This window comes from Phaeodactylibacter sp. (assembly GCF_022763345.1).
Taxonomy (GTDB): Bacteria; Bacteroidota; Bacteroidia; order Chitinophagales; family Saprospiraceae; genus Phaeodactylibacter.
The window spans coordinates 1-111,601 of sequence record NZ_JALEGS010000093.1 but is presented as its reverse complement, the minus strand read 5'-3'; the positions used below and the strand labels follow the sequence as shown (position 1 = coordinate 111,601).

At 51.2% G+C, this 111,601-nt stretch carries 89 protein-coding genes, 1 other RNA gene, 1 pseudogene and 1 riboswitch; of the genes and pseudogenes, 58 read left to right on the top strand and 33 right to left on the bottom strand.

Features of this window, described 5'->3' with window-relative positions:
* The 4 genes from MRY86_RS23775 to MRY86_RS23760 all read left to right on the top strand — a co-directional run.
* The coding region (locus MRY86_RS23775; RefSeq protein ID WP_293571975.1) for a tail fiber domain-containing protein at positions 1-1,056 on the top strand (1,056 nt) is incomplete at its 5' end.
* Positions 1,057-1,172: 116 nt separating this feature from the next.
* A complete protein-coding gene (locus MRY86_RS23770) occupies positions 1,173-1,565 on the top strand; it encodes a VOC family protein (RefSeq protein ID WP_293568912.1) in 393 nt (130 codons plus the stop codon).
* A gap of 74 nt (positions 1,566-1,639) precedes the next feature.
* Positions 1,640-2,389, top strand: coding sequence for a CPBP family intramembrane glutamic endopeptidase (locus MRY86_RS23765; RefSeq protein ID WP_293568910.1), 750 nt, complete (start codon positions 1,640-1,642; stop codon positions 2,387-2,389).
* On the top strand, positions 2,386-3,207 hold the full coding sequence (locus MRY86_RS23760; protein ID WP_293568908.1) for an SDR family oxidoreductase: 822 nt from the start codon (positions 2,386-2,388) through the stop codon (positions 3,205-3,207). Before MRY86_RS23765 ends, MRY86_RS23760 begins: the two co-directional genes overlap by 4 nt.
* A gap of 9 nt (positions 3,208-3,216) precedes the next feature.
* Here the strand turns inward: MRY86_RS23760 and MRY86_RS23755 are convergent, their stop codons facing one another.
* On the bottom strand, positions 3,217-4,119 hold the full coding sequence (locus MRY86_RS23755; RefSeq protein ID WP_293568906.1) for an EamA family transporter: 903 nt from the start codon (positions 4,117-4,119) through the stop codon (positions 3,217-3,219).
* A 107-nt stretch (positions 4,120-4,226) separates the two neighbouring features.
* Here MRY86_RS23755 and MRY86_RS23750 point away from each other — a divergent pair, with 107 nt between their 5' ends.
* The 7 genes from MRY86_RS23750 to MRY86_RS23720 all read left to right on the top strand — a co-directional run bounded on the left by MRY86_RS23750 (position 4,227) and on the right by MRY86_RS23720 (position 9,977).
* Positions 4,227-4,718, top strand: coding sequence for an META domain-containing protein (locus MRY86_RS23750; RefSeq protein WP_293568904.1), 492 nt, complete (start codon positions 4,227-4,229; stop codon positions 4,716-4,718).
* Positions 4,719-5,006: 288 nt separating this feature from the next.
* Positions 5,007-5,840: a helix-turn-helix domain-containing protein gene (locus MRY86_RS23745; RefSeq protein WP_293568902.1), complete on the top strand. Its 834-nt coding sequence runs from the start codon at positions 5,007-5,009 to the stop codon at positions 5,838-5,840.
* A 57-nt stretch (positions 5,841-5,897) separates the two neighbouring features.
* Complete coding sequence (locus tag MRY86_RS23740; RefSeq protein WP_293568900.1) at positions 5,898-6,839, top strand: aldo/keto reductase; 942 nt, start codon at positions 5,898-5,900, stop codon at positions 6,837-6,839.
* Positions 6,840-6,842: 3 nt separating this feature from the next.
* Positions 6,843-8,363 carry a PLP-dependent aminotransferase family protein gene (locus MRY86_RS23735; RefSeq protein WP_293568898.1) on the top strand — a complete coding sequence of 507 codons (1,521 nt, stop codon included), beginning with the start codon at positions 6,843-6,845 and terminating at the stop codon, positions 8,361-8,363.
* A 21-nt stretch (positions 8,364-8,384) separates the two neighbouring features.
* Entirely contained in the window at positions 8,385-8,969 is a 585-nt protein-coding gene (gene nudK, locus MRY86_RS23730) for a GDP-mannose pyrophosphatase NudK (RefSeq protein ID WP_293568896.1), read from the top strand.
* 132 nt (positions 8,970-9,101) lie between these two features.
* Complete coding sequence (locus tag MRY86_RS23725; RefSeq protein WP_293571974.1) at positions 9,102-9,482, top strand: nuclear transport factor 2 family protein; 381 nt, start codon at positions 9,102-9,104, stop codon at positions 9,480-9,482.
* Positions 9,483-9,485: 3 nt separating this feature from the next.
* Complete coding sequence (locus tag MRY86_RS23720; protein ID WP_293568892.1) at positions 9,486-9,977, top strand: GNAT family N-acetyltransferase; 492 nt, start codon at positions 9,486-9,488, stop codon at positions 9,975-9,977.
* Positions 9,978-9,989: 12 nt separating this feature from the next.
* Here MRY86_RS23720 and MRY86_RS23715 read toward each other — a convergent pair whose 3' ends face one another.
* Together MRY86_RS23715 and MRY86_RS23710 are read right to left on the bottom strand one after the other, a co-directional pair.
* Entirely contained in the window at positions 9,990-10,430 is a 441-nt protein-coding gene (locus MRY86_RS23715; RefSeq protein WP_293568890.1) for a hypothetical protein, read from the bottom strand.
* A 77-nt stretch (positions 10,431-10,507) separates the two neighbouring features.
* Entirely contained in the window at positions 10,508-12,937 is a 2,430-nt protein-coding gene (locus tag MRY86_RS23710) for an aminotransferase class III-fold pyridoxal phosphate-dependent enzyme (protein WP_293568888.1), read from the bottom strand.
* 83 nt (positions 12,938-13,020) lie between these two features.
* On the opposite strand from MRY86_RS23710, the gene MRY86_RS23705 reads away from it, so the two are divergent.
* Together MRY86_RS23705 and MRY86_RS23700 are read left to right on the top strand one after the other, a co-directional pair.
* Positions 13,021-14,082, top strand: coding sequence for a hypothetical protein (locus tag MRY86_RS23705; RefSeq protein WP_293568886.1), 1,062 nt, complete (start codon positions 13,021-13,023; stop codon positions 14,080-14,082).
* Positions 14,079-15,197, top strand: coding sequence for a hypothetical protein (locus MRY86_RS23700; protein ID WP_293568884.1), 1,119 nt, complete (start codon positions 14,079-14,081; stop codon positions 15,195-15,197). Before MRY86_RS23705 ends, MRY86_RS23700 begins: the two co-directional genes overlap by 4 nt.
* 40 nt (positions 15,198-15,237) lie before the next feature.
* On the opposite strand, the gene MRY86_RS23695 is transcribed toward MRY86_RS23700, so the two are convergent.
* From MRY86_RS23695 to MRY86_RS23670, 6 genes are all read right to left on the bottom strand, one after another.
* Positions 15,238-16,764: a radical SAM protein gene (locus tag MRY86_RS23695; RefSeq protein ID WP_293568882.1), complete on the bottom strand. Its 1,527-nt coding sequence runs from the start codon at positions 16,762-16,764 to the stop codon at positions 15,238-15,240.
* A gap of 39 nt (positions 16,765-16,803) precedes the next feature.
* Positions 16,804-18,138, bottom strand: a complete 1,335-nt coding sequence (locus MRY86_RS23690; protein WP_293568879.1) for a radical SAM protein — start codon at positions 18,136-18,138, stop codon at positions 16,804-16,806.
* A 394-nt stretch (positions 18,139-18,532) separates the two neighbouring features.
* Positions 18,533-19,864: a T9SS type A sorting domain-containing protein gene (locus tag MRY86_RS23685; RefSeq protein WP_293568877.1), complete on the bottom strand. Its 1,332-nt coding sequence runs from the start codon at positions 19,862-19,864 to the stop codon at positions 18,533-18,535.
* 25 nt (positions 19,865-19,889) lie between these two features.
* Positions 19,890-21,854, bottom strand: a complete 1,965-nt coding sequence (locus MRY86_RS23680) for a von Willebrand factor type A domain-containing protein (protein ID WP_293568875.1) — start codon at positions 21,852-21,854, stop codon at positions 19,890-19,892.
* A gap of 164 nt (positions 21,855-22,018) precedes the next feature.
* On the bottom strand, positions 22,019-22,510 hold the full coding sequence (locus tag MRY86_RS23675) for an NAD(P)H-dependent oxidoreductase (protein WP_293568873.1): 492 nt from the start codon (positions 22,508-22,510) through the stop codon (positions 22,019-22,021).
* Positions 22,507-22,974 (bottom strand): OsmC family protein, encoded by a 468-nt coding sequence (locus MRY86_RS23670; RefSeq protein WP_293568871.1) that lies wholly within the window; start codon positions 22,972-22,974, stop codon positions 22,507-22,509. The genes MRY86_RS23675 and MRY86_RS23670 overlap by 4 nt, the downstream gene beginning before the upstream one ends.
* A 125-nt stretch (positions 22,975-23,099) precedes the next feature.
* On the opposite strand from MRY86_RS23670, the gene MRY86_RS23665 reads away from it, so the two are divergent.
* Positions 23,100-24,383 (top strand): GNAT family N-acetyltransferase, encoded by a 1,284-nt coding sequence (locus MRY86_RS23665; protein WP_293571973.1) that lies wholly within the window; start codon positions 23,100-23,102, stop codon positions 24,381-24,383.
* On the opposite strand, the gene MRY86_RS23660 is transcribed toward MRY86_RS23665, so the two are convergent.
* Complete coding sequence (locus tag MRY86_RS23660) at positions 24,373-25,779, bottom strand: PLP-dependent aminotransferase family protein (RefSeq protein WP_293565220.1); 1,407 nt, start codon at positions 25,777-25,779, stop codon at positions 24,373-24,375. The genes MRY86_RS23665 and MRY86_RS23660 overlap by 11 nt on opposite strands.
* A gap of 209 nt (positions 25,780-25,988) precedes the next feature.
* On the opposite strand from MRY86_RS23660, the gene MRY86_RS23655 reads away from it, so the two are divergent.
* Positions 25,989-26,465 carry a retropepsin-like aspartic protease gene (locus MRY86_RS23655; protein WP_293565222.1) on the top strand — a complete coding sequence of 159 codons (477 nt, stop codon included), beginning with the start codon at positions 25,989-25,991 and terminating at the stop codon, positions 26,463-26,465.
* 151 nt (positions 26,466-26,616) lie between these two features.
* On the opposite strand, the gene MRY86_RS23650 is transcribed toward MRY86_RS23655, so the two are convergent.
* The 6 genes from MRY86_RS23650 to MRY86_RS23630 all read right to left on the bottom strand — a co-directional run bounded on the left by MRY86_RS23650 (position 26,617) and on the right by MRY86_RS23630 (position 32,962).
* Positions 26,617-28,812: a molybdopterin cofactor-binding domain-containing protein gene (locus MRY86_RS23650; RefSeq protein ID WP_293565224.1), complete on the bottom strand. Its 2,196-nt coding sequence runs from the start codon at positions 28,810-28,812 to the stop codon at positions 26,617-26,619.
* 43 nt (positions 28,813-28,855) lie between these two features.
* Positions 28,856-29,317, bottom strand: a complete 462-nt coding sequence (locus tag MRY86_RS23645; protein WP_293565226.1) for a (2Fe-2S)-binding protein — start codon at positions 29,315-29,317, stop codon at positions 28,856-28,858.
* 129 nt (positions 29,318-29,446) lie between these two features.
* Positions 29,447-29,674, bottom strand: coding sequence for a PIN domain-containing protein (locus tag MRY86_RS27255; protein ID WP_363325389.1), 228 nt, complete (start codon positions 29,672-29,674; stop codon positions 29,447-29,449).
* A 209-nt stretch (positions 29,675-29,883) separates the two neighbouring features.
* The gene (locus tag MRY86_RS23640) at positions 29,884-30,099 is read right to left on the bottom strand and encodes a hypothetical protein (RefSeq protein WP_293565228.1); all 216 of its coding nucleotides are present in this window, start codon (positions 30,097-30,099) and stop codon (positions 29,884-29,886) included.
* Between the two features lie 246 nt (positions 30,100-30,345).
* Positions 30,346-31,422 carry a serine hydrolase domain-containing protein gene (locus tag MRY86_RS23635; RefSeq protein WP_293565230.1) on the bottom strand — a complete coding sequence of 359 codons (1,077 nt, stop codon included), beginning with the start codon at positions 31,420-31,422 and terminating at the stop codon, positions 30,346-30,348.
* Positions 31,423-31,990: 568 nt separating this feature from the next.
* Positions 31,991-32,962: a ketoacyl-ACP synthase III gene (locus tag MRY86_RS23630; RefSeq protein WP_293565232.1), complete on the bottom strand. Its 972-nt coding sequence runs from the start codon at positions 32,960-32,962 to the stop codon at positions 31,991-31,993.
* Positions 32,963-33,314: 352 nt separating this feature from the next.
* On the opposite strand from MRY86_RS23630, the gene ssrA reads away from it, so the two are divergent.
* Positions 33,315-33,693, top strand: a transfer-messenger RNA (tmRNA) gene (gene ssrA / locus MRY86_RS23625).
* A gap of 305 nt (positions 33,694-33,998) precedes the next feature.
* Positions 33,999-34,598, top strand: coding sequence for a transferase hexapeptide repeat family protein (locus tag MRY86_RS23620; protein ID WP_293565234.1), 600 nt, complete (start codon positions 33,999-34,001; stop codon positions 34,596-34,598).
* 160 nt (positions 34,599-34,758) lie between these two features.
* On the opposite strand, the gene MRY86_RS23615 is transcribed toward MRY86_RS23620, so the two are convergent.
* The gene (locus tag MRY86_RS23615) at positions 34,759-35,238 is read right to left on the bottom strand and encodes a cytochrome c (protein WP_293565236.1); all 480 of its coding nucleotides are present in this window, start codon (positions 35,236-35,238) and stop codon (positions 34,759-34,761) included.
* Between the two features lie 106 nt (positions 35,239-35,344).
* Here MRY86_RS23615 and MRY86_RS23610 point away from each other — a divergent pair, with 106 nt between their 5' ends.
* The 6 genes from MRY86_RS23610 to MRY86_RS23585 all read left to right on the top strand — a co-directional run bounded on the left by MRY86_RS23610 (position 35,345) and on the right by MRY86_RS23585 (position 40,338).
* Positions 35,345-35,797: a hypothetical protein gene (locus MRY86_RS23610; protein ID WP_293565237.1), complete on the top strand. Its 453-nt coding sequence runs from the start codon at positions 35,345-35,347 to the stop codon at positions 35,795-35,797.
* Positions 35,798-35,876: 79 nt separating this feature from the next.
* Entirely contained in the window at positions 35,877-36,842 is a 966-nt protein-coding gene (locus MRY86_RS23605) for an MBL fold metallo-hydrolase (protein WP_293565239.1), read from the top strand.
* 154 nt (positions 36,843-36,996) lie between these two features.
* A complete protein-coding gene (locus MRY86_RS23600; RefSeq protein WP_052515682.1) occupies positions 36,997-37,203 on the top strand; it encodes a hypothetical protein in 207 nt (68 codons plus the stop codon).
* Positions 37,203-37,625, top strand: coding sequence for a putative toxin-antitoxin system toxin component, PIN family (locus MRY86_RS23595; protein WP_293565243.1), 423 nt, complete (start codon positions 37,203-37,205; stop codon positions 37,623-37,625). Before MRY86_RS23600 ends, MRY86_RS23595 begins: the two co-directional genes overlap by 1 nt.
* A gap of 126 nt (positions 37,626-37,751) precedes the next feature.
* Positions 37,752-39,806, top strand: coding sequence for a phenylacetic acid degradation bifunctional protein PaaZ (gene paaZ, locus MRY86_RS23590; protein WP_293571972.1), 2,055 nt, complete (start codon positions 37,752-37,754; stop codon positions 39,804-39,806).
* Positions 39,807-39,825: 19 nt separating this feature from the next.
* Positions 39,826-40,338: an ATP-binding protein gene (locus MRY86_RS23585; RefSeq protein WP_293569302.1), complete on the top strand. Its 513-nt coding sequence runs from the start codon at positions 39,826-39,828 to the stop codon at positions 40,336-40,338.
* On the opposite strand, the gene MRY86_RS23580 is transcribed toward MRY86_RS23585, so the two are convergent.
* Positions 40,319-43,039, bottom strand: a complete 2,721-nt coding sequence (locus MRY86_RS23580) for an alpha-L-rhamnosidase (protein ID WP_293569300.1) — start codon at positions 43,037-43,039, stop codon at positions 40,319-40,321. The two genes, MRY86_RS23585 and MRY86_RS23580, sit on opposite strands and share 20 nt — an antisense overlap.
* 363 nt (positions 43,040-43,402) lie before the next feature.
* Here MRY86_RS23580 and MRY86_RS23575 point away from each other — a divergent pair.
* A pseudogene (locus MRY86_RS23575) lies at positions 43,403-43,700 on the top strand (HigA family addiction module antitoxin).
* Between the two features lie 107 nt (positions 43,701-43,807).
* Positions 43,808-43,909: riboswitch (TPP riboswitch) on the top strand.
* A gap of 119 nt (positions 43,910-44,028) precedes the next feature.
* Positions 44,029-46,467 carry a TonB-dependent receptor gene (locus MRY86_RS23570; protein WP_293569296.1) on the top strand — a complete coding sequence of 813 codons (2,439 nt, stop codon included), beginning with the start codon at positions 44,029-44,031 and terminating at the stop codon, positions 46,465-46,467.
* Positions 46,468-46,552: 85 nt separating this feature from the next.
* Here MRY86_RS23570 and MRY86_RS23565 read toward each other — a convergent pair whose 3' ends face one another.
* Positions 46,553-46,948 carry a cupredoxin domain-containing protein gene (locus tag MRY86_RS23565; protein ID WP_293569294.1) on the bottom strand — a complete coding sequence of 132 codons (396 nt, stop codon included), beginning with the start codon at positions 46,946-46,948 and terminating at the stop codon, positions 46,553-46,555.
* 521 nt (positions 46,949-47,469) lie between these two features.
* Between MRY86_RS23565 and MRY86_RS23560 the strand changes: the two genes are divergently transcribed.
* The 25 genes from MRY86_RS23560 to MRY86_RS23440 all read left to right on the top strand — a co-directional run bounded on the left by MRY86_RS23560 (position 47,470) and on the right by MRY86_RS23440 (position 73,350).
* Entirely contained in the window at positions 47,470-49,020 is a 1,551-nt protein-coding gene (locus MRY86_RS23560) for a hypothetical protein (RefSeq protein WP_293567638.1), read from the top strand.
* Positions 49,021-49,198: 178 nt separating this feature from the next.
* On the top strand, positions 49,199-49,753 hold the full coding sequence (locus MRY86_RS23555) for a sigma-70 family RNA polymerase sigma factor (protein ID WP_293567636.1): 555 nt from the start codon (positions 49,199-49,201) through the stop codon (positions 49,751-49,753).
* Positions 49,743-51,161, top strand: coding sequence for a hypothetical protein (locus MRY86_RS23550; protein WP_293567634.1), 1,419 nt, complete (start codon positions 49,743-49,745; stop codon positions 51,159-51,161). The genes MRY86_RS23555 and MRY86_RS23550 overlap by 11 nt, the downstream gene beginning before the upstream one ends.
* A gap of 255 nt (positions 51,162-51,416) precedes the next feature.
* On the top strand, positions 51,417-52,955 hold the full coding sequence (locus MRY86_RS23545; protein WP_293567632.1) for a glycosyltransferase family 39 protein: 1,539 nt from the start codon (positions 51,417-51,419) through the stop codon (positions 52,953-52,955).
* Between the two features lie 68 nt (positions 52,956-53,023).
* Entirely contained in the window at positions 53,024-53,350 is a 327-nt protein-coding gene (locus MRY86_RS23540) for a hypothetical protein (protein WP_293567630.1), read from the top strand.
* A 206-nt stretch (positions 53,351-53,556) separates the two neighbouring features.
* The gene (locus MRY86_RS23535; protein WP_293571971.1) at positions 53,557-54,435 is read left to right on the top strand and encodes a pirin family protein; all 879 of its coding nucleotides are present in this window, start codon (positions 53,557-53,559) and stop codon (positions 54,433-54,435) included.
* Positions 54,436-54,666: 231 nt separating this feature from the next.
* A complete protein-coding gene (locus MRY86_RS23530) occupies positions 54,667-55,164 on the top strand; it encodes a hypothetical protein (protein WP_293570292.1) in 498 nt (165 codons plus the stop codon).
* 228 nt (positions 55,165-55,392) lie between these two features.
* The gene (gene rfbD, locus MRY86_RS23525) at positions 55,393-56,265 is read left to right on the top strand and encodes a dTDP-4-dehydrorhamnose reductase (protein WP_293570291.1); all 873 of its coding nucleotides are present in this window, start codon (positions 55,393-55,395) and stop codon (positions 56,263-56,265) included.
* 109 nt (positions 56,266-56,374) lie between these two features.
* Positions 56,375-57,436, top strand: coding sequence for a VOC family protein (locus MRY86_RS23520; protein WP_293570290.1), 1,062 nt, complete (start codon positions 56,375-56,377; stop codon positions 57,434-57,436).
* Positions 57,437-57,443: 7 nt separating this feature from the next.
* Positions 57,444-58,616 (top strand): hypothetical protein, encoded by a 1,173-nt coding sequence (locus tag MRY86_RS23515; RefSeq protein ID WP_293571970.1) that lies wholly within the window; start codon positions 57,444-57,446, stop codon positions 58,614-58,616.
* A 5-nt stretch (positions 58,617-58,621) separates the two neighbouring features.
* A complete protein-coding gene (locus MRY86_RS23510; RefSeq protein ID WP_293563333.1) occupies positions 58,622-59,020 on the top strand; it encodes an SET domain-containing protein in 399 nt (132 codons plus the stop codon).
* A gap of 88 nt (positions 59,021-59,108) precedes the next feature.
* Positions 59,109-59,783 carry a hypothetical protein gene (locus MRY86_RS23505; RefSeq protein ID WP_293563334.1) on the top strand — a complete coding sequence of 225 codons (675 nt, stop codon included), beginning with the start codon at positions 59,109-59,111 and terminating at the stop codon, positions 59,781-59,783.
* Positions 59,780-60,265 (top strand): hypothetical protein, encoded by a 486-nt coding sequence (locus MRY86_RS23500; protein ID WP_293563335.1) that lies wholly within the window; start codon positions 59,780-59,782, stop codon positions 60,263-60,265. Before MRY86_RS23505 ends, MRY86_RS23500 begins: the two co-directional genes overlap by 4 nt.
* Positions 60,262-63,444, top strand: coding sequence for a hypothetical protein (locus MRY86_RS23495; protein WP_293563336.1), 3,183 nt, complete (start codon positions 60,262-60,264; stop codon positions 63,442-63,444). Before MRY86_RS23500 ends, MRY86_RS23495 begins: the two co-directional genes overlap by 4 nt.
* 111 nt (positions 63,445-63,555) lie before the next feature.
* On the top strand, positions 63,556-64,140 hold the full coding sequence (locus MRY86_RS23490) for a Crp/Fnr family transcriptional regulator (RefSeq protein WP_293563337.1): 585 nt from the start codon (positions 63,556-63,558) through the stop codon (positions 64,138-64,140).
* A 74-nt stretch (positions 64,141-64,214) separates the two neighbouring features.
* Positions 64,215-64,790, top strand: coding sequence for a hypothetical protein (locus MRY86_RS23485; protein ID WP_293563338.1), 576 nt, complete (start codon positions 64,215-64,217; stop codon positions 64,788-64,790).
* Between the two features lie 570 nt (positions 64,791-65,360).
* On the top strand, positions 65,361-65,945 hold the full coding sequence (locus tag MRY86_RS23480; protein ID WP_293563427.1) for a Crp/Fnr family transcriptional regulator: 585 nt from the start codon (positions 65,361-65,363) through the stop codon (positions 65,943-65,945).
* A 244-nt stretch (positions 65,946-66,189) separates the two neighbouring features.
* A complete protein-coding gene (locus MRY86_RS23475; protein ID WP_293563426.1) occupies positions 66,190-66,840 on the top strand; it encodes a hypothetical protein in 651 nt (216 codons plus the stop codon).
* A 184-nt stretch (positions 66,841-67,024) separates the two neighbouring features.
* On the top strand, positions 67,025-67,567 hold the full coding sequence (locus MRY86_RS23470) for a hypothetical protein (RefSeq protein WP_293563425.1): 543 nt from the start codon (positions 67,025-67,027) through the stop codon (positions 67,565-67,567).
* A 10-nt stretch (positions 67,568-67,577) separates the two neighbouring features.
* Entirely contained in the window at positions 67,578-68,747 is a 1,170-nt protein-coding gene (locus MRY86_RS23465; RefSeq protein WP_293563424.1) for a hypothetical protein, read from the top strand.
* A 630-nt stretch (positions 68,748-69,377) separates the two neighbouring features.
* On the top strand, positions 69,378-70,274 hold the full coding sequence (locus MRY86_RS23460; protein ID WP_293563423.1) for a hypothetical protein: 897 nt from the start codon (positions 69,378-69,380) through the stop codon (positions 70,272-70,274).
* Positions 70,275-70,313: 39 nt separating this feature from the next.
* Complete coding sequence (gene scpB, locus MRY86_RS23455; RefSeq protein ID WP_293563422.1) at positions 70,314-70,919, top strand: SMC-Scp complex subunit ScpB; 606 nt, start codon at positions 70,314-70,316, stop codon at positions 70,917-70,919.
* Positions 70,920-70,921: 2 nt separating this feature from the next.
* Positions 70,922-71,449, top strand: a complete 528-nt coding sequence (locus MRY86_RS23450) for a DUF2480 family protein (protein WP_293563421.1) — start codon at positions 70,922-70,924, stop codon at positions 71,447-71,449.
* Positions 71,450-71,532: 83 nt separating this feature from the next.
* On the top strand, positions 71,533-72,444 hold the full coding sequence (locus tag MRY86_RS23445) for a lytic transglycosylase domain-containing protein (protein WP_293563420.1): 912 nt from the start codon (positions 71,533-71,535) through the stop codon (positions 72,442-72,444).
* An 81-nt stretch (positions 72,445-72,525) separates the two neighbouring features.
* Positions 72,526-73,350, top strand: coding sequence for a hypothetical protein (locus MRY86_RS23440; protein WP_293563419.1), 825 nt, complete (start codon positions 72,526-72,528; stop codon positions 73,348-73,350).
* Here the strand turns inward: MRY86_RS23440 and MRY86_RS23435 are convergent.
* The 4 genes from MRY86_RS23435 to MRY86_RS23420 form a co-directional block, all read right to left on the bottom strand.
* Positions 73,347-74,264 carry a DUF4249 domain-containing protein gene (locus MRY86_RS23435; protein ID WP_293563418.1) on the bottom strand — a complete coding sequence of 306 codons (918 nt, stop codon included), beginning with the start codon at positions 74,262-74,264 and terminating at the stop codon, positions 73,347-73,349. The two genes, MRY86_RS23440 and MRY86_RS23435, sit on opposite strands and share 4 nt — an antisense overlap.
* A 4-nt stretch (positions 74,265-74,268) precedes the next feature.
* Positions 74,269-76,629 (bottom strand): TonB-dependent receptor, encoded by a 2,361-nt coding sequence (locus tag MRY86_RS23430; RefSeq protein ID WP_293563417.1) that lies wholly within the window; start codon positions 76,627-76,629, stop codon positions 74,269-74,271.
* Between the two features lie 302 nt (positions 76,630-76,931).
* Entirely contained in the window at positions 76,932-79,160 is a 2,229-nt protein-coding gene (locus MRY86_RS23425) for a T9SS type A sorting domain-containing protein (RefSeq protein ID WP_293563416.1), read from the bottom strand.
* A gap of 396 nt (positions 79,161-79,556) precedes the next feature.
* Positions 79,557-86,630 carry a PKD domain-containing protein gene (locus tag MRY86_RS23420; protein WP_293563415.1) on the bottom strand — a complete coding sequence of 2,358 codons (7,074 nt, stop codon included), beginning with the start codon at positions 86,628-86,630 and terminating at the stop codon, positions 79,557-79,559.
* A gap of 379 nt (positions 86,631-87,009) precedes the next feature.
* Between MRY86_RS23420 and MRY86_RS23415 the strand changes: the two genes are divergently transcribed.
* The gene (locus MRY86_RS23415) at positions 87,010-87,612 is read left to right on the top strand and encodes a hypothetical protein (protein WP_293563414.1); all 603 of its coding nucleotides are present in this window, start codon (positions 87,010-87,012) and stop codon (positions 87,610-87,612) included.
* A gap of 150 nt (positions 87,613-87,762) precedes the next feature.
* Here MRY86_RS23415 and MRY86_RS23410 read toward each other — a convergent pair whose 3' ends face one another.
* Both MRY86_RS23410 and MRY86_RS23405 read right to left on the bottom strand, forming a co-directional pair.
* Positions 87,763-94,185: a T9SS type A sorting domain-containing protein gene (locus tag MRY86_RS23410; protein WP_293563413.1), complete on the bottom strand. Its 6,423-nt coding sequence runs from the start codon at positions 94,183-94,185 to the stop codon at positions 87,763-87,765.
* Between the two features lie 368 nt (positions 94,186-94,553).
* A complete protein-coding gene (locus tag MRY86_RS23405) occupies positions 94,554-97,268 on the bottom strand; it encodes a PD-(D/E)XK nuclease family protein (RefSeq protein WP_293563412.1) in 2,715 nt (904 codons plus the stop codon).
* A gap of 212 nt (positions 97,269-97,480) precedes the next feature.
* Between MRY86_RS23405 and MRY86_RS23400 the strand changes: the two genes are divergently transcribed.
* Positions 97,481-97,879: a hypothetical protein gene (locus tag MRY86_RS23400; RefSeq protein ID WP_293563411.1), complete on the top strand. Its 399-nt coding sequence runs from the start codon at positions 97,481-97,483 to the stop codon at positions 97,877-97,879.
* Positions 97,880-97,886: 7 nt separating this feature from the next.
* Here the strand turns inward: MRY86_RS23400 and MRY86_RS23395 are convergent, their stop codons facing one another.
* Entirely contained in the window at positions 97,887-98,264 is a 378-nt protein-coding gene (locus tag MRY86_RS23395; RefSeq protein ID WP_293563410.1) for an START-like domain-containing protein, read from the bottom strand.
* Between the two features lie 566 nt (positions 98,265-98,830).
* On the opposite strand from MRY86_RS23395, the gene MRY86_RS23390 reads away from it, so the two are divergent.
* The gene (locus MRY86_RS23390) at positions 98,831-99,700 is read left to right on the top strand and encodes an RNA polymerase sigma factor RpoD/SigA (protein WP_044149981.1); all 870 of its coding nucleotides are present in this window, start codon (positions 98,831-98,833) and stop codon (positions 99,698-99,700) included.
* Positions 99,701-99,783: 83 nt separating this feature from the next.
* Here the strand turns inward: MRY86_RS23390 and gpmI are convergent, their stop codons facing one another.
* Positions 99,784-101,313, bottom strand: a complete 1,530-nt coding sequence (gpmI, locus tag MRY86_RS23385) for a 2,3-bisphosphoglycerate-independent phosphoglycerate mutase (RefSeq protein WP_293563409.1) — start codon at positions 101,311-101,313, stop codon at positions 99,784-99,786.
* A gap of 109 nt (positions 101,314-101,422) precedes the next feature.
* Here gpmI and MRY86_RS23380 point away from each other — a divergent pair, with 109 nt between their 5' ends.
* A complete protein-coding gene (locus MRY86_RS23380) occupies positions 101,423-101,956 on the top strand; it encodes a hypothetical protein (protein ID WP_293563408.1) in 534 nt (177 codons plus the stop codon).
* Positions 101,946-102,152 (top strand): helix-turn-helix transcriptional regulator, encoded by a 207-nt coding sequence (locus MRY86_RS23375; protein ID WP_282776203.1) that lies wholly within the window; start codon positions 101,946-101,948, stop codon positions 102,150-102,152. Before MRY86_RS23380 ends, MRY86_RS23375 begins: the two co-directional genes overlap by 11 nt.
* 113 nt (positions 102,153-102,265) lie before the next feature.
* Here MRY86_RS23375 and MRY86_RS23370 read toward each other — a convergent pair whose 3' ends face one another.
* The 5 genes from MRY86_RS23370 to MRY86_RS23350 all read right to left on the bottom strand — a co-directional run bounded on the left by MRY86_RS23370 (position 102,266) and on the right by MRY86_RS23350 (position 107,253).
* A complete protein-coding gene (locus MRY86_RS23370; protein ID WP_293563407.1) occupies positions 102,266-102,592 on the bottom strand; it encodes a HepT-like ribonuclease domain-containing protein in 327 nt (108 codons plus the stop codon).
* Positions 102,585-102,914, bottom strand: coding sequence for a nucleotidyltransferase domain-containing protein (locus tag MRY86_RS23365; protein WP_293563406.1), 330 nt, complete (start codon positions 102,912-102,914; stop codon positions 102,585-102,587). Before MRY86_RS23365 ends, MRY86_RS23370 begins: the two co-directional genes overlap by 8 nt.
* 351 nt (positions 102,915-103,265) lie before the next feature.
* Positions 103,266-106,577: an isoleucine--tRNA ligase gene (ileS, locus tag MRY86_RS23360; protein WP_293563405.1), complete on the bottom strand. Its 3,312-nt coding sequence runs from the start codon at positions 106,575-106,577 to the stop codon at positions 103,266-103,268.
* A gap of 98 nt (positions 106,578-106,675) precedes the next feature.
* Positions 106,676-107,062 carry a PIN domain nuclease gene (locus MRY86_RS23355; RefSeq protein WP_293563404.1) on the bottom strand — a complete coding sequence of 129 codons (387 nt, stop codon included), beginning with the start codon at positions 107,060-107,062 and terminating at the stop codon, positions 106,676-106,678.
* Positions 107,059-107,253: a type II toxin-antitoxin system VapB family antitoxin gene (locus MRY86_RS23350; protein ID WP_293563403.1), complete on the bottom strand. Its 195-nt coding sequence runs from the start codon at positions 107,251-107,253 to the stop codon at positions 107,059-107,061. The genes MRY86_RS23355 and MRY86_RS23350 overlap by 4 nt, the downstream gene beginning before the upstream one ends.
* A gap of 236 nt (positions 107,254-107,489) precedes the next feature.
* Between MRY86_RS23350 and MRY86_RS23345 the strand changes: the two genes are divergently transcribed.
* Entirely contained in the window at positions 107,490-108,155 is a 666-nt protein-coding gene (locus MRY86_RS23345) for a DUF6036 family nucleotidyltransferase (protein ID WP_293563402.1), read from the top strand.
* 42 nt (positions 108,156-108,197) lie between these two features.
* Here MRY86_RS23345 and MRY86_RS23340 read toward each other — a convergent pair whose 3' ends face one another.
* Positions 108,198-109,256, bottom strand: coding sequence for an Rpn family recombination-promoting nuclease/putative transposase (locus MRY86_RS23340; RefSeq protein WP_293563401.1), 1,059 nt, complete (start codon positions 109,254-109,256; stop codon positions 108,198-108,200).
* 206 nt (positions 109,257-109,462) lie between these two features.
* On the opposite strand from MRY86_RS23340, the gene MRY86_RS23335 reads away from it, so the two are divergent.
* Together MRY86_RS23335 and MRY86_RS23330 are read left to right on the top strand one after the other, a co-directional pair.
* The gene (locus tag MRY86_RS23335) at positions 109,463-110,092 is read left to right on the top strand and encodes an ATP-binding cassette domain-containing protein (RefSeq protein WP_293563400.1); all 630 of its coding nucleotides are present in this window, start codon (positions 109,463-109,465) and stop codon (positions 110,090-110,092) included.
* Positions 110,093-110,095: 3 nt separating this feature from the next.
* Positions 110,096-111,442 (top strand): FtsX-like permease family protein, encoded by a 1,347-nt coding sequence (locus MRY86_RS23330; RefSeq protein ID WP_293563399.1) that lies wholly within the window; start codon positions 110,096-110,098, stop codon positions 111,440-111,442.
* Positions 111,443-111,601: the final 159 nt, after the last annotated feature.

The following is a 111,601-nucleotide window of genomic DNA, read 5'->3' as shown; positions in this document are numbered from 1 at the left end:
GAGGTCAACGATGCCGATTCGGACCCCACAAACGAAATCGAAACATGGGCCACACTCAGCGGCATCCCGCCAGATATCGCCGATGGGGATGACGTAATTGACGGAGATGCCAGTCCAACGAATGAACTTCAAGCCCTCAGCCTATCCGGCAACACTTTAAGTCTGAGTGGAGGAGGCGGAAACGTTGATCTGTCCGGGCTGGGCAGCGTGTGGTCGCAGAATGGGAATCAGATTTATTACAACACCGGAAGAGTTGGGCTCGGCAACACCAATCCGGACGAGGAGCTGGTAGTTGGCACAAATTTAAATTCCGGCTGGGCAGTGCCCGCCATCACGGTGGGGTCCAATAGTGGTGGAGGAATTCAGGTGGGTAATCCGACGATCAAGCTTTCCATAGGTTCGGGTAATGCCTTTAACCGGGGCCGCATCATTCAAAGCGATGCCAATGGGTATGGGCAGGGCATTATTGAAATGCGCACCCGCCAGCTCAATATTGGCACCGAACCGGGTATCAATACCACCCGAACCTACCCTGTACGGATTGTTCAAAACACATCCTCAACAGGTGGAGCCTATGGTATGCTGCTGATGAACGGTACCAATAACGATAGCAACTGGGAGTTTTATGTAGGTGGGAGCGGCAACCTGCTCTTATATGCAGATAATGCTCCCCGCGGACAATTTGATGCAGTTTCCGGCAACTATACAGCGACTTCTGATGCCCGCCTGAAAACCGAAATTCAGGACCTCCCTGCGATCTTGCCTAAGGTACAACAGCTTACCCCTAAAACCTACCAATACCGTGGGCAGGAAGGTAGAGGCTACATCGGCTTGCTCGCTCAGGAGTTGCAAATGGTATTCCCGGACCTTGTCTCCGAAACCCCTGCCCGCAACGCAGGGGAAGCCCCAGCCCTGTTGGTAGATTACAATCAGCTGTCCGTTATTGCCCTCAAAGCGCTACAGGAGCAACAAACTATTATTGACCGCCAACAGGAACAGATCCAAAGTCTGGAGGCTCGTCTGGAACGTCTGGAAAAGCAAGTACTGAAAGATTAACCTTTGTCTCTTTTTTTCATCCCCCTGATTACCAGGGCTCCGGTTATTCCGGGGCCCTTTTCTGTTGCTATCCCGCTCGAAGGTTTGGGCTAAAACTCCTAACTTTCCGCGAAAACATGAAGCAACACCTCGCCCGCATTGCCATACTGGTACACGACTACGATGAAGCCATAGCATTTTTTGTGCAGAAAATGGGGTTCACCCTACTGGAAGATACGCCACGCTCCCCCACCAAACGATGGGTTGCCGTTGCCCCGCCGGGACAGCCGCAATGCTCCCTGCTATTGGCAAAAGCCAAAGACGAGGAACAGGCACAGTACGTTGGCAAGCAAGGCGGTGGGCGGGTCTTCTTATTTCTTCATACCGATGATATCCAACGGGATTATGAGCAATACAGAGCCGCTGGCATACACTTTGAGGAAGCGCCCCGAAAAGAAGACTTTGGTACAGGTGCTGTATTCCGGGACCTGTATGGCAACCGCTGGGAATTGATCGAGCGGAGCCGGTAACCAGAGGAGCCTCACTAAGCAGTGGGTAAGCACAACTTTTGCTAAATTTGGCGTATCCAAAAAAGCCACCTTAAATGAGTTATCAGTTGTACGAAATAGACCTCAGTTTTCCTTATGAAGCCCTTAGGGTTTTCATACCTGTAACTGGCACGCTGCTGTCCTTTATCATTTTTTGGTTTTCCTGGCAATCTCCAAAACTAAAATCCCGGTTGATTGAACAGAACGGGCATGACATGGGCTGGGCAAAGCTGGTAATTCACACCAAGATATTAGGCGGGCTTAGTATGGGCCTGCTTCCGGCAGTCGCCTATTTTATTGCCTTTCCGGAAACCCGGCTACAGGACTTTGGCTGGACCCTGCCACCTGCAACACGGGCAGCGACTTTCCTCTGGATATTTGCGCTTAGCGCGTTAATGATTTTCCTGGTACAGTTCAACGCCAAAAAGCCGGAAAGCCTGGAACACTACCCACAAATCAGAGCCACTCGCTGGACTCCGGGTATGATTCGGGGCAGCCTTCTGGGATGGACGATTTACCTTTTAGGGTACGAAGCGCTGTTCAGAGGAGTACTCTTGTTTCCGCTGGTTGACGCGATCGGTCTATGGCCGGCAATTGCTGTTAATATTGGATTGTACTCTGGCACACATATCCCTAAGGGCTTGAAAGAAACAATAGGTGCCATCCCGCTCTGTATCGTACTCTGCCTTTTAAGTGTCCTTACCGGAAATATCTGGATCGCGGTTGCTGTACATGTATCGATGGCCTGGACTAACGTCCTTGTATCACTGAAACACCATCCTGAAATGAAAATTGTGAAGCCATGAAAAAGGGCAACAATCCATTTGAAGACAAGGTCGTGCTCATCACCGGGTCCAGTCAGGGAATAGGCAAAGCTACTGCCAGATCATTTGCGCAACAAGGCGCACAGGTCATACTGAATGGCCGTAATCAGGAGCGCCTTTCGCAGGCCGTTTCAGATTTAAGGGACTCCGGTGCTAAAGTAGTAGGTATTCAAGCAGATCTTACCAAGGAGGCAGAAGCAGCACGCTTACTTAGCGACACCATAAAAGCCTTTGGAAGACTGGACATTCTGATCAACAATGCCGGTATCAGTATGCGGGGGCACTTTGCAGATCTTGACCCGATTGTATACCGGACTGTTTTCGATACCAACGTCCAAGGTGTTGCTAATTTGACTATCCCTGCTATGCCATATATCCGGGAAGCTAACGGATCTATTGTATTCATTTCTAGCCTGGCAGGCATTCGGGGCTTGCCTGGCCTGTCTGCCTATTGTGCTTCCAAAATGGCACTAAGAGCTATGGCAGAATCCATTCGTATAGAAGAAGCGGGCAAGGGCATTCACGTTGGATTAGTGCAAGTAGGCTATACAGAAATCGAATTTGATAAGACCACAGTTGCTGCGGACGGACGGCTCAAGACCATTAACAACCGGTCAAAATTCCGGGCTGCGAGCAAGGAAAGCGTAGCGAAAGCCATACTTAGGAATGTTAGAAAACGTAAGTTCGTCACTACACTAACGCCAATCGGCAAACTCAACGCATTCCTGCAGTCCATTGCACCCGGAGTGGTAGAAAGAATCCTTATCAGTCAATCGGGAAAGATCGCAGAAAGAAGTTAAAACTACTTCCTACCGCCCTCTGCTCAGCAACCACACCCCAGCCAGCGTCACCCCAAAGCTCAGCAGAAGCTCCAGCGTCAGTAGCTCGTCCAGTAACAGCCAGCCGAAAAAGAGGGCTACAAATGGGTTGATGTAGGCATAAAGCGTGACCTGAGCTACCGGCAGGTGCCGTATGGCGTAAACGTAACTCCCAAAACCGGCAATAGATCCAAACAGCACGAGATAGGCCACCCCAAGCATAGAGGTACCGGAAATGGCAGCAAAGTCCACGGGCTCCAGCAAAACCCCGCTGATCAGCAACAGCCCCATGGCACCGAAGAACAGTTGTACGGCCGACCGGAACATAGCGGGCAAATCACCGTCCCGCCCATCGGACAACAACACGCTCGTACCTGCCCAGCAAATCGCACCGCCCAGGGCGATGCCCATACCAATGAGCGCATCCGTACCTTCCAGGTTGAACAGGCTTTCCCGGAAGACCAGGAACATGCCCAAAGCCCCCAGCAAAAGACCTGTGACGATACGGCGGTTCATGCGCCCCTTCCCCATCAGCAAATTGATGAGGAGCACGTACACCGGGATCAGGGAAAACACCAGCGCGACCAGTCCGGCCGGCGCATAGTCCAAACCCAGCACCATCAGACCGCGGGCAAAGGCAAAAAAGCCCAGCCCGAAGAGCCCCTGCCTCAGGACCTCTTTCCAGTCTATTGCCTTCGGTTTTTCCAGTCCCAGCGACAACCCGAGGAAGATCAGGCTGGCCATCAGCTCACGGAAACCCGCCATGAAGAAGACCGGAATGGTCTGAATGGCATACTTCACCGCAATGTGCGTGGTGCCCCAGATAAAGCACAGCAGCAGGATCGCCAGCAAAGACAGGCGTTTGGGATCAGCTTGTTGGATGGCTTTCAGCATGCTCGGAATTTTGTGCAAAGGTGGGAAAATTTACCGGCTTTGCAGCCCACCTGTTGGACTGGCATAAGATATCATAGCCCACTTGCGTTATGTTTAAAAAACTACCTATGAAAAGCCAATTTTTTATCCTCGTCGTTGGGTTGGCGCTAATGGCCGCCTGCAACAGTACCTCCAAGACTACCGCACCTGCTGATACTGCCACTACCAAATCCGAAACCACCATGGCGCCCAAACAACGCCCTTCCCTGGTTAACCGCAAATGGGATATTACAGAAGTTTCAGGTCAGGATGTCCGGAAGCTTCGCCTGGCCGTTACGCCTTTCCTGCGGCTTACCGGGGAGGCAGAGGGCTTCCGCCTGAGCGGCAGTGATGGCTGCAACAACCTGATGGGCGGCTATGATGTAGGGGACCATGGTACAATCAGTTTCTCCAAAGTCGCCTTTACCCGGCGTGCCTGCCCGGAAAACGGGGACATCAACGCCATACTGACCAAAGCTCTGCAACAGGTCAACCACTATACCCTGAGCAAAGACGGGCTGAGCCTGACGCTGAATAAGGGCGAGGGCAATCCGATCATCAAAATGGAGCTGGCCCGATAGTCTTGCAGATCAGTTATACTACAAGACATTTTTCAAAAGGGATTGATTTTTCAGCCTCCGCACGCCCCCTTTCCCCCTAAAGGCGGGAACCCCAGCGCACAAAAAATAATCCCTTTTATTCATGACGCCTTATTTGTCTAGTGGTTTGCAGATCAGTTCGTGCCTGTACTGAGCTAATCAGACCAGCCAGATTCGTACGTTGAGGTGGTCCAGTCCTGAAAATTGGGTTTTCCGCCAACCGAAAGGAAGTTTTTGATTGTTAAAGGGTCAAATAACACACCCAACCCCATGCAAAAACTCCAATTCGATTCGGCAGCCGCCCCTGCCCCCTTGAGCAAAGTGCTGAAGTCCTGCTGGGTCATGCGCAGCAGCGCCGAAGACCGGCAAACGGTACCAGACTTGCTGATCCCGGATGGATGTCCGGAAGTCATCTTTGTCTATCAGGGCGGGTACCGTAAAGTGGCCCTTCATCAACCGGAAGTCAGCCAACGGGGTACAGAATCCTGCCTGGTGGGCTTGCAAACCCAGACCCAGTTGGTCACGCGGGTCAGCCCGGTGCATATTGTGGGCCTCAAGCTTAAGCCTGCCGGGTTTTACCGGCTTTTTCCCAAAGTGGCTGCCGAAGCGGCACAGCAAAACCTTCCCATATCACAACTCAGGATTCCATGGCTGCAACATCTGGAAACGCAACTTAAGGCTCTGCACACCGCTGCCGAAATCCTGGACCATCTGCAAGGCACCCTGCCTTTACAATGCATACAGATGCCGGATGGGCTGGCGATCGTGCAGCGTTGTATTGAGGCGCAATTGCAGGAGCAAGGGCAAACTCCCATTCAGGAGCTGGCCCGGCAGCACCACCGCAGCATCCGCCAACTGCAACGCTACTTCAAGCAATACACCGGAATTACCCCCAAGCAATTTGCCCGGCTCATCCGGTTCAAGGCACTGTACAAGGACAGCGTAATTCGGGAAGTGCAGCCCGGCAACTACTTTCAATACGGCTACTTCGATCAGATGCACTTTATCAAAGACTTCAAGGCGCACCTGGGCATCACCCCAACCGCTGTAGCCGACCGGGACTTTCAGCTACAGAACGAAATGGCCCGGATCAGCCGGTCCTGACGCTTTTTTACTATCGGGCAGGCACAACAGATTATAGTTTTGCCATCAAAAACACCTATGGAATTACGACCACTCGGAAACAGCAGCCTCAAAGTCAGCCCCATCTGCCTGGGCACCATGTACTTCGGTACCAAAACTGATCAAACACAGTCGGAGCTCCTGTTGGACGCCTACCTGAGCAACGGTGGCAACTTCATTGATACCTCCAACAATTATGCATTTTGGATGGAGCAGGGCGTAGGGGACGAAAGTGAAACCGTGCTTGGACACTGGCTGCAGCGACAGTCCCGCGACCGCATTGTGCTGGCCACCAAGTGCGGGGCCCGTCCCAGGGCTTACACCGGCAGCCTGGATCAAATCGAATTGGAGGGCCTGCGCAAAGCGACAATCATACAAGCCGTGGAAGACAGTCTCCGCAGGCTGCACACCGACTATATTGATCTCCTCTACGGGCATATCGACTTTCTGGAATACCCGGTGGAAGAACGCCTGGAGGCCTTTGCCATCCTGAAAAAAAGTGGCAAAGTACGTGCATTTGGCATCAGCAATACCTGGGCCTGGCGGGTAGAGGAAAGCTTGCAACTAAGCCGGGAAAAAGACCTGCCAACCTACTGTGCTGTACAACAAAAGTATTCCTATCTGCGCCCAAAGCCGGATGCCGATTTCTGGGTACAGCGCCTCATTGATGATGGAATGCTGCAGTACGCCCATCGGCGATCCCACATCACCCTGCTGGCCTATTCCACACTGCTTTCCGGCTTGTATGCCAAAGGCCCGGATGCAGCGCTGCCGCCCGAGTACGACCTGCCCGAAAACCGGGAGCGTCTGCAACGCCTACATAAAATGGCGCAGACTACCGGGCACACGGCCAATCAACTGGTGCTGGTCTGGATGATGGCACAGGAAGTGCCAATCATGCCCCTGATTTCCGGTAGCAAAGTGCACCAAATTGAGGAAAGCATGGGCGCATTGGCCATCAACGAACCGATTCAACTGTAAGCTATGCCGAATTACCCATTTTTCAATGAAATCACGCTGGACCGCCACTCGGAAGTAGCGCTGTACATACAGTTGTCCAACAATCTGGCCCGGCTGATCAAGCGCGGCATTCTCAAACCCGGTTTTAAGCTGCCCGGCACCCGCACCATAGCCAGCCACCTGGCAGTCAACCGGAATACGGTGGTGGCCGCCCTTAGTGAGCTGGAAGCAGAAGGCTGGATTTACAGCCGGAACCGCAGCGGGTGGTATATCAATAAAGACCTGCCGGTGGTCACACCCCGGTCGGTCAACGGGGATCTGGGCATGGCCTGCTGCTACCCGGAAATGACCGGTTTTGCGCTGTACGAGCCGGCACTGCCCGAGCTGGAGTATCAGCAATCCCCACGTGCACCTTTGGCTTTTGATGACGGCTCATCGGATCCCCGGCTGGCCCCGCTGCAGGAGTACGCCCGGGAGTATGCTTCCGTTCTGCAAAGCCCGAGGCTGGGGCGGCTGTTGGAGCAGGTTTCCCCCCTCGGCGACCGCAGGCTGCGGGAAATTTATACGCCATTGCTCAATCAATACCGGGGGCTGAATGTCCAACCCAATCAAATGATCCTGACCCGGGGCGCTACGCAGGCCATCTTCCTGCTGTCGCATACGCTCCTTAAGCCAGGTGATACCGTGGTGGTTGGGGAGAGCAGTTATGAAATCGCCAATCAGGCCTTCCGGAAAGCCGGCGCCCGCCTGCTACGCCTCCCGGTAGATGAGAAGGGGCTTGATACGGATGCCCTAAGCCAACGGCTCGAACGGCAAGCCATCCGGCTGGTCTATGTGCCTTCCCACCACTACTGGCCGACTACCGTAGCCTTGTCCCCGGAGCGGAGGGTACAACTGCTGGAACTGGCCCGGCAGTACCACTTCGCCATTTTGGAAGACGACTACGACTATGATTACCATTACCAGCATAAGCCCCTGCTGCCTATTGCGAGTGCGGATTGCGAAGGGTATGTAATTTACATTGGCTCCTACTCCAAGAAGTTATTCCCGGCAGCACGGGCGGGGTTCATCCTTGCTCCGGATGACCTGATACAGCGGTTGATGCAGGTCCGGCAGCTCATTGGCGACCCTGGCGACCCCATTCAGGAGCGGGCCATCGCCCGGCTGATCGAGCTGGGCACTATGCGCCGTTATGGTAAAAAGGCACTCCACGCTTACCGGCAGCGCCGCGACCACCTTTGCAAACTACTGCAGGAAGAGCTTAATTTTGCAGTTGATTTCCAGGTGCCGGAAGGCGGCATGGCAGTATGGGCCCGGTTCAACCCCCAATTTCCCCTCCCCGAAATTGCTGCCCGCTGCCGCGAAAAAGGGCTACTGATTTCTGACGGCAAAGTTTACAATCCACCCGGTACCGACTGGAATGCCTGCCGCCTGGGCTTCGCCGCATTGAATACAGATGAAATCTCCCGTGCCTTTCAAATCCTGAGAAGCAGTATGTTGGAAATGCAGGCTTCAAAGCCACGAATATTTGTACAAAATCCTTAATCTTTACGCAAAAGCTTAACTATGTCACCCGAAGTAAAAATCATCAAAAACGAATTGCTCTCTGACAACTGGTACACCCTGCGCAAGATTACCTTTGACCTGCGCCGGGCGGACGGGCAATGGGAACGACAGGAACGCGAGGCCTACGACCGGGGCAACGGCGCTACCATCCTGCTCTACAACAAAGCCCGCCGTACCGTTATACTGACCCGTCAATTTCGAATGCCCACTTACGTCAATGGCAATCCGGAAGGCCTCCTTATTGAAGCCTGTGCCGGGCTGCTCGATGCGGAAGGGGCGGCTGCGGGCATACAACGGGAAACGGAGGAAGAGACCGGCTACCGGGTAGAGGCACCACAGAAAATATTCGAGGCCTACATGTCTCCCGGCTCTGTTACGGAAATCGTCCACTTCTTTGTGGCCCCCTACAACGATGACATGAAAGTAGGAGAAGGCGGAGGCGTAGCGGCCGAGCAGGAAAACATCGAAGTGCTGGAAATGAACTTCGACGAGGCCTGCCGGATGATTCCAACCGGAGCCATCCGGGATGCCAAAACCATATTACTCCTACAGTATGCTCAGCTTAACGGCCTGCTCGATAAGTAGCCCCAACTGCACTTCCTTTGCTTCAACGGGAACTCATTTGTACCGTTTGAAGCTTTTCATATAAATCTGTACATGAAAAAATGGTTTTGGGCACTGCCCATGTTTCTACTCATCAGTTGCCAACAGCTACCTATGCAAACCGAACAAAAGCGCGTAATTGAAGACTACATTCAGGCTTACAACCGCTTCGATGTAGACGGAATGGTTCAGCACCTGCACCCTTCCGTAGTCTTCAAAAACATCACCAACGGACAGACCGGCCTTCAGACCGAAGGCTTACCCGCCTTTCGTCAGCAGGCGGAACAGGCAAAACAATACTTCAGTCACCGCCGGCAAACCATCACAGCCTGGAAATTCAGCGGAGATACCGTCACCATTGAGATTGACTATGAGGGGCAGCTGGCTATTGAACTGCCGAACGGACTTAAGGCCGGGGATACGCTCAGGCTCAGCGGGCAATCTGTTTTTGTTTTTGAAGGGCATCAGGTCATTGCCCTTACCGATAAAAGCTAATTTATGAAAGTAAATAATTTCACCATTCGCCTCATACAGCCGGAGGATACTGCCCGCATGGCCTACATCATCCGAGAGGTGATGACCGCCCACGGGGCTTCCGGAGAAGGTTTTTCCATCCACGATGCTGAAGTGGACGATATGTACACGGCTTATCAGGCGGAGCGATCAGCCTACTTTGTGATTGAGCATAAAGGCCAAGTCTACGGTGGTGCTGGCATTGCCCCACTGCTCGGTGGCGACGAACACACCTGCGAATTGAAGAAGATGTACTTCCTGCCCGAAGCCCGTGGCAAGGGGCTGGCCGTTGCCATCGCAGACCGTTGCCTTGATGCGGCCCGTTCCTTCGGTTTTCAGCTTTGCTACCTGGAGACCATTACTGAGATGGCTGCCGCCAACCGGTTTTACCAACGGTATGGGTTCAAAGCTCTGGACGGGCCAATGGGGGCCACCGGGCATAGTGCCTGCTCGGCGTTTTATGTGATGGCGTTGTAATGGTCCGTTCGGTTAGTAGATTGTCTGCATGCGGGCGATCTTCCAAACGCCCTTTTCACGGACCATAAAGCGGGCTTCCCGGACCAGTCCCTGTGAGCTTTTTTTAGCATAAAAAACCCAAGCGGTCTTGCCAAAATACTCAATGTGGTAATCCGCTTCCACTTCCGGTACTTCAATGGGCTCGGGATGCTCGCGCATATGATCAATGGTATTCTGCCGGATCGCCTCCCAACCTGAAAATACTACAAAAGCATTATCGCCTCCGTACATTTTGGAGGCGTAACTGACGTGCGACCATTGGGCCGCCCATTTCGAAAGATTGCGTTCGCAAAAATAACGGGTTTCGTCTTTCAGGGTTTCAATAATCTGGCGTTCTGCGGTCTTCGAAGGCAACCAGGCCGTTTGGCAAGCTGTGAGCCACGAGAGGAGGGTCAAGGTAAAAACGTACTTCATCTACTTTTTTCTTCAAAGCTAGTCTTTGGGCAACAGGCCTGATAGTAAAAAGACGACTTTGCCAGCTACCATTCCTGTCAATAGGAGGCTGCTTCTTTAAACCCGCCCAGCGCAAAACCGGCCTGCTTCGCTAACGCTAAAATCCGCAGGACACCTGCCGGGGAGACTGCGCCAACAGAGCCGGGGAAGTGCTTGCATTGGTCCAGCCCCATGACTAAGGTCTCGCCCATACAGGCAAATACATGCCCGTCCGGCAAAGGGATACCACCTATTTTAAAGTCTTCATTTCGTGGCAGCTGAATGACGCCTCCCTTGAGTACAATGATTTCTGGCCATATCGTTCCCACTGATTCAGCCACATCCGAAGGCACAGCGAGGTCGCAGATGATTTTGGTTGTTAGCGACAAATGTTCCGGAAAGAGAACGGGCATGCTGGAATTGGAAGAAGCCACGATTATTTCACAGTCTTTCACGGTATCTAACCGGTCGGTAATGTCAATCTGTAGTTCGGGATACTGCAGGGATAAGGTTTGCCGTAGCCGGGCGACTTTAGGATTTTGCAGCAGCCGTGGAACCAGCACCAGGCGCTTCACCTCACCTGCCAGAAGGGTAGCATAGGTATTGGCGATATTGCCGCCGGCGCCAACTATCGCCACAGCGGCTTCCCGCAATTGCACCTCCTGTATCCGGGCTGCCCGGGCGATAGCCTCCCACCCAAAACCTACGGTTAGTGAATTTCCGGTGGTTACCGTCAGCCCCGGGCGTTCCAGCCGTTTTCCATTTTTGGTCAAAATAGAGGTGTAACCCCCTAATCCCAGTACCTGGCAGCCTGCTGCTTCAGCCAGGCTGGCGGCATGCCTGATCTTATCAACGATCCATTCATAATCCCGGGTGCGGTAGGCCGACTCTATAAGGCGGGAATCTAAGAACAAGCCGATAAAGCTCAGGTGGGTGGTGTCCCCGTTGACAGAATGTACATTGACCTCATCAAAAACCACCGGGTCCAGGAGTTTGGCGGTCCGGTCTAACAGGTGTTCCAATTCGTGAGCGGACCAGTCCGCAAAGGAAGCATCCCACAATGCCAAATCCCTGGCCGTAATAAAGTGCCCCAAAAAGGCGACCTTCTTTTTACTGGCAGGCGGCTGATGCTTGAAGGTATTTTGATGGCTATAATCTTTTGCAGCGGCGGCTTTTCGGTGCGCGAGGTGGCCAATCAAACCTCCTGCATCCGCCCGTTCTATCCGCTCGCAAACCGACCGCAGCCCCCTGAGGAAGCGGGACAGGTGCGACTTGGAAACATAAGCAGAAGGCTGCACCCGGATGGTATTTGGATTGCTTAGCGTTGGCATGACACGGATCTGATGCCGCTCCAAAAGATAGCTGGCTATGACATAACCCAGATAGGCCGTTCCGGCAAGATTGCGCAACAGGTTGGAAGCCGAGCGGCCGGGGGCATGAAATTCAATACCCAACATAAGGCCACTGCCCCGGACGGATTTTAGCACTTCAGGAAACGCCGCTTGTACCGCCATCAGCTCCTTTTTCCAGTAAGCTCCCTTTTTAGCGCATTGTGCTGCCAGATCTTGCTCTAAGATGATATCAAGTACAGCATTGGCAATAGCCACACTCCACCCATCGTCAGAAAATGTAGAGGTGTTCAGCATGGCAAACTCAGGGACAAACCTTTCTTCTTTGACCAGAAGCGCTCCAATCTTTGCTATGCCGCCACCAAGCGCTTTAGACAAACAGATATAGTCCTTCCGCAAACCAATCTGATCCGCTGCCAGCAGGGTCCCGGTACGGCCCAGTCCGGTCTGAACCTCATCCACAATGATGGGAATACCATGCTGCCCTGTGACGCTGTTGAGCCAATCCACAAACTGCTCCGGTAAAGGCACCACGCCAGCTTCGCCCTGAATCGGCTCTACGATGCAAAAGGAAACCTCATCAATATGAGCATATGCTTGCTCCCAGGTATCCGGCTGGTTCGGGTCAAGAAAGTCAATTGGCAGGCTCTTTCGTTGAAAGGGCTCATTATGGGCCTGAGCAAATGGCAGGGTGCCCAGTGACTTGCCATGATAGGCATTGTGGAGCGCCCAGCACCTCGTTTTCCCATTCTCCAGGCTGGCATGTTTAATAGCAGCTTCAACAGTTTCTGCTCCGGTATTGGTCAGGGTGGCACAATACGCTCCAAATTGCTCCCGCAGCTTATTGTTCAGGGCTTCCAGCCCTGGGCCAATCGTACCCTGAGCAAGAACAGGAGGCTTTGCCTGAAAATACTGCATCGCTACAGCTACCAGCTGTTCGTGGAAATGCCCCAGCAAGTTCGCTCCATATCCGCCAACCAAATCAAGGACCGCTCGCTCCGAAGCCCCTTGTTTTTGATAGAGGATGTCCCCCTCTGCCCGGATATAGTGGGCATCAAGCCCTAAAGCTTGGAGTTTTTCTTTTAGCGCACTTCGGTATTTATTAGATTGACCATGGCTGGAGGGGTTATCGTAAATCATAACTATTGGGGTTCAGGATGAACAACAAGATAACGATTCCTGAAAATATCTTCCTATCTTCCGGGTACAGAATTCAAGGACACATGCCAACTTCGGAGCTTGTCAAAACGACTAAGGTAGCGGATTTGCCTAACGACTGGGACCGGCTTGCTACTTCTTATTTTCAGAAAAAGGTGTTCCTCGGCCACTGCGAAAAGTTCAATGCCTGCCGGCAGCGATACTACCTGCTCTATGAGGGGGCTACTCTTAGAGCCGCCGCTGTAGTATATACTTTACAGATCGACCTGTTCACTTTCTCGAGCCTCAAAAGCCCGGTCAAAATGCAGGTCATTGGCTTGCCGGCTTCCGTATCTGCGCCCGGAGTGACAGGAGCGCCCCGGTTTGCTGCCGATATTATACAACGGCTTTTAGCTGTAGAGCGCGGGCTTCTGCTGGGCGTCAACCTTGCGCCGGAGCTGAGGGTAGCCCCAGGTATTTCGATGCCGATTTTACCAAACTTAATCCTGGACCTCAGGCAGTCAAGCTGGGCAGACTACCAGCGAAGCCTGCGGTCATCTTACCGGCGCCGGCTTAAACGGATTACGGCCAGGTTTGACCAGGTGGAGCAGGTCACGACAAATTGCGATGCGTTTTCTGCCAGGCATTACCAACTATACCTGGCTATACTGAAACGGACGCCCTCCCGGCTGGAGACCCTGACGGAAGCATTCTTTAAAAGCCTGCCTCCGGCCTTTCAGCTGACTACCTATTATTTGCCTATTCCCACAACAAGCAGCTCGCCTGACGCTGATCCTGAGCGGCGGGAACGCTCTACAATGCTTTGCTGGTCCATCACCTGCCGGGAAGCGCACTGCTGTTATTTCTTTTTTGGTGGTATGAACTATGACCAATTGGAGCTTTACGACAGCTACTTCAATAACCTTTTTGGTATTTTGAGGATAGCTCTGGAGCAAAAATGCACCCAACTGGATTTGGGGCAGACGGCAGAAATACCCAAAATGCGCCTCGGAGGAGCCCTAATCCCCAAACAGATGTTTTTGTACCACCGCCGCCCGGCTATCAGATGGATGCTACGCCAACTAAAGCCGCTAATTGGCTACCGGGCTGTATTCCCGGAAGTTCATGTATTCAAAAAAGGCTTATGAGTATTCGCATTGAACAGGCCATTAGTCCCCGGCAGATTAGAGCGTTCATTCGCTTTCGCCACAAACTGTACCAGGGCGACCCCAACTATATCCCTGAGCTCAACTGGTCCGAACGCAACTTTCTGGGCCCTAAGAACCCCTTCTTCAGGCACTCCCGGGCGGCTTATTTCCTGGCTTATAACGGTACGCAGATGGCTGGCAGGGTTGCAGCTATTTACAACACCAAGCACCTGGAACGGTATCAGGATAGAACTGGCTTTTTCGGGTTCTTTGATGCGGTCGACGATCAGGCGGTTTGCGATGCCTTGCTCCATGCAGCTGGCAAATGGCTGGCCAGCCAGGGCATGACAGGGATCATGGGCCCGGAAAATTTTACCACCAACCATGCTGTAGGCATACTCACCGCAGGTTTTGAACAACCACCTGTTGTGCAAATGCCTTACAATAGGCCTTACTATGAGTCCCTACTCAACAACAACGGAATGACAGAGCAGATGGAATTGCATGCCTACCGTTTTGAGCAAGTAGACCTGCCCGCGGATTTCATGAAGCGGGCTCAGACTATAGAGGCCCGGCTCAAGCGCCACAATATCCGGATCCGCCCTGTCAACTTCAGCCACTTTGGTGAAGAAATGGAGCAGCTGCGCCAGGTGTATAATGCAGCCAATGAAGGGCACTGGGGATTTGTGCCGCTTACGGTAGCAGAATTTAGATTTTTAGCGAATGACCTTCGGAAAATCGTGCAAAAGGAAAATGTACTTCTGGCAGAAAAAGACGGACAACTCATCGGTTATATGGTCACCGTACCTGATGTCAATCAGATCCTTAGGAAAATCCCGGAGGGCAGGCTTTTTCCCTTCGGATGGGCCAAACTCCTGGCCAAGCCCCAAATCAACGGTGCCCGCTTGCTCATCCTGGGTGTTTTGCCTGCTTTCCGGCGCATGGGTATTGACTGGTGTTTTTACGCAAGAACGTCCCGGTTCTTCACCGAAGCCGGAATCAAATGGACCGAAGCCGGCTATGTCATGGGCAACAACCTGATGATGAACCGCATTATCCGAAACATAGGTGGGAAGCCAGCGAAGACGTATAAAGTTTTTGCCAAGCCCATTTAGACGGTGTTGCTTGTTCACAGTTTACAGCACCTTGGCTGCATCAACTGAAGGCCGCATTCTGTACTTTTTCCTGCACGGTCCATTCCTCTGTTTCAAGGGTTGAAGCTATTGATGCCCAATCCCGGTAATCCAGCCCTGGCACAGGTTCGCCCTTGTACATGGCTTTCGCCAGCTCACGGGGGGTATGGTGCCGGTGCGCAGTCAGGAACTGGAACATAATCTTAATCATACCTTTCCAAATCCGGAAGTAACGGAAGGACCATACCGGAGGACGGGTGCGAAGCGCGTACCGGTCTGCCCGGCTGATATCAAGCATCGTCCGCATATACGTTTTCAGCAGCCACCGGTAATACTGCTTTAGCGGCATCTTGGTTTCAATCAGCATATGCGACAAGTCCCAGAGCCCATGCGCCTCTCTGGGTACCGTAATCCGGTCCTTATACAAATCCCAAATCAACGTGCCGGGCATTGGGGTAAGTGGGGAAATGTTGACGTAATACAACTTATTGCGCTCAATAAATGCAAACAGGTTTTTCCATTCCTGCTCGGTATAGTCCGGGCCAGGTATAAGCGACCCGTAGACATCAACGCCGTACTTTCGGCATACTGCGATTGACTTTTCGTTCAGGTCAACGGAGCATTCTTTGTCCATCGAATCCAATTCCGGATTTGTCGTGGCCTCCAGGCCAATGAAGACAGCAGACAGCCCGAGTTCTGCCCAATCTGCGATTACATCTTCGTTTTCCGCAATATAATCAGCGCGGGCATACACCAAATACTTCTTTTTTATGCCCCGCTCCCTGATCAGCGCTGCCAGCTTGTTCAGGCGGGAGGACTTGATCAGAAAGATATCATCCACAATATAGACATCCTCTGCCTCAATCTGCTCGAGCTCTTCCACAATGGATTCCGGGCTTCGGGCGTAAGGGTGCCCGTCTGTGATACGCCAGGTAAAGCAAAAGTTGCACTTGTACCAACAGCCCCAGGCCGTCTTCATGGTGGCAACAGGCCGGTGAAAAATATAGTAATACCTATGCTGCAAATGTGCGACAAGGTCACGCCTTGGAAGTGGCAGGGTATCTGCGTTGGGCATGTAGGCTTTGCCCTTAGTCTTCAGTACCTTATTAGGTCCAACAGGCAAAGCCAGCCCTGGTACAGATAACAGGGCTTTATCCTCCCCCAGGGCTTCTACGATAGTGGATATCTGAGAAGTGCCGTCTCCCAGAACGATGCAGTCTATAGCCGGATCAGCGAAATCTTCCGCACAGCGGGAAGCGTGTACGCCCCCAACAATGGTTTTGACTTCGCGATTCCAGATTTTCGCCTTCCGGCAAAGCTTGATCACCTCATTCACCCCGGAAATGTAGCAACTCGTGCAAATGACATCCGGCGAAAATGACCTGAGCCGTTTTGTGAAACCCTTTTCAAGGATCATATCCATGATTTGCACGTCATGGCCTTCCAGGCCGGCAGCAACGTATTCGAGTTCCAATGGCTCACAAATCATTACATTCTTCAATCCAATAGTATGTTTGGGGACAGGCGGGCGAACGAGGAGAATTTTCATAGGGGTATAGGTTTTGGGTGTTATTCAAATAAATCAGGGTCAAACGATTCCTGGTGTAATGCGATTCTTGATGTGCCCCCGGTAATGCAGATTTACCCCGGTAAGGAACAAGCGCATGTAAGGGCTCAAATTCATCGGGCTACCGCTTAGGCGGCGGAATATATTCCTGGGGGTGTACAGCTTTTCGTATAGCTTCCAGTAATTGTCCTGCAGGGCTTCAGCAGTGATGTGCTTCGGGTGGAAGACCACCTTTCCTCCGCTGAACTTTCCAATATCTTTGCTAATCAGCCGGTTCTCAGCCTCCATTTCCTTGTAAAGCTGAGTACCTGGCACCGGAGTGAGAATGTGGACCCGTGGCACGGCGATTTTGTTGTCGACGATAAAGTCGTAGGTCGAATTAAAAGTGGCGTGCTTATCTGCATCCATTCCAATGATCATCTCGGTGGAAATATCAATACCAAACTTCCGCATCCGTCGGATCTGTTCCTTGTACTTGCTGGGATGGTTGAAGTCTTTACCTACGGTCATCAGGCTATCCTGATTGGTGGTCTCCACGCCTATGGACAACAGCCGGCAACCACTGCGGTAGGCCAGTTTCAGCATTTCCGGCCGGTCTGTGATTTGAATGCTGCATTGGCTCATCCAAATGATTTTCTCAGGAATGAGCGCAGCCCACAACTCCGCCGCATAGTCCCAGTCCACGCCGATATTGTCATCAATAAAAACGATATACCGGCTGCCCGACCGCTTAGCTTCCCGGACATCCCGGATGACCTGATCTACAGGGCGTTTCCGGTACCGCCGGCCAAAAAAGGTTTGGATGGAGCAAAAACTACAGGGGAAAGGGCATCCCCGGGTCGCTTGAACCGGCCTCCACATCCCCAGTTTACGGGCATTCATCATGTCGTAACGGGGCAATGGCAGGGTGTTGATATCTGGTGTACGCTCCATCCGGTAGACGGGCTTCAACCGGTTGGCTTTAAAATCGGCAATAACCTCTGGCCAGACTTCCTCTGCTTCGCCTATCACCAGTGCATCGGCGTGCTTCAGCGTCCATTCCTGTTCGCACAGGCTTGCTGCAATTCCTCCAATCACCACAGGCACCTTTTTTTCCCGAAATTGATCCGCAATCTCGTAAGCCCGCGCCAGACCGGAGCCCATACCTGTCAGGCCGACCAGGTCCCAGTGTTCCCCAAACGGAATATCTTCGGAGGTTTCAGATACCAGCGTAACATCGGCTTCATCCTCAGGCGTAATGGCCGCAAGCATAGGTAAAGTCAGTGCTGGAAGATGTAGTTTTTTTTGCTTGATGGGGTTGCCCTGATAATCCAGTGCGGTAGGGGCAACGAGCAGGATTTTTGGTTTTGAGGACATAACTGGGGGACTTGTTAAAAACTAGGTATGGCTTATTGCCAAAAGCTCAGCATACCAGTTGCAACATCAGGTCAATGGCAAAACGGGGCTTTTGTCAAATTTCCAATTGTCACTGGTGAATTTAATAAAATTATCTGACACCAATGCCCTTATGTACAAATAAAACCAAACACTAGTACACTGTGTATTAAGTTAGTGAGTATTTTGAACGAGGGTATTTTTTCCTCAATCAAGGCGCTGCGGAGTCTCGTAGCCTAAGCTACGAAGGCGAGCACGCAACGATGAGTGAGGGAAAAAGAGCCCTTCAAAATGCTTAAAAATTTATTACACAGTGTACTAGTTTCGCTCTTGCGAATCTTCCCAGGATTGCAAGCTGAAAAAGTCCCTTTGTGAATTACCGCACCACCAAAAGGCTAGCCCCCCAGCGGTCCGATCCGGCGGCAGCCTCCAGGCGGTAGGAGCCTGCGGGCAATTGGGCGACGCTAAAGGTGGTCTCCCCCATCTCAACCGCTTTCCAGTCCCTGACCGGCTGACCGGCAGCGTTATACAGGGTGATATGCTCAGCGAAAGCAGGCACTTTAAGCGTAACCTCCGTCCGCGCCGGATTCGGAAAACAACCGAAAGCAACCGGTGCTGCCTGAGCAGCGGCCGGTGCCTCCGGCTGATCTGAGGTACAACTGTAGAAATCGTCGATCTTGTTAGTTTGTGTTTGTAGCCAGGTGCTCAAATCCGAGGGCACGGCATTACCTGACAAGATAGGCCGGCGGTGCAGCTCAGTACTGCCCGGAGTATCTTCCAGCCAGGCGTACTGCCCACCAGTTTGCAGAGCCATACTTTGCAGGAGGTACTCTCCCTCTGCATCCAATCCGCTACAGGCAATGGGCCACAAAGCGACTCCCTTCTGCGCAGCCCGCTGAATGGCACGGCGCATTCTTTCTGCCGCCTCAGGCGTCCGGGCAGGTTTTGCATCCGTGAGGTAGACGAGCACCCGGGCGGGGGCAGCAGTATCCCAATCCGCATGTGCCAAAGCGGAGAGCAAGAGCGTATCCATAGCTTCCTCATCGGGGCCGCCGCCAGCTGCCTGGATGGTGAATGCCGGGGCTGACCCGCTACTGATATCCTGAATGAGGAAGCGCTCGCCTGCATCTCTGGCAAGATAGATGGGATGCTCCTGAGCGGTGAGTGAATTCAACAGCCCCTCGAACTCATCCCGCATGGAATGGGTAGCATCCAGCAAAAAGCGGATGTCCGCTCCCTTAAGTTCCTGGCAGGGCACGTCCAAAACCAGTGTTGCCGTTTCTCCGGAAGAGAAATTGCCATCAATCGCTACGGCCATTTCCCGGTTGCCCAGACTGACCACCAGTTGCTTAGCCGCTCCGGTGCCTTTGCTCCATAGCACAGCGGTTCCATTTAGGTTGGACCAACTACTCCACAGGGTTGCCCCATCCTCATCATTGAGGCGCACCTGAGCATTGGCTACAGGCTGCCCTTGCTTGTTCAGGACCTTCACCGGAAATGGCCGGGCGTAATTCAATTGCCAGTACTTTTCGTAAGCCTGAAAATCATTTTTAAGGGTAGCCTGCCAGGCCTCCATGAATGGCGGAGCCGCCCAGCTGGAAAGGGGCAGGGTGTCCATGGGCTGAGTTGCCTGCTCAGCGTTGCCGGCAGTGGTGAAGTGAGCCAGGGCAAAAAGCAGTAATGCAAGGTTCAAAGTCATCTTTTTCATAGCCATTAATTTTGGAGTAGGAGGTTTATTTCTGCCCGGCCGTTGCCAGCTGTGCCGTCAGGTTTTCGGTTTGTTTGATCAGTTCTACGAAGTCTGCCCGGTAGTTTTCCAGGTCATCCTGACGGGCCTGATCGGCTAGTTCCCGGGCCAGGCTGAGGGTAGCCAGCCCTTTATGTTTGGAATCCCGCAGACAATGTGCATAAGTCGCTACTGCGGCTGCGAAGCGGAAGTTTTCAGAGGTTTGTTCAAGCAGTTGGACATCGCCTGGCAATTCGTGTTTCAGGTAGCGGCTCTGGGACTCGGCCGGCTCTTTGTAGCGGAGATGGAGCGTGCCTAATGGTTCGCTTTCCGCACCCGGTTGGGGCACAATTTCGTACAGGGCGGTTACGGTATGCCCGGCTCCCAGTTCCCCGGCATCCTTGGTATCATCTTCAAAGTCTTCTTTTGCCAGCAGGCGATTTTCGTAACCGATGAGGCGGTACGTTTGCACGGTATTGGAATCAAACTCCACCTGCAGCTTCACATCCTTCGCAATCGCAAACAAGGTGCCTGCCATTTCAGTGACCAGGACCTTTTCGGCCTCCTTAATCCCATCAATGTAAGCGTAGTTGCCATTGCCTTTATTGGCTAATATCTCCAGGCGGTCGTCTTTGTAGTTGCCGGTACCAAAGCCCAGCACGCTGAGGTAGATACCTGTGGCCCGCTTTTCAGCAATAAAGGCTTCCAGTTCCTCCGGGCTGGAAATACCGACATTGAAATCGCCATCAGTCGCCAGGATGACCCGGTTGCTGCCATCGGGCTGAAAGTACTGGCTGGCCAGTTCGTACGCGCGGTGCAAAGCAGCGCCTCCGGCTGTACCTCCGCCGGCGCCCAGCTTGTTGACTACGTTCATGATCTGCTCCTTTTGGTCACCGGGGGTAGGCAGCAGTGCCACCTGAAAGCCGCCTGCGTAGGTGACGATGGAAACCCGGTCTTGTGCCCTCAGTTCTTCTGTGAGCAATCCCAGGGCCTGCTTGACAAGTGGCAGTTTGTTTGCGCTGCCCATAGAGCCGGAAACATCAATCAGGAAGACCAGGTTGGCAGGGGGTGCATCCACCGGGCTCGCTTCAAACCCTTTGATACCAATGTGCAGCAGCTGATGCCCTTCCTGCCAGGGGCAGGGGCCCAGCTCGGTCTCTACGGCGAAAGCATTGCCTCTCTCCGGCAGTGGGTAGGCATAGTCAAAGTAATTGATGAGCTCTTCCGTGCGCACGGCATCAGCGGGAGGCAATTGCCCGGCCGTAATAAACCGGCGGACGTTGCTGTAGGCGGCTTTGTCTACGTCGATAGAAAAGGTGGAAAAGGCTTCTGTTCCGGCGGCGATAAACTCGTTTTCCACGATCTCGGCGTAGCCTTCGCCGGCAGCCGTTGGAGCTTGTTCGGGGATGGCATTGCCCTGCACCCGGATGCCATCCACATAATAATCGGTGGCATTGCTGCGGGAGCCGCGGATTTTCAATTCATTCGAAGCCTTGGCGCCCGAGACGCCAGCAGTTGTTGCAGCAAGGCTGTTGATGTTGCGGGTGGGCAAATTTCTTATTTGATCACTGACTATTGTCGCTCCCTGCGTGCAATTGTCCTGCTCCACCAAGGGAATTTTATAGCTGGTCACCACTACTTCATCCAGGTTGACCGCATCTGCAGTCATTTCTATATCCAGCTTATTGGCTTTGCCTGCGTAGACGAGCACCCTTTCGATACGTTGCTTCGTATACCCTACGTAGGAAGTTTCGACGGCGTAGGTGCCGGGATCAAGACTGGCAAAGTGGTAATAGCCATCGAAGTCGGTTTCCGTACCGGTGATGAGCACACCGTTTTTATAAAGCGCTACTGAACCGAAAATAATCGGCTCACCAGTATCATCGGTCACCTTTCCGGAAAGAGAAGTTTGAGCGTAAAGGGGCAGGGCCAGCACCCAAAGGGCTAGCAGGGCCAGTAGTTTCGTTTTCATAGCTAATCGTTTTCACCGGACAGTAACTTTACTGCATCCGGAATTGGTGCCAAGATAGCCGCATTCCCCGCCGGGCGCGAACCGGATTGTGGGCATATGTCAGGTTGCTAAAATCAGAAAGAACACAAAACCACTGTTTCAAAAGCTAACTGAAGCGCAATACGTCAGCCTCCTAAGCTATTTAAGAACCGGTTCAACTCCTCCTCCCGGAGCTCATCAGCAAGGGTATGCAGATGCCCCCGGTATTCCATCCCCAGGTATGCTGCGGTCTTCGAAAAGGGCAGCCAGAAATCCTCACCCAGATTATTGCCAATGGAAACAGCGATGGCAGCCATAGCTTTGCCCCTGAGCTGCCGCCCCAGGTCCTGCTCAATGGTGAGCAGGTCGGTGAGCCGGTCAAAGAAAACTTTCATCACACCGCTCATGGCGTACCAATACACCGGAGTAGCCAGCAAAAACAGGTCGTACTGCGCGATAAGCGCCCGCATCAACTCCAGGTAGTCGTCCTCCCGGTTGGCATGCTCATAATCATAGTGGCTGATGTTGTAATCATGAAGGTCGATGACTGGCCAGCCGGACAATTGAGCCAGCATTTGGACCAATCGGGCGGTATCCCCATCCCGGCGGGCACTGCCTACGATGATCACTCCTCTCATTGCACCTGGATTTTTGCCTTACAACTTACCTTGAAATTACAGGAATTCGCAATAAAGCACAGCTGATGTGCCCGCTCGTGCAGCGCCTCCGCTTGTTCCTGTTTTGCGATTTCCACAATGGTCACAAATGGGCGCAGCTCCACCCATTCGAAATGACCGCCTCCATCGGGCGTTTGAAGCATTTGCCCGGACGGCTCGTCTTCATATGCCACAATGGTAATGCCCGCTTCGGCGCAAAGGTGCAGGTACCAGAGCTTATGACAGGCTGAAAGGGAAGCGACGAGCATCTCCTCCGGATTGTAGCGTTCCGGATTGCCACGGAATGCCGGGTCAGCACTGCCATATAAGGTGGGCTTGCCAGGCGCGTTGATTTCGTAATCCCGGCTATAGGCGGTGTAGTTCCGGGTGCCGCTGCCGGTGTTGCCGGTCCACTGTAGGTGAAGTTGGTAATGATGCTTTTTCATATCCCAAAATTAGGAACATAAACCTTATGGCGCCCCAACCAGTACGGCAAAAACCGGGCAGGCCAGACCGGAAATATCGTTGTGGTTTCAATTTTCGTTTGTAATTTAGAAACAAACCCGGCAATATGAACCATACACCCTATTCTGAATGCACGCGGCTGGAAACCGAACGGCTCTATCTTCGGCCACTCTCTCCTGACCACGAGGAGCTGATTTTTCAAATTCGGTCCAATGCTTTGATTCGGCGCTACCTCGACCGCCCGCTCATGCAATCCCGCGCAGAAGCGGCTGAATTCATTGATTGGATACTGGAGGGGACTGCTCAGGGCAAATACCTGTACTGGGCTATTCTTTCGAAAACAGACAACTCGGCACTTGGGACCATCTGCCTGTGGCGGTTCAATACAAAACGTACTGCCGCTGATTTAGGGTATGAGCTACTGATACAGGCACAAGGCTATGGCTACATGCGCGAAGCAATGGCTGTCGTTCTTGATTATGCCAGGTACCAGCTTCAACTGGAGTGGGTCCATGCCTTTACCCATCGGGATAATGCGCCTTCCATAAGCCTGCTGCGCTACATGGGTTTTGACCGTCATGATAAAAGCCACCGGTTGGGAGATAATATAATCTACAGCAAGCCCACCGGAGGGCTACCTGCTTACCTCGAACGGATTGGCTTATCGCCAAATGCGAAGCCTGACCTGAACACGATACAAGCTGCCCACCTCCACAGCATCCCTTTTGAGAACCTGGACATCCATCTCGGCCGGTCTATATCTATTCGGTTGCAGGATGTCTACCGCAAGATTGTGCACCACCGGCGGGGCGGTTTTTGCTACGAGCAGAACCAGCTCTTTGGGTGGGTACTGCGAACGCTAGGCTATGAAGCGCAGCTGATTCAGGCACAGGTCTACTCACCGGAAAAGGAAGCATACGGGCCTCCATTTGACCATATGGCCATTTGGGTCAACCAACCCGAAGGGCCCATGCTTGCCGATGTAGGCTTTGGCAATGCGTCGCTTTTCCCCATTGCCATAAAGGACGGAGCTGCTGTAGAAAATGATGCCGGGTGTTTTCAAATCCGGCAGCTGAATGAATATCAATATCTTTTAAGTCAATGGCAAGACGATCAATGGGTGCCCAACTACCGCTTCGATGATACACCAAGGCGAATGGAAGAATATGCAGCCATGGCGCAGTACCACCAAACCTCGCCGGAGTCGCCCTTTCCTAACAAACGGCTCATCACACAGTCCTTCCCCGGTGGCAAGCGGGTCACCCTCACCGATCAGGAACTGAAATTCACGGAAGGGGGGCAAAAACAGGTTACGCCCTTAGACCAGGAACAGACTTTTGAAAAAATGCTGCTTCAGCACTTTGGCTTATCCTGGCCGCCTACTCCCTGATGATCCTTCCAAGCTGCGCCAGTGCCGATATACGTTCATCGGTCAGGGGCAGCCCCAGGCTGATCCGAAGGAAGGTATCGTACCGATCACCTGGAGAAAAAACCGTACCGGGAACGATGCCTATGCCTGCTGCCCGGGCCTTCCGGTAAATTCCCATCCCGTCTTTGCCGTTCCGGAGTGACAGCCAACCGACCAAACCACCCGGCGGCAAATGGGTATCAACCACGTCCCCCATAAACTGTTCAATCAGCTTGAAATGCTGTGCCACCCGTATCCGCATCTCCCGGCGTAAGCGGCGCATGTGGCTATCGTAACGACCTTTTGCCAGAAAGTAAGAAAGCGCAGCCTGGGACAAGCCGGAAGTAGACAGATTGTGCACGATTTTCTGTTCGTATATGGCCTCGTAAAAGCGCCCCGGAATTACCCAGCCGATGCGCAGCCCCGGCGTCAGAGTTTTGGATAACGAGTTGCAGTAAATCACCCAGCCTTCCTTATCAAAGGTCTTGATGTTGACCGGGCGCTGCCCCTCGTAAAACAGTTCCCCATAGATATCATCCTCAATCACTGGCACCTGATACCTGGCAGCAATACCTGCAATAGCTTCCTTGTCCGCTGTGGAAAGTAACGCTCCGTTGGGGTTATTGAAATTGGGGATGAGCACCACCGCTTTAATACGCCCTGATGCCATCGCTTCCCGGAGTGCATGCGTCGTTGTTCCTGCCGGCCCATTAGAGGGCAGTGGCAGTACCTTCAACCCGAGTACTTCCATGAGGCGCAGGGTACCAAAGTATGCCGGATCACTTATGGCAACGGTATCTCCGGGCCGGGTTAAAGCGCGCAGGCTGAGTGCCATGGCTTCCATACAACCGGCAGTGATTAGTACCTCCGACTCGTGGAAAGCCCGCCCCCAGCTTAGCGCCAGTTTGCAAATATTGCGGCGCAGCTCCGGCAACCCACGGCTGTCTGGATAGCGGGTACAGACTTCCGGGTGCGCCTGACAAGCCTTCCGTATGCTTTTATGGATCCGGTCTCCGGGTAGCAAATCAGGGCCAGGCACACCCGTGGAAAAGTCAATCAACCTCGGTTGCCGGGATGCTTCCACCACCTCCTGAATCAGGGATTTCTTGGCTACCGCTCGGCTTCCATCCCCATTACCGGGAGCCGCCTTTGGCAGTTGTTCCTGTACAAAATAGCCTTGTTTGGGCCGGGCCGTAATCAGCCCTTCTGCCTCCAGCTTGTAATAGGCATTGAAAATCGTAGTCGGGCTCACACCCAATTCCTGGCTAAACACCCGGACCGATTTGAGCTTGTCTCCTGGACGGTAATTACCGTGGTGAATATGGGTTTTGACCTGAAGGTAGATGTCTTCGTAGAGGTATCGTTTTTCACTGATCATAGCTAATAGGTTAAATCATCTTTGCCATTTAACAATGAAGGCCTAAAAATCGTGCAGTCCAGATCCTAAAGCTTTGCTCCTCCAGTATTCCGTGAACACTGTATTTCCGGGCTTTTGAAACTGATATGCTCAAAAAGCGCAGAACTGACTATTTCCCGGGCTTCTGAAGGACTGTAATTTCGTGCCCATCACCATCAGACTCTTTGACTATGAAAGACCTTTTCCTGGTTCTCCTCTTATCCCTGTTTAGCAGCACTGCCGTACTCAAGGGGCAGCAAGACACCCTCAGGCTGGCATTAGACCAAGTCAGGCGGGTACTGCTTACCCAGCTGCAGGTAAATGGGCAGGATGCCTACTTCCTTGTCGATACCGGTTCCGGTATTTCTCTGATCGACCAGCAGGAGGCAGAAAGGCTTGACTTTGCTTTCCACCCGGAAAACGGACAGGGCAAAATCTACGGCCTGGGCGGAACAGCACGGTTCATGGTCACCTCGAATATCCGGGTATCTTATCAGGGCGAACGGCTGCGGGGTTGCCGGTTCTATACCACAGACCTGAGCCTGCTTCAGGATTTCAAGCTTCCCAAACGGTATAAGATATCGGGCATACTGGGCGCAGATTTTTTTCACCGCAACCATGCTATCCTTGATTTCGAGCAGGCGCAGATATTGCTCACCCGGCGGTAAAGCATACTATTTTGAGTTGAAGGGGGCGCGGTGCAGGCTATGCTCCTGCGCTCCCCGCTCAAAGAAAAAGGCGCATGGTACCCCACACGCCTGAGTTTTATTTTTTGTTTTAATTCGTAGAAGGGCACCGGTCCCGCCGGTGCCCGTTTTGTTACCCCAGTACTTCATTCTCTGAAACGAATGGCTGCCGGTAGATGCGCTGCCCGGTAGCCCGGTACAGGGCATTAGCCAGAGCCGACTGAATGGGCGGCAGGGAGGGTTCGCCCAGCCCGGTTGGATCAATGCCGTTATCCACAAAGAAGGTCTCAATCTCCAGTGGGGCCTCCGAGTTGCGGATCAACCGGTAACGGTCAAAGTTTTGCTGCTCTGGGCTGCCGTTTTTGAAGGTGATGGCGCTGTACATCGCATGCCCGATGCCATCGACGATGCCCCCTTCAATTTGGTTGCGGGCGGCATCGGGGTTGACCACAATACCGCAGTCCACCGCGCACCATACTTTTTTGATCCGGGGGGTGCTGCCTTGCATCTCCACATCGACCACCTGTGCCACGTAGCTGTTGTGGCAGTAATAGGCCGAAACGCCCCGGTGCAGACCCGGTGTGGGCTCGCCCCAGCCTGCTTTTTCCTTCACCAGCTTTAGTACGCCGGCATAGCGGGCGGCATCGTAATCGTTGTTCTCCCCAACCGGCGACTGCTGTGCTTTTTCAAACAGCTGCAAACGGAAATCAATGGGGTCTTGCCCGGTGACTTCGGCAATCTCATCAATAAAAGCCTGCTCAGCGTAGGCCATAAAGTTGGAACGGGGCGCCCGCCAGGCACCGGTGGAAATATTGGAGCCCAGGTCATGGTGCTCTGCCAGATAGTGGGCTACCGCACCGGCAGGGAAACGGTTTTCAAAGACCGGGCTGCCATGCACCCCTGCCCCACGCACGTGGAAGGCCAGCAGCTTATTGTCCGCATCGAGCGCCGCACGGTACTTCACTTTGTAGGCCGGGCGGTAGGTGCCCTGCGTCATATCATCCTCACGGGTGTACACGAGCTTGACCGGTACGCCGGCTTTTTGGGAAATCAGCGCGGCTTCAGAACCAAAGTTGCCGTACAGGCGCCGGCCAAAACCACCACCCATCCGGGTCAGCATTATGGAGACCTGTGCTTCTTCCATGCCCAACAGCGCCGCTACGGTCTTGCGCAGGGAAGCCGGGGTTTGAATAGGGCCCTCGAGTTCGGCCTTGTCAGCCGTCACATTAGCGTAGAAGTTCATCGGCTCCAGGGTATTGTGCGCCAGGAATGGTGCGGCGTAGGTCCGCTCAATCACTTTGGCAGCGCCCTGGAAAGCTTTGTCTGGATCGCCATCGCGGCGGGCGGGCTCATCGGCGGCTTTGTCCATGAGCTCAGACAGGGCGGCTTCGTGGCCGGCAGAAGACTCCGGAGATTCCGCAGTTTCCCACTCTACGCTGAGGGCTTTCTTCGCCTGCATGACCTCCCAGGTAGAGCGGCCGACAATAGCCACCAGTTCCGGGAAAGCGTTGGTATCCGACCACTGCAGTTCGATCCCCTCCGGTGCAGCATTAATGGCAAAGACCTGCTCCACGCCAGGCATATTGAGGACCTCCTCTGCATTAAACGATTTGAGCTTTTGCCCAAAGGCCGGCGGATGGGCAATCATGGCGATGCGCATGCCTTCTTTCTGTACATCCAGGCCGAAGAGCGGCTTGCCGGTCACGATCTCCTGGGCATCCACGTTTTTGCGGCTGGTGCCGATAATTTTGAAATCTTTAGGGTCTTTTAGTTCCACCTCTTCGGGCACTTCCAGGGTAGCCGCTGCAGTCGCCACGGCACCGTAACCAATGGATTTGCCGCTGCTTTTGTGGTGAATGGTTCCCTGCTCAGTGGTCAGTTCGGATACAGGCACATCCCATTCTTTGGCCGCTGCTTCCATAAGCATACGCCGGGCAGTCGCACCGGCAGTACGGAGGCTTTTCCAGCTTTGACGGATGGATTGGCTGCCGCCCGCCACCTGACGGGTGAATTTTTCGGTATCCAGCCCGGCTTGTTCCACCACGACTTTTTGCCAGTCGACATCGAGTTCCTCGGCCACGATCATGGGCATAGAGGTCTTGACATTCTGGCCGATTTCCGGATTGGGCGACATGATAGTCACCACGCCATTATCCCCGATTTTCAGGAACGCGTTGATGTCAGTCCAGGATTCCGGGATTTCCAGTCCGGTTTCGGGCTCGCGGGCGCAGGATGACAGCCAGCCAAAGCCCAGGAGCATACCGCCGCCGGCAGCAGCGGAGACTTTCAGGAAGGATCTGCGGTTAACCGCAGTTTTTATAGTAGACATAATGTGAAGTTCGATTTAGGAATTAGGTTGAAGGTGCAGGTCATTAGCCCATTTTAGCGGAAGCTGTTTTGACCGCTGCTTTCACGCGGGTGTAGGTACCGCACCGGCAGAGATTGCCGTTCATAGCCGCTTCGATTTGCGCATCGGTGGGCTTGGGCGTATTGGCGAGGAAGGCAGAGGCCGTCATAATCTGGCCCGCCTGGCAATAACCGCATTGTGGCACATCGTGCTCGAGCCATGCCTGCTGTACCGGGTGATCGCCTTTTTCGGAAAGCCCTTCGATGGTCGTGATGGCTTTATCACCTACCGCTGATACGGGCAGGGAACAGGACCGCATAGCAGTGCCATTGAGGTGAACGGTACAAGCGCCGCACTGACCGATGCCACAACCGTACTTCGTGCCGGTCATTTGGAGATGGTCGCGCAATACCCAAAGCAGTGGCGTCTCTGGTGCCGCCTCTACCGTTTGAGGTTTACCGTTAATTTGGAGTGTAAAACTAGCCATTGGAAGGAGTTTTGGTTACAACTGGTAAGGTAACGAAAAAACGCCGGAATGGATGTGGGCGGGAGGGGCTTTTGTTATTAACTTGTATGTGCAGCCCCATAAAATAAGTATAATTTATCCGTTTTCTTTCTACTCATCTGACTTCGTAAGCTCTAGCAGGAAATCTTTGGTCCGAATAACCTGGATTGGAGGGAAGCCTATTTGTTTCAAAACCCTGAAATGCTTATCGTCAGTCACAAGGTAATGGGCTCGGCCATTTAGTGCACAGTCCACAAACTTATTATCATCTTCATCTTGCGTAATTATTGCCCATTTAAAGTAGACTTCAATTTTTTCTACGTCTGGAGAACGAACCATAAAGTCCAACAAGTTTTCAGCTACGGTAAGATTGGTTTTTCTTCTAATTTTTATCTGTATTCATTTAGGATTTCTGTAGAAACTAAAAGTCGGATACGCCCTTTCAATAACGAATCAAATATTGGTCTGTATTTTGAGTACCTCCCTATGCTTACAGCAGGCTATTCGTGTCAAGAACGACTCTCATTAATTACTTGTCATTTTCCTTATTACAATCCTTCCTTGTCTTCTAGCCAATTATCCATCGTTTCGTTTGTCCACCCTTTTTCAGTCCATAATTTATCCATCTCATCGGATGCTTTATCAGCAAAATACCGAGCAAGCATTCGCTTTATAGCAATGAGGTCTTCGTCACTGACATCCTGACTGTATAGTTGAAGCAGCTCAATCTGGAGGTTACTTAATGGCTTATCTAATATTTTCATCTTTCATCATTGATGATTAAGTTAGTTCTTTTTTTCCATCCTTTCAAGAGAAACATCTTGGGCTTCCTATCGTTGACCTTATTGCCCTAGTGGACTGAGTCGCAAATCTTTGACAGTTAAAGATCGCGCACCAAAAACGGGCTCAAGTGTGAAAATATTATCAATTAATTCGGTCTAGTCGCACGAGACATAAGCAAAAGCCCGCACCTCATCGAGGCGCGGGCCATGCATATCCCAAAATGCTAATTAAAATTCCTGTATCGCGAAGGTTTCCATCATCTGGTCCAGGGTACTGCGCTGCCCTTCCTGATTGCTTAGGGCAATGAACAGCCCATCGGACTCGGGGAACAGGGCAATGAGCGAAGTAAAGCCGTCCACATCTCCGCCATGGAAATAAACCAGTTCTCCCTGTATGCGGATGGCAAACCAGCCCAGCCCAACGGAGGTGGCATCATCTTGTGCAGGGGCAGGAAAGACCGCTGCCTGCTCCAGGCCAGTGAGCAAATCGCCCATCCAGGCATCGCCCCATTTTTCCATATCTCCTATCGTACTGGCCCAGTCGCCCGCACCGAAGGCAACCGACATGGGGTAGGGCTCCACCGGTGCACCGTTCAGGTAGCCCACCGCTTCGCCTATTATGCCGAAGTCGTTGGCGCTGGGATAAGTGTCTGACATATTCAGGTACTCCAGCGCGGTAGATTGCAGGTACTCGTGGTAGGGCTGGCCTGAAAGTGCTTCCACAAGTGTGGCCAGAAGCAGGTAATTGGCGTTGCAATAGTGGAAATTGCTACCGGGCTCAAATAGCAATTCTTCTTCCTGTAAGGCCTCTGTATAGGCATCCACGATGTCCTCTGGTGTGAGGAAGGCATTTTGTTGCTCGTACAATTCTTCAAAGGTCGCAACGTGGTCCGGCAATCCGGAAGTATGCGACATAAGGTGCCGCAGGGTGATCTGACTGCCGTAAGGAAAATCGGGCGCAAATGCACTGATGGTTTGGTCGAGGCTTTCGATCAGCCCTGTTCTTTGCAGTTGCAAAATGCCCAGCACGGTGAATGCCTTAGACATGGAGCCAATACGAAATTTGGTGTCTGTGGCATTCATGATGCCCTCCCCTGCCCTAGCCTCTCCAAAGCCCTGCCGGATGAGGTCCTCATCGCCCTTGCGCAGCAGCATGCTGCCCTGAAACCCGGAGGCTTGGGCGTAGTCCAGCGCATTGGTGTAAGAAGGGGTGGGCCCAGGTGTCACCGTATCATCGTCTTCACAGGAAGTAAACAGAATGACAATGGACAGGAGGATTGGAAAAAAGAAAAACAGGTTTTTCATAGGTGACTTCAATTTTGTCGGGTGTAAAAAGTGGGTGATTTCTTAAAAACGGGTGATTTCTAAATCATTTGAAACTAACAACAGTACAAAGATGCAGGGCATTGCGCGGGCAATCGTCCGGAAATGAAATCCTGAACGTGTGCGGTAAATCCGAACTTTGAGGTGATAGGGATAAAATTGGTAAAAAGGGAGCAGGCTATCGGCTGTTAATCAGTCTTTTGGCAATGACAGGCAGGGTATCTGGTTGGAGTGGGTACACCTGCGGAAGTCATCGCCGGGCGTCCTCTTCTCGCCCGGCGCTCTCTCCGTCTTGGGTAGTTTGAATACGAGCCAACTAAAAGCGCACCGGGTGAATCCCCCGGCAATGGCTGGACGTAGTGCACCCGGTGAGGCTGCCTCGCCGGGCGCTCTCCCTTCGCCCGGCGTACTGCCATGAGCACACGAAATACGCATCGGGTGAATGCCCGGGGCATGGCCCGACTTGATGCACCCGGTGAGCACACAACAGCCTCCGTGCATCAAAAGCTAATTAATTACAACCTAAAGGCAGATAGACAAAGTACCGATTCTACACCCCCCACTCCACAACAGTCCCCGCATAGGAAAGCCCGCCACCGAAACCGAGCAGCATCACTTTATCGCCTTTTTTGACCTTGCCGGATTTGACGCCTTCGTTCAGGGCCAGTGGGATGGAAGCGGAGGAGGTGTTGCCATAGACGGATAGGCTTTCGAGGGCTTTTTCCACCGGCAGGCCGATGCCTTTGCAGATCGCCTCAATGATGCGCATATTGGCACTGTGGGGTACGAACCAGTCGATGTCATTGATCGTCAGGTTGTTCTTTTCCAGCAATACTTTGGCCTGTTCAGTCATGCGGTTGACGGCCCATTTGAAGACCTTGCGGCCGTTTTGGTAAATTTTGCCGCTAGCTTTGATGGGTTCGCCATTGATCATCGTAGATTGATTGGACAGGTAGAGGTCCTGTCCGCCACTGCCTTCAGCGCCCACAATGCAGGCACCTATGTTGCCTTGTTCCGATGCCTCCACCAATACCGCCCCTGCGCCGTCACCAAAGAGTATGCAGGAAGTGCGGTCAGAATAATCGATGACTTTGGAAAGGACTTCCGCTCCAATAACAAGTACTTTGCGCTGCATACCGGACTCTATCATGCTTTTCGCTAAAGCAATGCCATAGCCGAACCCTGCACAAGCCGCTGCAACATCAAGCGCTCCTGCCTGCCGGATACCCAGCCGGTGCTGTAAGACTGCTGCCACGCTGGGCATGACGTGGTCATGGGATACTGTAGCGAGCAGGATAAAGTCCACATCGCTCAGGTCTTTGCCGTAGGTTTTGGCCAGGTTGAGGGCGGCTTTTTCGCTGAGATCTCCGGTGTACTCATTTTGGCGGGCAAAGTGGCGGGTTTTTATGCCGGTACGGGACTGAATCCATTCATCGGAGGTCTCAATAAAGCCTTCAAAGTAGTGGTTATCAATAATTTGTTCTGGTGCATAGGCACCGATGGCCGTGATTTTCGCTTGCATGTGTTAGGGTGTTATCGGCTGAGGCTCTGATTATTAAAGTCTTTTTGCGGTGCAAAAATAGATTTTATTCGCTATTTAGCAAGCTTAAAATGTTTGGCGGTGAAAGGTCGGTTTTTACTTTTTTTGCTGCCGATTGAACTAATGACAGGCTTTGAGATGTTATGGGTATAGTTCTTTGAAAGCTGAAAGATTCAGTTTTCCCTTGACAAAATGTCAAAACTGCTGATGGTGCCGATGGCGCTTCAGTACAATCAGCCGGGGCTTAACAATCTCGGCTATCAAAGGTTTCCTTCGACCCATTGGTTACGGTGACCATAGACCTCCTTCGCCCTTCGGGCTACGGCGGTTAGTAGGGGACGTACTGGAATCGACAGGGAAGTAAACTGGTAAGTAAGCATGCCGGAGCACGATAGTTCACTCCGTTAACAAATGGCTATTGACACTTTTACATGGCAATACACAGTATGCCATGGCTGCCTAAGACTAGGTCTTAGAAAGCCTTTGTGCCGTACGCTTGACGCCTAATACACAGCGTGCCGCATATCAACCAACCCTTTAGGCTAGTGGTCTGCCCTGCTCCGAACAGACTGCGAAATTAAGGGGCTAAGGTCTGGTCATAGGTGGGTACCGCGACCTCCCCCAGGCTCGAAAATTTCAATGTGGTACTAAGCATGTAGAAGGCTTATGAGTGCTTTCGCTGGACGCGAGTTCGACTCTCGCCGTCTCCACAACAATAAGGCTACCGCTTCCTTACGGAAGGGTAGCCTTTTTTGTTTTCGCAATACACCAGGCCTTCCTGGTCATGGCTCATGTGTACGGAATATACGATCAATAACACATTCCGCACCTACGGCACGGCACTCCCCAGCTGCCACCTATTTCCTACCAAGATAGCGCACCTAAAGGCGCGCTATGGATTTTGACTCTCTAATTTGAGCACTTATGCCCGCTCATCCTAAAGCGAAAACCAGCGCAATTCCAGGCGTTTTATTACTTTTCCAAAACAACAATTGGAATGGACTTCTAAACTACAATTATGATCTACGCTTTCAAAGGCTTCATCCCCGTTGTCCACGAATCGGCTTTCGTGCACCCGCAGGCGGTGGTGACCGGTAATGTTATCATAGGCAAGGATGTGTATATCGGGCCCGGGGCGGCGATCCGTGGCGACTGGGGCGGTATCGTGATCGAAGACGGCTGCAATGTGCAGGAAAACTGTACCATCCACATGTTCCCGGGGGTGACGGTGCGCCTGGAAGCATCGGCACATATCGGGCACGGTGCCATCATCCACGGTGCGCATATTGGCCGTAACTGCATGGTAGGCATGAACAGCGTCATCATGGACAATGCCGTCATCGGGGCGGAGTCTATCATCGGGGCGCTTACTTTCGTGAAGGCTAAAGCAGCAATCCCGCCCCGCAGCCTGGTGGTGGGCAATCCGGGCAAAGTCATCAAGACCGTAAGCGACGAAATGATCGCCTGGAAGACCAAAGGCACACAGCTGTATCAGACGCTGCCGGGCGACTGCCACGCCACGCTGAAGCCGGTAGAGCCCCTTCGGGAAATCCCGGCTGACCGCCCCCGGCAGGAAGCGTTGTACGCAACATGGGAGGCGATCAAACGGGAAGAATAATAAAGAGCTTATTGGGGTTTTACACTTCGGGCTGCTCTTGCCAAATTTTGTCCTGCTCTTCGTTATTCTTCGGTCACGTCCGTACGGATGTTCCCTCATCATGCCTTGATCAGAATAAAATTTGGCTACGTTCGCTCCAAAAGCAAAACCCCAACAAGCTCTAACTTTCCTGAAGCGTTTTCAGGTAAGCGACCACTTTACGGATTTCCGCATCCACTTCAGCTTCGGTCTTCAGGTTTTCAGATTCCCGGAAGGTCTCGCCCCAAACGGGCATAGCGCCACCGTGCCCCTTGAGCTCTTTGTTGCCTTTGACAATATCAAAGATCAGGGCCTCCGGATATTCGCCATTGCGGCGGGCAGCGATCTTGGTCAAGTCGGGAGGGGTGACTTTGAGCAAGTCCGACATGGGCCCGGCAACGCCTTCTGCACCGTGGCAGATTTTACAGTAAGAAATGTACAGCTCCTCGCCCCGCTCCAGGGGGTCCGCCGCTTTGTGGACCGGAGCCTCAGTTACAGCCTCTTCCTGTGAAGTGTCTGCCTCATTCTTTTCGGCGGTATTGACACACTGTACCAACAGCAAGGGGAGCCCGCAGAGGGCTAATAATCTCAGGGCTGCATTCAGAAAGGTTGGTTGTTTCATTTTGAATTTTATTTGGTTTTGTCTGCCATTAATTTACAAAGCATTGGCAATCTTTGCAATTCAACAAGCCATGATTTACATCAACCACCACTTAATCGGATAAAAATTGGGAAAGACCATCAAAGAACGCCTGACTGATCAGTGCCGGGCACAATTGCAAGCCCGGATAGCCACCCTGCAGCGGTCTGTGGAAACCATTCAGGCAGCCCGCAACAACGAAACCAAAAGCAGCGCCGGCGATAAATACGAAACCGGTCGGGCGATGATGCAGATGGAAGAGGACAAGGTCATGGCGCAGCTCGATCAGGCGCAGTTTCAGTTGCAACAGCTCCGGCAGATCCCCCCTTACAGCGGCACTACCATCAGTTCAGGCAGCCTGGTGCGTACCCAAAAGGGCTGCTACTTTTTATCAGTAAGCATGGGCAAAGCCATGGTGGATGGAACAGTATTCTACTGCATCTCCACTCAGGCACCGCTCGCTCAGCAAATGCTGGGAAAATCGAAAGGTGATAAAATCGTCTTCAACGGACAGGAAGATGAAATTTTGGACGTAACATAAAAAAAGCCCGCTCGAAGGCGGGCAAATTACAAATCGTGACCTTATGATTTTTTAACCTGTCTTACTAACTGCAAGTACCGTGCCAAAAATCAAAATACAGTTGTTTTTCTGCATTTTATGCCCCACTTTTTTTCTAATACCTGGTGGTTGCGGAGACTCAGCACCTCAGCCCGCCTCTGATGAACCCGTTTCGGTAGTGGAAGCAACCGTCTTGGGCATTGCACAAGATGCCGGCTACCCACAAGCCGATTGCCAAAAAGCCTGCTGCCGCCCGGCCTGGGACAATCCCGCAAAAAGGCGAATGGTCAGCTGCCTGGCCATCAGCGACCGGCAGGCGGGCAAAGCCTGGCTGCTGGACGCCACGCCCGACTTCCCGGAGCAGCTGCAGTTCATCCGGGACAGCCTGGGATTGGAACTGGGAGGCATCCTGCTCACCCACGCCCACATCGGCCATTACACCGGTCTGATGTACCTGGGCCGGGAAGTGATGGGCGCTCAAGGCGTCCCCGTGTATGTCATGCCCCGCATGGATAGCTTTCTCCGGGAGAACGGCCCGTGGAGTCAGCTTGCTGATCTCGGCAATATCGAACTGCGCATCCTGCAGGCAGGACAAGCCGTAACACTTAGCCCTAACCTTACCATCACTCCTTTCCCGGTACCCCACCGCGATGAGTTTTCAGAAACAGTAGGCTTCAGCGTGCAGGGCCCCAACCGCCAGCTGATGTTTCTGCCAGATATCGACAAATGGGGCCGCTGGGAAGTGCCCATCGACTCCATGGTAGAGGTTCATGACCTCGCTTTCCTTGATGCCACTTTTTACTCCGGAGCCGAGCTGCCCGGTCGGGACATGTCGGAAATCCCCCACCCTTTTGTGCAGGAAAGCCTAAAACGCTTTGCCCCTTTACCAAACAGCATCCGAAGGCGGATTTATTTTATTCACTTCAACCACTCCAATCCTTTACTGCAAGCGGGCAGTGCAGCACAGCGGGAGGTGGAACAGGCAGGGTTTGGGATCAGCCGGGAGGGAATGCGGTTTGGGTTGTAGTGGTTTAAGGCTTTCTTTAGCAGCCAATTCCGTATATTTATTGAGCCCTCGACGGCAAATAAAAGAACGATTATTGCCATTGATGCGTTTTAAAACGCAGATATATTAATTTTCAGCCGATTAAATATGCGTACACATGGAAACCACCAAGAAAATGTCCAATCTTCAACTTGAGCTCCTAAAAGTATTTAGCTTCGACCTCGAAGACCATCAGATTATTGAAATCAGGAACCTTTTAGCCAACTACTTTGCTGAGAAGGCTACAGCGGAAATGGATAGACTATGGGAAGAAAATCAATGGAACGAAAAAACCATCGAGGAATGGTCTAAAGAACATATGCGGACTAAATATTCTTTCTGATGAAAATCGTGATGAACACGAATGTCCTACTAATGGCTATTCCAAAAAACTCTCCGTACAGGAAGATATTCGATGATTTGATTTCCGGGGTCTATGAATTAATCATCACAAATGAAATCCTTACAGAATATCTTGAGATCCTGGAACATAAAACCAATCACATAGTCGCAAGTAACATTGGAGAGTTTTTGATTAACTCTAGTTTCGTCAGAAAAATTGAAGTTTACTACAAGTGGCATCTAATCGAGCAAGACCCCGATGACAACAAGTTCGTAGATTGTGCAATTGCTGGCAACGTAAAGTTTATCGTATCCAATGATACCCATTTTAAGGCGCTCCATGACATTAATTTCCCCGCAGTAGAAGTTGTTAATATTGACGACTTTCTGCTCGAATTATCGAAAAGTTCTCAAAACGAGTAATGCAGATTCGCTGGTCCATTAGTCAGGAAATGAAAATAGCAAAGTATATCCTCTAAATCTTGCTTTCCCACATTTTTCGTAATTTTGCGAACGAACGATCGTTAGTACATCCAAATAAAACCAACCATGCCCAATACCAATCTTCACAACTACCTGCTGGGACAATGGACGCCCCACGATGGGGACGGATTCCCACAGTACGATGCTGTCACCGGGGAGCTGATTGCCACCTGCGGGAGCGAAGGGCTCGACTATGCCGCCATTATGGATTATGCCCGCCGGGTGGGTGGCCCCAATTTGCGGAAAATGACCTTCCGCGAGCGTGGGCAGATGCTCAAAAAGCTGGCGCTCCACCTGCACAGTATCCGCAAAAAATACTATCCGCTCAGCTACCGTACTGGCGCGACCAAGGGCGATAGCTGGATTGATATTGATGGCGGTATTGGCACCTTGTTTGCCTACGCCAGCCTGCGCCGTCAGTTCCCGGACAAGCCTTTCCATATTGACGGAGAAGCGGTGGGGCTGTCCAAAGAAGGGACTTTCATCGGCCATCACATCATGGTGCCTAAACATGGCGTTGCCGTGCACATCAATGCCTTCAACTTCCCCATCTGGGGGATGCTGGAGAAGCTCTCGGTCAATCTGCTGGCTGGCGTGCCTGCCGTGGTGAAGCCTTCTGAAATCACCTCTTTCCTTACCGAAGCCATGGTGCGCGATATCATCACCTCGGGTATTTTGCCGGAAGGCGCGGTACAACTGGTGTGCGGAAAAGGGCACGGCATTTTGGACAGCCTGGGCGAACAGGACACCGTCACGTTCACGGGTTCTGCCTCCACCGGCCGCAAGCTGAAAGCCTTGCCCAACATCATCGAAAATGCCGTCACTTTCAACATGGAAGCTGACAGTCTGAATGCCGCCATTCTGGGTGAAGAGGCGGTGCCCGGCTCCCCCACTTTTGACCTGTTCATCAAAGAGGTACGGCGGGAAATGACGGTCAAGTGCGGTCAAAAGTGCACGGCCATCCGGCGCATTATCGTACCGGAGAATCTGGTGGAAGATGTACAGTTAGCCCTAAGCCAGCAATTGCAGAAGACGACCATCGGCAACCCTACAGTGGAAGGGGTGCGCATGGGGGCACTAGTCAGCAAAAAGCAACTCGAAACCCTGCGGCAGCGCATACAGGAACTGGCCGGAGAAACCAATATCGTATACGGGCAGACTGATAGCTTTGAAGTCATGGGCGCCGATCAGGACAAGGGGGCCTTCTGCTCCCCCATCCTATTGCTCAACGACGATCCATTCAACAAGCAGGGCGCTCATAATATTGAAGCCTTTGGACCTGTAAGCACGCTTATGCCCTATAAAGACCTCGGAGAAGCCATCGAGCTGGCGAATATGGGCAAGGGCTCCCTCGTAAGCACCGTAGCCACAGCCGATGAGCGTATCGCAACCGACTACGTGATGGGCGCAGCGGCTTACCACGGGCGCATTCTCATCCTTAATGAGGAAAGTGCCAAAGAGAGCACCGGGCATGGCTCCCCTATGCCTTTATTGGTGCACGGCGGGCCCGGCCGGGCTGGTGGCGGAGAGGAAATGGGCGGCGTGCGGGGCGTCAAGCACTACCTGCAGCGCACGGCCATTCAGGGGCACCCTACCATGATCACAGCAGTGACGGGACAGTACCAAAAAGGTGCAGCCTACAAAGAAAAAGCCATCCACCCTTTCCAGCAGCATTTTGAAGATTTGGAAGTCGGTGAGACGCTCATTACCGCCAAACATACCGTTACCGAAGCGGACATCGTCAACTTTGCGAATGTGAGCGGCGATCACTTTTACGCCCACGTAGATGAGACCTCACTGGAAGGGACGATCTTCGAGCGGCGGGTCGCACATGGGTACTATCTGTTGTCCAAAGCAGCCGGCCTGTTTGTGGACGGGCGGAAAGGCCCCGTTTTGCTCAATTACGGTATTGAGGACTTTCGTTTCACCAAACCCGTTTATCCGGGCGCCACCATTGGCGTGCGCTTCAGCTGCAAGGAGAAAATCCGTCAGGAAAAGCGGGACGAGGAGGACATCCGCAAAGGCATCGTCAAATGGATGGTGGATGTATACGACGAAACTGGGGAGACAGTAGCGATTGGTACTATTCTGACTATGGTGAGGATGCGGGATCAGAGCTAAGAATTGCTACATTTGCGCCATGAAGCGCATACTCTTTACCGGGCCGGAATCTACAGGCAAATCCGCCCTCGCTACACGGCTGGCAGAGGAATGGGACACCGTTTGGGTGCCGGAATACGCCCGTACCTATCTGGAGCAACTCGGCCGCCCTTACAACGAAGCGGATCTTCTAAATATCGCTAAAGGGCAGCTGCAATGGGAAGATCAATACGCCGAAAAGGCAACTGACTTTCTTTTTATTGATACCGGTATGCTGGTGATGAAAGTCTGGTCGGAATTCAAGTACAACCGCTGCCATCCCTGGATTCTGGAGCAACTGCAACGCCGGCAGTACGACCTATGGGTGCTCTGCGGTATTGACATTCCATGGGAGCCTGGTCCCATGCGGGAAAACCCCAACGAGCGGGAAGCCCTATACGGCATCTACCGGCAGGAACTGCAACAGCTAGGCGTTCCCTTTATTGAACTCTGGGGCAGCCGGGAAGAGCGGGTGGCGCGGATGCAGGAACTACTTATTCATACCGATACCTAAACTCATAAGCTCCCGGCACCGCCTCAAAAGTCACAGCCCCATTGACCTGTTGCACACCCGTAAAATCAGGGTGAGACAGCAGCGGGCCTCCATTGGCTTCGACCGCAGAAAGGTTGGCATTAGGCAGCTCAATTACCGCTGTGGTATTGGGTGGAATGGCTACGTTAAGCACCAGTTCGCCCACCTTCAAGGACCAGCCGGAGGCAATCCTGCCATAGGGGGAATCCAGGGAAGCTTTGGCGTACCCTAACCGGGCATCAGGCTGAGGTTGGATGCGGATTTTTCGGTAGCCAGGCTCCAGCAGCTCAATGCCGGCCACTACCCGGTACATCCAGTCGCCGATAGCGCCGTAGGCATAGTGGTTGAAAGAATTCATGCCGACATCCTGAAAGGTGCTGTCGGGGCGCTGCCCGTCCCAACGCTCCCAGATGGTGGTGGCGCCCATCGTCACCGGATACAGCCAGGAAGGGTAGGATTTTTGCAGCAGCAGATCATAGGCGACTTCCGTGTAGCCATGGCCGGAGAGGACGTGGCACAGATAAGGCGTGCCCAGGAAGCCCGTAGACAGGTGATTTTTACGCCTGCGGATATCGTCAACCAGGTGGGCGGCTGCTTTGGCACGTAGCGGCTCTGGCAACAGCCCAAACTGTAGCGCCAGCACATAAGCCGTTTGGGAATCAGAGGCAATACGGCCGGATGGGGCCACATATTCTTTCTGGAAAACTGCTTTAACGGCTTCGTAGACGGCCCGGTACTCCATCTCCTCTTCTGTTTTCCCCAATACGCCAGCCGCCTGAGACAGTAAATTAGCGGAGTGCGCAAAAAACATCGTGGCGATCATATCCGGATCGGTGTAGCCATCAGGGGCGGTGTGGTTATTGCCGTGGGGCTTGTAAAACAACCAGTCACCAAAGACGCTGCCACCTTTCCACATCAATGCATCACCAGCCTGCTCCCGGATGTACTCTACGTAAGCCTTCATCGAGGGATACTGCGCGGATAGCAGGCTCGTATCGCCGTAAACTTCATACAGGTCCCAGGGGATGATCGTCGCCGCATCGCCCCAGCCGGCGGACACGCCATTATTACGCAGCATATCGGGGATAACAAATGGCACTCCCCCATTCTCCAACTGATCCGCGTGCAGGTCTTTCAGCCACTTGGTGAAAAAAGCGGCCACATCCATATTAAAGGCAGCCGTGCGGCAGAACGCCTGCGCATCGCCCGTCCAGCCGAGGCGCTCGTCCCGCTGCGGGCAATCGGTTGGGACATCCAGGAAGTTACCTTTTTGCCCCCAGACGATGTTGTGTTGCAGCTGATTAATCAGAGAATCGGAGCATTCAAAAGTACCAGTCGGTTCCATTGCGGAATGAATGACCACAGCGGTCACGTTTTCGGGTTGTAATTCCCCAGGGAAGCCCTCCACGGCGATATAGCGGAAGCCCATGAAGGTAAAGCTTGGCTCGTAGACTTCCGTCGCTACCCCTTTGAGGGTATACGTCAATGTAGCTTTGGCGGCACGCAAATTGGCGGTGTAGAATTCTCCTGCCTTGTCGAGCACTTCGGCGTGACGGATGGTCACGGTGGTACCTGCTTTGCCCGCGACCTTCAGGCGGACCCAGCCTACCAGGTTTTGACCAAAGTCGGCGACCAAGGTACCGGATGGAGTGCGGAAAATGGTGTCCGGAACTAGTTCCTCAATCTTCTGCACCGGCACGGAAACAGCGCCAATGAGATTGGATTTAGAATGCCCCACCACCGTTACCGGCTGCCAGTTTTGGTCGTCGAAGCCCGGTCGGCTCCATCCGGTGGGTTCCATACGGGCGTCGTAGGTTTCGCCGTTGTAAATGCTGTTCATACGGATGGGGCCTTCGCTTGTGCCTGGCCAGCTACCATCAGTTGTAACGACTTCCCGCCGGCCGTTTTCGTAGGTGACCTCAATTTGGGCAATCGCCCCTACCCTTTTGCCGTAAAGCCCCCAGTTGTCCATCCAGCCCATCGCGCCCCGGAACCAGCCGTCGCCCAGGTGAAGGCCGGCTGCATTATCCCCGCGTACCAGCAGGTCGGTCACATCGTACACCTGATACTGAATGTGGTCATCATAAGCCGTCCAGCCCGGCGTAAAGACCTGATCGCCCACCTGCTGCCCGTTCAGGAAAAACTCGTACAGCCCGCGGGCAGAAACGTAAGCCCGGGCACGAGCGATCTTGCCCTTTATTTGGAATGCCTTCCGCAGCAGGTAAGCTGGCCCATCTTTTTCTTTCACCTGCACCGGTTCTATCCATTCGGCCTGCCAGTCGTCAGCACGAAGCAGCCCCATTTCCCAAAAGGCAGGAGCGGACCAATCCGATACCTTGCCCTGATTGCTCCAGACTTTCACCCGCCAGTAATATCGTTGTCCCGAGGCCAGGGCTTTACCTTCATAAGGCAGGAGCACCGAAGTGCCTGAGGTGATTTTGCCAGTGTCCCAGACCAGGTTGCCCTTCCCAAAATCCGGACCGGTAGCCACCTGAATAGCATAGGCGGCCTGCATCAGCCCGGGGCCATCGCCCCTGAGTTTCCAGCTCAGCCGGGGCTTTTGGGCGTCGATGCCGATCGGATTGGCTTTGTGCTCGCATTGTAAGCTGTAGATGCTTAGGGCGTGTAGCGTAGTAGTCGTCAGCAGGCTTAGCAGCAAGGTGGTGGTTAGGATCTGTCGCATAATCTGTGGGCTGGTGAATTTGGGTAGAAGATAGGGAAAATGGAGGATTTCAGTCGATGTCAACTGACCATTTTTACCTGAATTTAGTCAGTACAAATACCATTTTTAGCTAAATTCAGTCAGTACACTGCCTTTATTAGCTCAAACTAATGTGACGGACAGGAAGCAATATTAAGAGAACAGGTAAAAAGCGTGAGCCTTGAAGCGATAGCGGGAACGCAAATGAAGTAGAAATATACGCTTAACAAAGTGGTTTGCGACATCGGAGCAGGCCACTTTCCAGCGTTTATGCCGACATCAAGTAGGTTTGCTGTGGCAAACCACTTTATCGTCGGTATAATTGATTATCATTAAAACACGGCAATGGAAAAGCTAGCCAATATCCACCCGGGAGAAATCCTGTTTTTTTGAATTCATGGAGCCGCTCCAAATTACAGCTTACCGGCTTTCAAAAGATTTGCATATACCGCAAACCCGGATTTCAGCCATCATCAAGGGGAAGCGCAGGGTAACTGCCGATACTGCCCTTCGCCTCAGCAAATACTTTGGCACTTCAGCCAAATTTTGGCTTGGGCTTCAGGACGACTATGATATTGAGGAAGAACGTAACAGGAAAAGCGTGGAGCTTGATGCGATAGCGGAATTAGAAGTAAAATCATGACAAGGACAGTCAGATAATCAAGTTTAAAAAGTAGCATAAGCCCCCTTGCCCACCCCCTCCATTTTACTTACCTTTGTCTGTCAGTTGATGGCAGCGGTGAGATTTACCGTTGCTGTTCGGGGTGTTTCCCGGTTAATACCGGGATTCTGAGATCATACCCATAGAACCTGCCCGGGTAATGCCGGGAAGGGAGACGAGTACGAGGCGTATTCCTGTGCGATCCGTTCTTTTCTTATGGGATGAAAGGCCGCCTAACGGTGGTCCTGAAGGCAAACACTCGCCCGGCCCCTGGGTGGAGTGATTCTTTCAATTTTCATCTGTTTTTCTCATGTTTTACCAATCTGTTTTTTCAACGTTGCTGCTGCTTGGGCTGTTGGGCTCATTGACAGCGCAAACGACTATCCAAGGTACCGTTACCGACCCGGCAGGCCAACCGCTTACCGGGGCTAACCTTTTGCTGTTGCCAGGCGACCGGGGCGCGGCAAGTGATGCCGAGGGCCGATTTTCCATAGCACAAGTCGCAGCGGGCGATTATACCCTGCGCGTGAGCTATGTGGGGTACGAACCCCTGCGCAGGCCCCTCCAAATTGCAGACGGACAAGGCGAAGTCAGCCTACAGCTCACCCTGGAGCCCCGTGCGTTTACGGCCGAAGAGCTGACCGTCCGGGCCACCCGCGCCGGGGAGACGACCCCCATGGCTTTCCTCAATGTCGATGAGGAGGACATCGAGCCGGTCAACCTGGCACAAGACCTGCCCTTTTTGCTGCGGTGGACGCCCTCCGTGGTCTCCACTTCTGATGCTGGCGCAGGTGTGGGCTATACCGGAATCCGTATCCGGGGTACAGACCCGACCCGTATTAACGTCACCGTGAATGGCATCCCCATCAACGATGCGGAATCGCAGGGCGTCTTTTGGGTGAATATGCCGGACTTTGCCAGCTCCGCCTCCGACATTCAGATACAGCGGGGCGTGGGGACGTCTACCAATGGCGCCGGTGCCTTTGGCGCGACGATCAACATCAACACCACCGAGCTGAAGCCCGAGGCCTACGCTACGCTGAATGGCTCCGTAGGTTCCTTCAATACACAGCGCGCGAATGTGGAATTTGGCTCCGGCCTGCTCAACGGGAAGTTTACGCTCGACGGGCGCCTGTCCCGCATCACCTCGGATGGGTTCATCGACCGGGCCTCTTCTGACCTTTCCTCCTACTATCTATCGGCGGCCTACCTGGGCGAAAGCAGCAGCCTGCGCTTCGTGACCTTCTCCGGCCAGGAGCGGACCTATCAGGCGTGGTATGGGGTGCCTAAGGATTTTCTGGAGATGGACAGCCTGCGTACATTCAACCCTTCCGGTACAGAAAAAGAAGGCGAGCCTTACGAAAATGAGGTGGACAACTACGGTCAGGACCACTATCAGCTGATTTACAACAACCAAATCAGCCGCAACTGGAGCTTCAATACCGCCCTGCACTACACCCGGGGCGCAGGCTACTTTGAGCAGTACAAGGCAGGCGAATCGCTGGCAGACTACGGTCTGATGCCGGTAGACCTGGTGGATACAGTCATTACGCAGACCGACCTTATCCGGCGTTTGTGGCTGGACAACGACTTCTACGGGGGCGTGTACAGCCTCAACTACATCAGCGATGATAACCGGCTGGATGCCACCCTCGGCGGCGGCTACCACCACTACTTTGGCGACCACTTTGGAGAGGTCATCTGGGCAGAATATGCCTCAAATAGCGAGAAGGACTTCCAATACTACCAGAATGATGCTACCAAAACGGACTTCAACATTTACGCCAAGTTCAACTACGAGCTGCTGGACGGGCTGCACGCCTACCTCGACCTTCAATACCGGCGCGTCGGCTATGAATTCCTGGGTTTTGACCGGCAGGGCAACAACGTGGAGCGGACCGAAACCCTCGACTTTTTCAACCCCAAAGCCGGCCTGTTTTACCGGATTAACAACCGTTCAGAAGCCTTTGCCTCCTTTGCCGTGGCCAACCGGGAGCCCAACCGCAATGACTTTGTGGAATCCACCGCCGACAGCCGGCCGGACCCGGAGCGCCTGTACGATACCGAGATTGGCTACGAATACCGCTGGGACCGGGCAGCCATCAACCTGACGGGCTACTACATGCTCTACCGGGATCAATTGGTCCTGAATGGCGAGGTCAATGATGTGGGCGCCTTTACGCGTGTGAATGTAGACCGCAGCTACCGTCTTGGGCTGGAAGTCGCCGGTGGCGCTCAGCTTGCCGATGGGCTGCGCCTGGATGGTAACTTTACCCTTAGCCGCAACCGCATTGCAAGCTATACCGAATTTGTGGATGTGTACGATGAGAACTTTGGCTATCTGGGGCAGGAAGCGTTCACCTATGAGGAGACCGACCTGTCTTTCTCGCCCGATATCATTGCGGCAGGCGGCTTATCCTACGAGACGCTACGATTGAAGGATAAGACCGACCTCCTCTTCACCCTGCAGACCAAGTACGTCGGGCAGCAGTACATCGACAATACCTCCGATGAGGACAATGCCCTCGACGCCTACAGCTTTAGCGATTTCCGCATCAACTTTAACTGGCGGCCGGGCTTTCTCCGGGAGCTGTCCCTCAAGCTGCTAGTGCAGAATGTCTTTGATGCCCGGTACGAGACCAATGCCTGGTCGTACCGCTATCAGTTTGACGGGAGCCCGGCTCTGGATCAGGGCTTCTTCCCGCAGGCAGGGCGGAACTTCCTAATTGGGCTGAGTATTGGACTATAGAAAAGACTTGAGTCATCCCAAATTTTGAGTTCGTTCAAAATTTAGGATGACTACCTTTTTCTAACCTAATTTTTCAACCCTGGGGTTATTTAACCGTAAGCTTATATTGAGGCGTTTCATTTAGTGGGCAGAAATAAACGTATTCGCCAGGCGCAAGGTTAACGATGTTTGTTTTTTGGGAAGTATTATTCTTAACAGCCTCTGTTACATAAGCTTCCTTAATGTGCTGGTCAGGTTGAGCTACGGGTGCAATAACAAAACCGACATCCTTGCCGACATTATTGTTGATAATTTCAAATTGATATGCGCCAGCCTCAAGGGTTAAGCCGTGTACTGAAAATGCTCCTTTCGTTTGTTCAAGTGTGATATTCTTGACCGCCTCCTTTTTCATCATGCCTCCTTCATGAGCCATATCCTGTGAGAAACCGAAGTTGACGAATGCCATTACTGCAAGGGTGAAAGTCAATACTGATTTATACATTTCTAAAGTTTTTAGTGATGATTTAATTATGCTGTAAAGTTGCAGGACTTTGCACCTTACTTGTTTGGCAATAATTCCTCACGGTTTGGCAATTCTTCCTTTTAGGGAGTAATCCGGGTGAAAAAAATCGCTGAGCAGACTATTACTCGGACTTAATGAAGATATAATTAACAAGAGAACTTCGGCTATGTGGGGCGGTAGTAAGCCTTCAACTACGAGGCGCTGCCCTTAAAGGGAAAGCCCGACTTTACCTTCGCCTTGCAGATTTAGGTTTTCTATTAGCGGTATCCCAAGGGAGACTCAGGCGGCGATTGTGGAATCGCGGTCTGAGTTGCCCTGTCCGGCGGCGACTCCGAAGTCGCCGCCGGACTATAGCACTAGCATGTGGATCCGGTGTAGCTTCTTAAACTTTATAAAAAAAAACACCACCCCGTGCAACGCTTCCTCCTTCCTCTTCATATAGGCTAGTGTAAACCGTACGGTAGTTTTTTCATTTAAGAACCGACAACATTAAAATTGTTATGAAATTTTCAATCCGTTTAAATATACTACTGGTCTTTATTGCTGTCCTTTTTGCTGCTTGCGAAAAAGATAATATGGACGAAATCGTCATTGATGAGCCCGATTACCAGCCGGAGGTCAATGAGACCAACCCCCTCTTCCTGGCTATGAGTGCCAATAACCCTGAGGGTTTAGAGCTAGGGTGTATTTCGATCCTTTACCCCTTCGATATGGCTTTGGAGTCAGGAAGCACCATCACTATTAACTCCGAGGGTGAATTTACGGCGGCGATAGACACTACTGCTATGGACCCGGCAGTGGACTTTATTTACCCCCTGGATATTCTGAATGGCGAAGGCGAAACGGCACAGGTCGCCTCCATTGAAGAGTTGGGTCTCAGCTTTGTGGCTTGTATACCTTCCAACGGCTGGGATTACGGTAGCACAGCTGGTAATCTTATTCCTGCTTTTTCTTTTACTGACTTATGTTTCGACCTGGTCTACCCCGTTGCACTGGAAGACCTGGAAGGCAATACGTACACGGCTGATAGCGAATCAGAACTTATCGATTTGAGTGCTACGGTAGATGACTTGTACTTTACGCTTCCAATAACCGTTCTGAACGTCGACGGGAGCGAAATTGAAATCGAGAGCTACAACGGGTTCTTCAATCTCGTCGAAAGCTGCGATGGTATGGGCGTTAATCCTCCGGTTGTGGTTAACGGCCAGTTTGAGGTCACCGGATTTGGGTGCTGGGAACTGCAATTCCCTTTCACGCTGGAGCTGAGCGATGGCACGACTACAGAAGTCAATACAGAAAGTGAATATGCCACCACTATTCTGAACGCAGGTGAGGAGTTCCAGTTGATCTATCCATTTACACTTCAATCCCTGTTAGACGATGAGGAGCTCACCGTTTCAAATGATGATGAATTCATTTCAGCTCTGGAGTCCTGTGGAATCATAATTGATATTGGCGGCGGCGGTGACTGCGGTTCGAGTGAGGGCCATATCATTTTATTCTTCAATGAAGGCAGCTGCTATACTGTCAACTATCCTGCTCAGGTGCAGGCGGAAGGCGTAACTTATACGCTGAATAGCATCGCTGATTATTTTGATGTGTTCGGCATGTATGCTACACAGGTGGATGCCATTGAAACCATCTACCCCATTTCCGCAACCAATACGGAAACCGGTACCGAAACCATACTGAATAACAGGGATGAAATTTGCGATTACGTCAATGCCTGCTTCGATGACGATAACGATTTCCCAGGATGTGACAACCCCAGCGATGACGATCAAACCATACACGTACCCTTGTTCTTCAGTGCCTATAACTTCTTCAGTGTATTCGACTGCCCCTTCGACTTTGAGTATCCGGTACAGATAGAAGTGGAAGGCACAACGTATGACATCAACAATCGTGATGATTACATGGCGGTGGTCAGCCCGTTCAGTCCCGGTGAAGCAACCCTGATTTTCCCAATCACTGTAATTGAGGAAAATGGAACAACCTTAACCTTGAACAGTAATGCCGACGTTTGCAGCTTTATTTCAAGCTGTGAATAGCCGCTTATTGTAACCTAAATCAATTGTTGGAGCCCTGGGAAGCCAACGCTGGGTTTTCCAGGGCACAACATTAATTTCGCATTAGTAACTACCGACATAATGACATTGATGAAAATTAAAGAATCGGGTCTTCAGTCCACCGTCAAGCCAGTCTACGCTTGCCAAAACGACCTGCTCCGTGGTTGAAACAAACGTCATAAATGCTGCGGTTCGGCGGGACAAAGGGGCTTTCAAAATCATCTATGAAAGCTGTGCCCCTTATGCCTTTTCTATCATCAGGCGATACATCTCAAGCACCAACGACCACAAAGACATCCTTCAGGAGGTTTTTGCGCGACTGTTCCTAAGCCTGAACACCTTTGACACTTCTAAAGACTTCAAACCCTGGCTCCGCAGAATTGTCATCAACCAATGTATGCAACACCTCAGAAAGAATAGGAAAAGGTCCGTTGTGATCCCACTGACGCCCACTACTAAGGAACCCAACGAGAACCTGGAAGCTCAGCTAACAAAGCTATCCAAATCAGATATCGAAATGTTGCTTTCGCAAATGCCAGATGGCTACCGGCAGGTCTTTATGCTGATTGCCATTGACGAGTATTCTCACAAGGAGGTGGCCAAGCTACTCAAACTTAGCCCTGAAACCTCCCGGTCACAATACCTGAGGGCAAGAAATTGGCTTAAGAAGCACCTGATCAACAACAACTATAAAACATTAGCGAATGGACTCTGATCAAAACAAACTCAACAAGCGCTTCTCGGAGGGCGATACGGGCCTGCCACCGGAACTGAGCTGGGAGCAGATGGAGGAAGGTATCCTCGAGAAGATGGAGACACTGGAAGCAAAGCCATCCGCTGGCTGGTCCAATCGCGACATCATCAAAACGGTATCCACGCTGTTGTTGTGCCTGTTGCCTGTCCTCTTCTTCAATAATGGCTTGTTGCTGGACTTCAAAGGCTTGACCTCTTCTGAGCCCGGGCAACCGATAGCTGATGCTGCTGAACCAGCTGCTTCACCTTCTTCCCTGCCAGTTACTTCCGCAAAGGATCAAGGTGAGCGTACAGACGACGCTTTGCTCCAAATGGACCAGCAAACATCAACTGCAGCCACTAATGAAAGCCCTGAAACAGCAGTAGCATTACCTCCCGTAAACGGTAGAAAAGATCAGCGTACAAAAAGCTCAGAAGCACCATTCAAACCTTCCCCTTCTCTGTTGCCAGGTAATAGCCTTTCTTCTCCAAAGAAGAGTTCAGGCAGCACTGAAGAACCACTGAATGATACCGGTCATGCGTCAGGCATTACAGCAGAAACACCAGCAATACAGCCCCCAATTGCTGCACTGGCGAACCTGGCTACACTGGACTTTGTGCCCCAAAGCACAGCAGCAGAAACGCTCCTTCCTGTAGCAGCGAATACTGAGGCTGAAGCCAGCCTGATACCCGCCCGCCAGCTGTCCCTGCACAGCGGTGTTTCCCAATGGAACCCGGGATATGGAGCGGACTTACCCGAAAATGCCAACTTCGAACAGTCTATCCTGTCCTACTACACCCAGCTGAGCTACACCCACCGGTTTGGCAACAACTACACCCTGACTGCCGGGCTGCAATACCAGCAGCTGGAGACTCAACTGCAGTGGAGTCAGCGCATAGAAGACTACACAACGGTTACCCTTCAGGATACGATTGTCGAAATACAGGTCAGCACTTTAACAGGCAATTCCACTGCCGTACGCGGAGATGTGGAAGTCAGTGTAGACGCCACCCGAAATATCCGCCATTACAATCAATACCGCATCCTCCAGCTTCCACTCGCCATCGGTAAATCCTGGACTTTTGGCAAAAGATGGCAAGCCGGCCTGTCGGTTGGCAGTGTGATCAATGTGCTCAGCCACAACAAAGGCCGCTACATCTATCAGGGGGAGCTACAGGAAATGGACGGGCCAGCCACCGGGCTTATCGATAACCGCTGGGGCATCCATGGGCTGGTGATGGGAAGGATGGGCTACCAAATCACCCCAAGCCTGGGCGTCATGATCGAGGCGCAGTACCAAAGGAGCCTAACCAACTGGAGCACGGTTCCAGGCTTTGACATGCGGCCAGAGGTACTTAACCTTGGAGTTGGGGTCTATCATAGGTTGTAAAAGGATTGGGTGGAGGTTTTTTATGGCCGCCTGCTCTTTTGAAGAGCCTGGAGGTCTTGGGAGGAGCTTCAGTTCGGGCCTCTGTAGTAATCAAGGCAGACTTTACTTTCGGTCCTGTTGACTGGCTGTAGGAGTTTAATGCATCCTTTTGCTGTCATTCAAATATTCCTCTTTTTAAACCTTTAAAATCAACCACCTTTCAACTATATTTGAACCATTGTACGATATCGCTCTATCGCTTTAAAATGGAAGGATATGACAACGCGCCAGCTTAACCGCCAACAAAACAGCATCTGGATATTCATTTTCCTGGGCTACTTGCTGATTTTACTTTTCTCCGCCAATGCCCACGAAAGCCTGTTCTACCGCCCGCGCAGCGTGCATCAGTGGCGGCAGGCAGACAGTGCCAGCCAATCACTGAATTTCCATCAGAATGAAGTCTCTTTTTGGACACCGCAGATGCACAATCAGGCTGGGAAAAATGGCTACGCTATCGCAGAATTTCCGGTCACCTATTACTTCATCAGTATATTGTATGATTGGTTTGGGGTCCATGAAGTGCTCCACCGGGGGACACACCTCCTGATCGTTATGGCAGGCTGGTGGTTTTTGTTCCTGATTGGGAAGCGGTTGACGGGTAGTGGCGGGCTCGCCCTGTTTCCGGTAGCCCTGATGAGCACCTTTCCGGTCTTCTTTTATTACAGCAACAACTTTCTGCCGAATGCCCCGGCAATAGGGCTGGTTTTGATTGGATGGTATGCTTTCTTCAGATACCGGGACAACCCAAAACTGGTATGGCTTTACTTAATGGCTTTTTTTATGCTCATCGCCTGCCTGCTCAAGGTTTCAGAAGGGATTAGTTTCATTGCTATTCTTGCGGTTGGTTTGCTCAGCTTGCTGCCGGGAAGGTTATTCCCAAACGCTTTCATACCCAGAAATCACCTGCTGCACTGGGTTGGAATTGCCGTGGCCGTTATCGCGTTGAATGTAGCCTGGTACGAATACGCCCGTTATTACAACGACGTTTACGGCAACAACCAAAGCCTGATCGGTATTTTACCCTTCTGGGAAATGAATAAGGACGACTGGCAACTGCTGGAGTACATGGTAGAGGATGTTTGGCTTCCTCATTTGATGCACCCGGCCTGGTTGTATACGCTGGGCGCTATGACGCTTTTGTTCCTGGGGGTCTTCCTGAGGATGCATGAGCTGTTGCGCTGGATTACCCTCCTTTTGCTGGTGGGGTGTGGAGGCTACGGGCTGCTCTTTTTGAAAGCCTTTCCCATGCATGATTATTACTGGCTGACCTTCGCCATTTATCCGACATTTCTGCTGATCACCTTGCTGGAATGGGGAAGGCGGGCGCTGAAGGAGCGACATTGGCTCATCAAGGCTGTCCCGGTAGCCGGTCTTTTCGCGCTAAGCATCCTGGGGCTGATGCAGAACCGCGAGATTCAAAAAGTGCGCTACACCGATGACCGGTTCCGGAGCGGACTGCCCGAAGGTTCCTACGAACTGGAACCCTACCTCCGTTCCATAGGGGTGAGCCGCCATGCCAAGGTGGTAAGCGTTCGGGACAAAAGCCCCAATATCACGCTTTACCTGATGAATAACCCGGGATACTCAGAGGCTTTCAACGGCGGTGACTATACCGTAGGCGGGTTTCAAAAGGTAGGGGCAGAATTCCTCATCATCAATGACAGCAGCTATCTGGAAAAACCCATGTACCAACCTTTTTTAAAGAAACCGATCGGGGCGTATAAGGGGATTTTGATCTATGACATCCGGGAATAGGGGGTTGTAGTCCAGGCACATTTACTTTGGCCCCGCAGCGAACTAAAACACGCTTTTATTCATTTAAGATGACGAATAAACTAAATTGGAAAATATTTTCTGCCCAAGAGAGGAACACGGCCCTTGAAGCATTAAAAGATATTATTTCTTCAAATGATGGCTTCATTGTTGACTTCAATTTTTTTTCGGATTTAGCCCTTACTCTTACAATAGAGATCGAAGAAAGGAGAATAAAGGGACTACATTCTGCGATTAGTCAGATAGCAAATATATCAGAACTAGAAAATATTGCCTTCGACCCAGAATCAGTAAAGGAATGGTGGATATTTCTTAATATCAACTTTGCTGAAGGAACAGGCGAGCTAAAAGTTATCATCCCTGAAATACCCGGATAAGAAATGTAAAATTGTTACAACAAACGCTATGCGCTTGGGTACACGCCCATTGCCAAACTGGTGTTGCCAAAGCTCTGAGAGCAGTTGTTAAAGCGTCTGCTGTTTTCAACCTTTTGCTAATAGAATAATATCTTAGGAGGCGTTATTTTCCTACAGAATATTCCCAAGGTAACACCCCATTGTAAAAGCACTCAACAAAACATGACATGGCCAACAACAAACTCATCGTAGACGAACGCCAGAAAGACGTTGGGAACTTCATGGTCGGCCGCCTGCTGCCCTTCCGGAAGAAACGGCAGGTAGGGCCCTTTACGTTCATCGACCACATGGGGCCCGCCCGGATCGGGGATGGCAATTATGTGGATGTGGACCAGCATCCGCATATCGGCCTAAGTACCCTAACTTATCTTTTTGAAGGGGAGATAGAACACCGGGATAGCATAGGGAGTGTGCAGGTCATCCGGCCAGGAGATGTAGGATTCATGACTTCAGGCAAGGGCGTGACCCACACCGAAAGGACCCCACAAGATGGGCGGGGGAAGATGTCCACCCTGCACGGATATCAAATCTGGGTAGCCTTGCCTAAAGCACAGGAAGAGATGGAGCCCCGGTTTGATTACTACCCAAGTGCAGACCTACCCCACTGGACAGACGGGCCATTGCAAATCAAACTCGCCGCCGGACAGGCATTCGGCAGGTCCGCTCCGTTGCAGGGATTTTCTCCCCTTTTCATGGTGGATATTTTCACTGAAGAAGAAACCACGCTGAACCTAAGCCGTCACCTCAAAGGCGAAGTCGCATTTGTTATCGTAAAAGGGTCGATCACCAGTCAGGGGCAAAAGGTGAAAGCTGGCCAAATGCTGATCAGCAAAACGGACGAGGAATGTGAGGTTTGCCTTGATGCCAACTCGCAAATCCTGCTCTTTGGAGGCGAGCCGCTACCTGAGGAGCGGTTCTTAATGTGGAACTTTGTTTCGCACAGCAAGGAGCGCCTGAAGCAGGCCAAAGCCGAATGGGTAGATAAGCAGTTTCCCAAGGTGCCGGGGGATGAAACCTACATCCCCTTTCCTGATTTTATAAAATGAAATGCGCATTATTTGGATAGGGTGCAGCATGTGCCGCTAGGGGCAATAGATAGGTCACCTAAAGCCGCAGCCTTTACCCCGCGCCGTTAGGTGCGGAATGTGATCTTGTCAACATTAGGCGAACCCTGTTTGACCAGGAACGAGCAACAAACATAACCAATACACGCCAAAGCACAAGGCAATATTTTTAGCCCCCTGCGATCAAAAACAAACCGTCGATGTTAACAACACATGGGTAATTTCTTTCTCTTTCTAATCCTCATATTGATCATCGGCGTACTGCCGTTGTCGGTTTATCTGTTGCGCAGCCTGCGCGAAAGTACCACCGGCCCCGGCCCCCTCGATGAAGACCTGACCCGCACCGGCGAAGGCGCGGAAGCTATCGAATGGTGGGAAGCCCGCCGCAGCACCTTCAACCGAAGCCTGCTCGCCTCGGGCGCGGTGGTCCTGCTTGTCTACTATGCGCTCTTGCGGTGGCGGGTAAATGCCTTTACCGGAGAAGCTTTTCAGGTGCAGCCCCGGCAGGTCCTCTTCCTCATCGTGATTTACCTGATCTATATGGGCATTGCCAACCTCCTGTACAACATCGGCGTATTTGTGGAGCAGGCACAACAACCTGCCTCCCCTTCTGCCTACCGGCACCGCACCTTTCAACTCATTTACTGGGCGGCCATTGCAGCGCCTTTTGTGGTGGTTTTGTGGAAAACGCTGAGCCCGGTTGCCCGATAGGTTTTCTTCAACGGGCGCATTTTCGTACTTTGCCGGGCATGCAACAAGGGATTAAGCGGTCCCCACTTTCCTTTGCATCTCCAACCCCGTTAGGGGTTAAATATGGGTAAAACACTCCTTACAAACGGCTTTCCCGTGCCTTTAGGTACGGAATGTGATGCATTCCGTACCTAAAATTGCCCAACCTTACGCTATCTTTAGCATCTCAAACCAAATACGCACAACCCCATGGCAAAAATACTCGTCACCGGCGCCAACGGACAGGTAGGGCGCGAACTGCAGGTACTGGCTGCTCAGCGTTCCGATGTACAATTTATCTTCACCAACCGGACCTTACTGGACATTACCGATGGTGATGCGGTCGAAAAGTTCTTCAACGAGCAGCAGCCTGATTACTGTATCAATTGCGCAGCCTATACGGCCGTGGACAAAGCCGAAACGGAGACTGATTTGGCGAAAGCCGTCAATGTCACTGCCGTGCAGCATCTGGCCACTCAATGCCATAAGCATGGTGCCCCCTTTATCCACTTCTCCACCGACTACGTCTACCACAACAGCCTCAACCGCCCGCTACGGGAAGACGACCCCACCGAGCCCAAAGGCGTCTACGCTCAAACCAAGCTGGACGGTGAAAAAGCAGCTCTGGAGGCCCACGACTACAGCATGATTGTGCGCACGTCCTGGGTGTACTCCACCTTCGGGCACAATTTTGTGAAAACAATGCTCCGCCTGGGCGGGGAGCGCGACCGGCTGACGGTAGTGTTTGACCAAATCGGCAGCCCAACCTACGCCCGGAGCCTCGCCGATGCTATGCTCAAGGTCATCCAACTGCACCGCATGGGCACGGTAAGCCAGGAAAAATGGCACGGCATCTACCACTACAGCAACGAAGGGGTTTGCAGCTGGTACGATTTTGCGAAAGCAGCGATTGATGCGAAAGGTCTGGAATGCGAGATTCTACCCATTGAGACCAAAGACTTCCCTACGCCTGCACAGCGCCCCCCCTTCAGCCTGCTCAACAAAGCGAGATTCAAGTCGGCATTCGGGCTCACTATCCCGCACTGGCAGAAGGACCTGAAGCGCATGCTGGAGCACCTGTAAAAAATGGCTGGCAGATCACCCGAGTTCAGAATTTTTGACTTAATTTCGTCATTCTTTTCCAGCCCCGGCCAAAGTATTTATCGGATAACATGAACGATCAAGGATAGACATGAACTATATTATTAGCGGCATTCAGCAAATGGGGGTAGGCGTAAAAGACGCAGATGAGGCCTGGAAGTGGTACAGAAAATACTTCGGTACAGATGTGCCGGTTTTCACGGAAAAAGCAGAAGCCGGGCTAATGCTTCCCTACACCGGTGGTCAACCTCGCAACCGCTATGCTATCCTCGCTATGAATATGCAAGGCGGTGGTGGTTTCGAAATCTGGCAGTATACCTGCCGGGAGCCTCAGCCTTCCACTTTTGATATTCAATTGGGTGACTACGGTATCTTCGCCGCAAAAATCAAGACACCTGATGCCCGGAAAGCTTATGACTACTATCAGGCCAATGGCGTAAAATGTTTGTCTGGTGTGCACCGCGTCGGGCAGGGGCCGCTTAACTTCTTTGCACAAGACCCCTACGGCAATGTCTTCCAGATTGTGGAAGCTACCGATTGGTTTCAAAACCGCAAACAACTGACCGGTGGTATTTACGGTGCCATAATTGGCGTTTCTGATATTGATGCAGCCTTAAAGCTCTACCGGGATGTCCTGGGTTACGATGAGGTCATTTCCGATGAAGAAGGTGTCTTTAGCAGCCTGGGTCAGGTACCGGGCCATAGCAACCCCATGCGGCGCGTACTGCTGCGGCACAAAGCAGAGCGGGCCGGAGCATTTGCGCCATTGTTTGGCCGGAGCGAGCTGGAATTGGTACAACTCAAAACTGGGCATGAACCCCGGAAGATCTACGATGAGCGCTTGTGGGGTGACCTGGGCTTCATCCACCTGTGTTTTGATGTGCGCAATATGGATGAACTTAAATCTAATTGCACAGCTGCAGGCTTCCCTTTCACCGTTGACAGTAGCAACAGTTTTGACATGGGTGAGGCTGCCGGGCGATTCAGTTATATTGAAGACCCCGATGGCACCCTCATTGAGTTTGTGGAAACCCACAAGGTCCCGGTGATGAAGAAACTTGGCTGGTACCTCAACCTCAAGAAACGCAAACCTACCAAGCCACTTCCCCGCTGGATCATCAAAGCCATGGGGCTTTCCCGGGTAACGGAATAGCCTTGCCATGCAAAACCGAAGATGGTCAACGGTTGCCTTTCTCACCCTCCTGGTTGCTCCAGTGCTTTTTCTGGCCTGGAACAGCCACGAGCCTGGAAACGGCCTACTTTCCATGATCTACTTCGGCGAAAGGTTTGAACAGCGGCAGCTCCCTGAAGTTCAGGCCATTGCTCCACCAGCAATTAGTGCATTGGGATACGACGGGCAGTTTTATGCTCAAATGGCTATCGACCCTTCTCTGCAACATCCCGGAATGAGACGTTCCATTGATTCTGTTTTTTGGCGGGGTAGACGGATCGGGCTTTCGGCTATAGCCTACACCCTCGGGCTCGGTCAACCGCGGTGGATACTACAAGTCTACGCGTTGCTCAACTTCGCTTTCTGGATTGGACTGTTGACCTTGCTCCTGAACCGTTTTGACCTGCACAAACTCAAGACTAAATTGATGGTTGCCGCCATCTTGCTTTCTTCTGGTACACTTATTTCTATCGAGCGGGCGTTGATTGATCTGCCCGCTTTATTTTTTTCCCTTTTGCCTGTTTTGTGCTCTATGAGTTGGGCAGGAGCAGCTTTGCTTTTTGCCTTCTCAATACTCACGAAAGAGACTGCCGCATTAAGCGCCCCTGCTGTTTTATGGGTATACCGGACCCCTTATACCCGGCTTTTGAGAACAGCACTGGTTATCGGGCTCATCCCCCTATGCTGGTACATTTACGTACTTCAAATCAGTGGTTTGCCAAAAAGTCAGACCGCAACTAATCTGTTGTTGCCCTTTGAAGCATTCATAGCAAAATTCGGGGCAGCCGGGCTTCATTTACAGGCCTTCATCAGTACAGGTAGGCCAAGACTAGATGCCCTCAGTCAAGCTCTTTTCGAACTTCTGGCACCGGTTTCCTTCCTCGTGCAGGCGGCTTACTTCTTCGTCCGGTACAGCCTAAGGGACAAATACTGGCTTTTTGGCATCGGATTCGCCCTGCTGTTCTGCCTGCTGGGAGCGCCCATCTGGTTTGAACAGGCTGGCTACACCCGTATCTTACTGCCGCTTACCGCTGCCTTCAATCTCCTGATACACCAACGAGAACACCACCGGGCTTACCTCGGATGGTGGATAACCGGGAATTTAGGTATGTTTGGGATGCTTATCTACATCGTCATTCAGATAGGCCTCTTAATCTTTTAAAGTTCATGCAAAGAATTCCATCCTTATACTTTGCCAACAGCGATCTGGGCGGACGGGGCGTTTTCACCGCAGCCGACATACCCGAAGGCGCTTTGCTGGAAATCTGCCCGGTCATTGTTATGCCAAAGGAGCATCTTAAATACCTGGACCAAACCGGGCTGTACGACTACTACTTCATCTGGGGGCAACAGGAAGAGGCCTGCGCCATTGCCTTGGGCTACGGCTCTTTGTACAACCACAGCTACCGCCCCAACGCCTTCTACCTGCCCGATTTTGAGGGTAAGGCCCTGCACTTCATGGCGCTCCGCGACCTAAAAGCGGGAGAGGAAATCACCGTCAATTATAACGGCCACCCCGGTGACGAGGAAGAGGTCTGGTTCATGGCACGGCGACTAAACGATTAGAATTTCAGAAAAATGACTATTTTTCGGTATTGGTAATGGACTTAGAGATGCTATGTTAGCATCTCTTACAATCATCAAACCTAACCCCATGCCGTCTCAAAAAGAAACACTCATCCACCAACTCCGGGACGTACAGCTATCCTGCCTGGCCCGCCTGAAGACCTTCCAAAACAATCAACTCATCGATGATCAGGCTGCCGCGGACGCCAAACAACAAATCGAAGATCTGGAGGTCGATCTGCACAGCGCCTTGCTCTGGGCAGACGAACTCTCCTACGACGAACACCAGCTCTTGAAGGCTATAGTGGCTTTAAAACTGGCTCCTGAGGAAACGCCAAATTCCTTTCTGGACCATTTCAGCAACCTGCAGCAGTTGATCCGGGATATGATCCTGATCCCCCTACAGGAAAGAGCCGCACAAGCCGCCCCCTCTCAGTGGAACCAGAAAATGCTCGACGAGCTCCTCAAAATCCGACGGGCACTTCGGGAAACCAAAAACGCCCTCATCGCTGCTGATCAGGACCCTACCGCCGATCCGGAATTCCTGGAGCAGGAGGCTGCATTCACTGCTTTCCTGGCTGTGTACCGAAAGCATTTGCGGGAAAACACGGTGCAGGCAGACGAAAATGCGATCAAAACCATGGAACTCATGATTGGCTTGATCAAAGCCGCTACGGATGTCCCCAAGTTCAAGGCCTCCTACCAAATGCTGAACGACTACGTGGAAAGCCAGATTCCTGTTACTGAAGAAGAAAAAGCATGAGACGATTCCTGACTAAAATTAGCATCATTTGTTTAGGTTTCTGGATAGCCAACTGCGGAGGTGGTCCGGAACAAGACCCCTTCCCCGGAGCCACTGTAGACAGCCTGCAGAGGGATAGCCTGGCCCGGTTGGACAGCCTTCGGTCTCAGGTAGATGGATGGGAGGCTCAGGTGCTGGAAAAGCTCAATGACCTCAAAGTCAACTGCCGGGTACGGGAAGACAGCCTGATGGCTAATGGGCAGGCGATGCTGGAAGATTCTACTTTCCTAATGCTGCGCACTGAAGTCCGGCTGCTCACCGACAGCCTGCGCCATAGCATCCTTTACGGCAATACCGTTGCTGATGAGACTCAGGTGAGCACACTTGAGTACATCAACGTGCTCGTTGCAGGAGGCCAAACACAAGCAGATTTACAAGAGGCGCTCCTGTTGTTCTGCGATTATGCCCGAGTCAGACAAGATTCAACCCCTATTATCCAATGACCAAGCGAAACACGATGCCAAACACTTACCGATTACTTGCGACTTTCCTGTTGGGAGGGCTCTTTCCTGTCGTACTTTCCGGGCAGAGCCTGATTGAAGACGCTGCCAGGCTGGTCAGGGCCAAACGCATGCTCACCCAAATGCCGGACAGCCTGGAGACGGACTCCATGCGCATGGCTTTCGCCGAAGCCATGGCCATTCTCCAGCAATACGATGCCGATGGGCTCGAACAGGGCGAAAAAGCCGCAGACCTGCTGGAAACGGCTGAGCATTATCAAAGCAATCAGATCCTTTCTGAATGGCTACCGCTTCGGCAACTGAAAGGCTATGCTGAAGCGCCGGACAGTGTGGCGATGAGCAGGTACAGGGCGCAACGCACAAGACTGCAACAAGCACCGAGGGAACAAATGGCAAGAGCGCTTAAAAGTTCGGAAGGGCAAAACATGGCCGACTTTCTTTCGATTTCCAAAGCATTGCAACGCTATACCATCCCACCTGTAGAGAGCCGCTTAGCCCTAAAAAGCGCCGCCAAAACAAGCAATCAAAACATAGACAACGGTTTGGTCAACACCAGCATGCTGCTTGAAGGCGTCTTCCATTTTGTACTGGAACGCGCACAACAGGAGGTCGCCATCAATTTCCTGGACCGGTTTCTGGAAGACGAAGTACCGCCGGTCAGGCTGCTGTTCCCTACGGTTTACAAAGAGGTCAGCAGTACCAGTTTTAGCTATTCTCAGTCCTTTTTAGAACGGGTGCGGACCGCCTTTTATGAAGATCTACAATTGCTGAGCGTACGGTTGCCCATTATCTTGCTGGAAGATGACCGGTTCGAGGCGCTGCAATCGGACCCCATCATGTACAACCTGCTGACCGTATACACGATCATCGGGCTTTCGCAAAATGACATGCCCCTAAGCGACATCATGGGGGCCACGCACCGTAATATCCTCACCAACTACCAGGAAAACGGTAAAAAGCTCAACTTCACTCTGGCAGATACGGTGCAAAGTGGCGCGACAACTCTGGATGACCTGCACGAGCGGACGCAAACCATCACCAACCTGCTCAGCAGCATTTACATATCGCTGAATGATGCAGAAAACACACTGGAAGACAGCCTGCAGGCCATTGAGCAACGGTGGCTGGCTGCCCCCGACACCACCAACCGGCAAAAGTCTGCGCCTGGTTTTGCTTATCTCTTCAAACCGGAATACAATCTGGCCACGCTCATGAGCGACGATGCAGAAGGCTACCGCCTGAACTTCCTGCCCTATCTGCTGCGGGGCCGGCTCGACAGCGCCTATCTTATGCAAATTCGTAGCGTGGACAGCTATGATCAGTACTTTTCCGAAGAGCCTACCGAGCGCATGCTCATTGCTGCCGGGCTGGAAATCGCCCGAAGGCTGGGCGGCACCTGGTACGAAGACCAAACCCTGGCGGACATCCTGGACAACTGGGTAGCCGACCTGACGCTTTATCACCGCCGGCTGGAAGAGTGGAAATACAAGGTCTTGCCTGATGAACTTGATGCAAAAGTCTATCAGGACCTTGAGCTGAAGCGAAAGCAGCTCCTCGCCGCCGTCCGCGACACACGGACTTACTGGGCAGCAGTGGACAGCCTGAGCTATCAGCAGGGGCTGGCTTTCCAGGTCCTTTCGAATATGCTGAACGCCCCCTACAACATCAACAGCCCCGCAACCCGCATTGAGATGGTGGCCCGTAACCTAACACAACAGCAACTGGTCAGGGAATGGAAAGAGGAACTGCAGGACATTGAGCAGCGATTCTTCGACCTCAACGAACGGGTCTTAGGCGAGGAAGCCGAACTTCCACCTACCCATCCAATCAGTATCTACTTGCTGGGGCAAAAGCCGACTCATCCTTACTCCGGGCTGGTGGTGAAAGTGCAAAAGCTAAAAAACGAACTCCATGCATTAAAAGCAGAACTTGAGGAGGTGGATACCACTTATGCCCCAACGCCCTACAAGCTACAGCGCAATGCCGAGCCGATGCTCTTCCTCACAGAGTCTATGTCGCAGCTCACTTACTGCCTGCGCGCTTCGGACCCTGCCCAAATGTGGATCGCCCGCCCGGTACTGGATAGTGCGCTGAATGACCCGGATCTCCGCCCTGCCTTTCTGGGCCTGCTGTATCAGCGTATGCGGCAGGTGAAGCAAATCCGGAACATCGCCCCGGATGGGCTGGCGCAGTTGGTGCAACTCACTGTAGCGGACCTCCCCGACCTCACCCCTCCGGATTCTGTTTCGGTCGAACAAGATAGCCTTCGGTTTTACCGCAAAGCCGCATTTGTGGTAAACACCCTGAACCGTATTTTGGAGCTGCCGCTGCTAGTGGATCAATCCAACAGCGGGCAGTTGTTGCCGCTGGTGGAAAGCGACCCCAGGCTTAAGCCGGTGCCGGAGGTCTCTCAAAAGCTGCTGGACATGGTTTATTACCTCAACCGGCGGGACCACCGTCAGGCTATTGGCGCTACCCTTGGCTTGTTTACCGGATTGGCACCTGTTTTCCAGGGAGACGAACCGGGGCAGGAGGAACTGGCGCAGTTTCTCAGTTTCCTCACTGAGTACGGCTACTTTATCGCTGGTTTGGTAGATGCACAGTCTACCAACGAAGTCCAAAGCCTTATGGAGGGCATTGCTGATCCACCGGGCAGTTCCCGCCTCAAGCGCAAGAAAAAAGTCACCGTAGCCCTAAACGCTTACCTGGGCGTTTCTGTGGGGCAGGAAAACTGGGAGCAGAACAGCACGAATACCGAAGAAACGTTTACCAACATCATGCCCACCATGCCTATCGGCTTTTCTGTCAGCCGCCGGCTCGGCAAACGGCGAATTGTGATTAACGAATCTACGCTGCAAACCAAGCAGCTGGATGGCCATTCCCTTTCGCTTTTTCTCAGCCTTATCGACCTGGGCAGCTTTTTCACCTATGTGCCCGGGGACACACAGTTTGGGGAAACCGACCTGACATTCAAAAATGTCTTCCGGCCCGGATTGCAGTTGCACTACAATATCAAAAACTCACCTTTTTATGTTGGCGCAGGGGGACAGTACGGACCACAGTTCCGGGAAGTGCAGGGCGAGCAGATTACGCTGCAGTCGACCCGGTTTTTCCTGAACTTTGGCGTGGATGTGCCGTTGAAGACGTTGTTTGTTCGGTAATCTTTAAAAGCCCTTCTGCTATGCGGAGAGGGCTTGTTGCCGTCAGGCTTACCTGCGGACAGATTGACCAGAGCAACAAGGCTGTACAATACTATTTAGCAATGATTTGAAATGAACGCGACACGAGAAATATTTTTGAAAATGTTCCCTCTTTTTCCAGAGGAGGCCATCATTCAGTTTTCTGATGCTTTTGTCGAAAGAAAACTAAAAAAAGGAGCATACTTACTTCAGGAAGGCCAGATATGTCAAGAATTAGTTTTCATTCTCAAGGGGAATATGATGTGCTATTATCTCAAGAATGGCAAGAGATACATAGACGAGTTTTCATTGGATTGCGAATTCATGACCGACTATACGAGCCTTATCAACCAAACTCAAACGGACAAATACATTGAATGTATTGAAGATTGCACCGTTTATGGCCTTACCCGTGAAAAGCTATATGCTTTTTACGAACAGCCACAGCAGCAATTTGAAAAGTTAGGCAGATTAATGGCTGAACAGTTGTTCCTGGAGTGGAATCAAAGAAGCAAATCCCTTTTGATGGATAGTGCCTCTGAACGCTATTTAAAACTCATTGAGAACAGGTCTTACTTACCCCAACGAGTCCCCCAGTTTCTGATTGCTGAGTACTTAGGTATTACTCCTGAATCACTCAGCAGGCTCAAAAAGAATTTGAATAATCTCAAAACCTAGCTTTCTTACCATTGATCAATGCATAGGTTTGGGGACTGTTTTTTCTTTGTAGCGAACAAAAAACACATGCTACAATGAAAAAATCAATTCTGTTTTTAGTCTTTTTCGCAGCCTCTCTTTCCGTCTTTTCTCAGGAGCAATACAAAGGTTTGCTATACTTTGAAGCGGATCCTCTGGCCTACATTAATCAAGGGTATTCGATCCACCTGGGCTATGAGAACTGGAAATGGCGTACCCGATTCGATCTGACAACCGTAAGAGTAGATTACCCAGAGACTTTCGAGGATTTTCTGTACGGCACCACAGCGTTTGATTTGGTTATCCGAATAGACGGAATCAAGGTCGATTACTTACTTAACAAGAAGGACTTAAACAAGGGGGCTTTCGTCGGAGTGGACATCAACAGTACCCGATTGTTACTGACACATAGGGAGACAGGTGGAGAAGAGGTGATCAATGAAGTTAACATTGGTATCCGCGGTGGGTATAAATTGAATATCTGGAAAGGTTTTTATATCACGCCTTGGGCCGCCTTGTGGCTAGATGCGGCAAATGAACAAGAGTTCGTGGTAGGCAACGACAAAATATCTAATCCAGGTTGGAGCTGGTTGGTGACTGCACACTTGGGCTATGCCTATCCTTTAAGATAGTCTGTAGATTGGCCTGCTCCTCTTTCTATTGAACCGCTAAACGCAGGGGCATAGAAAGAGGCGCGGCTTCTGTTCCATTCTGCTCTTCAGAACGGAACAGAAGCCGCTTTTTTTCCAAACAGTAAGGGCCTGAAGCGTAAAAGACTAATGTGCAATTTGGTTTACTCGTAATGTTGGGTATTTGCCTACGATTTTACCAATTGAAATGACTCGTGATTTCCAGAATTTAAAATGACTGTTGTATCTTTAAAGCGTTCATTAAAGAGCATAGCAGTGATAGTGCTTGATAGATATGGAGAAGTTAAGAGATGCTACGTTAGCATCTCTTAAATACAAACCATAGAAAAGCGCTTCAAGGAACAGGGGAAGAACGATTATGGATAGCGGAAACTGCATCTGCAACCCGTTCTAAATTGATCCTCTCGGATAAGGGCCTCAGACCATGTTTGATTTAATTTTGATTGGAATTTGACATCAGATTCTCACATGGCCTAACAACATAGTGCCGCAAATAATAATCTGCTGCGCTGCGTAATGCAGAGGCACTACATTTTACCCACCAAATAACACATGAACGCGATACAAGAAATATTTTTGAAAATGTTCTCTCGGTTTCCGGAAGAGGCCATTATTCAGTTTGCAAATGCTTTCAGTGAAAAAAAATTGAAAAAAGGCGACTTTCTGCTTCAGGAAGGTCAGATATGCAGAGATTTAGTCTTCATACTCAACGGGAATATGATGTGCTACTATCTCAAAGATGGAAAAAGGTACATCGACGAGTTCTCGTTGGACTACGAATTTATAACAGACTATACCAGCTTCATCTACCAGTCTACCACTGACAAATACATTGAATGCCTGGAAGATTGTGTAATTTATACCTTAAGCTATGAGCGCATGAACGCTTTGTATGACCTGCCCCATCAGCCATTCGACAGGTTGGGCAGGATGATGGCCGAACAGATCTACTTGCAGTGGCATGAAAAGAGCAAATCCCTGTTAATGGATGATGCTACCGAACGTTACTTAAAACTCATCAATAAAAGGCCTTATCTAAGTCAGCGCGTACCGCAATACCTAATTGCGGAGTACCTGGGTATCGCCCCTGAATCACTCAGCAGAATAAGAAAGTCCTTAACTAATACCAAGGTATAGCGCTCTGAGTTACTACCCCTTCTGACGCTTTGCCATGACCTCAAACCGCTAAGATTACTGCATCTGCCAAGGGACCTAACTTGGGCTGCCCAACAGACACAACGGGTCATGCCTGGAATAAGGCGCGAAGCTCAATCCCCTCCCGACTGGAAATTCATAGCCGGACACCCCCTTCTTAACCTACATCAATGAACGGGGCTTGGGACGCCCTTTTCTTTGTAGTGAATAAAATACATTTACTACAATGAAAAAGTCGATTCCTCTTTTATCGTTTTTGCTTATCGCGGCTGTATCCGTTTTCGCCCAAAATGAATCCTCCACTTTCCAAAAAGAAGATGCAGGAGGGTTCACATACGGCGAGTTTAAAGCGGGATATGGCGTCACCCAATTCTTCTCAGGCCTCGAAGACCGGTTTGAGGCGGGCAACTTCGACCCGAGCGGTGGCGGGTTATATTCGATTGCTGTCTATCGCAAATTCAATAGCATCAACCACCTGCACTTCGGTTTAAAGTTTAAAGCTCTGGGAGCTGCGCCATCTCAGGGCGATAACGACGAAGAGCTGTTCTTCAACTTTTGGGGAGCGGCCATCTCTACCAAATACTTCCCGGGTTCTGAGTCGGGTACTAAAGGTTTTTACCTGCAAGGCGACTACAACTTTGTCTCCCAGTTCACTCAGAAGTACAGGAATACCGAAAATCTGGATTTCGACCACCAATTCGCAATTGGCGGCTCCCTTACAGGGGGTATGGGGTATCAATTCCCATTGAAAAACCGGTACGGCCTGGTGGTTTCCGTGGAGTATGACTGGGCTTTCCGGCAAGGCGAAGTTCAGGATGTAGGTGACGTCGATTTTAGGAACGGCAATATTGGGTTTCAAGTAGGATTAACTTTTTAATCGAGTTTATTAACGCACATTTTGTATGTCTCTGAATGGTCTTTTTCACCAGCTCTGCATCTCGTCCTCACCTTCGTAGCTTAGGCTACGAGGTTCCGGGCGTTCTTTGATCTGGCAAAAAATACTCATCCATATCCTATACAAAACCTACCTTAATAAACTCTAATCATTAAACTATATTCAGATGAAAAAGTCAATTGTAATTTTTGCGATTTTCCTTTTAGCGGCACAAGTTGGCGTAGCGCAAGAAGAAGAAAGTTACAAATGGGGCATAGAGACTGAGCTTATTCAGCCCTTTATACCGAACATTGGGATTTTCAACCTGCAGCTTACCAGAAACGTATTCTCGAACGACACCCAAAAGGGAGACCTGGTCTTAGGTGCCTATTTAAGGCCCAATGTGGAACACGATGTGGTTGACGAGATTGACGAGTATATGTTTTACACCGCTTACCGCCATTATTTTTGGCAAGGCTTACACGTCGAGGCAGGCTTGAACACCGGCTATTACTGGGGGTACGACAACCTGATTGATGGTATGGACTACGAAGGCTTAGCTATGTTTTGGGAAGCCAACATTGGCTATAAGTTTAATATAGGTAGCAGCCGGTTTTATGTTCTTCCACAGTTTGGAGGCCTGGGGAATATCGTCGCCGACATCGGGCCCAGAGGCGGCAAATCGGACAATTTCATTCAGGGCAACTTATTTATCGGGTATAACTTTTAACCACTGGATCATGAACAGGAAAGAATTTTTAAGATACGGCAGTATAATCACCGTAGGCGCATTTATAGCAGGTAGCACAGGTGCTTCAGCAATGACAGCTTTTACTGAGGGAGAATACAGCACTAATGCTTCGGGAAAAAGGCCTGACCCGGGTGACTTTGACCAACCCATTCTAAAAGCCATTGCACTGGGCATCAATGCGCCTAGCGCGCACAACACGCAGTCCTGGAAGTTCAAAGTCATCAATGACCTGGAAATGGAGCTATATGTTGATGAAAACATGTTGCTGCCAGCTACTGACCCTCCATCGCGTCAAATTCACATGGGGGCGGGCTGTTTCATCGAAACCATGGTGATGGGTGCATCTCGTTATGGCTACAGCGCGGAGGTCAGCTACTTCCCGGAAGGCTATGCCAATGAGGCAGACTTTGGCGTAAAGCCTGTGGCAAGAGTTGCCCTGAACCAGACAGGTATAGATAAAGACCCGTTGGCGGACTTCATCGAGGCCCGCCAAACGAGCCGGATGAAGTACAAGGGAAGCCTGCTATCCCAGCGTGACTATGATAAGCTTGTAAAGCAGGCAGGAAAGAGCTACTCCACTTTGACTTTTATTAATAAAGGCATGGCCCCCTACCTCGATATTTTCTACCGGGCTATGGAAATAGAAAGCAGGACCTATGCCACTAATGAGGAAACCAGAGAAATGTTCCGGTTCTCAGAAGAGGAGCGTAAAGCAAAGGGTGATGGCATCAGCATTCCACAGATGGGCTACAAAGGCATGATTGAGCGAATTGCAGAGAAGTCCCTCAAAAATGGCGATCACGATACCTGGCATAGCGAAAAGAACATCAAGAACACCATGAAGGGTATCAAAAAAGGATTAGATACCACCAAGGGCATTGTGATTTGGCACACAGCAACTAATGATTTCAAAGATTGGGTGCTTTCCGGCCGCGATTACGTGCGCTTCAGCCATGCCGCTACGAAGAATGGGTATTTCTTGCACCCCTACAATCAGGCCATTCAGGAATACAAGGAAATGGACGGGGTAAGAAAAGAACTGGATGCGCTGCTGAATATTAAAAGCCCGCAAAAAATCCAGATGCTGGTAAGGATCGGAAAGAGTGACACGCCTTATTTGTCTTATAGAAGGACACTAGACAGCTATCTGACAAAATAAGATTAATTGTTCAGTCTTGTACAAGCGTAATGCGGGATCAACAGCCCAAATGAACACTTCGCGTTCAATAAATTTGGCGGTAGGCCGGCAGAAGACCACCTATGAGAGCCCGCACTACGCTTACAAAGGAACAGTTATACGCAATACGAAGTAGTCACCTACTGGCGCTGACGGCCAGCACGGGGAACGATAAATGTCGTGTCACTGATTCAGACATTCATCGTCTGGGTCTTGGATTTGCGACATCGGCCACTGACGAAGCATAGCTTGTCAGGGCAGACCCGTGACGAAGCGTAGCTTATCAAGACAAGCGCAAGCCACTTCCCAGCGTAAATACTGACCCGCCTGCCTTAGTATTAGTACAGTCTCAGGTGGCTGAAGCCCACAGGCGACGAAACAAGAGCAGGCATTGAGTAGGTTTGCTGCTCCGATCCTTATCGGAGACCACTTAATCGCCAGTATACAACCTGATCTCCACCACATATGCCTCTTAATACACAAGCGCGTAGGAAGCCCTGATCAGTGCACTTCCTGCAAAATCAAAACTCCTACGCCCTTTTTATGTTAAACCCCGGCCAAACTCCCTCCAGGCCGTAGCATTTCTCCCGGCAGCGTCGTATCTTTAGAACGATGCCACCACACCAATTTACCTGGACATACGTCAGTGATGCCGGTCAACGGTACACGGTCGGGCTCTTCCACAGCGTGCGGGAAGGACACCTGATGGTCTATTGCAATCAGAAGGTGGTTCTTATTGATTTTAAAGTATTTGATACCCGATCCTACCCGCTTTTTCTCGACGATGAGCTTTTCCACGTCAACATAGAGCGCAAAAACGGAAAGTATTTCTACGGCTTCCAAATGGATAAAGAAGCCGACACCCCCCGCAATCAGGCCCGCCGACTGATCGAAAAAAAACACTGGAAACAGACGCTGATTTTCGTAGCCTTGCTCGCCCTGGCGGTCACAGCAGTCACCATTATAGGCCGCCGCCAAAAAGAGGATCAGGGGGACCCTGCTGCGCGGGCAGAACTTATCCTTCACCATGGTAAAATGGCAGAGGCCAAAGTGGAAGGCATCTACCAGCATGAGGACCAAACCACCGTTCGGTACAGCTTTATAGTGAATGGGCAATCCTACAGCGGGCGGGAGGCGCTTCCTCCCATGCCTAATATAGTCCTGCCCAACGGCTTGCCCCTGAAAGAGGGCGATCAGTTTGCCGTCCGCTACGTTGGCGACCGCCCGGGCTGGAACAGTATTCAGCTCGACAACCCTACTGAAGACCAGATACAGTACTACCGGAAACTGGCTCGGCAGCAACAGGTCCGGCAGCACCCCGATCAATCGGAAGCCTTCATCGAATGCCTCCTTGATATTGCCTTCACGCAGCAGGGGCTTTCGGGCTATGCCGCTTTCATTTCCCAAACGGCCTCCGCGACAGACAATCCCTTCGCCAACGAGCAGACCTACAAGCGGCTCATCCGTTCTGTCGATTTTCAGAATGCCCGGCAGCAACAATGCTTGTAAATAACGAGGTTTCTCCTATTTTCGCAAAAAACATAAGGTTTGGACCCAATCATCCCACATATCGAAAGCCTGATTTTTGCCTCGGATGAGCCGATCACGCTAAAGGAAATCCGCGACTGTCTGGAGACGGTACTGGAGGCTACCTTTAAAGACGAGGAACTCATGGAAGGCATTACAGCCCTGCAGGAGCGCTACGCACAGAAAGGCTTCGGCTTTGAGCTAACAGAAATTGCGGGGGGCTATCAGTTTCTGACCAAACCCGCCTACCACAACACAGTGGGCACTTTCCTGCGGCAGACCACCCGCAAACGGCTCTCGCGGGCCGCGCTGGAGACCCTTTCCATCATCGCCTACCGGCAGCCCATCACCAAATCAACTATGGAAAAAATCCGGGGCGTTAGCTGTGATTACTCAGTGCAAAAACTATTGGAAAAGGAGCTTGTTGAAATTACAGGGCGGGATGAAGGCCCGGGCCGGCCATTGCTCTATAGCACAAGTTCCAAATTCATGGACTACTTTGGCCTGAAAAGCCTGGAAGACCTGCCCAAGCCCAAAGAGTTTAAAGAAGCAGATTTTGAAATCGGCGAAAAAGCACCTATTGAAGAGGATGTCACGGAAGGTGACAACCGGGAAGAAGAGGAATAATTATGAGTAACAGCAATCCACCACTCGTTAATAAAGTAGCCGCCAGCGGGCTAATGACCCTTAAGCTGGAAGAATTCTGGCCCAATGTCGAACTGGCAGAGCTGGATATTAAAGATTACCTGTTCAAGGAGCTCCTGCTCAGGGAGAAGGATTTCCGGGAAGCCATGAAAGACCACGACTGGGCGCAGTACGAAGGCAAAGTGCTCCTCGTCTATTGCTCTACGGATGCCATCATCCCAATGTGGGCCTATATGCTTATCGCGTCCCATGCCGCGCCATATGCTCAGGATGTATTTCAGGGGCGGCCTGAAGATTACTACCGTACTTTTTTCACGCAGAAGCTTCATGCGCTTGACCTCGGAAAGTACCAGGATCAGCGGGTCATACTCAAAGGCTGCACCGATGGCAAGGCCATTCCGCCACAGGCTTACCTTGAACTGACCAAGCGCCTCAGGCCGGTTGCCAAAAGCATCATGTTTGGGGAGCCCTGCTCTACCGTGCCCATCTTCAAACGCCCCCGAAATAAGTAATTGCACCGGCGGGATCACACCACTTGAAAAATTAACAGTAAAGCTGTATCTTTTTGTATTGCTTTGCTGAAAACGTATTACCCATGAACAGTCGTCACCTGCAGTACCTGAATATTGCTTTAGCTGCCTTTCTGGGCATCGCCATCTTTACCTCCACCGATGAGCCCGAAGGCCAGCCCAACTACCGGCCCGATAAGGATATCCCACAGGTTGTCAAACCCGTAGACCTGGACCGGGAATTCGACTTCGCAGGGGAGCCTCTTCCTATGGATAATTTTGATGTGCGCGAACGCCTCGACCGGGAATTGCTGGTCAACACCTACTGGCACAGCAGCACCCTGCTCAACCTGAAGAATGCGTACAAGTTCTTCCCCATGATTGAGCGAAAGCTGGCCGAAGCCGGTATTCCGGAAGACTTCAAATACCTGGCCGTTGCTGAAAGCAGCCTGCGCAATGTGGTCTCTCCGGCCGGTGCCCGCGGGCTTTGGCAAATCATGAGCGCCACTGCCCGGGAACATGGCCTTGAGGTTAACGGTGAAGTGGATGAGCGCTACCACTACGAAAAAGCAACAGAGGCCGCCTGTAAAGTCCTTAAGCAATACCACCGCAGTTTTGGAACCTGGACAATGGCTGCCGCGGCCTACAACGCAGGCTATGGCAATATCAAAGATGAGATAGAGACGCAGCGGGCTGAGACCTACTACGACCTCAACCTCAACGCAGAAACCGCACGCTACATTTTCCGCCTGGTCGCCATCAAGGAGATCCTCAGCCGCCCGGATGAGTTTGGGTTTTACCTGGAGGACGAAGATGGTTACCCACCTCTGGACAATTATGAAGCAGTCAAAGTAACCAAAACCATTAACAACCTTGGCGATTTTGCCCTGGAGCAAGGGACGACCTACCGCATGCTCAAGGTGTACAACCCCTGGCTGCTCGACTCCCGGCTAACGGTACGCCCCGGCCAGGAGTATGAGATCCGGGTGCCGAAATAAGTGGAGTGAAAAACGATAATTGGTGTAACCAATTTCCCTACTTATCCGTCTTTTTCACGCCGACCAAAAGCTTTAAAAGACATGAGATTGTTTATTGGCTTCGCACTCCTTCTGACAGCATCTACACTTCTGGCTCAGAGAAAAGTCTGCCAAATCCTTGATACGAAAGGGCAGGAAGTGCCTTACGTCAACATTTACAATCCTGTTCTCCAAAACGGATTGATCGCTGGAGGTGAAGGGGAATTCACCTTTGAGCCAGCTAAGTTCCGCCCTAATGATACCCTGTTGTTTTCCTGTATTGGCTACAAAACGCTGGCGAGTACAGTAGGAGAAGTAGCGCAGTTATCTCCCTGCCAGATTACATTAACACCTCAAACTTACGAAACCGTTACCGCCGAAATTACTGAGGCTGCCGTATCGTACCGGAAGAAGTCAGCTGGCGTCAAGGCCCGGTGGAAGCTATATCAATATGGATATAATGTTACCGGGAAAAGCAGAGGTGGCGAAGTGGGAATACTCATCCCTAATGAAGCGGTCTGCCTGATTGAACAGATAGGCTTTAACTTGGCACAGTCAGAACCTGACTCCGTATTGATTGAAGTCAACCTATATGAAGCTGTGGATAGCCTACCAGGAAGACCGCTCCAAACGTCCCGAATTTTCACCCACGCAGCAGCCAATAAATCAACGGTGATTGACCTTAGCGCGTCCCTGGTTAACGTAAATGGAAGCTTTTTTGTCACCCTTGAATTTTTACATGACATAGATACCAAAGGCTTTGTGCTATTCAAAGCCAAACGCAATGCTCCGTATCTCACAGTTGTAAGGAAAGCGGACGGGAGCTGGGAAAAAGAGCAGGGCTTAAGTCCATCCATTTATGCCCGGCTCCAATGCACAGAACCCTAAAGGTCCACAGAAAACACCCGCGTATGCCCCAGCCCGAAAATCCCGTACCCGTTCTCAATATTGCTGTGGACCGTCACGGGTTCAGCGAAGGGGTTGCCATCTGCCTCCCAGTATTGGTCCAGAGAGCGGTAGTACAGGAAGGCATCCCGCGATAAGCTCGTAACCCGTATCCGCAACTTACTCCCTGACATAAGCCCGATTGGCAGATCCTCCCAGGTATAGGTAGCAAAGCGGTAGGTGTTGCCATTGAAAGCGCCATCCGAACAAATCAGCGCACCTCTTCGGTCTACTTCGGCATAAGAGAGTATGGGGTCATTGGATTCCAGCCAGACGGAATAATAACCCGAAATGGTATCATTGTTTTCATCCACATACCGGTAATCGACCTCGCCTTGCAGCGCATAGTAATGTTCACCGGGCTCATCTTGTATTTCAATGACAATCTCATCCAGCCGCTCTCCGCTCTCGCTGAGCGCCCCCTCTTCATCAACTATGACGTCCAAAACAATTGGCGCCCTGGGCATTCGTTGTTGTGCTCTGATTGAAGGGTAATCCGTTTGCTGTATATCAAGGGTGTATACTTCATCTCCCGCAGCCCAATCTGGACTTAGCACAGTATAGTGCCGGCCATCGTCCGGAGCATAGGAAAAAGTTACACCATCTACATTCGGGCCGGAAAACTGGATTTCGGCGTCCGGAAAGACCGAGAACTCCTCTTTCGTAAGGACACTACGGCTGTTGGAGACCAGAACACCAAAGGCATCACTTTCGCTAAAGGCCAGGGCATGCACCGCCAGGCGCGGCTCATGTTCCGGCAGCTCAATGTCTACGATTTGGGTAAAGGCATCTTCTCCGCAGGAGGAAAAGCTCATTGCCGTCAACAGACCGATTGCGAAAAATAGGATATGGCGCATGGTGTTAAAATTTGAACTGGTAAGAAATGGATGGAATAATGGGCAGAATACTCACTTCGCGGAAAACCGGCTGCTCCTCAAGGCTACCGTCTGGCTGCTGTACCAGGTCCCGGTCAGCAAGAATGAAATAAGGATTGCGATGGAAATAGGCATTGTACACCCCGAATACCCAGGTCCGCACGTGCCGCTTCATCTGTTTCGTCATCCGCAGGCTAAGGTCAAGGCGGTGGTAGTCGGTCATGCGAAAGGCATTGCGCTCGCCTCCACTTTGAATGGTACTAAACCCACTGAAAAAATCAGACCCAAAGTAATTGATCGGGTATTCAAAAGTATTGATTGTAACGGCATTGCCAGTCCCATATACCCATGCTCCGGACAGGGAGATGCGCTCATTAAAATCGTGATTGACCACCAAAGAGAGGTCATGCCGCCGGTCGTAGCGGAAGGGGTAGCGCCGACCGCCGTTGATTTCGTCAAACTGCCGGTAGTTCCAGCTCAGCGTATAGCCCAGCCAACCGGTGGTACGCCCAAATTTTTTCTGCACGAAAAGCTCGGCACCGTAGCTTTCGCCTTCGCCCTGCGTCACTTTATCCTGCCAGTCGTTTTCCAGCCCAAACAGGAAACTTGCCCCCTCTTTGTAGGAAATAACGTTGTGCATTTTTTTGTAATACCCTTCCAGGCTGACTTCTATCCCATCGCCAAAGGTCTTGGCTGCGCCCGCTGCCACCTGCCAGCTTTCCTGTGGCTTGATGCGCTCCGTGCTCGGCACCCATAAGTCAGTGGGCAAACTAAAGGACTCGCTCGTCAGCAAGTTGATAAACTGTGCCATCGTGGCGAAAGAGGCTTTCAGGGCCACATCCTTTGGCAGCAGGTAATTGAGCCCGATACGCGGCTGCAGCGAAGTGTAAAACTGATCGCCCACCTTGAAGCCGGAGCCGTGCAAGCCTACGTTAGCCTTGAGCTTGCCCAGCTGCATATCATCTTCAACGTAGATAAACAGCTCATCGGAAAACTCATTCTGTGAGCCGATAAGCGTATCAAAACGCTCCTGATCGAAGGCGACATCCAGGTTGAGTGCGCCGGGACGGTAAGTGTGATTGGTCACGCCACCGCCAAAGCGGATGTAATGCCCCGGTGCCGGCAGGTAATCGAAATCGATGCGGCCCGCCCAGTCTTCGATCCCGGAAAAGTAGTTGGCAGAAAAGCTTTCCTCTGACCCATCATCATACCGGCTGCTTTGCTCCGCGATCACATCAATTTGGAAACGGCTGTAGGTCAGCGTGGTATTGGCAAAGAGCTTGTTGCTGATCTGCCAGTTCCAGCGCAAGGCAGAAATACTGTTGCCCCAGTCGATACCGCCACCGAAGCTGTCTTCGTCATCTGTCACATCTGTAAAGAACACATCTGCCCCCAGGTAAGCACTGAGATACAGGCGGTGCTTATCATTGAATTTGTGTTGCAATTTGGCGTTAAAGTCATAGAAGTGCAGCTTGATTTTGACGTCCTCCTCAGACTGCTGATTGGCCAAAGCCACAATAGGCCGAAACAGCAAATCGGCGTACGTCCGCCGGCCGGAGACCAGGATGGATGTTTTGTCTTTTTTGATTGGGCCCTCCAGGGTCAACCGGGAACTGATCATGCCAACGGCGCCCTCCCCGTGCCATTCCTGCAGGTTGCCTTCCTTCATATTGATTTCCAGAATAGAAGACAGGCGCCCACCGTAGCGCGCCGGGAAGCCGCCTTTGGTCAGGGTGACATTCTTGACCGCATCGGCATTGAAAACAGAGAAGATGCCCAACAGATGAGAGGTGTTGTAAATGGGCACCCCATCGAGCATAACCAGATTTTGGTCGGGGCTGCCGCCGCGGACGTAGAGCCCGGTCTGCCCTTCCCCACCCGACTGCACGCCAGGCAGCAATTGCAGCGTTTTGAGCACATCGGTTTCGCCGAGGAGCACCGGGGCCATTTTGATTTGCTCTACCGGCACGGTCATTTGGCTCATTTGACTGCGCTCTTCGATGCGTTCGCCCTGACGAGAGGCCCTTACCACGACCTCTTCCAGCTGTACAGCACCGTCCAGGTCAATATTTAAAGTGGTATCCTGTTGAAGCAGAAAGGTGTGCTCAGCCGATTCGTATCCGATATAAGAAAAATTGATGTGAACAGAATCCGCAGGCAGCGTCAGACTATAGAAACCGTACACATTCGTGACGGTGCCCTGATCCGAATACCGGTCATAAATATTGGCGCTGATAAGCGGTTCACCAGAGGTGGCATCCCTAAGGTAGCCACTAATGGTATGCTTTTGAGCGAGGCCCAGCAACGGCAAAGCCAGGAGCCCAAGCAAGAGTTGGAGTTGCTTCATTTTTAGTCGGGTGTGTGGTGTTATTTTGGTTTTATACGCAATACGAAGTGGTTTGCGACATCGGAGCAAGCCACTTCCCAGCGTAAATACTGACATTGAGTAGGTTTGCTGTGGCAAACCACTTAATCGTCAGTATAGTATGATTTCAGAACGTAACAATCGCCCATTCGCTGCTGCATTCAGAAAACCTTAACACGGTGAATGACGACTCTTTTGCAGGAAGGGTTGGCAGCCACCAATAAAAAGCCCCCTGACCGTGTTAAGCGATCAGAGGGCTTCTTTACCAAACTACAAAATATCAGTTAATGTGTCTTCACGAAGCGCAGTACCTGAGGCTGCTGCCCTTCGTACCGGACTTCCATATAGTAAACCCCTCCGGAGAGCTGGCTTACATCCCAATCGGTTCGGAATAGCCCCGCTTCTACTTGACGTGATTGGAGCACCTGTCCCAGTTGATTGCGCAGGACAAGGGTCGCATCCATTGGTTGCGTAGCAGGCAGATCAATCGTAATGCGGTCAGATGCCGGGTTCGGGAACAAGCGGGCAGCCTCGGTGGCAGCCGGTTGGTCAAAGCCGCGTACTCCAGCAGATGCTGCAGATTTTTCACGGTCCGTTTCTGCAGCGATTGCCGTTTCATCCGCAGCCAACAGCGGCGCACCACCCTCAACGGTTACATTGCTGAAGGTCGCAGTCGTCTGGCCGCCGCCTGTATTTGCAGTGATCATTCCTATCTCCACACAGGCGTCCATGGGCAAGTAGGTCTGTGCAACCAGCGAGAAGCTGTTACCGGTCGTACTGGCATAGCCCCGGATGTAGTTTCCTATGCGCTCCAGCTTCAACCAGAAAGTGTACGCCCGCCAGTGCGGTGTAAAATTGTTGGGTGCATTATTTGCGTTACGGGTCACCCATGGCACTAGGCTGTTCAGGTTCGTCAGGATCATTGCCTGCTTCGCACCGGGAGCTGTGCTTTCGCGAAGGACTACCCCACCGAAACCGCTACCGGAAACAGATTCGATCTTGACGGTAATAGAGCCGTTTCCACAAATCGTTTGATGGATCATGGCGGTATTGTCTGCAGCATTGCTGTACCCGTTACTGCCACCATTCGTGACCGTAAATAAGCCGGACCCGTTGCAAGGGTTCTGTGCAAAAGCATTGCCCGCAGGAGAGCCTATGTCCGAGGCAGACCAGGGTGGCAGAACCGTACCTCCTGTTCCATTCCCTACTGAAATAGTGGTACTTGCAGAACAACTCGGATTATTCGGGTCGCGTACAGTCACGGTATAGGTACCAGCCGACAGCCCACTGAAGGTATTGCTGCCTTGGAATGCCCCCCCTATAGAGTACGCTAAACCTTCACAGCTCGTACAGCTCGCACTCACACTAATGGCACCGTCATTATCGCCCGGGCAGGTCTCCGGGCTGGAGCTGGAACTGTTGATGGCAATATCGCAGGGTTCTATGCCCAGGCAGAATTCAGTAGTTTCTGAACTTCCGAATTCCCCACCTGAGGCCAATATATTATTCTCCGCATCCTGAAGGGAATAGCCACCAGCTCCAAAGCTACAGCACATGCCATCATCAAATGAATCGAAGACAGTAAGCTCATAACAACCATCGGGCAGGCAAATATCTTCTGTAAGGCTCGTATTCCCTAACCCTGAGTAATTACCACCGGCAGCTACCTCAAACCCGTTTGCGTCTGTTATTTCCCAGGAAGTTTCGCTGGAAAAGGTATCAAAGCTAAGATCAAGTTCCAATGCATTGTCATTGCATGAGACTGGCGGGGTACCGCATGTAGAATTAACAGCCAACTCCAAACCAGACTCTGGCGCGCCGCCGGAGAGCGCAGGGCTCCCATTGACAGTAATATCCCAGCTCACTTCGCTGGCAAAGCTGCCCCCTCCTACATCGACAGTATAACATCCATCCGGCAGACAGAAGGACTTAGCGCCCGAACTGCCATCACTTATAGTGGCAGTCCCTACCACACTATTGTTTTCATTCAGGATAGTCAGGTTGTTGCCGTTCCAGCCATCGCCAAAAGCGTCAAACATATTTATGACGACTTCATTTTCAGTGCAGGGAGCGCCCAACAGCGTAACTTTAAGCGTCATACAGAGCGTATTGGTAGTACAGTCGAATTCATTAATCTGCACATCATAATCCCCTGTCACAGCAGGGGTAAAATCTACAGAGGACTGAACCCCGCAAAAGTCATCATTAAAGGCAAGAGCAGCACCGCCGCCAGAAGGAAAGATAGTAATTTGAGAATCGAAGTCCGTATCACCGCAGGTCTCAAAGCGGTAAGTATTACCCGCAATCAAATTAGTCACCTCACGGTATTCCCCTGCAAAAAGGCAGGTGGTCAGCTCTGTTTGCACTCCCGGGCTGGTCGGGGCAGGCGAACTTAAATATTGATTGCCTAGATAGTTACATTGTGCCTGCAGGCTAAAGTGCCCAAAGCCAGCAATGAATATTAATACAAGGCCCCAAAGAGAGACCTTCCTAAAAAAGTAAACATGCTTCATTGTTACATAGGTTTGTTTAAAAATAAACGAGCGCATCTTAAAGTCACACTCAACTTCAGATGATAGCATCGAAATGTCTTCGTTAGATGGGGGGAATATAATATAACCCGCAGCATGGCTGCGCGCCACTTAGTGCTCAGTCGGTAAAATCAGTGATAGGAATGAATAGGTACGATTTGCGCTTTCTTAAAGGCAAATATAAAAACGAACTTAATTTTTGCAAACTATTTTACAAAAATCATTTATTCCAGAGGGCTACTCTTTAGCCCCAGAACAAATGGGCAGGAAGCTGCATGACAAAATACACAGGATTTTTTTTCAAAAATGGGCTATAAAAAAAAGCTGCTCCCGGCGTACAGGAACAGCTTTTCCGAAGAACTTGTCCGTGCAAACAGGCTATTCTACCACCACCCTGCGGTAAGCCCGGTGCTGCCCAATGCGCAGCTCAAGCAGGTAAACACCTGCGGGCAGTGCCGTTCCATCAATATTTTGCTGCCAGTAGCCCGAACGGAAATCAGCCTCGTAAGCTTTGAGCTGCTGCCCCATCAGGTTGTAGAGCTGACATTGGATGGCTTCATCCGGTGCCGCCATAACTTCTACCGTAAACAGGCCACGGTTGGGGTTCGGAAAGACTTCGAAAGCGGAGAGGTCGGTCCAGTCGCCGGTTGAGGAGACCATGATATTCAATACCTGGCTCACTGTGAGGGTATCACAGCTGTTCCCAACGGTCAGTGTTACGTTATACTGCCCGGTCTCAGCGTAACTGTGAGTGGGGTCGGCAGCCGTACTTGTATTGCCATCACCAAAATCCCACTGGAAGAACAAGTTCGTGCCGGTGGAAGTATTGGTAAATGTCACGTCCCCTTCTTCCGTTTCGTAGCTAAAACCTGCCACCGGTGCCTCGTCCAACTGGATCGTATCGGTGAGGGTGAGCGTATCTGCGCCAAAGGCATTGACTCCAATCAAGGTGATACTGTAGGTACCTGCCTCATCGTAGGTTACGGAAACTGCATCTCCGGTGTCCGTCTCCGGGGTGCCGCCGGGCAACAACCACTGCCAGCTGTCAGCAGGTGCGCCTTCCGAACTGGAAGCGAGCAGCTCAAGCGTCAGTGGTGCGCAGGCCCCTGCGGTATTGCCGAAGCTGATCATAGCGTCCGGTGCCTGCCCTTCGATTTCAAGGGTTTGCTGCAGGGTATCCGTGCCGCATACATTTTCAGCGATTAGTGTCACTTCAAATACGCCCGCCATGCCGTAGTCGTGTACCGGGTTCACATCGGTGCTTGTACTTCCGTCGCCAAACATCCAAAGGAAAGCATCTGCATTGACGGCTGTATTCACAAAGCTTACCGTAGCCTGATCCACACTAAAGTCGAAGCCGGCCTGCGGGCCTGCGCCTACTGTAATCAGATCAGGAAGCTCAATCGTATCCGACCCGGAAGTATTGTTTACGATTAGCGTGGCACTGTAAACACCAGGCGTTTCATACACCACTACGGGGTTGGCGGTAGTAGCCGTTGCCGGAGTACCCCCTGGTAAAATCCACTCAAAGCTTTCGCCAAATTGCGAGGTGCTCGCAAAGGTCACTTCAAACGGTGCACATCCACTCGTACCTTCCACTTCAAAGCCTGCAGTGGGTGGTGGCAGTACAATGCTTACAGACAGCGTGGTATCTGCCTGCCCGCATTCATTGGCCGCGGTCAGGGTAATATCGTAGTCGCCGGGAGACGCGTACGTATAGGAAGGGTCTGATCCTTCGCTGCTATTCCCATCTCCAAATGACCAGGTGAAACTCTGGGCGGAGGTGGAGGCATTCGCCAAATGGACGGTAAAGCCATTCACCTCTGCTGAAAATGCCGGATTTGGCAGTCCCAGTACCTCAATGATTGTGGAATCTATACTAATACCAGCGGCGTTGCTGGCTTCCAGGTAAATGGTATAGGTGCCTGCTTCAGTATAGGTGAAGGCAGGCATCGCCCCAGTTGCGGTTTCCGGTGCTGCACCCGGTGCCGTCCAAAGCAGTTCCTCAGCATTGGCCGAAGCTACACTAACCGGACTTACGGTAAAAGGTAAACACCCACTGCTCATTTCGAGATCAATTGCAGCAACCGGTGGGGTAATCACGGTAAAGGACTGCGCCACTGTATCTGCCCCGCAGGCATTGGAAGCAATCAGATTGACCTGATAAGTGCCATCTGCCGTGTAAACATGGGAAGGCGCTGATGCTGTGCTCGTATTGCCATCACCAAAGCCCCAGGCGAAGTCCGTCGCCCCGAGACTACTATTGGTCAGCTCAAGCAAGGTACTGCCCGGCGTGAGTGTGCCTTCAAAACCAGCATCAGGGACATCACCTACTGATATAGTCAAGGTATCCGTACTGCTTCCGGCAGCATTGCTCGCCGATTGTATAATGGTATATTGACCCGCCGCAGGGAAGGTGAAAGTCGGGTTGGGATTCGACGAAACTGGTGGCACAGCTCCGGTAGCGGTGTACGTGAAGTCTGTGGCGTTTGCAGAGGCAGTGTTGTTTAGCGTGAGCGTAAATGGCGCGCACCCTTCCGTCTGCTCCGTCGTAAAGCCAGCAGTCGGAACCGTCACGACTTCCACTTCCTGAGTGGCTGTGTCACTACCACATTCGTTGCTTACAATCAGCTGTACCGTGTAAACACCATCTTCCACATAGGCATGGGCCGGATTTGATACGGTGCTTTCATTGCCATCGCCAAAGCTCCATTGATAGGCAGAGGCGTCTGAGCTGTTATCCGAAATATTTAGTTCAAAGCTACCAGGTGTGGTACTGGCTTCAAAGTCTGCGATTGGTGTACCGCCCACCGTCACCTGCAGGGTATCACTATTGCTGCCTGCGGCGTTGCTTACGGTTTGAATAATCTCGTAAGTGCCGGGGCTATTGTAAGTAAAGGAGGGTTCTGTGTCCGTGGACTGCTCAGGCGTGGCCCCGGGCGCAGAATAGCTAAAATCAGCAGCATTGGTGCTTGCCGTATTACTCAGGCTTACGGTAAAGGGCGCACAGCCACTTGCAGCATTCGCCTCAAACCCAGCTTTAGGAGCAGTTACCACAATGACCGTTTGCTGAGCGGTGTCAGTCCCACAGGCACTATTGGCAATCAGCAGGATGGTGTATGCTCCATCGGTGGCGTACGTGTGGCTGGGCTCGGGCTCGGTACTGCTGTTGCCATCGCCAAAATGCCAGGTAAAGCCGTCCGCATCTTCGCTTTCATTGATTAAGCCAAGGCTAAGGCTGCCGAGTGCTACAGTGGCTTCGAAAGCTGCATCGGGCAAAGCGCCCACGACCACCTGAAGGGTGTCTGTACTGCTGCCCGCTGCATTCGTGACTTTTTGAATGATTTGATAGGTGCCCGGGCTGCCGTAGGTAAAAGTAGGATCGGGCACCGAAGCGACAGAGGGCTGAGCTCCATTTGCAGTATAGACATAGCTGTAATCCGCCTCTGGGTTAGTGGGCGAAATTTGTACAGTAAAGGGCGCACATCCTGAATTAGCATCCAGCGAAAAGCCGGCTGCCGGTGGGGTGAGAATGTCAACCATCTGCTCAAGGGTATCCGTACCACAGGCATTCCAAACGACCAGCTGAACGGTATAGGTGCCGTCTTCGGCATATTGGTGGGTGGGGTTGGAAACAGTGCTCGTTTCGCCATCGCCAAAGTCCCATTGCAGGGAGTCTGCTCCTGTGCTCAGGCTCGTCAGGACAATACTGTCAACGCCTGTGGTGTAAGCCAGTTCAAAATCGGCAACCGGAGCATTAATAACAGTTACGGATAGGGTATCTGTGCTGCTGCCTGCTGCATTGCTCACCGTCACCAGCAGGTCATACACCCCGGCTGTCTCGTAGGTAAAGGTGGGCGCTACGGTATCCGCAGTAAGTTCTGCACTGCCGGGAGCAGACCAGCTGATGGTATCATAGTTTGAAGCGCCCGTATATTCAGGCGTTAACACAAAGACCGAGCATCCTGAGGTATCGGTATTAGCGATCCCTGCCACTGGCGGGGTTGCAATAGATACCGTTTGTTCCAGTGTGTCGGCTCCACAGGCATTTTCAGTAATGAGCGTGACGGTATAGTTACCGTCCCCTGCATAGGTATGCGCGGGCGCTGTTTCACTGGAAGTACTTCCGTCCCCGAATGACCAGAAGTAGGTGACTGCATTTACGCTGTTGTTGACCGTGGAGATTTGCGGGGAGCCCAGGGTGTCCATTAATGCAAACGCACTGGTGGGCGGCCCTCCGATTACGACAGTAGCGGTGTCGAGGCTGCTACCGGCAGCATTAGAGACCTGCAGCACAATATCATAGGTGCCTGGCGCATCAAAAGTAAAGGAAGGATTGGGCACCGTTGCGGTATCTGGGTTTGCGCCATTAGCAATCCAAAGCCAGCTTTCCACCACACCTTCAGCATTGTTCACCGGCTGCACCGTGTAAGGCACGCAGGCAGTATCCTGCGGAACGGAGAACGCCGCTACAGGCGGCAGGACAATCATCACTTCCTGAGTAGCGGTATCACTGCCACATTCGTTAGTTGCGATCAGGGTGACGGTATAAATCCCGGTGGTATCGTAGGTGTGTGTGGGATAAAAGTCCGTATTGACCGGGGAGCCATCTCCAAAATCCCACTCAAAGGAAAAGGCATCCAGTGAGGTGTTCTGGAAGGAAACCGTATAGGTTCCCGGCGTATAATCTGCGAAAAAGCTACTCTGAGGCGCCCCTGAGACTGTAATCATTTGCGTAAGCGTGTCCGTACCGATGCCATTGGAGGCGATTAAGGTCACTTCATAAGTCCCGGAAGTGGCAAAACTGCAGATGGGGTCCGGGTCGGTTGATGTAGATGGATTGCCATTTTCGAAAGTCCACTGGAAGGTCTCTCCAAAGGAGCTGGTATTGATAAATTGCATGAGAACGGGTGCGCAACCCGATAGGGACTCACTTTGAAATTCGGCAGTGGGAGGCGGCACTATTGTAATTTCTTCAGTATACTCAGCCATACCACATTCATTCTGGGCGGACAGGCTGACCGTATAAGTCCCCGGCTCTTCGTAGGTATGCGTGGGAGAATCCACTTCGGTTTCATTGCCATCCCCAAACTCCCATTTGACGCCGTTGTAGTTGTCAGTCAGGTTGCCAAAGGACACCGTAAAGCTATCAATATCGTACAGAAAAAACGGCTCAGGAAGCCCCAGTACTTCAATGTCGGTATTAAGGGCCGTCGTATTGCTGCCTGCGGCATTGGAAACCGTTAATGTAACCGGATATTCGCCCGGTACAGGGTATTCCACCGTGGGGTTCTGTGCGTTGGACGTGGAAGGCACACCACCAGGAAAGGACCACTCCCATACCTCCACATCCCCCAGGCTAAAGTCTGTGTACTGAACGGTCAGCGGGGCACAACCCGATTCCACATCGGCAGCGAAAGCAGCAACGGGCGGCTGCAACACAAAACAGTTGGAGGTAATCTGTACATTATCAATGTAAAGGTTGTTACCGAAACCGTTGGTGTTTTCTATTTTGATCCGGACTTCCGGCTCGCCGGCGTAGGCAGACAAATCAATATTGAGGCAATCCGCTCCGAAGTTGCCAGCGTAGCACCAGTCAGCCGGCACACTCGGGGTGAATAAATCCGTCCCATCCGGAGTGGTTGCAAAATTGCCACTGCCATCTTCTTCACCGAAGAATATCTCATCAGGGTAGGTATTGCCCCCGTTGGTAGAAACCAGGATACGCAACTCGTCTCTCAGCGCGAGGCTGTATCGCTGATAAGCATAATCAATTTTCAGGCGCATTCCTGCTTCCTGAGAGAAGTTGAGTATTGGAGTAATCAGCGCATCTTTCTGCCCCTCGGCATCGTAGTTGTAATTATTCATGTAGGCGGCCTGCTGCCCGGTTACTGCCCCCCCTACGTTAGTGATTGTCCAGGTTGTACTGTTATCCGGATTTTCAACCGTCCAGTTGTTTAGGTTGCCCTCCATAGCATCGTAGAAAAGGTATTTAGTACTGCCTTCCTGCACGATAATGGTGTTGGATACCGCAAAGGAAGAACCTGCGCTGTTCGTAGCGGTGAGCGTGGCGGTGTAAATTCCGGGATTGGGGTAAAAAACAACAGGGTGCTGCTGATTGGAAGCATTAGGCACGCCGCCTGTAAAGGACCATGACCAAGAGGTCGGATTATTTTGTGATTCATCCAGAAACTGAATGTAGCTGCCTGGGCAGGCTTCCTCTATTGGAGTACCAATTTCGGCTACCGGTGGTGCGATAGGCGAGCCACAGGGGCCAAAGCAGCCGGGTATCCCTGCCTGCGCATTGATATAGTTACTGATGACATTAGTGGAAGTTGTTGACCAGTTGTTGCTGGAATTAACAGAAGGCGCCATAATGGTATTGGAGCCACTGCCATCGTGAAAGGAATTGAAGTTGTGCCCGATTTCATGCGCCTGCAGGACCCGCAGCAGCGCAGCATTTGAGGTGAAGCGCTCACAGACGTTGTAGCGGTCTGAAGTACAAAGGCCACCTACCCAGGCTATACCGATCGTTGAGCCGTTGAAGTTACGGTCGGTCCAGAGGGTAGCCAGGCTATGGTTGAAGCCAAAGCCCCCGCTGTTAGCCCAATTGGTGAAACTATTGAGAACAGAGGAAGCATTATTTGAACCGGTCCAGGGGTCGCATCCGGAGCAAGTCGAGATAAAAGTACCATTGACCACAAACTCGATCTGATTGGAAAATTCATCATCGTAGTTAGTCCCTACATTATTGAGGACGCCCAACATAAAGTTCTCCACTGCCGTTTCTGACCCTAAAGCATTGAAAAGCTGAAAATCGGCAGCCAGCCCCATGCCTACGGAATAGCACTGCATCACCTGACGGCTAAGGTTCGGGGCGGGGCCAGGTTTGAAGTGGTGGTCGTGGTCCGTCCCACAGGTATGCGGCATTTCCGGGGCCTTTACGGCCTCTGCTTCATACCAGACATAGGTTGCTTCCGGGAGTGAGGAGTCCAGGTACCAGGCGGGTTCAATGAAGTAGGTTTTCGCACGGTTCTCAATAAAACCGTAAAGAAAATCGTCATCAACAGTCAGGCGAACCTGATTGGTTGCGGATCCCGCTGCATAGCCCTGGTAAGTTTTGTTGACAGATTTAGGCAATACACGCCTGCCCTCCGAGTCGCCAAGGACCAGCTGATAATCTGGTGTACGCAGGTCGTGAGCGGCCAATTGCAGCTCAACCGGCTGCAGATCGCCCAGCTGAAGGGACAAGGGCACTTCCTGGCTTCCGGCACGCTGAAGGGTTTGGTGCAGGGCCTGTACCGGAGCTTTAGTTAGGTGGTATGCTGAAAACTGCTCATCAAGGGTTTCAGAAGTCAAATCATTCAATGACTCCAAGACGAAGGGAGTTTGTCCGTAGGAGACTTGTGCCGCAAGCGAAAGAAACAGAAGAATCAGTAGATGTTTTTGCATTATTCCTTTTGTTTTTGCAAACTGGGTTTGGTTAGGATATCCGGATTTTGGATTAAAGGCGAACATGATTGTGCGAAGGTTATTCGCCAATAGGAATGAGCCCCAAGACAAGTCTTGAAGCGAAAAAGTGTCGATCTAGTGGTTGTGGGGTATGGCGTTTGGAAATCGAACTAGCGACAAAAATAAAATTTCTAAACTGAACAGAAAAGACAGCTGTTCTTTTAGTCGTTTTAAGGAGGTAAAAAAGCCCGTTTTGTAGTCTGTTGGCTAGTTTTGCTGCCCGGCCCAACGAAACATCGCTAATTTTACGACTTTAGATAGAAGACTCGACTGTTTATTTATTTTTACCAACCGATCAACTTTGCAAAAACTGCCAATTATGAAAAAGATAATGCAATTTGCCCTTCCTGTATTTATGCTGTTAGCTATCGCCCAAAACACAGCTACAGCACAGCGCAGCGACACAGACCGCTACTTCGACGAAAGCCAGGGGTTCACGCACCGGCTTTGGTATGGGGGGGGAATCATCCTGGGCTTTTTTGGCGCCAATGGGGAAAGTACATTCTCTCTGGGGGCTACTCCGCTCATTGGTTATAAGATCACTGATAACTTTTCTATAGGGCCACGCTTTTCGCTCATATACACCCACTACCGGCTACAAACCGGATTAGACCGGGTAACGACTACCAATCTCTTTGATTATGGCATTGGGGCATTCTCCCGTTATAAAGTATTCCGCAGCTTCTTCATCCATTTAGAGTACGGGGCTGATAATGAAGAGTTTGTAACCGCATATGATAGTTTCAATGATGAGATCATCAGCGCAAGGTCCGTCCGTAGCAATGCCTACGTTGGAGCGGGTTACAATGATGGGAACGGTATCTGGGGGTATGACATTTACCTGCTCTACAATACATTAGCGCCGGAAAACAGCCTTGGCCCGCCCATTGAGTTTCGCTTCGGCCTGACTTATAATTTCTAGTGGATGGAATCGCAGATACGCTTAACCATCCAGGTCCCTCAAGGGAAAGCTCTTCTGTGATCGTATTTCGTTCCTGACATTTTTAGTAATAGAAAAGCCGGTATCAAATTGCTCTGATACCGGCTTTTCTATACCTTTTACCGAACTAGTTTAACGGCCGCCGACCATCACCTTAACAGCTTTGGCAGCATCACCGTTTTGCAGGTGCAGTACGTACAGCCCTGGTACCCAGTTGGCCACCTCAAAGGTGTGATTGTTGGTCCCCTTGGCCGTTTCTACGCGTACCGTTTCCACGAGTTGCCCCTGACTGTTCAGCACCCGGAGGATACTCTGCGGAGCCGCCGCCTCTTCCAGGAAGAACTGCACGTTCAGGAACTGTGTAGCTGGATTTGGTGCAGCAGCCAGGCTGAGGATAGCATCAGGCCCAGCTGTACGTTCTACCGTTGGCTCGCCCAAAGTTGGTGCCTCCACCCGGTTTACCGTAATGAAGTTGCCGGAAAGGTCCCAGCAATCTTCGCTCAGCATGTCTGTACCGGCATTGCTGCCCGGGAACGCAAACAGCTCACCGGTATAGGAAAGCCCCCAAATCCGGCTTACGCCCACTGAGGTATTCTCGAAGTCGTAAGTCCCATCAACGGAAATATCCAGGATATGGTTATCGGTATCCGTAATCAGGTACAGATAAGGTACGTTCTGGCTTGCGCCCACATTGATAAAGGACAGCAAGTCAGGCATGGTATCCCCTACCGTTACGGTCACTTCGTCCTCACCATTATCAGTAAAAATGGTGCCTGCTTCCGGCCCTTCGTACACTACAGTAATATAATTCTCCGAATACTCGAAGCAGTCTGCTGATGCTGGCGTAGTTGGGATTTCATTCCCAAAATTAAGGCTCAGGTCCCCTTCCAGGCTCACGCCCCAAATGTGGTAGATGCCCGGCATCGCGCCCTCAAAGTCAATCACATCAATTTCGATATCATCTACAATGACCTGATTATTCTGGTTCGTAATGATGTAACGATAGATCGGATCCTGACTGGTCGTGGAAACCACTACAAAGTCGGGCGCATTACCGCCAGGGCAGATGTACACGGTATCTGTACCGCCAACTTCAGACAAAACTCCGCCGTCCACAGCAGGGCCACGGGTGATCGTCAGGAAGTTATCAGAAAGTTCGTAGCAGCTCGTAGAGAGCTCTATGGCGGCGGCATCCTCTCCGAAAAGGTCATTGAGCAGGCCGCTGTAGGACAAGCCCCAGATGCGGAATACGCCTTCCGGCAATTGAGCAAAGTTGAAGCTGCTGCTTTCGATCGTATCAATGACGATGTTGTTGACATCCGTAAGCAGGTAGAGGTAGCTGTTGAAAGAACCGCTTGTGGTTACGAACTCCACCGTGCCATCAGTTGGCCCAAGACAAACCAGGAGATCGGTTTCGCCGCCACCTGTGGTCAGGCTTCCGCCTTCGGGTGCATCTCTGAGGACCGTAACAAAGTTGTCCGAAAGGTCTGCACAGCCATCAGAAAGCTGAATATTGGTCACCACCTGACCCGGTCCTGCCAGTAGGTTCCCGGTGTAGGAAATGCCATAAATCCTTGCCACCCCGCTACCGGAGGTCTCAAAGTCAAACTGATTCCCGCCCGGAACAAAACCGAGGATAATGCCAGCATCATTCGTCAGCGCGTAGGTGTAGTTGGCACCCGTGGCAGTTGAGCTGTTGGAGAACGTGATGACATTAGGCTCTCCGTCTCCCTGACAGATGCTGATCACATCCTGACCGATGCCTAAGTCAGTGAAGACGACACCGCCGTCCACGCCTACTGCATTGATCTCGACAAACTGCCCCGTCAGGTCGTAGCAATCATCAGAAAGTGGATCAATGAAGATATTAGCACCCGGAAGGACGGAAATCTGCCCGGTATAGGACACACCATAGATACGGTAAGTACCTTCCTGAATATTTTCAAAATCAAAGACTGAATCAATCGCACTTACCAGGAAGTCATTCTCATCCGTAATCAGGTAAGCATAGGGATTATCAGAAGCCCCGGTAACTTCAAAAGCCACAGAGTCCGCCACACCGTCCCCGACGCAAAGGTCAAGGCTGATTGGGCCGGCAACCGTCCCGATAGAACCAGCATTAGGCTCTACACGAATAATCGTGATGAAGTTATCGGAAAGGTCAAAACAGTCATCGCTAAGTTCGACTACGCCAGCGTCATCTCCTACTTGTGCGGTGATATTACCCGTGTAGGCAAGCCCCCATACGCGGGCCACGCCTTCGCCCAGCGGCTCAAAATCGTAGCTGTCGCCTGCTATCAGATCAAGGATTACATTGTTCTCATCGGTGAGGACATAGGTGTAAAGACCTGCTGTGCCAGTGCTGTCAAAAACAAGCACATCTTCCATACCGTCACCAGGACAAGTTACGACCTCGGTTTCTCCATCCGTAGTCGCCACCATACCGCCATCCGGTACCTGACTGAAAATGGAAACAAAGTTATCCGATACAGTGAAGCAGTCATCCGCCAGCACATCGGTATTCACATCTGCACCAATTAGGATTGTAGCCAGGTTCCCGGCATAAGCCAGACCATATATACGGTAATCATTCTCTGCAAACTCATCGAAATCTACCTGATCTTCAGTAATGGTCGTCAGGATGATATCATTTTCATCAGTAAGCAGGTAGATAAAGCTGCCCGACACGCCTGCGCTGTCAAGGCTAACAATATCTGGCACACCATTGCCAGGGCAAACATACAGTTCGGTTGCACCGCCTTCGATACGAACAATGCCACCATTCGGCACTTCACGGACTATAGTGATAAAGTTATCGGAAAGGTCGAAGCAATCATCACTCAATGGCACATCCGCCGCATTATCGCCGGGCGCCGCAGTGATGGTTCCGGTATACGCCAGTCCCCATACACGGCTGATGCCGATACCGCCTGCATCAAAATCAAATGCATCGGAGGTGATCAAATCGATGATTACATTATTGGTGTCCGTCAGTACATAAACATACTGTCCGGCTGTTCCTGTGCTGTCGAAAGTCACGACATCGGCATTGCCGTCGCCAGGGCAGGTTGTCACCATTTCAGCGCCGGAGGTTGTCGAAACCATACCGCCCTCCGGAGTTTCCCGCAGTACAGTGATGAAGTTGTCGGACAGATCGAAGCAGTCATCGCTCAGCGCTACTGCAGCGGCATCATCTCCTACATTAGCGGTGATATTACCCGTATAAGCCAAGCCCCAAATTCGGCAAGTTCCCGCAGGAGCGCCGTCCAGGTCGAAGGCATCGCCGGAAGGCAAGTCCAGAATGATATTGTTGTCGTCTGTAATCACGTAAGTGTATAAACCGGCAGAAGTATTGGCGCTGTCCGCCATGATAATATCCGGCATACCGTCGCCAGGGCAGGTGTAAATTGTAGTCTCGCTATTTGGCATAGCTACTGTACCGCCCTCCGGCACTTCACGAACTACAGTGATGAAGTTCTGAGAAAGATCAAAGCACTGATCGGCCAGTGCAACAGCAGACGCGGTATCACCAACCTCTGCCGTGATATTACCAACGTAAGACAAGCCCCATATACGGCAGTTACCAGCCGGTGCACCGTCGAAGTCGAAGGTATCGCCACCTGGCAAGTCCAGGATGACGTTGTTCTCATCCGTAATCACATAAGTAAATGGTGTGATTGCAGCCAGAATACTATCCACAGAGACGATATCCGCCACGCCATCTCCCGGGCAGGTGTAGACGGTTGTTTCACCATCTTCTGTGGTAATCTCACCGCCAAAGGGCACTTCGCGGATGACATCCACAAAGTTTTCAGAAAGGCTGAAACAGTCGTCGCTAAGCATGGCAGTAGAAGCCGTGTCTCCCGGCTCGGCAATCAGGTTGCCTGTATAAGCCAGGCCCCAAACCCGTACAATACCGGTTTGATTGGTCTCGAAGTCGTAGACATCCACCGGGAAGGCATCCAGGATAATGTTTTGCTGGTCTGTAACCACATAAATGAAGTTAGGCCCTACCACGCCGGCGCTGTCAAAGGCCAACACATTGGAAAGGCTGTCGTCAGGGCAAATAAAGGCAAGGTCACCTCCGCCTTCCAGTTCGACTGTACCTCCCACAGGGACTTCACGCACTACGGTAATGAAGTTATCGGAGAGGTCAAAGCAATCATCGCTCAGTATCGCCACTGAGGCCGTATCGCCTATCATTGCCGTCACTTCACCAGTGTAAGCCAGGCCCCAGACGCGGCAGGTACCGGCTGGTGCATTATCGAAATCATAGGTATTCCCGTTTGCGAAATCAAGGATTACATTGTCTTCATCTGTTATGACATAGGCAAAAGGTCCGGGATAGGTGCCCATACGCTCGAAAGTGAGCATGTCAGCCATGCCATCGCCAGGGCAGGTAAAGGCATCCGTTGTGCCGTCGTCCAGGCTGATCGTTCCACCATCCGGCGTTTGACGAATTACCGTGATGAAGTTTTCGGAAAGGTCAAAACAGTCATCGGTCAGTGCCACATCGGTAGCGATATCACCTACTTCAGCAGTGATATTGCCGGTGTAAGTCAGTCCCCAAACGCGGCAGGTACCGGCAGGCGCATCGTCAAAATCATAGCTGTCGCCGCTTGGCAGGGCCAGGATTTCGTTGTTTTCATCTGTAATTACGTACGTGTGAGCGCCTTCTACAAGACCAAGACCGATGCTATCGAACTCAATAACGTCTGCCACCCCATCACCAGGGCAGGTAAAAACAGTGGTCTCTCCGTTTGCTGTGGCCACCGCGCCGCCATCGGGGGTATCTACACGTACAAACACATAATCACTAGAGAGGTCATAACACCCATCGGAAAATACCATCGGTTGTAAAAATAGATCTCCTACCTCGACTGTAAGGTTGCCAGTGTAAGCTAAGCCATAAACAAAATAAGCGCCTTCATCCAATACATCAAAATCGAAAGTGTTGCCATCTATGAACCCGACGACAACCAAGCCTACATTGACCAATACATAAGTGTAGGTTCCCGTGGAGGTTCCTGTAGTTTCAAATGTTTCTACATTCGGTATGCCATTAGGGCAAACAAAGATATACTCGAATCCGTCATTGGGGTCTATTGTCGCCCCCGGAGAGGAGATCAGCCCACCCTCTACCGCTTCGCGCCGGACCGTGATGAAGTTCTCTGATAAGCCAAAGCAGCCATCAGCCAATACTGCCGTAGCCGCATTATCACCTACCTCTGCCAACAGCATTCCACCATAAGCCAGGCCCCAAACGCGACAAACACCAACATCGGCGCCTTCAAAATCGAAGCTGCCGGAAGGAGCAATCGCAAGGATGTTATTATCGGTATCTGTTATCAGATAGGTATACTCGTCCGCTCCGGCGGAGGTATTGACAAATCCGAGCACATCTGCTACACCGTCACCTACACAAACGAAGGTCTCATCGCCACCGTTTTCAAGCCGGACTGTAGCGCCATCCGCTTCCTGACGGTCAACCGTGATAAAGTTGTCAGACAGATTGAAGCAACCGTCTGAGAGGTCGGTGGCAGCGGCATCATCTCCTTCCATTGCCGTAAGGTTGCCCGTGTAGGAAAGCCCCCAAACCCGGCAAATTCCTGATGGGGCATTTTCAAAGTCAAAGCTGTCGCCGCTGACTATGCTTAGGATGACGTTATTCTCATCGGTTACCAGGAAAGTATAGGGAGCGGTGGCGTTGGTTTGATTGATGAATGTCAGTACATCAGCCTGCCCGTCATTCACACAAACCAGTGCTTCTGTACTGCCATCTTCGAGGGCCACAGTGCCTCCATCGGGCAAAGCCCGTTCAATTTCAATGAAGTTGTCAGAAAGCCCAAAGCATTCTTCTGCAAGCTGTATGGCGGCGGCATCGTCGCCGGGCTGCGCCAGCAAGCCTCCGGCGTAAGCCAGACCCCAGACCCGATAGTTGCCTTCCGGCAAAAGGTCGAAGTCATAGCTGTCTCCGTCAATAATTTCAATGATAATATTGTTCTCGTCCGTCAGCAGGTAAACATAGCCTGCTGTCATATCGCCTGTAGAGGTAAAGGACAGCACGTCCGAGATACCGTCTTCCGGGCAAATGAACTGAGAGGTGCTGCCATCAGAGAGCGCCACTTCCCCTCCATCGGGCACAAAGTTGATCACCGGAATGAAGTTGGTGGTCAGGGCGCCACAAATGGAGGCGAGGTCAGCCGTTTCGGCATTCTGCCCAGGCTCTGCGGTAACTTGCCCCAGCCAGGCAAATGCCCACACCCGAAAGTTGCCTGCACCAAGCCCTTCGAAGCTTAGGGTGTTGTCGATGCTGACCTGTAGGATGGTGTTGTTTTCATCCGTAATGAGATAACCAAACGGCATCGCCAGGGTGCTGGTTGAGAAGTCGTAGGTCTCTGCCAGCCCATCGCCTTCACAGGTAATGATTTCCGTTCCTCCTCCGCGCAGCTCAATAGTTGCGTAATCAATACAATTGACCGGGAATTGGGCCAAAGCCGTTGTGGACGCAAACAACAGGCTCAGTATCCCGAGTAGTAGACTTTTGACCTTCATAGATAATTGCGGTTTTACTTTTTATTCTGACAGCTGCAAATCTGATGCCAGCTTCTTTTAGCTCTATATCAAATACCTGTACAAGCTGCCAAAATAGTTGTTACTTATTTTGGAATTATGAAATAGCCGAATTCAAACATTCAGTGTTGCACAATATAACACTGATGTTGTAATAATGAATCCATCAAAAACAAACGGGAGGTAATTTGTGCTGACGATTCTGCAAAACAAATAGCGTTCGTCAGGTTTGTATACGCAGATACGTAGAGTAGGTTTCTCAAAGCGTTAGCAATGCGCTCTTTACAGAATATGTGGACAATTTATTACAATTTTTTCTATAAAAAAAGTTCCCCTTCGAAATTTGGCGATCAATCACACAAGTTTATTAACACCTGATAGTCATCAAAAGCGGCATTCTCTGCTTTCATTTCCAGCATTTCCAGCCAGGGAGCATCCTCGTAGTGCGCTTCCAGGCCTGCGGCAGTCTCTTCACACCGGATTTCTACCTGTCCGTTTTGGATTTGCGCCATTCTCCAGTTGTAGGTTTTAATCATGCGGCCCCAGATGCGTTCATTGACCTCGCCCGTATCGGCATCAGGCATAATGGCTTCAGCGGCTTTGAAAGCCTGATTGTTCCGGGCCAGGATGACACCTTTATTAATAATGTAAAAAGCAGTGTGTGGCCATCCCTTATCCTGCCCCAGCATTCTGGCGTACAACACCAGCTGCAAATCTTCTTCATTGCGCAGCAGCGTCTCCCGGTACCTTCGCCCTGACCATTTGAGGTCGAGAATACAGTACTCTTCGCCCCGCCTGAGCACCAGGTCAGCATACCCTTTTAGGTGAGCGCTGCCAAACCTGCCGTCCAGCGCTTGCTCTGTGGCCGCAATAGCCCAGCCGCCTTCTTGGATATGCCGGACGAGGTTCCAGGCGGAACGCTTGATCAGCTCCATGAAACGGACCCGCTCCGGCTCCCGGCCGTACATCAGCATTACAGTGCCTTCTTTTTTGAGGAGCTCCTGCTCGATAGACTGAAGGTAGCGGACCACCTGCTCCTGCGTCCATCTGTGGACCGACTCCTGTTTTAGCAACTCTTCAAAAAACCGGTGCGCCAGGTTCCCTTGCAGTGCCCGCTCATCTACAATACTGAGCAGAGCGGAAGGGCGGAGGTCTGCCTTGTATCGGAACAGCCATTTGTGCGGATAGTAAAACAAATCACTCAGGCTGCTATAGGAGGTCTTTTCCTCCGGCTTCGCCAACTGCTCTGCACCTTTAATTATATGAATGAACGGTACAGGACGGCCGAGGCCATTTACTTGTAAAGAAGTCCAGGAAGCAGGGGTAAACCACCTTTCGAGCCCGCCTTCTTCCAGTGTACAAACGATCTGCTCCAACCCTTCACAGCGGGCTTCCAGGTCACCCATCAGCGGATGCGGGTTCACCTCCTGCCCATTGATGTGCTCCGGTGCCACAAGCATCACCCGATCAGTGGCATGCAGCAAAGGCCTGAGCCGGTGCCATAGCTGTAGTGCATTTTCCTGCTCCGGCCCCGTGAGTGTTATGCCCTCATTGGCAAGGTATTGCCGTTCCGGTTCGTACCAGCGGGAAAAAAAGTAAGCTTTTTCTGCCTGAGCGAAGTTCCACCAGACCAGGTCGCTTACCGGTCCGATGACACTGCCCACTCTATTGGTATACCGCAGGAAGCCCTGAGCGCGACGGTTGAGCTGTACCGGCGCTGGTTCGTAAATCGTGCGCACCACCCGCTCCAATTCAAGTGCAGTCAGCTGTTCTTCCGGAAGGGCATAAAGCAAAGCACTGATCCGGCGGGCCTGTTCGGCCAACACCAGGAAGGACGTGTTACTGCTGCTCTCCCCCTCCGTGTAGGCCTGTGCCCAATTCGCGAGATAATCGAAGACCTCGATAGCTTCTGACTTTGGGACCCGGCCAGATATCGGAAAACGCGCCCGCTTGAACCAGAATTTGTACTGCTGTCCTGCCCGAACCGGATCATCTTCATTGAGGCCTCCGGATGCTTCCTCTTCAAGTGTGTTAAAGTAGGCAGCAATGGTCGAGCTCCACTTTTCTCCAAATAGCCCCGGCCGTTCAGCCATGAGCAGGGCGATTTTATTCGCCAGTCCTCTCTCCAGGGGCTTCACGGCCAGGGAAACGAACTCCATAACCTTGTAAGGGTCGATCGGCTCCCAGAGAAAAACCGTGGCCAGCTTTAGCACTTGCAGCGTAGGGCGGGCCAGAGAAGCAGAAAGCAGCCCTAGTTCCGGAAGCCCTTCCTGCGACATGGCATGCTCCAGGGCCTGACATTGGCCGGGCACCACCATAGCAGGACGGTAATTCTCATTCTGACGGAGCAAGCTGGCAAAATAGGCAGCCAGGTCCGTGTCCCTTTTCCCCTGAAGCAGAAGAAGAGAACCATCGCCTTTCAGGCGCACAGGCTCAGGTTTCGTCTTCGGATTCGATAGCAGGCTGCTCTGTAGCCGGGCAAGGTCACTGTCCCCAACGGCCTGAGTCGGTGCATTCCAGACCAATTCGACGCCTTGCCTGCGCAGGGCTTCAAGTAGCCTTTGGATGCCCGTTGGCAGTAATTCCTTAGGTTCATGGCAGACCAACTTTTCAAAGACCTGCTCCACCTTTCCCACTTGGACTATAATTTCTATTAGCTGGTCGGCAAATCCAGTAACGAGCCCTCCGGAAAAGCCTTTTAGCCGGGCTTCCAGTTCGGCAATACATTTCAGCCGTTCCGGCATTCCGGGGCGGCGTTCGAAATCCCAGCCAGCCATCATCAACTCATCCCGGCGCCCAAGCAAATCGGTAGCGACAGCGAAGGGATCGGTCTGAAAAGATGCACTGAAAAAGGCATCGGGAGCAGAGCGCAGGTAATGCCCCAATTGCTGCCGGTATTGTTCGATGCGCAGGTACTCGTTGTCTTTGGGTATATCCGGCAGGCCCAACACGGTTTCGAGATAGCGTACCAGCCCCTGTGGCCCAAATATTGCCTGACCGGACTGATTGGTGCTTATGGCGGGCAAGGGCGCATCATCGAGGGTCATCCCAAAGGTTACGATCATCTTTTTGAAGACTTGAAATGGTAAAATCAGGTTTATGAACGAGCATGTTCCGGGTTACGGTACAGGACAGCCACCGTGCCGCTAAAACTAAATATACATATTCTCCATAGAAGAAAGCGCTGCAGATCTATGTATTTTTTCTTATTTTCGTCCTGATTCCCCTCCAGCGTTCATACCCTCCACTTCATTTGAAAAAGATAATACAATCGACCATGAAGACTTCATTGTTAGCTATGCTGATCAGCTTAATTTTCCTTACCGCCTCCGCTCCGGTTCAGGCAGCGGTAGCCGTGCCGGAAGCAGCTTTGTCCCAGAAAGAACAGCGCACCCTTCAACGGTTTGAACGGAAACAAAAGCGATTGGAAAAGCGTGTGGAGCGTTGGAAGGAGCGGTTACAAAGAAAGGCAGAGGCTGGCGACAACACCGGCAAGCGTACCCTAAGCCTCATCTTAGGAAGTGCTATGCTTGTTGGCGGTATTGTGCTGGGTGTTATCGCTTTTGGTGGTTCGGTAGGAGGCTTTTTCTTTTTCCTTTCAGGGCTGCTGCTTGTCGGTGCAGTGATCCTGCTACTATTCGCGCTTTTGAAAAAAGATAAGCAAACAGAAGGCTAAATTGGGGTTAGCCCCCCATTTCCTTTCTCAGGTCTTCCATTTGGCTGTGCCAAAGCTGTTTTTGGTCGTCCACCTCGTCATCATCACAAAAATCGGTAATGACCAGTATCGTTTCGCCAGTAACGGGAGACTTGGAGATGTCAAACTCAAGATACTCTTCGTCTTCTGCCTCCTCCCAACGGAAACGTAGCTTTTCGTTTTCAACGTCTTCAATTAATTCAGCTTCTTCTTCGGATCCGCTCCACGAGAAGGTATAGGTCTCTCCCTGTATGTCCACTTCATCGCAAAACCACCGGACCAGGCAGGAAGGCGTCGTAAAAAACTTATAGACGATGGCCGGAGAAGCTTTGAAAATGAATTCTAAGGTAAATTTAACTCTTTCCATGTGCAGTAGGGTTATTGGAAAATCGGGCAGGAAGAATGACGGAGAAGGGGGAAGACCGGTTGAAAATTCGATTATACCAACAGGCTTTGCTTCAAACACCGCTGCGCATCCTATGCTGCCCCACAATAAAGAATAAAAAAATGATTTTTCCAAAAATAAAGGCTCCTCCCCTGCCGCATACGCTCCATCACAAATAAGGGTGCAATAACCCAAAACCAAACACCATGCGCACGAAGCCCCCTTCTGCAAAATTTTTCATCCTGTTTTCAGGTTTTTGGATTGCAGGAAACTATCTTAGCCGTTGTGGCGTTGCTTGTATGTAAGTTAAGCCTATATTAAGAGGCTATTGACTTCAAGGCAAAAAAGCCTTATTTTTGTGGGCTGTAAGCCGTTTAAGAACCAAGGCATTTGTAAAGCAGGGCATAAAAACTATGCAGGTAATTCAAGCAACACTTTTTTCCGACCACGGCATCTGCCTGGCTTACGTGATTGAATCCCACCATATCTACTCCGGTTTGCACCGTACAGAACACTACCTTTGTAAACATTAATTAAATTTAGCGTACATGAGACAGCTTAAGATTACTAAGTCTATTACTAATCGTGAGAGTCAATCCCTGGAAAAGTACCTTCAGGAGATTGGCAAGGTAGACTTGTTGACTCCAGAGGAGGAAGTGGATCTCGCCAAACGAATCAAGCAGGGGGATCAGGCAGCTCTGGAGAAGCTGACCAAAGCCAACTTGCGCTTCGTTGTATCCGTAGCCAAGCAATATCAGAATCAAGGTCTCTCTCTAAGTGACCTTATTAATGAAGGCAACCTGGGACTAATCAAGGCCGCTCAGCGTTTTGATGAGACCCGTGGTTTCAAATTTATTTCCTACGCCGTTTGGTGGATTCGGCAGTCCATCCTGCAGGCGCTGGCAGAGCAGTCCCGTATTGTTCGCCTGCCCCTGAATAAAGTGGGTTCCCTAAACAAGATCAACAAAGCCTTCTCTGAACTTGAGCAGGAATACGAGCGCGAGCCATCTGCAGACGAACTGGCAGAAACATTGGAAATTGCTACCGAGGAAGTGGAAACCACCCTTGGGGTAGCTGCCCGCCACGTTTCTATGGATGCCCCATTCGTAGAGGGGGAAGACAACTCCCTGCTCGATGTGCTTGAGAACAGCAGCACCCCGAATACAGACTCCAAGCTGGATTACAAAGAATCCCTGCGCCGCGAGATTGAGCGCTCCCTGAGTACGCTAACGGAGCGTCAGTGTGATGTGATCAAGCTTTACTTTGGCATCGGTGTCGAGCACCCTATGTCATTGGAGGATATCGGCGAAAAATTCGGCCTTACGCGGGAGCGTGTCCGCCAAATCAAGGACAAAGCCATCAACAAGCTGCGTTCCGCGAACCGGAGCAAGCTGTTGAAGTCTTACCTTGGCGCTTAATTTGCAACAGACTTAGTACAACATATAAAACGGGGCAGCGGATATCCGCTGCCCCGTTCTTTTTTTCCTGTTCAGATCATTTTTTATTTAAACAAGCTCTCCCCGTCCATATCCTCCGGGGCTTCCATGCCCAGAATGTCCAAAATCGTAGGCGCAATATCGCCTAACTTCCCATCCCTGACCTTGCGCCCGTGTGTGTCAGCGGCAATATAGAAAACCGGAACCGGGTTAGTGGTATGCGCGGTATGCGGCGAGCCATCAGCGTTGACCATGAAGTCGGAATTGCCATGGTCCGCAATCACTATGGCTTCGTAGTCGTATTCCTGTGCTTTTTCAATAAGGCGCTTCAAACTTTTGTCTACGGTTTCTACAGCAATTTTCGCGGCTTCAAAATCACCGGTGTGCCCGACCATATCGGCATTGGCATAGTTCAGGCAAATAAAGTCCGGTTGGTGATCATTAATGTCCGCGATGATGGCATCGGTTACTTCCACTGCGCTCATTTCCGGCTTCAGATCGTAGGTTGCGACCTTGGGAGATGGAATGAGAATACGGCGCTCCCCTTCGAATTCCTGCTCCCGTCCACCATTGAAGAAGAAAGTAACGTGCGGGTATTTCTCCGTTTCTGCAATGCGGGTCTGTGTAAGCCCAGCTTTTGAAAGGACTTCACCCAGGGTATTTTCAATGTCTTTTTTGTGCAGCATCACATTAACGCCCTTGTAGGTCTCATCATAGCGGGTCATTGTGACATAATGCAGCGGCAAAGTATGCATACCATGGTCTGACAAATCTTCCTGCGTAAGGGCAATTGTCAGCTGACGGGGTCGGTCGGTACGGAAGTTGAAAAAGACCACCGCATCATCCTCCTGAATGGTGGCTACCGGATTCCCATCTTCATTGGAACAGATGATTGGCTTCAGAAACTCATCCGTTTCACCGGACTCATAGCGGTTTTGAATGGTGGCCAGGGCATCCTGCGTATCTTCTCCCTTTGCATTGACAAGCGCATCATAGGCTATCCGGGTACGTTCCCAACGCTTATCCCGGTCCATAGCGTAATACCGCCCGACTACAGAAGCCAGCTGTACCGGCTTGCCCTTTACGTGGTCCAGGACCTCCTTTAGGAAGCCTTTTCCACTCTTGGGGTCTGTATCCCGCCCATCGGTAAAGGCGTGGATGTAAACTTTTTCCAATCCAAAGTCGGCAGCAGCATCACAAAGAGCCATCAGGTGGCGGTGGTGCGAATGTACGCCCCCATCAGAAACGAGGCCCATGAAATGCAGCGCCTTGCCGTTGTCCTTAGCATACTGCATGGCTTCGACCAGCGTTTCGTTTTGCTGCAATTCTCCGTCGCGAATGGCTTTATTGATACGCGCGAGCTCCTGATATACAATCCGGCCGGCACCAATATTAAGGTGACCGACTTCAGAATTGCCCATTTGCCCCTCCGGCAAACCCACCTGCTCACCGAAGGTTGTCAGTTCTGCATTAGGGTACTGATCATAGAGGCTGTCTACAAATGGCGTATTGCCCTGGGCAATCGCGCTGACTTTCGGGTCCGGGCCATGGCCCCAACCATCAAGGATTACGAGTAATGCACGAGTTTTCTTCATGCTAACAAATGTAGCAAACCGGAAGCATTATGGCAAGCTTCGTGTGGATTAAACACTAATACAGCAACGTATTTACTGTAAATAAAAATTTACTTTTTGTAAAACAAACTTGACATTAAGTCAATCTTGGATTACATTTGTAAAAAAAACTATGTGGACCAACAATTTTTTATTGCCCCACCGATTCAAGCGAATTGGCTGGGCGCTCCTAATCCCTTCGCTCGCATTGGGCATAGCCTATCTGATCTGGGAGCCTGCGCCTGCATTTTTGGACTGGAAAGTGTTTTGCCTTGCAACTGAAGAAGGAATAGGAATCCCTGACGGTGGAAGAAAATTTTTTGTCTGGATGGAGAACAACGTTTATGATGAGCTGGTAAGCCTCCTAATCATTTTCAGTGCTGGTATTGTTGCTTTTTCCGGGTCTGCGCAGGAAGATGAGTTTGTGCAGCGGATCCGTTTAGAGTCCCTCGCATGGGCGACTTATGCCAACTATGGTGTTCTTATTTTCGCAATTATTTTCATTTACGGCTTCCCGTTTTTCTGGGTCATCGTGGTCAATATGTTTACGTTGCTATTATTCTTTATAGTCCGTTTTCATTGGATGATGCACCGTGCCGAAAAAGAGATGAACTATGAAGAATAAGCTAAAAATAGAACGGGCCCGGCATAATCTCACACAGGCAGCCCTGGCTGAGAAGGCAAAAGTTAGCCGGCAAACGATCAATGCCATCGAATCCGGAAAGTATGTCCCTTCTACGGTTCTGGCACTGCGCCTGTCTGCAATCTTTGAATTACCGGTCAATGCCCTTTTCGAGCTGGAAGAGGAGGATTGGGAGTGAAGGAGACCAAATTCGCGCAGGTTGGCTTTTGCTGCCTGCACGGTTTTTTCATCTCTCCTTTTCTCCCGAAGATTTTTACCGATATAACTTTAGAGCATTGTTAATTGGTGTTTTTATAATTTCTCTATATCCTCTTTTAAAATATCCACATGCTTTGTGGCTACTGTGTAAATTATCACGTTATCGACTTCATCGTATCCATGTATTATCTTGTTTCTCAAACTAATAATCTTCCTGGCGTTTGGGATCGTTATGCTTGGATCAATTTTCAATATCCTATTTAATGCCTCGCCAATTATCTCTAACTCTCTTTCTACTGCTCTTCTTATCAGTTTATCCTCTTCATATGCTTGCAATGATTTTACTGTAGACATATATGATTTTACATCACTTATCGACTGCTCGATATCAAATAAATATTGTTTAATCCTGTTATCCATCCACCTCTGTCAAAGCGTTATAAAAAAGCACCCTTGTTTCCTCCAGCTCTTTTTTAAAATAAGGCTTTCTTACGCTCCTTGCAGTTGTAACATCTATTTCACGATTCAATAGCTCCTCCATTTCAAATAGTAGCCCAAAATAGCTATCTGTATATTCCTCGTTTGAAATATCATCTTTGAAGTCAACCAAAATATCTACATCGCTATCTGAACGGAATTTTTGTGAATCAACGATCGAACCGAAAAAATATAGCGATTTCACGTTGTTTTCCTCGCATATTCTTAATATTTCGCCTTTATTGTCTTCAATTAATACGTTCATATCAATCTGCTATATTTAACCTGGCTTATATCGAATAACCATCACTCAGTATTCAATATATCAATAATCATTTTATCCTGCAACACTTAATCTAACAAAGATGGAACCTTAAGCTACAAACCCAAAATATAAAAACTTGATTATCAATTGGATTCAAGTAATAAATTCCAGTAAAACGGCCTATCCAAACATTATGGCATATACCCAGTTATATCGCTTCCCTAAACACAAAAAGCCCGGGCGTATCACCCCCAGGCTTTTCACTTGAATTTAATTTACTTTCTCCCGGAAGTGGGTTAGCTCTACTTTAGGCTCTTCCTTATTGTACGGATACTGAAAGATCAGCAAACCTTAGGCCTTCTCCACCTGAATCTGCACTTTCACCTCTCCCGGCAGCTCGATCTCCTGCCCATTGGCCACATCGGCTGACAGTTGCAAGTCTGCCGTCAGGGTTTCGGCTTTGATGTAGTCGCCAAATTGCGCTACGGCGGAGGCTACGGCATCGGCTTGCTCCATGACGACCTTTATCTTATCGGTCACCTCGAAGCCGCTGTCTTTGCGGATATTCTGGATCCGATTGACGATATCACGGGCCATGCCTTCTGCTTCCAGTTCAGGCGTCAGTGTGATGTCCAGGGCTACCGTAAGCGGGCCATCGTTGGCAACGAGCAGCCCGGGGATGTCCTCGGCCGTGATTTCGAAATCCTCCAGCGTTAGCTCATAGGTATTGCCGTTCGCTGCCAGCGTGTACTTGCCGGTTTGCTCGATGTTGGCGATATCCTCCTGTGACATGCCGTTGATCTCCTGCGCAGCCACTTTCATGTCTTTGCCCAGACGGCGGCCGAGGGTTTTGAAATTCGGCTTGATGCGCTTTTTCAGGACACCCGAGGTATCGTCCAGGTATTCAATATCCTTAACGTTGACCTCTCCGGCGATAAGCGGCTTGACTTTATCGACTTGCTCCTGGAAAGACTTATCCAGTACCGGCAGCATGATCTTTTGCAGGGGCTGCCGTACCCGGAGGTCTTCTTTTTTACGCAAAGCGAAAGTCAGGGAGGAAATCCGCTGCGCGTAGTCCATGCGCTGCTCCAGTGCCTTATCAATTTTGGACGTATCGGCAGTTGGGAAATCCGCCAAATGGACCGACTCATGGTTTTCCAGCTGAGTGGCCTGATTGAGATTCCGGTAGAGCCAGTCGCCGAAGAAAGGGGAGATAGGCGATAGCAGTTTCGAGACGGTTACCAAACATTCGTAGAGGGTCTGATAAGCCGCGAGTTTATCGGCATCCATTTCTGCAGCTTTGCCGTTCTGCTGCTGCGACGGTTTCCAGAAGCGGCGCCGGCACAGGCGGACGTACCAGTTGCTCAGGTTGTCGACCACAAAGGTCTGAATCTTGCGGGCGGCCTGAGTTGGCTCGTAATTGCTGTAGTCCTCATCCACCTCTTTCACCAGGCTGTTGAGCAGGCTGATGATCCAGCGATCGATTTCCTGACGGTCAGCTTGTGGCAGCTGTGGCTTACTATTATCAAACTGATCGATATTCGCGTAAAGCGAAAAGAAGGAATAGGTGTTGTATAGGGTGCCGAAGAACTTCCGCTGCACCTCCCCTACTCCGTCGAGGGAAAACTTAAGGTTGTCCCAGGGGTTGGCATTCGCCATCATGTACCAGCGTACGGCATCCGCACCGTACTCTTCAATCGCGCCGAAGGGGTCAACCACGTTGCCCTTGCTTTTGGACATTTTGTTGCCATCCGCATCGAGCACCAGCCCGTTGGACACGACATTCTGATACGCCACACTGTCAAAGACCATCGTGGCGATGGCATGCAGGGTATAGAACCAGCCCCGGGTTTGGTCAACGCCCTCTGCAATGAAGTTGGCCGGGAACTTGCGCTCAAAGACGTCTTTGTTCTCAAACGGATAGTGCCACTGCGCGTAGGGCATGGAGCCGGAGTCAAACCACACATCGATAAGATCCGGCTCACGGCGCATCTCCTGACCGCTATCTGATACCAGGACAACATCGTCGATGTACGGGCGGTGCAGATCCTCCGGCACTTCCTGACTTAGGCTCAATGCCTGATTGGCTTTCTCAATTTCCTTGCGCAACTCTTCCACGGAACCGACACACTTCTCTTCTTTGGCATCTTCGGTACGCCAGATTGGGAGGGGGATACCCCAGTAGCGGGAGCGGGAGAGGTTCCAGTCCTGCAGGTTCTCCAGCCATTTGCCGAAGCGGTTCTCACCCGTAGAGGCCGGCTTCCAGTTGATTGTTTTATTGAGTTCGTACATACGCTCCTTGGCTGCGGTGGCTTTCACAAACCAGCTGTCGAGTGGGTAGTAAAGCACAGGGCGGTCGGTACGCCAGCAGTGTGGGTAGGAGTGCAGGTATTTTTCAGAGTGGAAAAGCTTGTTCTCTTCCTTGAGCTTGATAACGATATCGGCATCCACCGGGCGCTCTTCCTCCTGCCCGTAGTCTTTGACGTAGCGGCCAGCAAAATCGGTCACTTCCCGTACAAAGCGTCCCTGCCGGTCCACGAGAGGCATATTATTGCCCCCTTCGTCTTTGACCATCAGTGGTGGAATGCCGTACTTGGCCGCCACCTGAAAGTCATCCGCACCAAAAGTAGGCGCGATGTGGACGATACCGGTACCATCCTCTGTAGAAACGAAGTCGCCCAGCAGTACTTTGAAAGCCGGCTTGTCAGGCTGCACATAGGGCATCAGTTGCTCATACTCCATGCCTTCCAGCTCGCTGCCTTTAACCTCCCCAAGGATTTCGAGGTACGGGATGGGCTTATTTCCTGCCTTTACCTCCTCTGGTTTCAGGTCAGGATTGGCTTCCGTGAAGTAGTTATTCAGGCGGTCTTTGGCGAGGATAACCGTACTTGGCTGACCGGTATAGCGGTTGTAGGCACGCACCTTGACGTAGGTGATGTTTTTACCCACCGCCAGAGCGGTGTTGGAAGGCAGCGTCCAGGGCGTGGTGGTCCAGGCCAGGAAGTATTCGTCTTCTGTACCCTTGATTTTGAACTGGGCGATAGCAGAGATGTCCTTGATATCCTGATAGGTACCGGGCATATTCAGCTCGTGGGAGCTCAGGCCGGTACCGGCAGCAGGTGAGAAAGGCTGAATGGTAAAGCCTTTGTAAAGCAGGCCTTTGTTGTACAGCTGCTGCAGCAACCACCAAACCGTTTCGATGTAATCATTCTCGAAGGTGATGTAGGGGTTGTCAAGGTCTACCCAATAGCCCATTTTTCGGGTGATGTTGTCCCACATATCTTTGTAGCGCATCACCGTTTCACGGCACTTGGCGTTGTACTCCTCGACTGTGATTTTGGTGCCGATGTCCTCTTTGGTGATACCGAGCTCTTTCTCCACATTCAGTTCGATAGGCAGGCCGTGGGTGTCCCATCCACCTTTGCGCTCCACGCGCTGCCCCTTCATGCTATGGTAGCGGCAAAAAAGGTCTTTTACGGTACGGGCCATCACGTGGTGGATACCGGGCTTTCCGTTGGCTGAAGGAGGCCCCTCGTAGAAGACGAAGTTGTTTTCAGCCGGGCGCTGTTCCACACTTTTATTGAAGATATCATGGTCCTCCCAGAATTTGAGGATATCCTGATCGATTTCCGGGAGGTTGAGCTTTTTGTATTCTTTGTACATGTTTCCTATTTATCCAATTTTGTGCCTGCTAACTCGTTCGAATATTAACCTGCTTTTGATGCTAAACTAAGTTTGATAATGCTTAGCAATTCTACTCCTTACAACAGTTGAAGCCCCAGTTTTTCGAGAGGCAGAAAATCTTTGTCCTTCTGCAACAGCCTAAAGCCATTTTCAATACAAAACGTACCGATTATCATATCGGTGGTTTTTCTCACCGTTATCCCTTGTTTTCTAAGCCTTCTAAAGTTAACAGCAGACTGGAGTGCTATCGGTTTAGTAGACACATTGAAAATGACTAGCTTATCCGGAGCTTCTTTTGCCTTTAAAAAATCACCATCCGATCTGAACCCCTGCAGGACTTCCGCATAGATGATATTCCCGATTCCCACAGGTTCTGTCCCAAGCAGATCGTGTAATTTATCCGTTTGAGTATTGCTTTGACCATTAAAGTAATCGACCCAAACAGAACTGTCCACGATAATCATTGGTCAGCTCTCATTTCATTCAAGTCTCCCTCCCAATTGAGTTTACCTCGAAGTGATTTAATACTTTTCTGTTGCAGCAACTGTACGAAGGCTTTCAAAGCCTCTTCCACCACTTCCTTTTGTGTCCCTAATCCACTCAATTGAAGGGCAGACTGTACAAGCTGATCATCAACCTTAACCTTGACTTCCATAATTTTGGTTTTATACATTCCGGTTAAGATAAACCGGCGCAAAAATAAAAAAAAAGCGCTGCCGAACCATATCCGACAGCGCTTTCCTGATGTATCAGGCATTACAAGACATCAGCAGCCTGGCGGACGAGCCGGAGCAATAATAATGCTGATAATTATGATAGAGGTTTGATACATACGTAGTAAACGATTATTTTACAATTTTAAGATTTTTCACTCACAAAAGCAAGCAGATTTTGTACCGGCTTGACCGAACCGCATTCAAACAGCAAACTGCAGCGGAGGCTGATGACCAACTTGCCTATTGGCTTGCTAAAGCCCCTAAGGAGCGGTTGCGCGCCTTGCTGTACCTAAATGCACAGGTATATGGCCTTGCACAAAGTGGCCCACCGAAAATGGATAAATCTGCCTTTAAAGCCCGGCGTCGGATGAAGAGCAATTACCTCTATCAGGATTTTCTGGAATTTATTCAAGCCCTGAACCAAAATAAAGTTGAATACATACTTGCCGGGGGCTATGCAGTGGTACTGCATGGTTATCAAAGGAGCACTGGCGATTTAGATATTTGGGTAAACCCAACACCAGAAAATTACAATCACCTGCTTGGTGCTTTCGATGATTTCCGGATGCCCATTTTTGATATGAGTGAAGAGAATTTCCTGCAAACCGGAGAAATGGATGTCTTTACCTTCGGGGTTCCACCCATAGCTATCGATATTATGACTCAAGTGAAAGGGCTGGAGTTCAGCAAAGCTTTTGCTCAGGCAGACGTCTTCAACCTGGGGGATGACCTTTCTGTCAAAATGCTCTGCCTGGAGGATTTAATTGCTGCTAAAAAAGCAGCCGGCAGGGCTAAAGACTTTAATGACATCCGGCACTTAACTTCTAATCCGGACGTTTAGCGCAAAACCCCAGCCATCGGAACCGGGTACTTCCTTACTCCACTACTGTCGCAATGGTAACACAGCTGCAACTGCCTGCTTAAGCGTATACCGTTCTTCTGCTTCCAGAGTCATATGCCCTAAGAGCTCTTTTTCCAGATATTGCATTACCGCTTCCGGGTTACCGGATGATAGTTGTTGTTGAAACCCCTGAATCGCAGTTAGTGGCAAATCAGTAAACTCCGCCAGCTCCGGGGCTTCCATTTGCGGGAATTTAGCCGCTGTTTTTAATAAGTGAAGAACACGCTCCCACTGACGACCCTCCTGACGACCCTTATGACGGCCTTCCTGACGGCCTTCTTCCTTTAGCATTTCTAAGGTACTCATTGCTTCTGGTTTTGTTGTAAAGGTTAAGTTTTCCAAGGCTTCCATGAACTGCGCAGGAGAACGCTCCATAACAGCAAGGGTGAACGTCATCACTGCTTCCATACGCTCTCCTTTTATTCCTTCTAAGATAGCAGTAATGTATTGTAAAATCAACTGTGGCCGGTGCCGCAACCCCATGGAAAGCATCGCACTTCGAAAGTAGCTTAGCTCAAGCTTCAATAATTCTTCGGGGGCTACCTTCGAAATATTGGTAAATAGGAAACGAAAGTCAGGAAGATAGGGTTTTATTTGATCAAAATAAGGGCTTTCAGCAAATAACTCCGGGATGCTCTTTGGCTGCCAATCAGATTTTCCATTGTAGAAAACCAAGGGGATAACTGGTTCCAGCTTCTGTTTATCTCTCAAAGACATCTGTCGGAGTATAAGCATAATGTATAGGCCAACTTGAATCGCTGTATGCTCATCTGGCTCCGATTTGTGTTCAAATAAGAGTGAAAAGTAGAAATGTGAGCGCTCCTCACTTTTGAAGCGGCAACGATAGACGACATCTGCTCTGAAGAGCTTTAAGTTAGGGCGCAGTAGATTACCGTCTTGTAGTTCTAGGCTTTCCAAATCAGCCAAAGCAGCAATATCCGGACAAAAATGCTGCAAATATCTCCGGGCAACAGCTCTGTCTCCCATTGCTTGCTTAAAAAAACGGTCGTCAGGCTGGAAAACTTCCTTTTTCCGGCTCATAATTTTAGGAGCTATCGTTAGTGATTTCTAAAATTGGTTATTATTGTTTTACAATCCAAAATTAGACCACAAAAAATATTAAGTATACAAAGGCAATGCTAAGTCCCGGCAGACAAGCTGGTATTTCACAACATATCCCGAAAAATCCTGTCTCCCTTCCATCCTAATCCCCTTATCTTTGTTCCCAGTTTATAAACAACACCTCTATGCTCAAAACCGAAAACCTGGGCTACGCCTATGCCGGCAGCCCGCCACTCCGATTTCCAAACATCGAATGTGCCAAAGGCGAGCACTGGCTGGTGCTGGGCGAGTCCGGCAGTGGAAAAACGACCCTGCTTCACCTTTTGGGCGGGCTGCTCTCCCCAAAGGAAGGCCGCATCATATTGGGCGATACAGAGATGAACCAACTTTCCCGCAGTGCCCTTGATCAGTTCCGAGGACAGCATATCGGCATTATTTTCCAAACAGCACATTTCGTACAAAGCCTCAGCGTGGGCGACAACCTGGCACTCGCCCAAAGCTTGGCGGGCATGAAGGTGAACCGGAAGCGCATACGGGAGCTACTCGGCCGGCTGGGCCTGGAGCACAAACTGCGGTCCAAACCTTCCCAGTTGAGCGTAGGCGAAAAACAGCGGGCATCCATCGCCCGGGCCATCATCAATCAGCCGGCGGTCATCCTTGCCGATGAGCCAACCTCAGCCCTGGACGACAGCAACTGCAAACAGGTCATTGAGCTGCTGGAAGAACAGGCACAAGCCGTAAACGCCACCCTCCTGGTCGTCACCCACGACGCCCGCCTCAAAGACCACATTTCCCACCAAATTTCAATCGACTAGCGCATGAACCTCTTAAAACTGAGCTGGAAAAACCTGACTAATAAGCCCCTGAATATGCTCCTCAGCCTCGTCCTCTTCGGGCTGGGCGTAGGCCTTATCTCTCTCCTGCTCGTGCTGAATGACCAACTGCAGGAAAAGTTTGAAAAAAACCTGGCCGGCGTCGACCTGGTCATCGGCGCCAAAGGCAGCCCCCTACAGCTCATCCTCAGCAGCATGTACCATATTGATGCACCTACCGGGAACATTCCCATCAAAGCGGCGACTCCTTTCCTGCGGGAAGGGCATCCCATTATCGAAACCAGCATCCCTTTGTCATTGGGCGACAGCCATCGCGGTTTCCGGGTGGTAGGCACTGAACCGGAAATACTGGATCTGTACAATGCCCAAATAGCCGAAGGGCAAATGTGGAGCAAGACCCTGGAGGTGGTTGCCGGCGCTGCTGTAGCCGATGAACTGGGGCTTAAAATCGGGGACACTTTTAAGAGTTCCCATGGATTTGATCAAAATGACGACCTTATCCACGAAGATGCGGAGGCGTTCAAAGTTGTAGGCACCCTTGCACCCACAGGGTCAGTGATTGACCAACTGTTGCTCACCCGATTCTCCAGCCCCTGGGCCGTGCACGAGCATGGACACGAGGATGAAGAAGTGCCTAACCAAGAGAAAGACGATCACGATCATGAAGGGCACAGCCACGAAGATCATGACCACGAAGGGCACGATCATGGCGATGGCGAACACAGTCACGACCACGGTTCCGGCACCGCAGACCCCTACCCGGAAGACCTGCTAGCCTACAAAGACAAGCAAATCACTTCTATCCTGGTGAAGTTCAAAGGGCACAACATACAAGCACTCAATATGCAGCGCGCCATCAACGAAAACACCGAGATGCAGGCCGCCACACCGGCCATTGAAATCAACCGCCTCTATGCCCTTATGGGCACAGGGACGAAAGCCCTGCGCTGGCTCGCTATAGTGATCATCATTGTTTCCGGGCTGAGTATTTTCATTTCGCTATACAATTCCCTAAAGGAGCGGCGCTACGAGCTGGCGCTGATGCGGGTGATGGGCGCCTCACGGGGCCGGCTGCTGGCGCTGATCATACTGGAAGGGCTGCTGCTGGCGGTGTTGGGATACCTACTGGGCATGGCGCTCAGTCATGGCGCTATGTACCTGCTTGCAGATCAGATGAAGGAAACGTACCAATACTCTTTCTCCTGGACCAACTTCCTGATTGAGGAAGCCTACCTGCTGGGCGGCGCACTGCTGATCGGTTTGGTGGCAGCATTGATACCCGCTTTGCAGGTGCAGGGGATGGACATCTCGGATACGCTGGCGGATGGGTAAGCCTATACGCAATACGAAGTGGTCACCGACGATAAATGTCGGGTCACTGATCCAGACATTCATCGTCTGGGATCTTGGATTTGCGACATCGGAGCAAGCCACTTCCCAGCGTAAATGCTGACATTGAGTAGGTTTGCTGTGGCAAACCACTTAATCGTC

What these genes read in the sequence shown, in the direction of transcription:
- MRY86_RS23770 (WP_293568912.1), top strand. Translation starts at nt 1,173, where the DNA reads ATGAAGCAACACCTCGCCCGCATTGCCATACTGGTACACGACTACGAT.
- MRY86_RS23765 (WP_293568910.1), top strand. Translation starts at nt 1,640, where the DNA reads ATGAGTTATCAGTTGTACGAAATAGACCTCAGTTTTCCTTATGAAGCC.
- MRY86_RS23760 (WP_293568908.1), top strand. Translation starts at nt 2,386, where the DNA reads ATGAAAAAGGGCAACAATCCATTTGAAGACAAGGTCGTGCTCATCACC.
- MRY86_RS23755 (WP_293568906.1), bottom strand. Translation starts at nt 4,119, where the DNA reads ATGCTGAAAGCCATCCAACAAGCTGATCCCAAACGCCTGTCTTTGCTG.
- MRY86_RS23750 (WP_293568904.1), top strand. Translation starts at nt 4,227, where the DNA reads ATGAAAAGCCAATTTTTTATCCTCGTCGTTGGGTTGGCGCTAATGGCC.
- MRY86_RS23745 (WP_293568902.1), top strand. Translation starts at nt 5,007, where the DNA reads ATGCAAAAACTCCAATTCGATTCGGCAGCCGCCCCTGCCCCCTTGAGC.
- MRY86_RS23740 (WP_293568900.1), top strand. Translation starts at nt 5,898, where the DNA reads ATGGAATTACGACCACTCGGAAACAGCAGCCTCAAAGTCAGCCCCATC.
- MRY86_RS23735 (WP_293568898.1), top strand. Translation starts at nt 6,843, where the DNA reads ATGCCGAATTACCCATTTTTCAATGAAATCACGCTGGACCGCCACTCG.
- nudK (WP_293568896.1), top strand. Translation starts at nt 8,385, where the DNA reads ATGTCACCCGAAGTAAAAATCATCAAAAACGAATTGCTCTCTGACAAC.
- MRY86_RS23725 (WP_293571974.1), top strand. Translation starts at nt 9,102, where the DNA reads ATGCAAACCGAACAAAAGCGCGTAATTGAAGACTACATTCAGGCTTAC.
- MRY86_RS23720 (WP_293568892.1), top strand. Translation starts at nt 9,486, where the DNA reads ATGAAAGTAAATAATTTCACCATTCGCCTCATACAGCCGGAGGATACT.
- MRY86_RS23715 (WP_293568890.1), bottom strand. Translation starts at nt 10,430, where the DNA reads ATGAAGTACGTTTTTACCTTGACCCTCCTCTCGTGGCTCACAGCTTGC.
- MRY86_RS23710 (WP_293568888.1), bottom strand. Translation starts at nt 12,937, where the DNA reads ATGATTTACGATAACCCCTCCAGCCATGGTCAATCTAATAAATACCGA.
- MRY86_RS23705 (WP_293568886.1), top strand. Translation starts at nt 13,021, where the DNA reads ATGCCAACTTCGGAGCTTGTCAAAACGACTAAGGTAGCGGATTTGCCT.
- MRY86_RS23700 (WP_293568884.1), top strand. Translation starts at nt 14,079, where the DNA reads ATGAGTATTCGCATTGAACAGGCCATTAGTCCCCGGCAGATTAGAGCG.
- MRY86_RS23695 (WP_293568882.1), bottom strand. Translation starts at nt 16,764, where the DNA reads ATGAAAATTCTCCTCGTTCGCCCGCCTGTCCCCAAACATACTATTGGA.
- MRY86_RS23690 (WP_293568879.1), bottom strand. Translation starts at nt 18,138, where the DNA reads ATGTCCTCAAAACCAAAAATCCTGCTCGTTGCCCCTACCGCACTGGAT.
- MRY86_RS23685 (WP_293568877.1), bottom strand. Translation starts at nt 19,864, where the DNA reads ATGAAAAAGATGACTTTGAACCTTGCATTACTGCTTTTTGCCCTGGCT.
- MRY86_RS23680 (WP_293568875.1), bottom strand. Translation starts at nt 21,854, where the DNA reads ATGAAAACGAAACTACTGGCCCTGCTAGCCCTTTGGGTGCTGGCCCTG.
- MRY86_RS23675 (WP_293568873.1), bottom strand. Translation starts at nt 22,510, where the DNA reads ATGAGAGGAGTGATCATCGTAGGCAGTGCCCGCCGGGATGGGGATACC.
- MRY86_RS23670 (WP_293568871.1), bottom strand. Translation starts at nt 22,974, where the DNA reads ATGAAAAAGCATCATTACCAACTTCACCTACAGTGGACCGGCAACACC.
- MRY86_RS23665 (WP_293571973.1), top strand. Translation starts at nt 23,100, where the DNA reads ATGAACCATACACCCTATTCTGAATGCACGCGGCTGGAAACCGAACGG.
- MRY86_RS23660 (WP_293565220.1), bottom strand. Translation starts at nt 25,779, where the DNA reads ATGATCAGTGAAAAACGATACCTCTACGAAGACATCTACCTTCAGGTC.
- MRY86_RS23655 (WP_293565222.1), top strand. Translation starts at nt 25,989, where the DNA reads ATGAAAGACCTTTTCCTGGTTCTCCTCTTATCCCTGTTTAGCAGCACT.
- MRY86_RS23650 (WP_293565224.1), bottom strand. Translation starts at nt 28,812, where the DNA reads ATGTCTACTATAAAAACTGCGGTTAACCGCAGATCCTTCCTGAAAGTC.
- MRY86_RS23645 (WP_293565226.1), bottom strand. Translation starts at nt 29,317, where the DNA reads ATGGCTAGTTTTACACTCCAAATTAACGGTAAACCTCAAACGGTAGAG.
- MRY86_RS27255 (WP_363325389.1), bottom strand. Translation starts at nt 29,674, where the DNA reads ATGGTTCGTTCTCCAGACGTAGAAAAAATTGAAGTCTACTTTAAATGG.
- MRY86_RS23640 (WP_293565228.1), bottom strand. Translation starts at nt 30,099, where the DNA reads ATGAAAATATTAGATAAGCCATTAAGTAACCTCCAGATTGAGCTGCTT.
- MRY86_RS23635 (WP_293565230.1), bottom strand. Translation starts at nt 31,422, where the DNA reads ATGAAAAACCTGTTTTTCTTTTTTCCAATCCTCCTGTCCATTGTCATT.
- MRY86_RS23630 (WP_293565232.1), bottom strand. Translation starts at nt 32,962, where the DNA reads ATGCAAGCGAAAATCACGGCCATCGGTGCCTATGCACCAGAACAAATT.
- MRY86_RS23620 (WP_293565234.1), top strand. Translation starts at nt 33,999, where the DNA reads ATGATCTACGCTTTCAAAGGCTTCATCCCCGTTGTCCACGAATCGGCT.
- MRY86_RS23615 (WP_293565236.1), bottom strand. Translation starts at nt 35,238, where the DNA reads ATGAAACAACCAACCTTTCTGAATGCAGCCCTGAGATTATTAGCCCTC.
- MRY86_RS23600 (WP_052515682.1), top strand. Translation starts at nt 36,997, where the DNA reads ATGTCCAATCTTCAACTTGAGCTCCTAAAAGTATTTAGCTTCGACCTC.
- MRY86_RS23595 (WP_293565243.1), top strand. Translation starts at nt 37,203, where the DNA reads ATGAAAATCGTGATGAACACGAATGTCCTACTAATGGCTATTCCAAAA.
- paaZ (WP_293571972.1), top strand. Translation starts at nt 37,752, where the DNA reads ATGCCCAATACCAATCTTCACAACTACCTGCTGGGACAATGGACGCCC.
- MRY86_RS23585 (WP_293569302.1), top strand. Translation starts at nt 39,826, where the DNA reads ATGAAGCGCATACTCTTTACCGGGCCGGAATCTACAGGCAAATCCGCC.
- MRY86_RS23580 (WP_293569300.1), bottom strand. Translation starts at nt 43,039, where the DNA reads ATGCGACAGATCCTAACCACCACCTTGCTGCTAAGCCTGCTGACGACT.
- MRY86_RS23570 (WP_293569296.1), top strand. Translation starts at nt 44,029, where the DNA reads ATGTTTTACCAATCTGTTTTTTCAACGTTGCTGCTGCTTGGGCTGTTG.
- MRY86_RS23565 (WP_293569294.1), bottom strand. Translation starts at nt 46,948, where the DNA reads ATGTATAAATCAGTATTGACTTTCACCCTTGCAGTAATGGCATTCGTC.
- MRY86_RS23560 (WP_293567638.1), top strand. Translation starts at nt 47,470, where the DNA reads ATGAAATTTTCAATCCGTTTAAATATACTACTGGTCTTTATTGCTGTC.
- MRY86_RS23550 (WP_293567634.1), top strand. Translation starts at nt 49,743, where the DNA reads ATGGACTCTGATCAAAACAAACTCAACAAGCGCTTCTCGGAGGGCGAT.
- MRY86_RS23545 (WP_293567632.1), top strand. Translation starts at nt 51,417, where the DNA reads ATGACAACGCGCCAGCTTAACCGCCAACAAAACAGCATCTGGATATTC.
- MRY86_RS23540 (WP_293567630.1), top strand. Translation starts at nt 53,024, where the DNA reads ATGACGAATAAACTAAATTGGAAAATATTTTCTGCCCAAGAGAGGAAC.
- MRY86_RS23535 (WP_293571971.1), top strand. Translation starts at nt 53,557, where the DNA reads ATGGCCAACAACAAACTCATCGTAGACGAACGCCAGAAAGACGTTGGG.
- MRY86_RS23530 (WP_293570292.1), top strand. Translation starts at nt 54,667, where the DNA reads ATGGGTAATTTCTTTCTCTTTCTAATCCTCATATTGATCATCGGCGTA.
- rfbD (WP_293570291.1), top strand. Translation starts at nt 55,393, where the DNA reads ATGGCAAAAATACTCGTCACCGGCGCCAACGGACAGGTAGGGCGCGAA.
- MRY86_RS23520 (WP_293570290.1), top strand. Translation starts at nt 56,375, where the DNA reads ATGAACTATATTATTAGCGGCATTCAGCAAATGGGGGTAGGCGTAAAA.
- MRY86_RS23515 (WP_293571970.1), top strand. Translation starts at nt 57,444, where the DNA reads ATGCAAAACCGAAGATGGTCAACGGTTGCCTTTCTCACCCTCCTGGTT.
- MRY86_RS23510 (WP_293563333.1), top strand. Translation starts at nt 58,622, where the DNA reads ATGCAAAGAATTCCATCCTTATACTTTGCCAACAGCGATCTGGGCGGA.
- MRY86_RS23505 (WP_293563334.1), top strand. Translation starts at nt 59,109, where the DNA reads ATGCCGTCTCAAAAAGAAACACTCATCCACCAACTCCGGGACGTACAG.
- MRY86_RS23500 (WP_293563335.1), top strand. Translation starts at nt 59,780, where the DNA reads ATGAGACGATTCCTGACTAAAATTAGCATCATTTGTTTAGGTTTCTGG.
- MRY86_RS23495 (WP_293563336.1), top strand. Translation starts at nt 60,262, where the DNA reads ATGACCAAGCGAAACACGATGCCAAACACTTACCGATTACTTGCGACT.
- MRY86_RS23490 (WP_293563337.1), top strand. Translation starts at nt 63,556, where the DNA reads ATGAACGCGACACGAGAAATATTTTTGAAAATGTTCCCTCTTTTTCCA.
- MRY86_RS23485 (WP_293563338.1), top strand. Translation starts at nt 64,215, where the DNA reads ATGAAAAAATCAATTCTGTTTTTAGTCTTTTTCGCAGCCTCTCTTTCC.
- MRY86_RS23480 (WP_293563427.1), top strand. Translation starts at nt 65,361, where the DNA reads ATGAACGCGATACAAGAAATATTTTTGAAAATGTTCTCTCGGTTTCCG.
- MRY86_RS23475 (WP_293563426.1), top strand. Translation starts at nt 66,190, where the DNA reads ATGAAAAAGTCGATTCCTCTTTTATCGTTTTTGCTTATCGCGGCTGTA.
- MRY86_RS23470 (WP_293563425.1), top strand. Translation starts at nt 67,025, where the DNA reads ATGAAAAAGTCAATTGTAATTTTTGCGATTTTCCTTTTAGCGGCACAA.
- MRY86_RS23465 (WP_293563424.1), top strand. Translation starts at nt 67,578, where the DNA reads ATGAACAGGAAAGAATTTTTAAGATACGGCAGTATAATCACCGTAGGC.
- MRY86_RS23460 (WP_293563423.1), top strand. Translation starts at nt 69,378, where the DNA reads ATGCCACCACACCAATTTACCTGGACATACGTCAGTGATGCCGGTCAA.
- MRY86_RS23450 (WP_293563421.1), top strand. Translation starts at nt 70,922, where the DNA reads ATGAGTAACAGCAATCCACCACTCGTTAATAAAGTAGCCGCCAGCGGG.
- MRY86_RS23445 (WP_293563420.1), top strand. Translation starts at nt 71,533, where the DNA reads ATGAACAGTCGTCACCTGCAGTACCTGAATATTGCTTTAGCTGCCTTT.
- MRY86_RS23440 (WP_293563419.1), top strand. Translation starts at nt 72,526, where the DNA reads ATGAGATTGTTTATTGGCTTCGCACTCCTTCTGACAGCATCTACACTT.
- MRY86_RS23435 (WP_293563418.1), bottom strand. Translation starts at nt 74,264, where the DNA reads ATGCGCCATATCCTATTTTTCGCAATCGGTCTGTTGACGGCAATGAGC.
- MRY86_RS23430 (WP_293563417.1), bottom strand. Translation starts at nt 76,629, where the DNA reads ATGAAGCAACTCCAACTCTTGCTTGGGCTCCTGGCTTTGCCGTTGCTG.
- MRY86_RS23425 (WP_293563416.1), bottom strand. Translation starts at nt 79,160, where the DNA reads ATGAAGCATGTTTACTTTTTTAGGAAGGTCTCTCTTTGGGGCCTTGTA.
- MRY86_RS23420 (WP_293563415.1), bottom strand. Translation starts at nt 86,630, where the DNA reads ATGCAAAAACATCTACTGATTCTTCTGTTTCTTTCGCTTGCGGCACAA.
- MRY86_RS23415 (WP_293563414.1), top strand. Translation starts at nt 87,010, where the DNA reads ATGAAAAAGATAATGCAATTTGCCCTTCCTGTATTTATGCTGTTAGCT.
- MRY86_RS23410 (WP_293563413.1), bottom strand. Translation starts at nt 94,185, where the DNA reads ATGAAGGTCAAAAGTCTACTACTCGGGATACTGAGCCTGTTGTTTGCG.
- MRY86_RS23405 (WP_293563412.1), bottom strand. Translation starts at nt 97,268, where the DNA reads ATGATCGTAACCTTTGGGATGACCCTCGATGATGCGCCCTTGCCCGCC.
- MRY86_RS23400 (WP_293563411.1), top strand. Translation starts at nt 97,481, where the DNA reads ATGAAGACTTCATTGTTAGCTATGCTGATCAGCTTAATTTTCCTTACC.
- MRY86_RS23395 (WP_293563410.1), bottom strand. Translation starts at nt 98,264, where the DNA reads ATGGAAAGAGTTAAATTTACCTTAGAATTCATTTTCAAAGCTTCTCCG.
- MRY86_RS23390 (WP_044149981.1), top strand. Translation starts at nt 98,831, where the DNA reads ATGAGACAGCTTAAGATTACTAAGTCTATTACTAATCGTGAGAGTCAA.
- gpmI (WP_293563409.1), bottom strand. Translation starts at nt 101,313, where the DNA reads ATGAAGAAAACTCGTGCATTACTCGTAATCCTTGATGGTTGGGGCCAT.
- MRY86_RS23375 (WP_282776203.1), top strand. Translation starts at nt 101,946, where the DNA reads ATGAAGAATAAGCTAAAAATAGAACGGGCCCGGCATAATCTCACACAG.
- MRY86_RS23370 (WP_293563407.1), bottom strand. Translation starts at nt 102,592, where the DNA reads ATGGATAACAGGATTAAACAATATTTATTTGATATCGAGCAGTCGATA.
- MRY86_RS23365 (WP_293563406.1), bottom strand. Translation starts at nt 102,914, where the DNA reads ATGAACGTATTAATTGAAGACAATAAAGGCGAAATATTAAGAATATGC.
- ileS (WP_293563405.1), bottom strand. Translation starts at nt 106,577, where the DNA reads ATGTACAAAGAATACAAAAAGCTCAACCTCCCGGAAATCGATCAGGAT.
- MRY86_RS23355 (WP_293563404.1), bottom strand. Translation starts at nt 107,062, where the DNA reads ATGATTATCGTGGACAGTTCTGTTTGGGTCGATTACTTTAATGGTCAA.
- MRY86_RS23350 (WP_293563403.1), bottom strand. Translation starts at nt 107,253, where the DNA reads ATGGAAGTCAAGGTTAAGGTTGATGATCAGCTTGTACAGTCTGCCCTT.
- MRY86_RS23340 (WP_293563401.1), bottom strand. Translation starts at nt 109,256, where the DNA reads ATGAGCCGGAAAAAGGAAGTTTTCCAGCCTGACGACCGTTTTTTTAAG.
- MRY86_RS23335 (WP_293563400.1), top strand. Translation starts at nt 109,463, where the DNA reads ATGCTCAAAACCGAAAACCTGGGCTACGCCTATGCCGGCAGCCCGCCA.
- MRY86_RS23330 (WP_293563399.1), top strand. Translation starts at nt 110,096, where the DNA reads ATGAACCTCTTAAAACTGAGCTGGAAAAACCTGACTAATAAGCCCCTG.